This is a genomic window from Sabulicella glaciei (assembly GCF_026183895.1).
In the GTDB taxonomy this organism is placed as follows: Bacteria; Pseudomonadota; Alphaproteobacteria; order Acetobacterales; family Acetobacteraceae; genus Roseococcus; species Roseococcus glaciei.
In genome coordinates, this window is record NZ_JAPFQI010000018.1 from 1 (window position 1) to 88643 (window position 88643).

99 protein-coding genes and 3 pseudogenes are annotated in these 88643 nt (G+C 66.7%); 57 read left to right on the forward strand and 45 right to left on the reverse strand.

What is annotated here, in order from left to right; all coding sequences use genetic code 11:
- Nucleotides 1-128: 128 nt before the first annotated feature.
- Together OF850_RS23755 and OF850_RS17955 are read right to left on the reverse strand one after the other, a co-directional pair.
- Complete coding sequence (locus OF850_RS23755; RefSeq protein WP_368044704.1) at nucleotides 129-554, reverse strand: RES family NAD+ phosphorylase; 426 nt, start codon at nucleotides 552-554, stop codon at nucleotides 129-131.
- A complete protein-coding gene (locus OF850_RS17955) occupies nucleotides 437-706 on the reverse strand; it encodes a hypothetical protein (protein WP_301591726.1) in 270 nt (89 codons plus the stop codon). Before OF850_RS17955 ends, OF850_RS23755 begins: the two co-directional genes overlap by 118 nt.
- Nucleotides 707-894: 188 nt before the next feature.
- Here OF850_RS17955 and OF850_RS17960 point away from each other — a divergent pair, with 188 nt between their 5' ends.
- Nucleotides 895-1797, forward strand: a complete 903-nt coding sequence (locus OF850_RS17960) for a LysR family transcriptional regulator (protein WP_301591727.1) — start codon at nucleotides 895-897, stop codon at nucleotides 1795-1797.
- Between the two features lie 20 nt (nucleotides 1798-1817).
- Here the strand turns inward: OF850_RS17960 and OF850_RS17965 are convergent, their stop codons facing one another.
- The 3 genes from OF850_RS17965 to OF850_RS17975 all read right to left on the reverse strand — a co-directional run bounded on the left by OF850_RS17965 (nucleotide 1818) and on the right by OF850_RS17975 (nucleotide 4621).
- Complete coding sequence (locus OF850_RS17965) at nucleotides 1818-2258, reverse strand: rhodanese-like domain-containing protein (protein WP_301591728.1); 441 nt, start codon at nucleotides 2256-2258, stop codon at nucleotides 1818-1820.
- A gap of 99 nt (nucleotides 2259-2357) precedes the next feature.
- A complete protein-coding gene (locus tag OF850_RS17970; RefSeq protein ID WP_301591729.1) occupies nucleotides 2358-3416 on the reverse strand; it encodes a LysR substrate-binding domain-containing protein in 1059 nt (352 codons plus the stop codon).
- An 8-nt stretch (nucleotides 3417-3424) separates the two neighbouring features.
- Nucleotides 3425-4621, reverse strand: coding sequence for an aminotransferase-like domain-containing protein (locus OF850_RS17975; RefSeq protein WP_301591730.1), 1197 nt, complete (start codon nucleotides 4619-4621; stop codon nucleotides 3425-3427).
- Between the two features lie 334 nt (nucleotides 4622-4955).
- Between OF850_RS17975 and OF850_RS17980 the strand changes: the two genes are divergently transcribed.
- Nucleotides 4956-5702 carry an SDR family NAD(P)-dependent oxidoreductase gene (locus OF850_RS17980; RefSeq protein WP_301591731.1) on the forward strand — a complete coding sequence of 249 codons (747 nt, stop codon included), beginning with the start codon at nucleotides 4956-4958 and terminating at the stop codon, nucleotides 5700-5702.
- Nucleotides 5699-6898 carry an MFS transporter gene (locus tag OF850_RS17985; protein WP_301591732.1) on the forward strand — a complete coding sequence of 400 codons (1200 nt, stop codon included), beginning with the start codon at nucleotides 5699-5701 and terminating at the stop codon, nucleotides 6896-6898. Before OF850_RS17980 ends, OF850_RS17985 begins: the two co-directional genes overlap by 4 nt.
- 153 nt (nucleotides 6899-7051) lie before the next feature.
- Here the strand turns inward: OF850_RS17985 and OF850_RS17990 are convergent, their stop codons facing one another.
- Nucleotides 7052-7954 carry a LysR family transcriptional regulator gene (locus OF850_RS17990; RefSeq protein ID WP_301591733.1) on the reverse strand — a complete coding sequence of 301 codons (903 nt, stop codon included), beginning with the start codon at nucleotides 7952-7954 and terminating at the stop codon, nucleotides 7052-7054.
- A gap of 85 nt (nucleotides 7955-8039) precedes the next feature.
- Between OF850_RS17990 and OF850_RS17995 the strand changes: the two genes are divergently transcribed.
- Entirely contained in the window at nucleotides 8040-8786 is a 747-nt protein-coding gene (locus OF850_RS17995) for a sulfite exporter TauE/SafE family protein (protein ID WP_301591734.1), read from the forward strand.
- Between the two features lie 146 nt (nucleotides 8787-8932).
- Complete coding sequence (locus OF850_RS18000) at nucleotides 8933-9541, forward strand: hypothetical protein (RefSeq protein ID WP_301591735.1); 609 nt, start codon at nucleotides 8933-8935, stop codon at nucleotides 9539-9541.
- A gap of 161 nt (nucleotides 9542-9702) precedes the next feature.
- On the opposite strand, the gene OF850_RS18005 is transcribed toward OF850_RS18000, so the two are convergent.
- Entirely contained in the window at nucleotides 9703-11061 is a 1359-nt protein-coding gene (locus OF850_RS18005; RefSeq protein ID WP_301591736.1) for an aminotransferase-like domain-containing protein, read from the reverse strand.
- Nucleotides 11062-11357: 296 nt separating this feature from the next.
- Between OF850_RS18005 and OF850_RS18010 the strand changes: the two genes are divergently transcribed.
- The 3 genes from OF850_RS18010 to OF850_RS18025 all read left to right on the forward strand — a co-directional run bounded on the left by OF850_RS18010 (nucleotide 11358) and on the right by OF850_RS18025 (nucleotide 13771).
- Nucleotides 11358-11618 (forward strand): DUF1127 domain-containing protein, encoded by a 261-nt coding sequence (locus tag OF850_RS18010; protein ID WP_301591737.1) that lies wholly within the window; start codon nucleotides 11358-11360, stop codon nucleotides 11616-11618.
- Nucleotides 11619-11679: 61 nt separating this feature from the next.
- A complete protein-coding gene (locus OF850_RS18015; RefSeq protein ID WP_301591738.1) occupies nucleotides 11680-12465 on the forward strand; it encodes an enoyl-CoA hydratase-related protein in 786 nt (261 codons plus the stop codon).
- Between the two features lie 379 nt (nucleotides 12466-12844).
- Nucleotides 12845-13771 carry a DMT family transporter gene (locus OF850_RS18025; RefSeq protein ID WP_301591739.1) on the forward strand — a complete coding sequence of 309 codons (927 nt, stop codon included), beginning with the start codon at nucleotides 12845-12847 and terminating at the stop codon, nucleotides 13769-13771.
- Between the two features lie 46 nt (nucleotides 13772-13817).
- On the opposite strand, the gene OF850_RS18030 is transcribed toward OF850_RS18025, so the two are convergent.
- The 4 genes from OF850_RS18030 to OF850_RS18045 form a co-directional block, all read right to left on the reverse strand.
- The gene (locus OF850_RS18030; RefSeq protein ID WP_301591740.1) at nucleotides 13818-14192 is read right to left on the reverse strand and encodes a cupin domain-containing protein; all 375 of its coding nucleotides are present in this window, start codon (nucleotides 14190-14192) and stop codon (nucleotides 13818-13820) included.
- A 1232-nt stretch (nucleotides 14193-15424) separates the two neighbouring features.
- Nucleotides 15425-15727, reverse strand: coding sequence for a hypothetical protein (locus tag OF850_RS18035; protein WP_301591741.1), 303 nt, complete (start codon nucleotides 15725-15727; stop codon nucleotides 15425-15427).
- A gap of 67 nt (nucleotides 15728-15794) precedes the next feature.
- Nucleotides 15795-16085, reverse strand: a complete 291-nt coding sequence (locus OF850_RS18040) for a hypothetical protein (protein ID WP_301591742.1) — start codon at nucleotides 16083-16085, stop codon at nucleotides 15795-15797.
- 362 nt (nucleotides 16086-16447) lie between these two features.
- Entirely contained in the window at nucleotides 16448-18052 is a 1605-nt protein-coding gene (locus OF850_RS18045; protein WP_301591743.1) for a winged helix-turn-helix domain-containing tetratricopeptide repeat protein, read from the reverse strand.
- A gap of 210 nt (nucleotides 18053-18262) precedes the next feature.
- Between OF850_RS18045 and OF850_RS18050 the strand changes: the two genes are divergently transcribed.
- Nucleotides 18263-18520 carry a hypothetical protein gene (locus OF850_RS18050; RefSeq protein ID WP_301591744.1) on the forward strand — a complete coding sequence of 86 codons (258 nt, stop codon included), beginning with the start codon at nucleotides 18263-18265 and terminating at the stop codon, nucleotides 18518-18520.
- 208 nt (nucleotides 18521-18728) lie between these two features.
- Nucleotides 18729-19346: a recombinase family protein gene (locus tag OF850_RS18055; protein ID WP_301591745.1), complete on the forward strand. Its 618-nt coding sequence runs from the start codon at nucleotides 18729-18731 to the stop codon at nucleotides 19344-19346.
- 136 nt (nucleotides 19347-19482) lie between these two features.
- Here the strand turns inward: OF850_RS18055 and OF850_RS18060 are convergent, their stop codons facing one another.
- A complete protein-coding gene (locus OF850_RS18060) occupies nucleotides 19483-19926 on the reverse strand; it encodes a GFA family protein (protein ID WP_301591746.1) in 444 nt (147 codons plus the stop codon).
- A 139-nt stretch (nucleotides 19927-20065) separates the two neighbouring features.
- Between OF850_RS18060 and OF850_RS18065 the strand changes: the two genes are divergently transcribed.
- Nucleotides 20066-20530, forward strand: coding sequence for a hypothetical protein (locus tag OF850_RS18065; protein ID WP_301591747.1), 465 nt, complete (start codon nucleotides 20066-20068; stop codon nucleotides 20528-20530).
- 109 nt (nucleotides 20531-20639) lie between these two features.
- Here OF850_RS18065 and OF850_RS18070 read toward each other — a convergent pair whose 3' ends face one another.
- A complete protein-coding gene (locus tag OF850_RS18070; protein ID WP_301591748.1) occupies nucleotides 20640-20885 on the reverse strand; it encodes a hypothetical protein in 246 nt (81 codons plus the stop codon).
- 62 nt (nucleotides 20886-20947) lie between these two features.
- Here OF850_RS18070 and OF850_RS18075 point away from each other — a divergent pair, with 62 nt between their 5' ends.
- Entirely contained in the window at nucleotides 20948-21253 is a 306-nt protein-coding gene (locus tag OF850_RS18075) for a DUF433 domain-containing protein (RefSeq protein WP_301591749.1), read from the forward strand.
- Between the two features lie 736 nt (nucleotides 21254-21989).
- Here OF850_RS18075 and OF850_RS18080 read toward each other — a convergent pair.
- Both OF850_RS18080 and OF850_RS18085 read right to left on the reverse strand, forming a co-directional pair.
- Complete coding sequence (locus OF850_RS18080; RefSeq protein ID WP_301591750.1) at nucleotides 21990-22256, reverse strand: hypothetical protein; 267 nt, start codon at nucleotides 22254-22256, stop codon at nucleotides 21990-21992.
- Nucleotides 22249-24081: a MobA/MobL family protein gene (locus OF850_RS18085; RefSeq protein WP_301591751.1), complete on the reverse strand. Its 1833-nt coding sequence runs from the start codon at nucleotides 24079-24081 to the stop codon at nucleotides 22249-22251. Before OF850_RS18085 ends, OF850_RS18080 begins: the two co-directional genes overlap by 8 nt.
- Nucleotides 24082-25027: 946 nt before the next feature.
- Here OF850_RS18085 and OF850_RS18090 point away from each other — a divergent pair.
- Together OF850_RS18090 and OF850_RS18095 are read left to right on the forward strand one after the other, a co-directional pair.
- Nucleotides 25028-25506: pseudogene (locus OF850_RS18090) on the forward strand (3'-5' exonuclease).
- A gap of 10 nt (nucleotides 25507-25516) precedes the next feature.
- Nucleotides 25517-25810, forward strand: a complete 294-nt coding sequence (locus OF850_RS18095) for a hypothetical protein (protein WP_301591752.1) — start codon at nucleotides 25517-25519, stop codon at nucleotides 25808-25810.
- 310 nt (nucleotides 25811-26120) lie between these two features.
- On the opposite strand, the gene OF850_RS18100 is transcribed toward OF850_RS18095, so the two are convergent.
- Nucleotides 26121-26414: a hypothetical protein gene (locus OF850_RS18100; protein WP_301591753.1), complete on the reverse strand. Its 294-nt coding sequence runs from the start codon at nucleotides 26412-26414 to the stop codon at nucleotides 26121-26123.
- Nucleotides 26415-26674: 260 nt separating this feature from the next.
- Nucleotides 26675-26902, reverse strand: coding sequence for a hypothetical protein (locus OF850_RS18105; RefSeq protein WP_301591754.1), 228 nt, complete (start codon nucleotides 26900-26902; stop codon nucleotides 26675-26677).
- A gap of 285 nt (nucleotides 26903-27187) precedes the next feature.
- Here OF850_RS18105 and OF850_RS18110 point away from each other — a divergent pair, with 285 nt between their 5' ends.
- Nucleotides 27188-28168 carry a quinone oxidoreductase family protein gene (locus OF850_RS18110; protein WP_301591755.1) on the forward strand — a complete coding sequence of 327 codons (981 nt, stop codon included), beginning with the start codon at nucleotides 27188-27190 and terminating at the stop codon, nucleotides 28166-28168.
- Nucleotides 28169-28573: 405 nt separating this feature from the next.
- On the opposite strand, the gene OF850_RS18115 is transcribed toward OF850_RS18110, so the two are convergent.
- The gene (locus tag OF850_RS18115) at nucleotides 28574-29473 is read right to left on the reverse strand and encodes a Bug family tripartite tricarboxylate transporter substrate binding protein (RefSeq protein ID WP_301591756.1); all 900 of its coding nucleotides are present in this window, start codon (nucleotides 29471-29473) and stop codon (nucleotides 28574-28576) included.
- A 364-nt stretch (nucleotides 29474-29837) separates the two neighbouring features.
- A complete protein-coding gene (locus OF850_RS18120) occupies nucleotides 29838-30692 on the reverse strand; it encodes a Bug family tripartite tricarboxylate transporter substrate binding protein (protein ID WP_301591757.1) in 855 nt (284 codons plus the stop codon).
- A 213-nt stretch (nucleotides 30693-30905) separates the two neighbouring features.
- On the opposite strand from OF850_RS18120, the gene OF850_RS18125 reads away from it, so the two are divergent.
- From OF850_RS18125 to OF850_RS18160, 8 genes are all read left to right on the forward strand, one after another.
- Nucleotides 30906-31583 (forward strand): TetR/AcrR family transcriptional regulator, encoded by a 678-nt coding sequence (locus OF850_RS18125; RefSeq protein WP_301591758.1) that lies wholly within the window; start codon nucleotides 30906-30908, stop codon nucleotides 31581-31583.
- Between the two features lie 71 nt (nucleotides 31584-31654).
- Nucleotides 31655-32722, forward strand: coding sequence for an amidohydrolase family protein (locus tag OF850_RS18130; protein WP_301591759.1), 1068 nt, complete (start codon nucleotides 31655-31657; stop codon nucleotides 32720-32722).
- Nucleotides 32722-33834, forward strand: coding sequence for an amidohydrolase family protein (locus tag OF850_RS18135; protein ID WP_301591760.1), 1113 nt, complete (start codon nucleotides 32722-32724; stop codon nucleotides 33832-33834). The genes OF850_RS18130 and OF850_RS18135 overlap by 1 nt, the downstream gene beginning before the upstream one ends.
- The gene (locus tag OF850_RS18140; RefSeq protein ID WP_301591761.1) at nucleotides 33831-34265 is read left to right on the forward strand and encodes a Rieske (2Fe-2S) protein; all 435 of its coding nucleotides are present in this window, start codon (nucleotides 33831-33833) and stop codon (nucleotides 34263-34265) included. Before OF850_RS18135 ends, OF850_RS18140 begins: the two co-directional genes overlap by 4 nt.
- Nucleotides 34262-34570 carry a non-heme iron oxygenase ferredoxin subunit gene (locus OF850_RS18145; protein ID WP_301591762.1) on the forward strand — a complete coding sequence of 103 codons (309 nt, stop codon included), beginning with the start codon at nucleotides 34262-34264 and terminating at the stop codon, nucleotides 34568-34570. The genes OF850_RS18140 and OF850_RS18145 overlap by 4 nt, the downstream gene beginning before the upstream one ends.
- Nucleotides 34570-35769 (forward strand): NAD(P)/FAD-dependent oxidoreductase, encoded by a 1200-nt coding sequence (locus OF850_RS18150; protein ID WP_301591763.1) that lies wholly within the window; start codon nucleotides 34570-34572, stop codon nucleotides 35767-35769. Before OF850_RS18145 ends, OF850_RS18150 begins: the two co-directional genes overlap by 1 nt.
- Nucleotides 35770-35800: 31 nt before the next feature.
- Entirely contained in the window at nucleotides 35801-36763 is a 963-nt protein-coding gene (locus OF850_RS18155) for a Bug family tripartite tricarboxylate transporter substrate binding protein (RefSeq protein ID WP_301591764.1), read from the forward strand.
- A 1876-nt stretch (nucleotides 36764-38639) separates the two neighbouring features.
- A complete protein-coding gene (locus OF850_RS18160; protein ID WP_301591765.1) occupies nucleotides 38640-39278 on the forward strand; it encodes a PEP-CTERM sorting domain-containing protein in 639 nt (212 codons plus the stop codon).
- A 180-nt stretch (nucleotides 39279-39458) separates the two neighbouring features.
- Here OF850_RS18160 and OF850_RS23525 read toward each other — a convergent pair whose 3' ends face one another.
- The 3 genes from OF850_RS23525 to OF850_RS18175 form a co-directional block, all read right to left on the reverse strand.
- The gene (locus OF850_RS23525) at nucleotides 39459-39821 is read right to left on the reverse strand and encodes a transposase (protein ID WP_368044705.1); all 363 of its coding nucleotides are present in this window, start codon (nucleotides 39819-39821) and stop codon (nucleotides 39459-39461) included.
- A 79-nt stretch (nucleotides 39822-39900) separates the two neighbouring features.
- Nucleotides 39901-40557, reverse strand: coding sequence for a hypothetical protein (locus OF850_RS18170; protein WP_301591767.1), 657 nt, complete (start codon nucleotides 40555-40557; stop codon nucleotides 39901-39903).
- Nucleotides 40558-41355: 798 nt separating this feature from the next.
- Nucleotides 41356-42015: a PEP-CTERM sorting domain-containing protein gene (locus tag OF850_RS18175; RefSeq protein WP_301591768.1), complete on the reverse strand. Its 660-nt coding sequence runs from the start codon at nucleotides 42013-42015 to the stop codon at nucleotides 41356-41358.
- A 481-nt stretch (nucleotides 42016-42496) separates the two neighbouring features.
- Here OF850_RS18175 and OF850_RS18180 point away from each other — a divergent pair, with 481 nt between their 5' ends.
- The 3 genes from OF850_RS18180 to OF850_RS18190 all read left to right on the forward strand — a co-directional run bounded on the left by OF850_RS18180 (nucleotide 42497) and on the right by OF850_RS18190 (nucleotide 43642).
- Nucleotides 42497-42736: a hypothetical protein gene (locus tag OF850_RS18180; protein ID WP_301591769.1), complete on the forward strand. Its 240-nt coding sequence runs from the start codon at nucleotides 42497-42499 to the stop codon at nucleotides 42734-42736.
- Nucleotides 42736-43200: a PIN domain-containing protein gene (locus OF850_RS18185; RefSeq protein WP_301591770.1), complete on the forward strand. Its 465-nt coding sequence runs from the start codon at nucleotides 42736-42738 to the stop codon at nucleotides 43198-43200. Before OF850_RS18180 ends, OF850_RS18185 begins: the two co-directional genes overlap by 1 nt.
- Before the next feature lie 133 nt (nucleotides 43201-43333).
- Nucleotides 43334-43642: a hypothetical protein gene (locus tag OF850_RS18190; protein WP_301591771.1), complete on the forward strand. Its 309-nt coding sequence runs from the start codon at nucleotides 43334-43336 to the stop codon at nucleotides 43640-43642.
- A 213-nt stretch (nucleotides 43643-43855) separates the two neighbouring features.
- Here the strand turns inward: OF850_RS18190 and OF850_RS18195 are convergent, their stop codons facing one another.
- Nucleotides 43856-44845: a LysR family transcriptional regulator gene (locus OF850_RS18195; RefSeq protein ID WP_301591772.1), complete on the reverse strand. Its 990-nt coding sequence runs from the start codon at nucleotides 44843-44845 to the stop codon at nucleotides 43856-43858.
- Between the two features lie 5 nt (nucleotides 44846-44850).
- Between OF850_RS18195 and OF850_RS18200 the strand changes: the two genes are divergently transcribed.
- The 5 genes from OF850_RS18200 (at nucleotide 44851) to OF850_RS18220 (ending at nucleotide 50094) form a co-directional block, all read left to right on the forward strand.
- The gene (locus OF850_RS18200) at nucleotides 44851-45840 is read left to right on the forward strand and encodes a Bug family tripartite tricarboxylate transporter substrate binding protein (RefSeq protein ID WP_301591773.1); all 990 of its coding nucleotides are present in this window, start codon (nucleotides 44851-44853) and stop codon (nucleotides 45838-45840) included.
- Complete coding sequence (locus tag OF850_RS18205; RefSeq protein WP_301591774.1) at nucleotides 45837-47045, forward strand: CaiB/BaiF CoA transferase family protein; 1209 nt, start codon at nucleotides 45837-45839, stop codon at nucleotides 47043-47045. Before OF850_RS18200 ends, OF850_RS18205 begins: the two co-directional genes overlap by 4 nt.
- Nucleotides 47046-47059: 14 nt before the next feature.
- Nucleotides 47060-48022, forward strand: coding sequence for a Bug family tripartite tricarboxylate transporter substrate binding protein (locus OF850_RS18210; RefSeq protein WP_301591775.1), 963 nt, complete (start codon nucleotides 47060-47062; stop codon nucleotides 48020-48022).
- Between the two features lie 139 nt (nucleotides 48023-48161).
- Nucleotides 48162-48875 (forward strand): alkyl sulfatase dimerization domain-containing protein, encoded by a 714-nt coding sequence (locus OF850_RS18215; RefSeq protein WP_301591822.1) that lies wholly within the window; start codon nucleotides 48162-48164, stop codon nucleotides 48873-48875.
- Between the two features lie 601 nt (nucleotides 48876-49476).
- A complete protein-coding gene (locus OF850_RS18220; protein WP_301591823.1) occupies nucleotides 49477-50094 on the forward strand; it encodes a transposase in 618 nt (205 codons plus the stop codon).
- On the opposite strand, the gene OF850_RS18225 is transcribed toward OF850_RS18220, so the two are convergent.
- The 4 genes from OF850_RS18225 to OF850_RS18240 are packed head-to-tail and all read right to left on the reverse strand — an operon-like array spanning nucleotide 50088 to nucleotide 53390.
- Nucleotides 50088-51053, reverse strand: a complete 966-nt coding sequence (locus tag OF850_RS18225) for a Bug family tripartite tricarboxylate transporter substrate binding protein (RefSeq protein ID WP_301591776.1) — start codon at nucleotides 51051-51053, stop codon at nucleotides 50088-50090. The two genes, OF850_RS18220 and OF850_RS18225, sit on opposite strands and share 7 nt — an antisense overlap.
- Before the next feature lie 25 nt (nucleotides 51054-51078).
- A complete protein-coding gene (locus OF850_RS18230) occupies nucleotides 51079-52134 on the reverse strand; it encodes an amidohydrolase family protein (protein ID WP_301591777.1) in 1056 nt (351 codons plus the stop codon).
- On the reverse strand, nucleotides 52131-52688 hold the full coding sequence (locus OF850_RS18235) for a carboxymuconolactone decarboxylase family protein (RefSeq protein WP_301591778.1): 558 nt from the start codon (nucleotides 52686-52688) through the stop codon (nucleotides 52131-52133). The genes OF850_RS18230 and OF850_RS18235 overlap by 4 nt, the downstream gene beginning before the upstream one ends.
- Nucleotides 52689-52697: 9 nt before the next feature.
- Complete coding sequence (locus tag OF850_RS18240) at nucleotides 52698-53390, reverse strand: IclR family transcriptional regulator (RefSeq protein ID WP_301591779.1); 693 nt, start codon at nucleotides 53388-53390, stop codon at nucleotides 52698-52700.
- 100 nt (nucleotides 53391-53490) lie between these two features.
- Here OF850_RS18240 and OF850_RS18245 point away from each other — a divergent pair, with 100 nt between their 5' ends.
- The 3 genes from OF850_RS18245 to OF850_RS18255 are packed head-to-tail and all read left to right on the forward strand — an operon-like array spanning nucleotide 53491 to nucleotide 56225.
- Nucleotides 53491-54453, forward strand: a complete 963-nt coding sequence (locus OF850_RS18245; protein WP_301591780.1) for a Bug family tripartite tricarboxylate transporter substrate binding protein — start codon at nucleotides 53491-53493, stop codon at nucleotides 54451-54453.
- Nucleotides 54454-54464: 11 nt separating this feature from the next.
- On the forward strand, nucleotides 54465-55421 hold the full coding sequence (locus OF850_RS18250; RefSeq protein ID WP_301591781.1) for a tripartite tricarboxylate transporter substrate-binding protein: 957 nt from the start codon (nucleotides 54465-54467) through the stop codon (nucleotides 55419-55421).
- A gap of 3 nt (nucleotides 55422-55424) precedes the next feature.
- The gene (locus OF850_RS18255) at nucleotides 55425-56225 is read left to right on the forward strand and encodes an SDR family NAD(P)-dependent oxidoreductase (RefSeq protein WP_301591782.1); all 801 of its coding nucleotides are present in this window, start codon (nucleotides 55425-55427) and stop codon (nucleotides 56223-56225) included.
- A 284-nt stretch (nucleotides 56226-56509) separates the two neighbouring features.
- On the opposite strand, the gene OF850_RS18260 is transcribed toward OF850_RS18255, so the two are convergent.
- The 5 genes from OF850_RS18260 to OF850_RS18280 all read right to left on the reverse strand — a co-directional run bounded on the left by OF850_RS18260 (nucleotide 56510) and on the right by OF850_RS18280 (nucleotide 60157).
- On the reverse strand, nucleotides 56510-56869 hold the full coding sequence (locus OF850_RS18260; protein ID WP_301591783.1) for a hypothetical protein: 360 nt from the start codon (nucleotides 56867-56869) through the stop codon (nucleotides 56510-56512).
- A 41-nt stretch (nucleotides 56870-56910) separates the two neighbouring features.
- Nucleotides 56911-57447 carry a DUF4116 domain-containing protein gene (locus OF850_RS18265; RefSeq protein WP_301591784.1) on the reverse strand — a complete coding sequence of 179 codons (537 nt, stop codon included), beginning with the start codon at nucleotides 57445-57447 and terminating at the stop codon, nucleotides 56911-56913.
- A 114-nt stretch (nucleotides 57448-57561) separates the two neighbouring features.
- Entirely contained in the window at nucleotides 57562-57783 is a 222-nt protein-coding gene (locus OF850_RS18270) for a hypothetical protein (RefSeq protein ID WP_301591785.1), read from the reverse strand.
- Nucleotides 57784-58220: 437 nt separating this feature from the next.
- Entirely contained in the window at nucleotides 58221-58523 is a 303-nt protein-coding gene (locus tag OF850_RS18275; RefSeq protein WP_301591786.1) for a DUF4116 domain-containing protein, read from the reverse strand.
- A gap of 113 nt (nucleotides 58524-58636) precedes the next feature.
- Nucleotides 58637-60157 (reverse strand): exonuclease domain-containing protein, encoded by a 1521-nt coding sequence (locus OF850_RS18280; RefSeq protein ID WP_368044702.1) that lies wholly within the window; start codon nucleotides 60155-60157, stop codon nucleotides 58637-58639.
- A gap of 221 nt (nucleotides 60158-60378) precedes the next feature.
- On the opposite strand from OF850_RS18280, the gene OF850_RS18285 reads away from it, so the two are divergent.
- A complete protein-coding gene (locus tag OF850_RS18285; RefSeq protein ID WP_301591788.1) occupies nucleotides 60379-61263 on the forward strand; it encodes a hypothetical protein in 885 nt (294 codons plus the stop codon).
- A gap of 108 nt (nucleotides 61264-61371) precedes the next feature.
- On the opposite strand, the gene OF850_RS18290 is transcribed toward OF850_RS18285, so the two are convergent.
- Both OF850_RS18290 and OF850_RS18295 read right to left on the reverse strand, forming a co-directional pair.
- Nucleotides 61372-62514 (reverse strand): putative sulfate/molybdate transporter, encoded by a 1143-nt coding sequence (locus tag OF850_RS18290; protein ID WP_301591789.1) that lies wholly within the window; start codon nucleotides 62512-62514, stop codon nucleotides 61372-61374.
- Nucleotides 62511-63110 (reverse strand): Crp/Fnr family transcriptional regulator, encoded by a 600-nt coding sequence (locus tag OF850_RS18295; protein ID WP_301591790.1) that lies wholly within the window; start codon nucleotides 63108-63110, stop codon nucleotides 62511-62513. The genes OF850_RS18290 and OF850_RS18295 overlap by 4 nt, the downstream gene beginning before the upstream one ends.
- Nucleotides 63111-63160: 50 nt before the next feature.
- Here OF850_RS18295 and OF850_RS18300 point away from each other — a divergent pair, with 50 nt between their 5' ends.
- On the forward strand, nucleotides 63161-63733 hold the full coding sequence (locus OF850_RS18300; RefSeq protein ID WP_301591791.1) for a Spy/CpxP family protein refolding chaperone: 573 nt from the start codon (nucleotides 63161-63163) through the stop codon (nucleotides 63731-63733).
- 739 nt (nucleotides 63734-64472) lie between these two features.
- On the opposite strand, the gene OF850_RS18305 is transcribed toward OF850_RS18300, so the two are convergent.
- A complete protein-coding gene (locus OF850_RS18305) occupies nucleotides 64473-65372 on the reverse strand; it encodes a crotonase/enoyl-CoA hydratase family protein (protein ID WP_301591792.1) in 900 nt (299 codons plus the stop codon).
- Between the two features lie 102 nt (nucleotides 65373-65474).
- Nucleotides 65475-66248, reverse strand: a complete 774-nt coding sequence (locus tag OF850_RS18310) for an enoyl-CoA hydratase/isomerase family protein (RefSeq protein WP_301591793.1) — start codon at nucleotides 66246-66248, stop codon at nucleotides 65475-65477.
- A 249-nt stretch (nucleotides 66249-66497) separates the two neighbouring features.
- Between OF850_RS18310 and OF850_RS18315 the strand changes: the two genes are divergently transcribed.
- Nucleotides 66498-67511, forward strand: coding sequence for a LysR family transcriptional regulator (locus OF850_RS18315; RefSeq protein ID WP_301591794.1), 1014 nt, complete (start codon nucleotides 66498-66500; stop codon nucleotides 67509-67511).
- Between the two features lie 118 nt (nucleotides 67512-67629).
- Here the strand turns inward: OF850_RS18315 and OF850_RS18320 are convergent, their stop codons facing one another.
- A complete protein-coding gene (locus OF850_RS18320) occupies nucleotides 67630-69216 on the reverse strand; it encodes a winged helix-turn-helix domain-containing protein (RefSeq protein ID WP_301591795.1) in 1587 nt (528 codons plus the stop codon).
- 208 nt (nucleotides 69217-69424) lie between these two features.
- On the opposite strand from OF850_RS18320, the gene OF850_RS18325 reads away from it, so the two are divergent.
- From OF850_RS18325 to OF850_RS18340, 4 genes are all read left to right on the forward strand, one after another.
- A complete protein-coding gene (locus OF850_RS18325; RefSeq protein ID WP_301591796.1) occupies nucleotides 69425-69682 on the forward strand; it encodes a hypothetical protein in 258 nt (85 codons plus the stop codon).
- Between the two features lie 288 nt (nucleotides 69683-69970).
- A complete protein-coding gene (locus OF850_RS18330; RefSeq protein ID WP_301591797.1) occupies nucleotides 69971-70480 on the forward strand; it encodes a DUF417 family protein in 510 nt (169 codons plus the stop codon).
- A gap of 223 nt (nucleotides 70481-70703) precedes the next feature.
- Complete coding sequence (locus OF850_RS18335; RefSeq protein ID WP_301591798.1) at nucleotides 70704-72260, forward strand: carbohydrate porin; 1557 nt, start codon at nucleotides 70704-70706, stop codon at nucleotides 72258-72260.
- A gap of 129 nt (nucleotides 72261-72389) precedes the next feature.
- Nucleotides 72390-72608, forward strand: coding sequence for a hypothetical protein (locus OF850_RS18340; protein WP_301591799.1), 219 nt, complete (start codon nucleotides 72390-72392; stop codon nucleotides 72606-72608).
- A gap of 64 nt (nucleotides 72609-72672) precedes the next feature.
- Here the strand turns inward: OF850_RS18340 and OF850_RS18345 are convergent, their stop codons facing one another.
- Nucleotides 72673-73680, reverse strand: coding sequence for a magnesium transporter CorA family protein (locus OF850_RS18345; protein WP_301591800.1), 1008 nt, complete (start codon nucleotides 73678-73680; stop codon nucleotides 72673-72675).
- A 193-nt stretch (nucleotides 73681-73873) separates the two neighbouring features.
- Between OF850_RS18345 and OF850_RS18350 the strand changes: the two genes are divergently transcribed.
- Together OF850_RS18350 and OF850_RS18355 are read left to right on the forward strand one after the other, a co-directional pair.
- Nucleotides 73874-74614: a recombinase family protein gene (locus OF850_RS18350; protein ID WP_301591801.1), complete on the forward strand. Its 741-nt coding sequence runs from the start codon at nucleotides 73874-73876 to the stop codon at nucleotides 74612-74614.
- A 360-nt stretch (nucleotides 74615-74974) separates the two neighbouring features.
- Entirely contained in the window at nucleotides 74975-76336 is a 1362-nt protein-coding gene (locus OF850_RS18355; protein ID WP_301591802.1) for an MATE family efflux transporter, read from the forward strand.
- A gap of 41 nt (nucleotides 76337-76377) precedes the next feature.
- On the opposite strand, the gene OF850_RS18360 is transcribed toward OF850_RS18355, so the two are convergent.
- Nucleotides 76378-76623, reverse strand: coding sequence for a hypothetical protein (locus tag OF850_RS18360; RefSeq protein ID WP_301591803.1), 246 nt, complete (start codon nucleotides 76621-76623; stop codon nucleotides 76378-76380).
- 62 nt (nucleotides 76624-76685) lie between these two features.
- On the opposite strand from OF850_RS18360, the gene OF850_RS18365 reads away from it, so the two are divergent.
- Together OF850_RS18365 and OF850_RS18370 are read left to right on the forward strand one after the other, a co-directional pair.
- Nucleotides 76686-76991, forward strand: a complete 306-nt coding sequence (locus OF850_RS18365; RefSeq protein WP_301591804.1) for a DUF433 domain-containing protein — start codon at nucleotides 76686-76688, stop codon at nucleotides 76989-76991.
- Nucleotides 76992-76996: 5 nt separating this feature from the next.
- Entirely contained in the window at nucleotides 76997-77446 is a 450-nt protein-coding gene (locus OF850_RS18370; protein ID WP_301591805.1) for a hypothetical protein, read from the forward strand.
- A 9-nt stretch (nucleotides 77447-77455) separates the two neighbouring features.
- Here the strand turns inward: OF850_RS18370 and OF850_RS18375 are convergent, their stop codons facing one another.
- Both OF850_RS18375 and OF850_RS18380 read right to left on the reverse strand, forming a co-directional pair.
- Nucleotides 77456-78262 carry a metallophosphoesterase gene (locus tag OF850_RS18375; RefSeq protein WP_301591806.1) on the reverse strand — a complete coding sequence of 269 codons (807 nt, stop codon included), beginning with the start codon at nucleotides 78260-78262 and terminating at the stop codon, nucleotides 77456-77458.
- The gene (locus OF850_RS18380; protein ID WP_301591807.1) at nucleotides 78262-78708 is read right to left on the reverse strand and encodes a hypothetical protein; all 447 of its coding nucleotides are present in this window, start codon (nucleotides 78706-78708) and stop codon (nucleotides 78262-78264) included. The genes OF850_RS18375 and OF850_RS18380 overlap by 1 nt, the downstream gene beginning before the upstream one ends.
- 73 nt (nucleotides 78709-78781) lie before the next feature.
- Between OF850_RS18380 and OF850_RS18385 the strand changes: the two genes are divergently transcribed.
- The 6 genes from OF850_RS18385 to OF850_RS18410 all read left to right on the forward strand — a co-directional run bounded on the left by OF850_RS18385 (nucleotide 78782) and on the right by OF850_RS18410 (nucleotide 80836).
- Nucleotides 78782-79000: a hypothetical protein gene (locus OF850_RS18385; protein ID WP_301591808.1), complete on the forward strand. Its 219-nt coding sequence runs from the start codon at nucleotides 78782-78784 to the stop codon at nucleotides 78998-79000.
- A gap of 252 nt (nucleotides 79001-79252) precedes the next feature.
- On the forward strand, nucleotides 79253-79420 hold the full coding sequence (locus OF850_RS18390) for an antitoxin Xre/MbcA/ParS toxin-binding domain-containing protein (protein WP_301591824.1): 168 nt from the start codon (nucleotides 79253-79255) through the stop codon (nucleotides 79418-79420).
- Nucleotides 79417-79767, forward strand: a complete 351-nt coding sequence (locus OF850_RS18395) for an MbcA/ParS/Xre antitoxin family protein (RefSeq protein ID WP_301591809.1) — start codon at nucleotides 79417-79419, stop codon at nucleotides 79765-79767. The genes OF850_RS18390 and OF850_RS18395 overlap by 4 nt, the downstream gene beginning before the upstream one ends.
- Nucleotides 79764-80045 (forward strand): hypothetical protein, encoded by a 282-nt coding sequence (locus OF850_RS18400; RefSeq protein ID WP_301591810.1) that lies wholly within the window; start codon nucleotides 79764-79766, stop codon nucleotides 80043-80045. Before OF850_RS18395 ends, OF850_RS18400 begins: the two co-directional genes overlap by 4 nt.
- Nucleotides 80046-80067: 22 nt before the next feature.
- Nucleotides 80068-80502: a type II toxin-antitoxin system RelE/ParE family toxin gene (locus OF850_RS18405; RefSeq protein ID WP_301591811.1), complete on the forward strand. Its 435-nt coding sequence runs from the start codon at nucleotides 80068-80070 to the stop codon at nucleotides 80500-80502.
- 1 nt (nucleotide 80503) lies between these two features.
- Complete coding sequence (locus OF850_RS18410) at nucleotides 80504-80836, forward strand: helix-turn-helix domain-containing transcriptional regulator (RefSeq protein WP_301591812.1); 333 nt, start codon at nucleotides 80504-80506, stop codon at nucleotides 80834-80836.
- Nucleotides 80837-81250: 414 nt separating this feature from the next.
- Here OF850_RS18410 and OF850_RS18415 read toward each other — a convergent pair whose 3' ends face one another.
- Nucleotides 81251-81919: an oligopeptide/dipeptide ABC transporter ATP-binding protein gene (locus OF850_RS18415; protein WP_301591813.1), complete on the reverse strand. Its 669-nt coding sequence runs from the start codon at nucleotides 81917-81919 to the stop codon at nucleotides 81251-81253.
- A 614-nt stretch (nucleotides 81920-82533) separates the two neighbouring features.
- On the opposite strand from OF850_RS18415, the pseudogene OF850_RS23870 reads away from it, so the two are divergent.
- From OF850_RS23870 to OF850_RS18430, 3 genes and pseudogenes are all read left to right on the forward strand, one after another.
- Nucleotides 82534-82644, forward strand: a pseudogene (locus OF850_RS23870) (TetR/AcrR family transcriptional regulator); the annotation flags it as partial.
- Between the two features lie 153 nt (nucleotides 82645-82797).
- Nucleotides 82798-83085 (forward strand): annotated as a pseudogene (locus OF850_RS23875) (TetR family transcriptional regulator C-terminal domain-containing protein); the annotation flags it as partial.
- A complete protein-coding gene (locus OF850_RS18430) occupies nucleotides 83082-83924 on the forward strand; it encodes a glutathione S-transferase N-terminal domain-containing protein (protein ID WP_301591815.1) in 843 nt (280 codons plus the stop codon). The pseudogene OF850_RS23875 and the gene OF850_RS18430, both read left to right, overlap by 4 nt.
- A gap of 496 nt (nucleotides 83925-84420) precedes the next feature.
- On the opposite strand, the gene OF850_RS18435 is transcribed toward OF850_RS18430, so the two are convergent.
- Both OF850_RS18435 and OF850_RS18440 read right to left on the reverse strand, forming a co-directional pair.
- Complete coding sequence (locus OF850_RS18435) at nucleotides 84421-85029, reverse strand: RidA family protein (RefSeq protein ID WP_301591816.1); 609 nt, start codon at nucleotides 85027-85029, stop codon at nucleotides 84421-84423.
- Entirely contained in the window at nucleotides 85026-85598 is a 573-nt protein-coding gene (locus OF850_RS18440; protein WP_301591817.1) for a GAF domain-containing protein, read from the reverse strand. The genes OF850_RS18435 and OF850_RS18440 overlap by 4 nt, the downstream gene beginning before the upstream one ends.
- Nucleotides 85599-85622: 24 nt before the next feature.
- Here OF850_RS18440 and tnpA point away from each other — a divergent pair, with 24 nt between their 5' ends.
- From tnpA to tnpC, 3 genes are read left to right on the forward strand one after another with little or no spacing between them, the layout of a single operon-like run.
- Nucleotides 85623-86072, forward strand: a complete 450-nt coding sequence (gene tnpA / locus OF850_RS18445) for an IS66-like element accessory protein TnpA (RefSeq protein ID WP_301591818.1) — start codon at nucleotides 85623-85625, stop codon at nucleotides 86070-86072.
- The gene (gene tnpB, locus OF850_RS18450; protein WP_301591819.1) at nucleotides 86069-86425 is read left to right on the forward strand and encodes an IS66 family insertion sequence element accessory protein TnpB; all 357 of its coding nucleotides are present in this window, start codon (nucleotides 86069-86071) and stop codon (nucleotides 86423-86425) included. Before tnpA ends, tnpB begins: the two co-directional genes overlap by 4 nt.
- 12 nt (nucleotides 86426-86437) lie before the next feature.
- Nucleotides 86438-88045: an IS66 family transposase gene (gene tnpC / locus OF850_RS18455; protein ID WP_301591820.1), complete on the forward strand. Its 1608-nt coding sequence runs from the start codon at nucleotides 86438-86440 to the stop codon at nucleotides 88043-88045.
- 304 nt (nucleotides 88046-88349) lie between these two features.
- Here tnpC and OF850_RS18460 read toward each other — a convergent pair.
- On the reverse strand, nucleotides 88350-88643 hold a 294-nt coding region (locus OF850_RS18460), incomplete at its 5' end, for a PEP-CTERM sorting domain-containing protein (RefSeq protein ID WP_301591821.1).

An 88643-nucleotide genomic window follows, 5' to 3' on the forward strand; every position in this document is an offset into this window, starting at 1 on the left:
AGCGTCGAGGCTCTCCTGGCCAATCACGCGGTGCGACATCGAGGTCACTCCATGTGCCGTCGCCTGCAAGGGAATCAGACACGATGCCGCGCCGCAAGCGTTCCGCGCACAGGTCTCCTAGCTGTCGGTTACGCGTCGCGATTGCTCGGCACGCGAGGATCGCGAGGTTGGCCCTGCCATCCGGGTCCCGGACTGAGCGCGAGCGAAGAATCTGGAGCTTGCCTTCGCGCGGCGTCAGCCAGGTCCTGGCAGGAAGCATAGGAAGCCGGGTAGGCCCATACGTCGGTATTGGCCGACAAGGGAGGTGCGGTCAGGTCGACCCCGGCCTCCTTAGCGTAGCGGAATCGGAAAGCCGTGCGCTCGATCGGATTGCGTGGTGGGCGTGCTGTGGGCGCGTCGAGCACGAACAGCAGTCGGTAGAACGCATCCTTCGCCATCACGGTGCGGACATCTTCGGCTGCGTACAGGCAACCCTCGCGCTGCCCGGCGCGACGAAAGCGGCTGCCACGCGGAAAGGGCGCGTACCGGAAGGGAATTGCCAGGAACCCATGCAGTGTCCGCATTCTGGAGGAGTGGGGGGTTTTGAGCGATCCAGCTCTCGCACGAGAATGTCCTGCTCGGCCATCGTACCGAAGAGCTTCATCGTGGAGCCCTGGGCCTGGACCTCCACCGCCCGCCAAGCGGAGCCCTCGACGATCATCAGCATCTCGTAGCTCCGGGGCAGCAATGCGGCGGCAGAACGCCAGAACAGCGGGATCTTGCTTGATAGGAGGAAGCCGTGCCGTGTTACGTGGCTCTCGCGTATCTGCAAGAGCACGCGACGCAGCGCCTTGCCGGAGCCCCACGCGCCATCAGAAGTCTTTTCATGGCGCTGAGGCAGCATAAGCTCAGGTTATGTCTGAACCAACTTTACGACAGCTGCGGACCTTTCTTGCTATTGTGGCGTCTGGCAGCGTCTCGGTCGCGGCCCGAAGCTTGGGCATTACCCAACCGGCTGCGAGTCAGCAGATGCGCGAGCTGGAGCGCCATATGGGCGTGCGCCTCCTGGAGCGCGCGGCCGGGCTGGCGAAGCCCACCGCGGCGGGCGAGGCGCTGCTGGCTCCGGCGCGGCGCGCCCTGGCCGCAGCGGACGACGCGACCGCAGCGGTCGCCGCGCATCGGAGCGGTGAGGCTGGGAAGGTGCGTTTGGGAACCGGAGCCACAGCCTGCATCTATTTGCTCCCGCCCGCCCTGGCCGCGGTGCGGAAGCGCATGCCCGGGCTGCAGCTTTCGGTCGCCATGGGCAACACGGACGACATGGTGCGCCAAGTGGAAGACGGGACGCTTGATGTCGCCCTGGTGACTCTGCCGGTGCCGAGGATCCGCTCCCTGGCCGTCACGCGCCTGCTCACCGATCCCATGATGGCCGTCGTGCCAAAGCACGAGGCGGCGCGCTTCTCCGAACCCGTTGGTGCGGCCGACCTTGCGCAGCTTCCGCTGATCCTCTTCGAGGCAGGCGCCAATGTGCGCAGCCTTGTCGAAGGCTGGTATGGCGCGGAGGGGCGGCCGGCCAAGCCGGCCATGGAGCTTGGCAATGTCGAGGCGATCAAGGCACTGGTCGCGGGCGGCCTTGGGTGCTCCATTCTTCCTGGCTCGGCCATCGCCTCGGGCATGCGAGGAGCCGTCGCGTTCGCGCTTCGCCCCGCTCTGAAGCGGAATCTCGCGATCGTGCTGCGCAAGGAGAAGATAGTTGATCGCGGCCTTCGCACGGTGCTCGACGCCTTGCTGGAACTGAGCAAGCCGCCGCTCAAGCGTTGAACCCGCGCTTCACAGCTTCCTTAAAGCCCGGACAAGATCGAACCCGGCTCGCGGCCCGCCGCCAAAGGGAGCCCTTCATCGACCCAGCCCGTCATCCCCCCTGGCATCGTCTTCACCTTGCGGCCTGCCTCGGCGATGCGAAGCGCCCCGCGGTCGGCGCCATTGCAGTGCGGGCCGGCGCAGTAGGTCACAAACACCGTTTCTTTCGGCCAGGCGGCAAGACGTTCGGCCGTAATGTCGCGGTGGGGCAAACTGACCGAGCCGGGGACGTGGCCCTCGGCGTAAGCGGCGCGGCCACGTACGTCGAGCACGACGAAATCGGGCGGCTCTCGCTTTGTTGCGGCATCGCGTAGCGCTGCGAAGACATCCGCGCAGTCTGTCTCCAAAGCGAGGCGGCGCGAGAGGTGCGCACGCATCTCAGCAGGTCCGACGGGCAACACCTCGGTGACAGGGTTCGGCATGATCCACTCCTCTTCATGGCAGCGTCGACACGTCGGGATTCCGGCTGTCGTGCGACGGCATCAGTGACTTGTGACAATCTCTTCTTGCCCGCGCCGGTCTCAGCAAGCGGGGAGCGCCAAATGGGTGTTCGCCGAGGCCTTGGTGCCGTGGCGCATCAAGTCGAGGGCTGATTGACCTCTTCGCTCTTGAGCAGTTCTTCCTGCCTTGCCCCGCGCAGGGTCGCCGTCAGCGGTTTGGGAGATCTGTCCCGTGCCGCCTCCAGGAAGCTGGGCGATGCTCGCGGCGAGTTCCTCGCGGAGCCAATCAGCGAACTGACGTCCCGCCTTCTGGCGCAACAACCCCGGTCGCGTCACAAGCCAGTAAGAGAAGCCACTCTCAATGGCCGCGTCGAGGGCCACGAGATGGCCGGAGGCGAGGTCATCCAAGCAGACCGGAAGGCGCGCCAAGACGACGCCGGCGCCCTTGGCGGCCGCCTCAAGGGCCAGATAGGCCGTGTCGAAGCGATGGCCCTTGGCGGGGTCGGGTGAGGTGAGGCCTCGGGCGCTGGCGTATCTCGCCCAGTCCGTTCGGATGCCAGTGACATGAAGCGCGGGCAAGCGATCCAAGGCAGCCGAAAGAGAGAGGCTCCCAAACTTTGGCGCCACAGCTGGGAGTAGCCATTCCGGAGCGAGGTGAAACCAGTCTCCGGGGCCAGAGGGCTGTTCGGCCATGCGGATCGCCAGATCGAAACCGCCTTCGCCGATATCGACCGGCTGAAGCTCGGTCGTGATCGAAAGGGCAATAGCCGGGTGACGCCGTCGTAGCGCAGGAAGCCTTGGAAGCAACCAGCGCGAGGCGAAGGTCGGCGCCGAACTCACGGCCAAGCCAGCCGAGGCGCGCGCCGAGGTGATTCGGTCCACCGTCGCGGCGAGGCCGGTGAAGGCCTGGGTCGCCTCGGCCAGCAACTCCTCCCCGGCCGGTGTCAGGCGCATGCCGCGCCCGTCTCGCTGGAGCAAAGGAACTCCGAGGCTGTCCTCCAGGGACCGCATGGCGTGACTGACGGCGCTAGGCGTGATGCCCAACTCCTCCGCCGCGGCTCGAAGGCTGCCGTGCCGCCCCGCCGCCTCGAAGAGACGCAGCGCGGCGAGAGGCGGCAGTTTTCGGTGGGCCACTTGCATTCCCTCCTTCACACGGCGTGCGCCTCGGCAAGGCGCTCCTCTACGAGTGCGCACAAGGCGGCGATGCCGCGTGCGCTGGTCTGCTGGTCTGCGAGGGAGAAGCTCAGCCGCAGCGTGTTCGATCCGCTCCCATCCGCAAAGAACGGCTGGCCGGGGACGAAGGCGATGTTCCGCTCCAGGGCGCCGCGCAGGAGGGCGGCGGCGTCCACGCCGTGCGGGAGGGTCGCCCAGATGAAGAAGCCACCCTTCGGGCGTGTCCAGCGCATTCCCGTCGGCGCGTGGCGGTCCAAAGCTTCAAGCATGGCGTCGCGCCGCGCTCGGTAGGTGTCGCGAGCCAGGGCCAAGCGAGCGCCGAAGCCAGCCCCGGCCACCTCGTGCATCACCCATTGGCCCAGTGTTGAGGTGTGAAGATCCGCCGCCTGCTTGATGAGGACCAAGCGCTGGATCAAGGCGGAAGGACCGCAGATCCAGCCAATGCGGAGGCCTGGCGAGAGCGTTTTCGAAAAGGTTCCGCAATAAAGCGTCCGCATGGCCTCAATCGACCCGCAGCGGCGCTGGTCGAGCGAGGCGATGGCGGGTGGGGCCTCACCCTCGTAACGCAGATCCACATAGGCTGCGTCCTCCACGAGCAGGGCGCCATGCTCCTCCGCCAGTTCCAGTGCAGCGACCCGGTCGTGGCGGTCCAGCGTCGCGCCCGTCGGGTTGGCGAAGTCGGGGACGAGATACATCAGCTTCGCGCGTGCCCCTCCGGCGCTGGCGCCGCCGTCGCGGAAGTGCACCGTGTCGAAGCGCGGCTCGAAGATGCGGAAGCTTTGGAGCGCGCCGAGGTAGGTGGGTGCCGCGGTCAGCACCGTGTCGCCCGGATCAAGGGACAGCTTGCCGATCAAGTCGAGCGCCTGCTGCGACCCGTTGGTGATGAGCACATGCTCGGGACCGCACGCGATGTCCTTCTCGCGCATCCTCTCCGCGATCCACTCGCGAAGTGGCAGGTAGCCCTCGGAGGTGGAGTATTGCAGAGCCTTGCCGCCCTGAAGGCTGCTGGCGCATGCCGCGCCGAACGCGTCCAGGTCGAACAGGGAGGGGTCGGGGATGCCGCCGGCGAAGCTTGTCATGCCGGGCCTGTCGAGGAGCTTCAGCAGCTCGCGGATCTCGGACCCCCGCACGGCCTGGACGCGCCGTGAAAGCAAGGCACGCTGCTGGTTCATTGTCTCGATTCTCCTCGCAATACGATAAGACAATCGACTGTGCGGCTGGCGGTCAAATGCGGTTATTGCATTCGGTCATTGCAGGATTCGCAGCCCAACAGCATCCCTGTCATCTGATGCGCCAAGCGAGCGCCTTTGGGTTTTAGATACAATAGCAAGTGGTAATCGATACAATTCCTGAGGGCGGGGCGCGCCGGGCCTCATGCCATGGGCTACCAGAGGTGGGTCCTGCAGAAGGGAAACTTATTTCGATGCGCGCCATCAAAAAGATTTCCTTTTGCCTTGCTGATGGTGCCCGCACGATCTGAGGAGCCGAAGCAAAGGGTTCAGGATCTTGAGCGCACAAAGGCTCATCATCGTCACCGGCGGCAGCCGCGGGATCGGCGCCGCCATCGCGACGCGGCTTGCGCGGGAGGGGTATGCCCTTGCGATAGGCTGCCGCTATCCCATTGAGGCGCGACAACTCCTCGAAGGCATTGAGGCAGAGGGCGGCCAAGCCCTGGCCCTCCCCTTGGACGTGGTGCAGGAGGGGGAGGTGGCGCGCTTCTTCGCTGCCGCCGAGGAGCGTCTCGGGCCGCTGCACGCGCTGGTGAACAATGCGGGCATCACGGGCCCCCTCGGACGCTTCGTCGATCTCGACGCGACAGAGATGCGGCGAGTCACAGACGTGAACCTCACCGGCACGATGTTGTGCGCGAGGGAGGCGCTGCGGCGCTTTGCCGTGCGCGAGGTATCGGGGCGCTCGATCGTGAACATCTCATCAGTGGCGGCAGCGACCGGCAGCCCGGGCGAATACGTGCACTATGCCGCCACCAAGGCCGCGGTGGAGGCCTTCACCCTCGGCCTTGCCCGGGAGGTGGCAGGGCAGGGGATCCGGGTGAACGCGGTCGCTCCCGGCACGGTGCGTACGGGAATCCACGCCTTGGCCGGCGACCCGGGCCGCCCGGACCGGATCGCGCCTCGCGTCCCGATGGGTCGCGTCGGCGAACCGGCCGAGATTGCCGAAGCGGCGGCTTGGCTTGTCTCGGACGCCGCGTCCTACGCGACGGGCGCGGTGCTGCGCGTGACGGGCGGGCTGTGAGCGCCGCCGTCGAGGAGGCACTGCCCTGGCGGGTGCCGGCCGCGCTCGCCGTGACGCAGGTGGTGCACTGGGGAAGCCTCTACTACGCCTTCTCCGTGCTGATGCCGGCGATCATCGCGGAAACGGGCTGGCGGCGCGAGCTGGTGGTGGGCGCTTTTTCCGCCGGCCTTCTGGCCGAGGCCGCCGCGGCCGTGCTCGCAGGGTTCCTGCTCGACCGGCTCGGTGCACGAACGGTCATGGTGACGGGCTCGCTCGCCGCAGCCTTTGGCCTCGTCTTGGCCGGCCAGGTCCAGACCCCCGCGCAGCTTTACGCCGCGTGGATCCTGATTGGCGCCACCATGGCTGCCACGCTCTACCAATCTGCCTTCGCGGCGGTAACCGCGGCCTTCGGGGCAGGCGCCGCGCGGCGCGGCATCGCGGCCGTGGCCTTCGCGGGCGGGCTCGCCAGCACCGTGTTCTGGCCGTTGACGAACCTCCTGGTCGAAGCGCTGGGCTGGCGGCAGACCTGTGCCGCGTTGGCCATCCTGAACCTCGCCTGCGCGGCGCTGCACCTCCTGATGCCAGGGCGCGTGGTCCCGCAGCGCGAAGAGGCCAGCCTCCCGGATCAGGGCAGCGCGCTCGATACGATTGCGAGCCGACGCTTTTTGGCCCTCCTTCTGCTCTATGGGGCGACCGGCTTTGCCAGCGCGACTGTTGCCGTTCACCTCGTGCCACTTCTTCAGGAGAAAGGCCTGGGCGCCTCGGCAGCGATCCTCGCCTCGCTTGTGGGCGTATCGCAGGTGCTGGGGCGCGTGGCGGAGTTCGCCGGCGGCGGGCGTCTGACCTTGCTCACCGTCACCTCGCTTGCCCTGGTGGGGGTAGGGGGCGCCTTTGTCATGATGGGACTTGGCGATGGCATCCTGCTCCTGGGCCTCGCGGTGGCGCTCTTCGGCGCGGCGAACGGCATTCTCACCATCATGCGGGGCGCATTGCCCGCGCATCTGTTTGGGGCGGCCCGCTACGGCACGGTCTCGGGCGTGCTTTCCGCTGCGGGTGCCCTAGCGCGCGCAGCAGGCCCCCTGGCCATGGCCTGGGCCTGGGAGCGTTCGGGCGGCTATGGCCCCGGCATGGTCGCCGTGGCCCTGCTTCTTTTCGCCGCTATCCTGGCCCTGAAGTTGGCGACGATGCCGGCTGGGCCTTCCCAGGGCCGGGTTTAGGCGATCGCTCCCTCCGGCGTGGCCCGCAGGGCGGCGAGGCGATGCAGGACCTGCTCCGGGGTGGCTTTTTCGCTGGGCCATGATGCAAAAGGCGCGTCCCGCAGCTTTCGTCTGAGCTGACCTCTATTTGTAGATAGGAATGACTTAGGCGCCTCATTGCCGCCTTTGATCCGGCGACGTCGCGAGATGTTCCGCAAGCTTTCGCGCGTGCCGCGATAACGCATCGAGGTGACGAAGGACGACGAGCAGCTGTCTCTCGGCCCACGGGTCCTCCAAGCTCACTACCGCAAGCCTCCCCTTTGTGTCCCACCGCCGCGCTGCGGCCTCGGGCACCACGGCGATGCCGGCGCTCAGCGCAACCATGCGGCAGGCCGTGTCGAGCCCGCGTACCCGCACGCGCGTCCGCATCTGCCGGCCCGATCGCGCGGCATGACCGGCGAGATGACCGCCAAGCGCGCTCTCATGCGATAGTCCCACGAACTCGAAACCCAGCGTGTCGCTGAAGGACAACTGTCCTCGTCCCGCCAACGGGTGTGATGGCGGCGTGATAAGGACCAGCCTGTCGGTCCGGAAGGGCAGCGTTTCCAGCCCTGATAAATCCGCATGACCGGCCGTGATTCCAAGCTCCGCCTCTTCCTCTGCGACGGCCCGCGCCACCTCGGGGCTGGAGCGCTCGCCAAGCTCCACATCCACGTTCGGATTGGCCCGCAGGAACTCGGCCAGGACTTCGGGAAGGAATTCGGCTGCGGCTGCGGTATTCGCCAGGAGGCGCACATGACCCCTCAGTCCGCGAGCGTACTCGCCCAACTCGCCGCGCATCCGCTCCATCTGTCCGGTCACAAGCCGTGCGTGGCGCAGCAGAGTCCGGCCAGCGGGCGTCGGTTGGACCCCCCGCCGCCCCCGTTCCAGCAGCGGCACGCCGGCCTGCTCCTCCATCCCTCGCACCCGGGTTGAGGCCGAGGCGAGGGCAAGGCCGGCGCGTGTGGCGCCTGCCGTGATGCTGCCGGCCTCCACCACGTGGAGAAACAGCCGGAGGTCGGTTAGGTCAAAATGCAAAGGTGGTGAGCCTTCGTTCGAGACTGAGGCAGGCTAAGCAAAATCCGCATTGTGCGGCAGTGCCCCGCCCCGCAGGGTCGAGCGAATGATGGACGCTCTCCCCTTCGCCCTGCTCTTGTGTGGGGTCTTTCTGTTTGCCGGGGCCGTGAAGGGCTTGCTCGGACTAGGGTTGCCCACCGTCGCTATGGGCTTGCTGGGCCTCGCGATGCCTCCAGTCCAGGCGGCCGCCCTCCTTCTCGTTCCTTCGCTCGTCACGAATGTCTGGCAGCTCCTAGCCGGGCCGCGCTTCGGTGCGCTGCTCGCCCGGCTGTGGCCCATGATGCTCGGCATCGTCGCAGGCACCCTGACCGGCTCGGGGATCATCGCAGGGGCCGCCGCACGGAATGCGAGCGTCGCGCTCGGCATCGCGCTGGCCCTTTACGGCCTCGTTGGCCTTCTCAAACCACAACTTCGTGTGCCGCCCAGCGTCGAGCCCTGGGCAGGGCCGCTGGTTGGAGCCGTGACGGGATTGGTGACAGGGGCCACGGGCGTTTTCGTCATTCCTGCAGTACCCTATCTCGGCTCTCTCGACCTGGACCGGAATGACCTCGTGCAGGCTCTCGGCCTGTCCTTCACCGTGTCGACCCTGGCGCTCGCCGTCGGCCTTGCCCTGCACGGCGCCCTGCCGCTTGCCGCCTCCGGTGCGTCGCTGCTAGCGGTGCTCCCAGCGCTCCTCGGGATGTGGTTCGGCGGCTGGCTTCGCCTTCGCGTGCGGCCCGAGACATTCCGACGCGGCTTCTTTGTCGGCCTGCTCCTGCTCGGGGGCGACCTGGCCCGGCGGGGGCTGGCGTGATGCGCCGCGCTTGTGCCGCCGCTTGTGCAGTGGGGCTGCTTCTGGCTGCACCTTACCCTACGGGCGCGACCGATCCCCCCACGCTCGAGACGCCGCATGGTCCGGCGTGGCTTTCCTTGCCGGGCGGGGAGGGCCCTTTCCCCGTCGTGCTTATCCTGGCTGACCGTACCGGCCCCGACGGTCGAGAGGCGCCCTACGCGGACTACCTCCTGGCCGCAGGCATCGCTGTGATCCAGCTCGGCTCCGATGCGCCGGAGGAGGCCTTGCCACTCCTATCGATGCCTGGGTTGCTTACCCTCGTCCGCCATCTCGCGCCCGTGAAGCTGGACATCTCGCGCATCGGCCTTCTCGGCTTCGGCGCGGGCGGGCGTGCCGTGCTCGCAGTGTCCGAAGGACCAGCTGCCGCACTCTATCCGGCCTGCCGCGGCCTTCTCCCCGCTCGACGCGCGGCTCCGACGCTGCTGCTGCACCCCGACGATCCCGGAGAGGCCGTGGCCTGCCTGCAGGTCGACCCGCGGGCCCAGGCGGTCGCTTTGGCCACCCACGGCTGGGACCACGCGCAAGGGCTTTCAGCTGGGGCGACGGCTATGCTGCCGCATCCCGATGGAACGCGGGCCCGGGTCTTCGCGCGCAGCAATGGCGGGGCAACACAGGACAGCGTCGCACTCGTCGTGCGCCACTTTCGGGATGCGTTTGGCCCCATGGACCGGGAGGGGTCGCCTCCTCGGATCCCCCACAGTGACCCCTATCCGTAACGGTTTGTCGTATCGCAAATGCATATCCCGTTGCCGTCAGCGCGGCGACAAAGGCCTGTTCACTCCCAGTCCTGAGAGGACGGCCATCGCGGCGCTAAAATCGCCGGCCCACGGGCAGGGGTGCCTCATCAAACGGAAACGGGACGGTCCCGCGGCTTGGTTCAAACAATCGTTTCCTCGGGCGCGGCCCGCAGGGCGGCGAGGCGATACAGGACCTGCTCCAGCGTGGCGCTTTCCCGCGGGGCCATGATGCAAAGGCGCAGCCCGCCGCTTCCCTCCGCGCTGATGGCGGTGGCACCAGGCGGTGTCAGCCGGATACCCTGCTCCCCGGCGCGGCGCGCGAGCGCCTCGGCCTCCAACCGCTCCATGGGGAGCCAAAGATGCGGGGCCCCATCTGGCATCGGCACATTGTCCAGCCCTAGCCCCAGGATCCGCGCGGTCATGGTCATGCGTCGCCGGGCCTCCGTCCGAAGCGCCGCGGCCATCCTCGTGTCCAAGCCCATCTCGACCATGGCGCAGCCGAGATCGACAGCGAAAGGCGCTGGGCCCCACACCGCTGCGCGCAAGCGGCGCTTGAGCGCGTGGAGACGACCGCCCGGAGGCACCAGCACGCCCAGCCGCATCAATGGGGTCAGGCATTTTGAGAGGCTGGTGACGTAGTAGACCTGCTCGGGCGCAAGCTCCCGGAAGGTGCAGCGTCCCTTCGCGGCGTAGAGGCCATAGATGTCATCCTCGACGATCATGGCTTCGTGCCGGAGGCAGACCTCCAGCACGGCGCGCCGCCGGGCCGCGCCCATCTCAAAACCGAGCGGGTTCTGGCAGACCGGGGTGAGATAGATGGCGCGCGCACTGGTCTCCCGCAGCGCCTGATCCAGCGCCTCCGGGACGATGCCCTCGCTGTCGTGCGGGACGGCCTCGAGGCGCATCCCGAGATCGGCCGCGGCGGAGATCGCTCCGGGAAAGGTCGCAGCCTCCGTCAGCACCGTCGATGTGTGCGGCTTCAGGTCGGCGAATGAGAGGTGGAGCGCCTGCTGCGCGCCGACGCAGAGAAGCATCTCCTCCTCCGAGACGTCGGTCCGTGTCCGCCGCAGCCAGTCCGCCAGAATGACACGCTGCTCCTGCGTGCCACGAAGGTCGGCGTATCCGCTGCCCGGCAGCGCCAGCGACCGCGCGACGGCCCGCTCGGCGGCAGCCTTCATCTCCTCCTCCGTGATGAGGGAGGGCGGGCCGTTGATGGTCAGGTCAACCACCTGGGGGGACTCAGGCGGAAAATTGACGAAGGTGCCTCGCCCGACCTCGCCACGGAGCACACCGCGCTTGGTCAGGAGGTCAATGGCGCGGGTTACTGTGCCGATCGCGACGCCGGCAACCGAGGCGAGTTCCCGGTGAGTGGGCAGCCGGTCGCCAGGACGATAGGCGCCGGACCGGACCAACGTCTCAACGGACATGGCTAGCCGCTCGGGTAGCGGAGCGTCGATCTCCGGCAGCACCAGCTTCTGTCTCTGCCTGTCCGCCAACATCCTTCTCCTGGCCGAACGGGCAGGAGATATAGTCCTTCCTGCGGCCTTCCGCGAGAAGCCTTACCCTTCGCGTCACGGCGGGCTCCGCAGCCTCGGCGGATGCTTGCCCGGTGGCGTGAATTGATGGGGGCCGGCAATGCGCTCCCGCGCATTTACCAGTGCCACTTCTGAATATCCCTGCGGCGCGCACCTCTTACGGTGAAGCCTGCTCACCATTGCTGAGGAGGATGCGCTGGCACGGCCGGATGGCGCATCGCACCCTGGACCCTCCGAAGTGAACGCTGAGGAGCACTCCCGTGAATGACATTTCGCCAAGGCTCCAGGTTTCCATCGAGAAGATGGAGTTTCCTTGCCACGAGATTTATGCGGTCAGCCAGACCGCCCCCGAGCCTGGCCGCGTTCGCCGGTGGAACCCTTTCCGCATCCTGCGCATCTGGGTGCAGCGTTGGCAGGAAAGGCAGGAACTGGCCGAACTTTCCGATAAGGCGCTCAAGGACATCGGCGTAACCCGATGCGAGGCCCTTCGCGAGGTATGGAAGCCATTCTGGCGGGCGTGACAGACGCACACTCCAGCAAACCAAGGAGCTTCGAACGGTGCCCAATGACAGCACATCGCCCGTGAGCCAGATCGTCCGTGAGCATCACGGCGCGATCTGCGTTCTTCGGCTGAACCGTCCGGAGAAGCTCAACGCGCTGAGCAACGACCTCCTGTCCGACCTGATGGCGGCACTTGGAGAGGCTGAGCTGAACCCGCGGATACACGCGGTGATCATTACCGGCACGGGTCGCGCCTTCAGCGCGGGCGCCGACATCGCAGGCTTCGCCCCCCACATGAAGGCAGGCCCCCGCATGGCCGTCGCCCACTTCCTGCGTCCGGGGCAGCGCATGACGCGACTTGTCGAGACCTTTCCCAAGCCAATCATCGCCGCGGTGAACGGCCTTGCCTATGGCGGGGGGTGCGAGCTGGTCGAGGCCGCGCACATGGCCATCGCTGGACGGAGTGCCGCTTTCTCGAAGTCGGAGATCAACATCGGCATCGTCCCTACCTTTGGAGGCACGCAACGGCTGCCGCGCAATGTGGGCCGCAAGGCGGCGATCGAGTTGATCCTCACGGGCCGGGAGTTCGGGGCCGCAGAGGCCCTCAGGCTCGGCCTAGTCAACCGAGTGGTCGATGACGAAGCGGTTCTTGAGGAGTCGGTCGCTCTCGCCATGAGGGTCGCTGCAAAGCCACCGCTCACGGTCGCGGCGGCACTGTCGGCCATCCATCGCGGCCTGGATGCGTCGATTGACGACGGGCTTGCCATCGAGGAGGCCGCTTTCGCCAGTATTGTCCCCACCAATGACGCACAGGAGGGTGTCAGCGCCTTTGTGGAGAAGCGCCGCCCCCATTTCGTGGGAGCGTGATCGCCGCCACAGGGAGAAAGGCATTGCCGGACCACCCAGGAGGTCCGCTGACCCTGGTGGGGAATTCTGGCTCTCCCAAGGTGCGCCCCAGCCGCTTCTCCCCCATTTCGCGTTCAGCGCCGGGGGGAGGGAAGAGGTTGATGCGTTCTTCCGGGCAGCGCTTGAAGCCGGAGGGATGGATAACGGCCCGCCCGGCCTGCGTCCACATTGTCACCCGAGCTATTACGCCGCCTTTGTTCTCGATCCCGACGGCTACAATCTCCAAGCGGCCTGTCACGCGGAGGCCTGAGCCTTCCGTGCCGTCCCAGCCGAAACGTCACATCTGGCGAAGGCGCAAAGGTGGGGCGCCGGATCACCACCGTATGAACCAAAGGTGCCGATGATGCCGACGCCGACCAGCTCATTGGGCTCGAGCACCACCCTTCTTTTCAACGTGGGTGCTGGGGTGGCCATCGTGGCGATCCTCGCGAGCTTCACTCTTGCCTCGCGCCTTGCCTACACCTCGGCCCTGGCCCCGCAGGATCTGATGGCCATTCGGTTCGCGACCAGCGGGCTGCTGCTTTTGCCCTTCGCTCTGAGGCGGGGCACATCCGCTCTGCTCACGCTCGACTCCCTCAAGCTGGCGCTCACCGGCGGCATTGGCTTCGCAACGCTTGCGTTTGCAGGGCTGGCGCTGGTGCCGGCCTCGCATGGCGGCGCGCTCCTCCACGGCGCGCTGCCTTTCTTCACGTTCGTGATCGGCGTTGTGCTTGGAAGAACCAGGGCCGAAGGACGCCGGATCGCTGGTGCAGGGCTGGTCCTGGTCGCCCTCGGGCTCGTCGGATGGGACACGTTACGGGGCACGGGCTCGCGCCAGCTTCTGGGTGACGCCCTCTTGCTCGGCGCTTCGGCTACCTGGTCCGCCTTCGGCATCCTGGCTGCCCGCGTGAAGATGGACGCCATCAGCACCGCGGCCACCATCGGCGCTCTGTCGGTCTTGGTCTATCTGCCCTTCTATCTGGTGTTCTTGGACTCCCAGCTAGGCGAGGCGCCGGTGTCAGCAATCCTCCTCCAAGTGGCGATCCAGGGCGTCCTGGTCGGCACGGTGTCGGTCTTTGCCTACACCTGGGCAATTTCGAGGCTTGGCGCGATCGGAGCGGCCGTTGCAACGTCAACGGTGCCCGCCGTCACAGCTCTCCTCGCCATCCCGCTGCTTGCTGAGTATCCCTCACCGGTGGTCACGGTCGCCCTCGTCATCCTCGCTGCAGGGAGCCTGCTTGTTCTTTCAAGCCGGAGGCGAGAACCGAGTATCAGGAATGCCTCGTAGGGGGCGATGGCCGCCCTCAACGTTTCCGCGCAGACGACAGAGAGCCTCACCAGGGCGTCCCGTCCTTTCGAGTGTAAAGCCAGCCCCCATTTGGGCCGAGCACGGCTGCGATATCGTCGTCGGGATAGGTGGCGCTGTCTCCCGGCGTACGATCGCCGATCTCAAGGATCAGGCAATCTCGCCTCGTGCGGTTCTCCAGATGGTGCGCCGTGCCACCGGCGGGGAACCCTGCGGCCATGCCGGGAGAAAGGCAGGTTTCCCAAGCGTCCGTGATCAGCGTCGGCTCACCCTCCAGCACATAGACAAACTCGTCCTGCTTTAAATGACGATGGTGCAGCGCCGTCGCGGCGCCAGGGCGCAGCGTCGTGAGGTTCACCCCAAAGTTCCGCAAACCAAAGAAGTCACCCAGCGGACGCTTCACCCTTCCAGCAACCCGCTCGGCGAACGGGGCGGGATAGCCGGACGCCCTTTCACGCGGCGGCACCTCTGCCGCAAGAATGGACGGCGGCTTAAGCTTCTCTGCATCGCAACTCACTGCGTTGTCCCCCTGTCTCGAACTCGGTCTTGGCTTACCAAGGCCAATGCGGCTTCTTTGGACCCCGGCAGAGATCATCGCGATTGATCTCCATGTCGCGGATTTCTCGGTCTGGAAGCCCCGCTAAATCCGAATTGTTGGGGGAGCGTCGCAGCACTCGTGTAGACCATGCCACCACTGAAAGAAGGGGTGAAGGACGCGATTTTCTGGCTTCCAGAGCTTCTTCTGCAGGGTCTGAAGCCGCTTCGGCTGATTGCTTGTTCCGCGCCATAAGTTGAGCCATCTCAAGCATGCCGTGCTCCACGCCCATCCCTCGTTCGCGTCGTATGAGCTTGAGGACCCATGTCACATGCTCACGTCGCCTGATTTCATGCGCGCTATGCTGCGCCCGCGGCTTGGTCAGGCCGACTGCGTTTTCCTCACCATCGGTGAATTCGGCTCAGGGATTCAGCGGGCGGCGTGAGCCGATCCGTGTTTGTTCATTTCTTTTCGAGCGCACAACGCCGCCTTTTGCGAAGGCGCGTCCGTGCAGACCGAGTCGGCCGACCTTGTTTCAAAGATCCGGCATTGGCCCTTGTGCCAGCCGCAGCTCTGGCTTCGCGTCTGGATGCACACTGGGCTGTGCGCCCGGCAGCGCCTGCGCCGCGATTTCCATTCTCTCCCGGCGCTCTTGAGCCACGGCAGCTGACGCTCGTGCAGGCTTGGTCTCAAGGCGCCGCGCCTCGCGCTTGGCCTGACTCGTCCGTGTTGGTGGGGGAGGAGAAAAGGCGCCCGGCCGCGCCGCTGCCACCACGCTTTCCAGCCGCTCGCCCTGGGGTCCCATCGGTAGAACCTGGGCCATTGCCACTGCACGGCGGATTGCCGGGCGAAGGGCGTCATCTACGTCGAACCGGCTCATTTGCGAGCGCTCCCAGGCCTTAGCGGCCCTGGCTGCGTTGTTGGGCGCGATCGCGGCGCTCGTGAGGGCGTCGCGGGCAAGGAGGTAAATCCTCCTTCAACTCCGCGCTCGCCCCTCGGCAGCCACAAGCGCGGACGGCCCGAAAACATTAGTTCGGGCAGGCCCGCTCCTTTGGGGCGAGGCATGGATCGTCCGGCTGCCCGGCCACGAAGGGTGCGCCTCAGCTCAGCGCATCCGCGGCGGTTCCGACCAGGGCGCCGGAGGCGGTGAGGCCGGCCGTGGTGTAGGTGCCAGCGGCAATGACGCCCCCCATGGTGGCACCTTCCGCGAAGATCGCCGCCGCCGCGCTACCCAGCAGAGGTGCGGCCGCCCCGGCGCTGGCAATGGTGAGCGCCACCCCGGCCACGAGGCCAACGCCCGCGCCAATCCAGGTGCCGAGGCCGAGGCCGCCGGCGACGTCGTCGAGCTGGTCGTCGGACAGGGTCAGGCCGGCGGCGGGGAAGGAGGCGTGGGTCTGCGTCATGGTCGTGTCTCCTGCGAAAGGGTGAAGAAGAAGGGTTCAGGGAAGCCGGGAGAGTGAGAGGCGGCGCTCAGCCGAGGGAGGAGCCGATCTGCTGGCCGACCACGCCGCCGGCGCCCGCGCCGACGATCCCGCCCACCACGGCGCCGACGGTGGGGGCCGCCGCCATGGTGGCGAAGGTGGCCTCGCCCATGCCGGCCATGATGCCCGCGATCATGCCGCCAGCCAGGCCACCCGTGGCAGCGACCAGCGCGCCGCCGGCCAGAATGCCTACGCCCAATCCAATTGCGCCGAGCGCGCTCATGCCGCCAGAGATGCCGTCCAGCTGATCGTCGGAAAGGGCAGTGGAGTTGTTGGTCATGGTCTGGGTCCTGGGCTCTCGATGTCTCCCGTGCTGCGGGAGTGAGGCCATCCTATCGACGTCACGTCATCGCTGAATTCGATTGAACCGAAGCGCGCGATAGGCGACGCCGATGATTGATTTGGCTGGCGCTTTGAAGGCGCGGCTGAGGGGCTGCCCGGAAACTCTAGTTTTCGGGCAGGTGCACCGGTAGGAGCCGGAACCCGGCCCAAAGCGACGCTGGTCGTGGAGTCCGTTCGTCCTTGGGCCCAGCGTTGCCGCTGCGCATATTCGGCTCTCGGCTTTAAGCCGAGCCACGAGCCGGAGTGGCCGAAACGCGGACCCCAATGAGGAGGACACCGTGGACCAACTCAAAAGCAGTCTCAGCCCGGCACGCCAGCTGCCCTCAAGGCCGTGATGTAGCGGCCTCGAATCTTTTGATTCTGCAGAGGGGGTATAACGTCCTCCAGACTGCGATCCTGTGGAGCGATGCTCCGCAAAGCAGCAGCGGCCGCGCGGGCTTCTGCTTCCTGGCCGGACATCATAAGGGCACCGACCAGTGTGCGACGTCCTGCAAGCCAAGTTGGTGCATGACGCACCGAGCGATCGGCCCAGTGGGCAGCAGCCTCAAGGTCGCCCGCGACAAGATGCGCAAGTGCGATGCCTGACAGCGTGAAGGCGACCTCGGGATCGTGCGGGCTGAGGCGTACGGCGCGTTCAAAGAGCGGGATCGCCGTCTCGGGCTGGCACGCATAAACATAAACCCAGGCGCAGCTCAGCAGGACCTGGGCTGAGCCGCGGTTCCGAGCGAGGGCCCGTTCGGCCCCTGCGACGCCCGCCGCATAGTCGCGGCCGAGATGAGCGACCGTGATTGCCGCGAGCCGAAGAACGCTTGGATCGTCCTGGCCCAGCCAGAGAAGCTCTCTTGCCCAGACGGCGCCTTCGGCCCACTCCTCGGGCTCGGACCAGCCCTGTGCCTTGCGGACCACGCGGTGACCGGCGCCGTAGGCTTTGGCCAGCGCGAAATCCGGGTCAAGCGCGACCGCTTGACGAAACAAGGTCAGCGCCGCTTCGCTGTCTTCGCGCGTTAGCCGGTACGCGCGGCTGAGGCCGCGCAGATAAAGATCGTAGGCGTCGAGGCTCCCGGTTGGTTTGGTGGCGGAGCGTCCGATCTCAGCGGCCTGAAGACTCGGCTCCATCGCCCCTGCCACGGCCTCGGTCACTCGGTCCTGGAGGGCAAAGATGTCCTCACGTGTGCCATCGAAGCGGTCCGCCCAGACGTGGTGGCCTGTCTCGGTCTCGGACAGCTGGACGCTGATGCGGACATGCTCGCCGGCCCTGCGGACGCTGCCCTCGAGGACATAGCGCACGCCAAGCTCTTGTCCGACCTGGCGCACGTCCACCGCGCGCCCCTTGTAGGTGAAGGCAGAGTTCCGGGCGACGACAAAGAACCAGCGCACCCGGCTCAGTGCCGTCGTCAACTCCTCCGTGATGCCATCGGCGAAGTACTCCTGGTCAGGGTCACCGCTCAGGTTGGTGAAGGGAAGGACAACCAGGGAAGCACGGACCGGCGGGACGAGGGGATTTGGTGTGGCCTCACCCGACGCCTGGCGGTCAAGGGAAGGAGGCTTCTCCGCCTCTTTGGCCTCTGATGTGCCGCTGGTAACCTGCGTCACCTCGGCCTCAAGAAGGTAACCGCGCTTGGGCATGGTCCGAAGCAATCGCCCATCGTCATGAAGGGCCCGGCGGATCTCGGCGACGCAGCCCGTGACGTTCTCATCTGCCACGAACACCCCGGGCCAAACGGCGGCGAGCAGCTCCTCGCGCGTGACCAGCCGGCCTGCGTTCGCCAGGAGATGCCGCAGCACGTCGAAGGTCTTCGGCCGCAGGGCGATCTCCGTGCCGGAGCGGTCGATCAGCGCCCCGCGGCGCGGGTCGAGGGTGAAGCCCGCGAAGCGGAAGACTGCGGACCCCTTCATCTCACCCATGGCCGGCTCTCCCGGACATCTTCCGGCGAACCTAGGCCCAGGAGAGAAGGGAGCGCAGCAAGATTCTACATCCTTTCCACAAGGCTTCCACCTCCTTCTCAGGACGCGTTAGTGGTCGTCGCCGCATCCTCGGGGCATCGATGCAGGACGGCATGGCGGAAAACCCCGGATGGTCTGGGGTGCCGGCCGGGCCTGCAGGGGAGGTCTACGATGTCCGCTTCAGCGCCAATCTATGCCTTTGAGATCCCTCTCGCCAAGCCAGCCAGCAGGCTGGAAGGCCGCTCGAAAGGCTTCCTCGACCGCTTTGCTGCTTGGCTTCAATCGTTCAAGGCGCCGAGCGAGCGGAACGAACTCGCCTATGTGAACGATCGGATGCTCGCCGACATGGGCTATCGGCAAGATGCGCGACCGTACGCCAGCGATCTGCTCATGCAGAACGATGTCGTGCGGGGGCTGCTCCATCTCTGAAGGAGTGGGGCGTGCTCTTTGCACAGACCCTACTTCGCCCGTGGGGCCAACAGAGTGGATCCAGCGAGGCCACCGCCAGTTCTGCCCGAAAACAGTAGTTTTCGGGCAGAATCGTCGGTGTTAGTTTTCCGCGGTGCCGCGATGCCCGAAAACCCCTGCCCGAAAAGCATCTGCTCGAACCGCCCGCGCGGAGGTGGTCACCCCCGCCTTGTTCGAAGGCTTGCCCGAGGGGCCACGCCTGGTTGGCTATGCCCGAGTATCCACGACCGAGCAGACGGCCGAGCTGCAGCGCCAGGCGCTGGCCGAAGCCGGCGCAGCGGTGGTGCATGTGGACGAGGGCGTCAGCGGCTCGGTCATGCAGCGGCCTGGCATGGAGGCGGCGCTTGGCGCGCTGCGGCCCGGCGACACGCTGGGGGTGTGGAAGCTGGACCGCCTCGGCCGCTCCACCGTGGGTGTGCTGCAGCTGCTGCGGGACCTGGATGAACGGAAGATCCACTTCCGCAGCCTCACGGAAGGCTTCGACACGCGCACGCCAGCCGGCCGCGCCCTGATGCAGATGGTGGCGGTCTTCGCCGAACTGGAGCGCAGCACCATCCGCGAGCGCGTCATGGCCGGTCTCGACGCGGCGAAGCGCAACGGACGCATGCTGGGGCGCCGGCCCGCCTTGAAGGCGGCGCAGCGCGATCACGCCCGCGAGTTGCTCGCCGCCGGCCGCAGCCAGGCTGAGGTGGCGCGGATCCTCGGCGTCGGCCGATCCACTGTGCAGCGTCTGCAGCCCGAGATCGACGAGGACGAGTTCGGCAAACGACTGGTTGCGCAGAAGTGAACGGTTCCCCAAGGCGTGCTTACGGTTGGGACGACCGGCCCGAAGACCTGCCACCAGATGGCCTCGACATCCTTGCGGGGTCGATCAGCGCAGCAGTGGCTGATGATCGGGCACGGGGCATGCTGGGGGACCTAGCTTATTCGGCAAGCGCCAAAAGAGGCCCTGGAGGGTTGCCCTCGAAGCATCTCGCGTTCGACGGCATCGAAACCCAGTCCTGGGCGCTGCGGGTCCAGACGTGAACAGAGGGCGACAGTCCAGCAACATCGTCCATCGTGCCCACCCGCACCGTCTGGTACAGGTTCGGCGTGGTCCCGCGCGCCATGCCGAGCAAGGGGGTGCCGCAATCGGCACAGAACCAGTGCTCCAAGACACGTCCCTGGTCGTTGGTTCGTCTTTGCGGCGTCGGGTGTCCGTTCGTGATGCGAAAGGCTTGGTCGCGGACGATCAGGGAAACGACCACGGCCGCGCCACTGCGCCGCTGGCAGTCCTTGCAGTGGCAAGCAAAGATCAGCTTTGGCGGCTCGTCCACGACATAGCGGATCGCCCCGCATTGGCACCCGCCTTCACGAGGAAAGGTCATTGTGGGAAGCCTCTTGGTCGTGCCGTGATCCTACCTCTCGCGGCAAACCCGGTCTTCTAAAACGCCGCATGCCCAATGCCACTGACCTACGTCGGAGCCGACGATTGATGACGGTCCAGTCGTTCGACGAGGCTGAGCCATGATTCCAGCCGACGAATGCGAGTGGGAAAGCCGTTGTGCGTGGATCGCCGCGTTGGTGCCGGCTCTGAGGCGAGCGCCCCAGGCCTTGCCGATCGGCTGGCTGGGTCTCGTCGAGGACGCCGCGGAGCAGTTGGCGGCTGCGGGTCTCGGGGACGTCCTGTCGCACGCGCATCTGCGGGAGAAGTTCGGTGGCATCGATGTGGCCGCGAAGCCGGCGCCGGAGGCGAACCCGCTGTGCGTCAAGGCGGCCCAGGCGATCCTGGCCCAGCTGTCGGACGCGTCCCGGCGAACCTGTGCGCGCCATGGCACGCCCGATGGCCGGCTTCGCACCCTGGGGACATGGAAAGTCACGCGGGGCGAGCGGGCCTGGGCCGAGGCCCAGGCGCATGGCCGCTCGACTTGCACCCCTTCGCCAGGCCCGCTGAAAGCGGCCGTCCGGGGACCGCAAGGAACTGAGCCGTGAAGGCCATGTCCTGCGCCATGCTGCGCCGCATCAAGGAACTCTGCCGCGAGGCCGGCGTCGAGCCGGAAGGCCTATGGCTGATCCAGGCCGGTCACGCGGTGATGCAAGATTATTCCTTCAGGACCTCCAGCGACCCGTCGGCCCGCTGTCGCACCAGGCGGCCCTTCTCGTCGATGCCTGAGGCGCCCGTCCGCTGCCCGATCGTGGCATAGAAGGCGCGGATGTCCGGGCCTGGGTTGCGGAAGTTCTCGCGCATTCGGGTCAGCGCCTCGGCCCGCTCCGCCTCGGTGAGGCGGTCAAAGGGCACGTGGTCGTCCGGGGCAGCTGGGTCAATGGCCTCGGGCGGGTTCCTCATGGCGGCGGTCCTGCTCGGCTGACGCGCTATCATACAGGTGTTTGAGGCGATGGAGGCCAGAAGTGGCGCAAGGCGATCCGCGGCCTGCGGTGGTGATCGATACTGGGATCCTGGGCGGGCGCGAGCCCGTACTGCGGGGCACGCGCGTGCCGGCGCGCGATGTCGCGGCTGCGGTGCGGCACGGCCTGCCGATGGAGGAGATCCTGCAGGACTATCCGAGCCTGACCGCCGAGATGGTCGAAGAGGCCGTGCGCTATGTCGCGGCGGAGCCGCTGCGCGATCGGCCGCAAGCGCCCTCGGCCGCTGTCCCTGCGGGCGGGCGATTGGTGCGCCGCGGATTTGTGCCGCACGCCCGAGACGACGGCTGATTGGCATCGACGGCAGGAAGCACGGAGCCCAGACGGCTCGCATCGAAAAGACGAGCCCATGTGAGAACCGGCCATGTCGGGCGTTTCAACGGCACCGCTCTGTTTCATCGACCTGGAGGCGACCTCGCTGTCCGAAGCCAGCGTGCCGATCGAACTGGGATGAGCGGCGGACACCGGTGAGACGGGGAGTTGCTTGATCCGGCCGGCGCCAGGGTGGGCGGATTGGGACGAGCAATCCGCAGCGGTGCACGGGATCCGGCGCGAAGAACTGAAGGATGGCCTCTCCGTTGCGGAGGTGGGCGCGCTCCTGCGCCGCCTCGCGCGGCGCCACACCCTCCTGTCGGACGCGCCGCTCATGGACGGCCAATGGATCGCGCGGCTCTTCGAAGCCGAAGCGCCGGAGGGTGTCATGCCGCAGCGTGGTCCCCGGCTGCTCGATGCGGCCGAGGCCGCCTGGACGGAGACCAGCCGCCTGTTGTCGCTGGACCCGCAATCCTTCGCGCCCGGGGAAGCGGAACGGTTACGGCAGCAACTCATCGCCGGCCGCATCTGGCGGCTCCGCGACGACGACAGCGTCCGGCACCGCGCGCTGCCAGGCGCCCAGCGGCTGCTGCGCGCGCATCAATGGGTCGCCGGCCGGGTGCGCGCCATCATGCAAGAGCGGGCCAATTCACAGGGCCGAGCCGGGCGAACAGCCTCCGATGTCCACGTCGTACTCGCTTATGGCACCGCCTTCTCACAGTTCGGCGACGAGATCCGGGCGGAAGGCGAGATTGGGTTCGTGGCCCACATAGCCGCGCGGATTTGCGACAAGGCGTGTGCGGCCGATCCGGCCGCCCCCGTCCAGCTTCACCCGGAAGGTCGGCCCGTCCTTGCCTTGCTCGATGGCCGTCACCGTCCCGTGGGCACCGTTGCTTACCCCGGCCTCGGCGAGCCCCTTGGCGACGTTCGCGACCTTTGCGCCGTTGCGGTCATTCTGGCCGAACACCATCCGGTCACCCACCGTCCAGGGCTTGCCCCCCCACCGTCACCGCCGGGCCGGACAACTCACCGCATATCACCCGCCGGTCGCGCATCGCCTTGTTCAGCAGCCCGACATGGGCGCGGGTGTAGGCCAGGGCGATGGTCGAGCAGCCGGGGTTGGCCTTCCTCTTCTCCCACCACCGGTCCACGAGCAGCTTCACCGCGGCGTCGGTGTCGTCGCCAAACCCGACCCGGCCTCGCCTGTCATAGGCGAGCAGCGCGGGCATCACTTCGCCCTGGGCCAGCTGCTCGGAGGCCTTGCGCATCCAGTCGGGGTTGGCCGGATCGCTTGCATCGGGTCGCTGACGGCGGATGTTTTCCATCCGCGCTGCCATTCGCCAACTGCTCGCGCAGCACCTGGATAGTGTCGTCGGCGTGGAACAGGGCGGCGAGCGTCCGCCCTGTGGGGATGCCCGCCTCGCGCGCCAGTCCATCGGCTGCCTTGCCGGTGGGAGCCAAGCCCAGGACCCGGTGCCCCGAGGCGTACCATTCGAAAGCCTGGCATAGGCACCGCCCGAGCCCATGGCTGCTTCCAGCCGCGCACCGTCCACGCCGTGATGACCCTTCGTCGCCGCGAGCCGGGCCGCGTGCTCGAACATCGCTCGTTCGGTGGCGAGATACTCTTTGAGGGCGTACCGCGGCGTGCTGTCCGGCTCCGCGCCCACCGCTTCGACCAGGGGCGAAGCCAGGAGACGTTCGCTCGCGGCCAGAAAGGACACCTCTTCCCCCTGGGTGCGCTTCCACAGCTCGGCCAGGAGATCGCGTTCGGTGAAGGTGGCCCGCTGACGGGCGACCTCGCGGATGATGATCTCGGGGTCTTCCAGCACCGCTTCCGCGTTGGCGGCCCAGACCTCGGCGTTGTGCTTCTGCGCTTCCGAAGCCTGACCCGCCAGGGCCATGGCCCGCGACCAGTAGCCCTCATGGACCGTGGGCCGCAGCGCCACCCCGGCATCCTCATAGGAGCGCCAGTCGCAGCGGGTCTCAAGTCCGGCCTTCACCATGGCCACGTTCGCCGCCTCGACAAAGGAGCGCCGGCTTTCGCGCAAGCCGTCTTCGGTGGTGATGCCCCGGTCCTTGCTATCCGCCCAAGTGCCATCCGGCTGGAGCGCACGTCGGGTGACGCGGACATGTAGGTGGGGATTGCCCACCGTCCAACGGATGGCGAAGTCGGCGACATAGCCGTGCCGCACGAAGCGCTCCTCCAGCCAAGCCTCGGCCAGTTCGCGCTGCTGGTCCTCTGTCAGGTCGCGGGGCAGGGCAATGATGAAGCGTAACGCCGTCCGCGCCGTCTCCGTGTGGTGCTGCGCCGGAGGCACCGCTTGCCAGCGCAGGAGGCGCTCGCCTGTCTCGTCAGTCAGCACATCCTGGGTGAGGACGAGCCCCGCGTGGCCGGGAGGAAAGAAGGGACGGACCTGCTCGCGCATGATCCGGCTGACCAAGGTTGATTCCTCCTTGGCCGTCAGCCCATCGGGAAGCACCACCTCACCCGCTAAGGGCCGGTCAGGATGGGCCGCCATGAAACTCCGAGCCTGGCCTTCGGCGCGGGCGAAGTGGCGCGTAGCCCACTCGTCTTCCGCTGCCTCGGCAGAGTTCCAAAGCGCAGCGCGATCCGTCGCCTGGGGCAGGTGATCGCAGCCCTTTGGCACCATGATGGATGCGCAAACAATGTCGGGCTTGTCGTAGCTGTAAGTGCGTCCAGTGCGCGCACAGGTCAGCGTTTCGCCGCTGTCATACGCCCCCATCGCCATCGCGGATGCACCGCCGCTGCGACTGATATGGCTCATCCGGAAGTGCAACGTGCGCATCGCCAAGCCCCCTCATCCCGCGTGCAAGGGCACACGAGCGCTCACCCCAATTCGCGGCTACCTATCCCCCGATTTTCGCTGCGCAAGGGCGAGAAGAAGCACAATCGCGCGTAATTGCGCACACTGAGTTTCCATCCCCCTTTTCCCTCTCGATCGTGCCGTGCCCCTGTCCGGAAGGCGAGGCGGGGATAGATGCCTCGGGTCACCGCATGGGGAGCAAGCCGTGAGTGAGATGGCTTCGCTTCTGATCGCGGCCGAGGCGCTTTCGGTGGACACGGACGTGATGCTGGGCGGTGTTTTAGAGGTCGTGTCTCAGGCCCGGGTTGGCGGCGAAAAGGTGGAGGCCTGGCGTGGTGCCGGGCGCCGATTTCGGACTGGCCGGACCGTGGGACCCCGGCGTTCTCGCCGAAAAAAATCGGGCGATGCGCCAGTTGCTGCGGCAGATGCTCCGTCTCAGGGACCCACGGATGCACCTGACGCGCTCAAAGGTGAGGCGTGATGGCGCAGCCTTGCGCCGGAAACGAGCCGGGGAGGAGCAAGTATGAGTCAAAGAACGGATAAAACGGGGTCGTGAGCCCACATGTGCCGCATCCCTGTCTCATCTTTGCTGCAAGCCTGCGTCGGGAAAAGAGAACAAACGCATGAGTGGGCCGGGACGGCTCAAACGAGTGCATCCTTGGCGCAGCGATGCGGCAGGGATGTGGTGATTTTGAGAAGCCGACTTCGACCGTTTCGGTGGTTGGGCGAACCAAGACAGGGAGACAAGGGTATGAATGCGATCAGCTGATGGGACGGCCGTCCCGTGGTGAGGCAAGCAACGATGATCGAGGCCCCAGCTGGGGATGAAGGGGTGATGATGAGCCGCCTGGATGGAGCCGAGGAAGTCGTGGTGTTCGACACCGAGACCACCGGCACGTCCCAGCATGACCGGGTGGTGTCGCTGGGCATGCTGCGTCTTTCACCCGAGCTGGAACTGATCGACAGCCTGCATCTGGTCTTCAACCCGGGCCGGCCGAACAACCCCTTCGCCCAGTCGGTCCATGGACTGACCGACGCCTATCTACGTCGGCAGGACCCGTTTGAGCGTCATGCCGAGAGCATCCTGGCTTTCAGCCGGGTGCGGTGCTGGTGGCGCACAACCTGTCCTTCGATCTTCGGATGAGAGGCCAGGAGTTCGGGCGCCTCGGGGTTGGCGGCTTCGACGCGTCAGCGCCGCGGTGCTGCACCGTCCATGGCTGGCGGAAGCGGTACCCGGGCAAGCGGGGCAAGCTCGATCTGGTCCTCGCCGAGATCGGGCTGAGCCGGGATGGTCACATTCACGGCGCCTACGAGGATGCCGTTCTGGCCGCGCAGGTGCTACGCCACCTCCACGACCGGCCGTGCTTCGGGGCGATGCGTTTCATCCCTTCCAGCAGTGAGCGATAGGGGAGGGGCCTTGGACGGATTCAAGAAGGAGCGGCGCTGGGTGGTGCTCGTCACCGATGGCCGGTTCATGCTGCTGGGCCGCGACGCCGATCCCTCGGATGAACGGATTGAGGACCTCGAAGGCTCACTCAGCGAGCGCGGGCTGGCGGGGTGGCTGCTCATCATGGAGGGGGAGCCCACCGACGGGACCAAGCCCCGTCTCATGCAGGTTCGGTCGCTGGCCGAGCCCAAGACTTCTTTCGACAGTGCCGTGGATGCTTTCGTGAAGAACTATGCCTCCGGCCCGTCCGGGTTCTCGCACTGAGCACCCCGCTCAGGACAGCGCCCCCTGGGCCTTTCAGCACGAGTTCCATCGGCGCCCCGCTCCGGATGACTTGCACAGAGATCCGCATCGGCTCCCTTCCGCAAGCCGAGCAACGCAGGCGCCGAAGGAGGGCGGCGGCGGTCTCGCCGGGCCTGACCTGACTGGGCTGAAGCTGTACCCGCACGCCTCTCCGGCACCTTGGCTCGCAGTCGAGCGTGATCTCCGACCCCAAGAGGGCATCGGCCGGGCCAGCAAGGATTCGGTCGCGGATCTGGCGTGGCCGGAGGTTGTGACCCATGCGGAAACTGGCTCAGCGGAATGGGGCGGTGACCTGCCAAAGCTGATCGGCGCCGGCAAGGGACACATCGTTGTCCAAGATAGACCGGACGCCGACGAGCTGCGCCGCGAGGGTGGTTCCGCCACGCAGTTGACGGGTGAGTGCCGCAGCCGCCGGCCCGGTGATCTGACAGCTATCCAAGGCGCCCCGGCAGGTCGCACTGATCGGCGGGTGGCGGTCCACTCGCAGGCGAGCAGCCTGGATGGGCCGCTCACTGACGATGCTCCAGCTTTGGCCGCCATCGACCGTGAAAAGGGAGCCTCCCATGTTGGCTCCACCCATCCCGATGCCGAGACGAATGGAAAGCGTGCATCGCACCCTGTCGGTGAAGCGGTCACAGGCGCAGTCAGCGCCAAGGTCTGGGTTGCCGCCTACCTGTTCTTGCCGAAAGGGGAGGGGCGAAGGAGGTGCCGCCTCCCGGCGCGCTTGGCTTTCCCTTTGGACGCTTTGGGCCTGAGCGACCGGGTGGTTCGTCAGAAGTGCCGTGTCAGCCTGAAGCCCGTATGGGCGGGGCACCAGTTCCATACTTAACCACGCATTGTGATGGGCCTGAGCAAGCTCCATTGCCACAGAGCGTCGCTGGCTTCGGTGCCGCTCTGCTCCAGCGGAAAGCGCCGCTCCATTTCAGCAAGCCGCTCCCTCCAGTCGGCTTGCACGGCTTGAAGCTGATGAGGCTGGGTTGGCGCGGGCAGGGGAGATGTCGCACACCCAGCGAGGGCAGTGGCAGCAAACAGGGCAAAGGCGGCCAGCTTCACGTCGAGGTCTCCCGTTCGGCTCTATCGAAAACTGGCCCGGAGCCGCTGTCGATCCTCTGGCCGCGCTCGCTCCCTCGGATTTCACGCCCCTTGCGGACAGTCACCCGGTTAGACCCTGGTCGATAGCCGACGCGCCGGCTCGCTCTCTTCAATGCTTTCGAGAGGCAAACTTGGCTGCATCTCCACAGCACGCCTAAGCGCCGTTCAATCGTGGACTCCTGGACCGCGTAGTCGCCAACCTGAGGGGCGGCTTATGTGAAGCCGAGCAAACGACGGAGAGGCAAGATGACCAAACCCGTGTCAGATGAGGCTGGCGAGCCGGTTCCCCAGCCCGTGTCGGGAAAGGCGGTCATCTACACTGCCCGAGGCGGTTACGACGTGATCCGGATCATTGAGCGTACCGTGCGGGCGCCGGCTGCTGGCGAAGTCCGCATCCGCGTCCAGGCCGCGGCGGTCAACCCCACCGACATCGTCGTGCGCGACCCCGGGCGCGGCGAGCCGCCCCTGACCCCCGGCATGGACGCAGCGGGCCACGTAGAGGCTGTCGGCCGAGGGGTGCCACAGCGCCTCCGCGTCGGGGACGCGGTGATGGCGGCCGTCACGCCGATCCGGGCCGAAGGCGGTGCCCAGGCGGCGCATATCATCGCCCCGGCCGCCTCGGTGGTTCCCATCCCCAAGGGCGTCTCGCTTGCGGAAGCGTCCACTCTGCCCATGAATGGCCTGACTGCCTTGTCCGCCCTGGAGATCGCCGGTCTCTCCCCGGGGAAAATGCTGGCCGTGAGCGGCGGCGCGGGCCTCTTGGCGTGCTACACGATCGCGATTGCGAAGCGGCAGGGGCTGCGGGTGATCGCTGATGCGAAGCCAGATGAGTTCGGGCTGGTGCGCAGTTACGGCGCGGACGTCGTGGTGTCGCGCGGGCCAGGCTTCGCCGCGGCGATCCGTGCGGCGGCGCCTGAGGGCGTCGATGCCCTGCTCGACACGGCGCTCCTGCGCGAGAGCGCCTTCCCCGCCATCCGAGACGGGGGCGTGTGCGTCTCAGTCCGCCGCTGGGACGATGCCCCGAGCGAACGCGGCATCCAGGTCAAGCTCGTGTGGGCAGGTGAGGTGCTGGAGCGCACCGAGTGGCTGGAGCAGCTTCGGGATATGGCCGAAAGCGGCGTGATCAAACTCCGGGTGACGGGGGAGTACGCACCCGAGCAGGTCGCTGACGCCCAGCGCGCGCTGACGGCGGGCGGTCTGCGTGGTCGGCCTGTGATCATCTTCTGAGGAAGACAGGTAGCGCCCACGCAAAGTCTTGCGGAGACGGAACTCCTTGTTCCTATGCTCCCTTTCCGGCCGAGCGCATGAAAAGAAGAACCCGGCCGCAAGGCCGGGTATGGTGCAGATCACGCTCTTGCCTCGTCCTGTGCATCCCGAGAAGCCGGACGGGTGCTTGCACGCCACGCGGCACTTGAACAACGCCGGTTCCTCGGGCCTCCAGGGCCTTCATCTGTCGCTGCCAGGACTCAAAGGCGAGGGCACGGTCCGGACAGTAAAGGTCGAGGCGAAGTTCCTCCAGCGCGTCTTCGTCCAACTCATCGAGGGGGATGCCCATGGCCGGTCTCCTTGGCCGCCCCTTTTCCAGGAGTGGATGGGCGGTCTACTCGCACGAACACCGCACTCCCGCCGCCCTCAGTCCAGCGATGCCCCTGAGGCTTCGACCAGACCCTGCCAGACCTTCTCTTGCTCTTTCACATATTGAGTGAAGGCCGACGGGCTCTCGTCCCACACGGTGGTGAACCCCATCGGCTCGAGCCGCGCCTTGAACTCATCGGAGCGGACGACCTGCACCAAGGCTTCGTGCAAGCGCTGGATCACGGGAGCCGGCGTGCGCGCGGGGGCGGATATCGAGTACCAGGACTGCATATCGATGTTCGCCTGGGGGAGCACTTCCTTCATGCCCGGCACGTCGCGCAGCTCGGGCACATAGGTGATGCGCTCGGCGCTGCCCACGGCCAACGGCCGGAAGCGGCCCGAACGGACATGCGGCATCAGTGCCGGGATCACGTCGAACATCATGTCGATCGTGCCGGCCAGCAGGTCCGTGATAGCCGGGCCACCTCCCCTGTACGGGATGTGGGCGATGTCCATGCCTGCCGCGCGGTTGATGGAAGAGAGCGTCAGATGGCTCGTTGTGCCCGTGCCGGAGGAGCCCAGGCTGATGCGCCCCGGCGCGGCCTTCGCGGCGGCGACGAGATCGGCGAAGGTCCGCCAGGGCCGGTCGGCGTTCACCACCAGCAGCACCGTCCCGGTCGAGACGCGGGTCACGTGGGCCAGGTCACGCTCCGGGTCGAAGGGCATGGAGCGGCGGTAGAGGAACTTGTTCGCCGCCAAGAGGGCCGCTGTGCTGAGAAGGATGGTGTGCCCATCCGGCTCGGTCTTTGCCACGACATCGGCGCCAATGTTCCCGCCTGCGCCGCCGCGGTTATCTACCAGAAAGGTCTGACCAAGGATGGGCTGCAACCGCTCGGCCAAAAGGCGGGAGGTGATGTCGGCCGCTCCTCCCGGCGCAAAGGGCACGATGATCCGCACGGAGCGGGTGGGGTAGCTCCCCTGGGCTAAGGCCAAGCCCGGTGCAGCGAGAAGGACGGAGACTCCCAGCAGTTGGCGCCGTGTCATGCTCATGCAGTGCTCTCCTTGGCAGTGCGGATAGTGGGCAGCGAAGTGCTAATGGCCACCAACCAACCGCCGAAATCCTTTCGAGCGCCACGGCAAGCAGAGAACACAAAGCATCTGCGCGCTGATCGAGGCACCTCGTTCGGCCGACCACGTGGCGTTCTGGACAGCGGGCGAGAGGCAGTATGCGACCAGAGGTCCTCAGCGCGCATGCCTGCCAAGATTTCCGTTTGCGCGAGGCCACACAGGCTCACAATCAGCCCACCGGAAGCACGGTTCTTCAAAGACGGATGCCGCGTGCCCGAACAAGTTCCCCGAGCTTCGAGGTCTCTTCGCTGAGCAATCTCCCAAATTCGGTCGGACTAAGAACGAAAGGCTGCATGTCCGGCGTCAAGCGATTGCGAAGACCCTCACTCTGGAGTGCCCCACCGATGGAGCGGTGGAGCTTTTCGATCACTGGTGCTGGCGTGCCTGCAGGCATCATGAGGCCGTGGAAGTAGCTGTAGTCGATCGGGAAGCCTGCTTCGGAGAAGGTCGGTAGATCAGGTAGGGCTGGAAGGCGCTCAGGCGTCGAGATCCCGATGATCCGTGCGTTGCCGGCACGATGCTGCTCCAGCACATTCATGCAGGAGATGCAGACGGCCGGGAGGTTGCCTGCAATCAAGTCCGTCACCGCCAGCGTCTCGCCACGGTAGCCAACATTGTCCAGCTCAATGCCCGTCTGCCCCCGCAGCATTTCCATCAGAATCTGTCCCGTGCTGGCGTTTCCAAGAGTTCCGTAGCTGAGCGTACCCTGACGCTTCACGTAGTCTACAAACTCGCGGACGTTCGTTGCTGGGACAGCCTTGCCGACTGCCAACACCATTGGGGCTTTGAAGGTGGGCGTCAGCGGCAAGAATTCGGACATGCGATACGATAGACTTGGCATCAGCAAAGGGTTGAGTGTCATCGCAGCGTAAAGCATGTACCCGATGGTGTAGCCATCGGGCGCCGACCGGGCGATTGCCTCGCTGGCGAGAATTCCGTTTGCGCCGGGCCGGTTCTCGACCACCACGGGCTGTCCCAATTCACCGCGCAGCGTCTCCGAGAGGAAGCGGCTAATCGTGTCGGAGATGCCACCGGCAGCGACCGGCACAATAATCCGGAGTGGACGGCTCGGAAAGGCAGGCTGGGCGAGGGCAGGGCGCGCCAAGCCGGGAGCCGCGCCGAACGAGAGTGCCGCTATGAGGCTCGCCCGTCGTGAAATTCTGAAGCGCAAGGTGGTATTCCTCCGAGACAAGATCGCGCCTCTGTCGAGCGCATTGCCTTCATCGGAATGATAACTTACTTACGAGTCAAGGAATTTTGAATGAGCATCCTGCCTGTGACGACCCTTTCCAACGAGCCCCGAGTGCAGATGCGAGACGAGATCAAGCGGGTCGCAGCGAGGCTGCTGACGCTGAGAGGGTACCGTGGCGTAAGCTACGGTGACGTCGCCAGCGAACTCGAGATTACAACAACCAACATCCACTATCATTTCGGCCCGAAGGCCAGGCTCGTGGCGGCCGTGCTCGCCGACTATATCGAACGAGTGGGAGGCCGATACCGCGCGATATGGACGTCTCCGGCAACTACTCTTGCACAGAAGGTTAACGACACGGTAGCCTTCAACCGTGAGGCATTCGTTCGCCTGAACCCGACCGGGACCGAAGGAAATTCCTGGAGTCTCATCACCCGTCTGTCTGCGGAGGGTGAAGCCCTCGACGACGTGATGCGCGAGCGCATCGTGGCCTTCCGGCGCGACATCCAGGCCAGTGCTGCGGTCGGGATCGAAACAGCGGTCCGCAATGGAGAGCTGCGGCCGGAAACACCGAGCCAGGAAATCGGTCGCCTCGTGGCAAGCTGCTTCCTTTACGCGGTTCATATCACGCGCGACAGCGGCGGATTTCGCGGATTGTCGCAACATTACGCTGTGCAGTTGGACCTTATTGAGCGGAGCTGGGGCGCCGCCCATCCCAAGGCGGTCAGGAAACTTATTGACAAGTAAGTATCGCAAACCCTAGCGTTCTGCCAATGGCGCTGTCCAAGTGCTGCGCGTGGCTTCGAGGAGGAACGCGGATGGGGCACATTGCCACCACCGGGATGATTGACTGCGACATTCATCCGGCTGTGCCGGGCATGAAGGCGCTGCTCCCTTACTTCGATGCACATTGGCAGGAGGTCATTGACGCTCGTGGCGTTGATGGTCTCGACCTCGCCTACTACCCGCCCAATGCACCGATCAGCGCGCGTCCCGATTGGCGTGTCCCGGGCCGCAAGCCAGGCTCCACCCTAGCGGACATGCAGGTCCAGGCGCTTGACCCGTTTGGTATCAGCCGCGGCATCCTCAACTGCCTTTACGGCGGGCCGGCGATGTACAGTGCGGATCTCAGCGCCGCCATCTGCCGCGCGACCAACGCCTGGGTGGCAGCGGAATGGCTCGACAAGGACGACCGGCTGCGCGCCTCCATCGTCATCTCGACACAAAACATCGAGCTTGCTGTGGACGAGATTGAGCGGTGGGCGCCAGATCGTCGCTTCGTGCAGATCCTGGTACTGGGTGCCCACGAGGCATTGCTGGGGCAGCGCCATCACTGGCCCATCTACAAGGCGGCAGAGAAGCACGGGCTGCCGATCGCCATTCACGCTGGAAGCGCAATGCGCCACGCGCCCACCGCGAATGGCTGGCCCTCAACGCTCTACGAGGAGCATTGCAGCTTCACCCTGACCTTCCAGAGCCAGCTTCTTAGCCTGATCGCCGAAGGGGTCTTCACGAAGTTCCCGGCGCTGCGTGTGGTGATGCTCGAATCCGGCATCGCTTGGCTACCCAGCTTCTTCTGGCGCGGGACAAAGATGTGGCGGGGAATGCGCAAGGAGATTCCCTGGGTTGACGCCTCGCCGGCCGAGATCGTGCGCGAACGGGTCCGTTTCTCACTGCAGACCTGGGATCTGCCGCAGGATCCAACCTATCTCGATCAGCTGCTCGAACAGATCGACGCCGACGACATTTTCCTCTTCTCGACCGACTATCCGCACTGGCGCTTCGAGGGCGGCGATCCCACCCGGGGGCTGCCGAAGGCCTTGCTGAGCAAGGCCTTGCGTGACACGCCGCTCGCCACCTACCCCCGTCTGAAGGAGACCACGTGATGAGCAGTTCGACGCTCCAGGCGCCGGTCCGCTCCGAGGACGCCGGGATCAAACTGGTGGATTGCGACATCCACCCCACCGTGCGCTCCATGAAGGATCTGCATCCTTACCTTTCCAGCCGCTGGCGCGAGCATCTGGACAGCTTCGGTCAGCGCTTTCGGCAAGCCTTTGTCTCCTCGACGGCCTTCCCGAAGGCGACGCCCGCGCTCGCTCGGCGCGATGCCTGGCCTGAGGATGGGAGCCCGCCCGGCTCGGACCTCGCTTTGATGCAGCGCCAGCACCTGGACGCGAACGGCATCGACCGTGGGATGCTATTTCCGCTTTTTCCCCGCGCGCTGGATGAGCGCAATATCGACTGCGCCCATGCCGTCTGTCGCGCCATCAATGATTGGCAGGTAGCGGAGTGGATCGAGCCTGAGCCACGCCTCAAGGGCACCATTACCGTCATGGCTGAGGACGCCGAAGGGGCGGTGGCGGAGATTGAGCGCTGCGCAAAGATGAAGGGATTCGCGCAGGTGGCGCTGGTTACCCGGCCGATCGAGCCGCTGGGCCGCAAGCGCTACTGGCCCATCTATGAAGCCGCGGCCCATCACGGCTTCCCGCTCGGCCTGCATAACTCCGGCAACAACGGCCATGCGGTGACCGGCGGCGGCGCGCCTTCCTTCTATTTCGAGGAGCACCAAGCCGTCTCTATGAGCCTGCACGCCATGGTGACGAGCTTCATCATCGAGGGCGTGCCGGAGCGCCTGCCTGACCTCAAGATTGTCGTCGTCGAGGGTGGCTTTGCCTGGGCAGCGCCCTTGGGCTGGCGAATGGACGGGCTCTTCGATCGCTTTCGCGGCGAGGTGCCCCATTTGAAAATGAAGCCCTCGGAATACCTGCGCCGCAACTTCTGGTGGACGACACAGCCCATGGAGGAGCCCGAGAAGCCCGAGCATCTGCGCCAGCTGCTCGATTGGATGGGCTGGGACCGGATCGTTTTCGCGTCCGACTATCCGCACTGGGATTCGGACGACCCCCGCCACGCCTTCAAGATCCGCATGAGCGAGGCGGAGAGGCAGGGCATCTTCGCCGGCAACGCTCAGGCGATCTACGGAGACCTCCTGGCATGAGCGCGACAGCGACACTGACGCGGCATGTTGTCGCGAAGGTGGGCGAGATCCCGGACAAGGGCAGCAAGCTTGTGAAAGTGAAGGGACGGCCGATCGCACTCTTTCACGTGGGCGGCGAATATTTTGCGATCAGCAACGTGTGCCCGCACGAGGGCGGCAGCCTGTGCCACGGCAAGCTGATCGGGCTCATCCGATCCAGTGAGCCAGGTGTCTACGAGCGCACGCGGCCCTTCGAGATGCTGCAATGTCCCTGGCATGGCTGGGAGTTCGACATCCGCACCGGCAAGTCCTACTGCGACCCCGACAGCATCAAGGCGCGCTCCTACGCCGTCACCGTAAAGGATGGCGCCGAACTTGCCGAAGGTCCCTTCGTGGCTGAGACCTTCCCGGTGTCGGTGGAGGATCAGTACATCCTCGTCGAGATGAAATGATGGCCTGGCACGACGTGGCGAGGGAGGGCGAGTTCGAGCCAGATGTGCCGAAGGTGATTCAGGTCGGTGACGACCGCATCGCCGTCTTCCGCCTAGAGGACGGCTACTACGCCATCAGCGACATCTGCACGCATGAGTACGCACTGCTTTCCGACGGGTTTTGCGAGGGAGGCAAGGTGGAATGTCCGCTGCATCAAGCCTGCTTCGACATCCGCACGGGCAAGGCCCTGGACGAGCCGGCAGAGGTTGACTTGGCCACCTATCCCACGCGCGTCGAGGGCGGGGTGGTGCAGTTCCAACTCTGATGCGAACGCTCATCATCGGGGCTGGTCAGGCGGGACGTCGAACGGCGGAACTGCTGCGCGGTTTGGACGCGGAGCGTGAAATCCTTCTCCTCGGCGAGGAGACGGAGCCTCCCTATGACCGCCCGCCGCTTTCCAAGGAGATCCTTCTCGGCGAGGAGCGGCCGAGGGGGCTCATGCAGCGTGACGCCAAAGCCTACGCCGACCAGCGCATAGCTCTGCGCCTCGGCGAGCGGGTGGCACGGGTTGATCTGAAATCGTCGCGCGTGGAGACGGAAGCAGGTCTGCACATCCCCTATGATTCATTGGTTATCGCGACTGGCGCGAGAGCGCGTAGCCTGCTCGTGCCGGGTGCGAATGATCCCCGCATCCTGACCCTCCGCAGCATGGCGGATGCGCGAGCCTTGCGCGCACAGCTGAGACCGGGTCTGCGCCTCGCCGTGGCGGGGGCAGGACTCATTGGCCTGGAGGTGGCGGCTGCGGCAATCCAATGCGACTGCATGGTGACCGTGATCGAGATGGGCGAACGCGCCATGGCCCGCTGCGTTCCCAAGGAAGTCAGTGATCAAATCGAGGGGTGGCACCGCGCGGCTGGTGTTGCACTGGAGTTCGGCTGCCGGCTGGCCGTCGTCAATCCCGAGAAAGATGCCTTGCGCCTCGCAACGAGTCGTGGGGAATTTGAGGCTGACCTCCTGCTGGTCGCGGTCGGCGCCGTACCAAACAGCGAGCTAGCGTATGAGGCGGGCCTCGCGGTCGATGATGGCATCTTGGTTGATGCCTCAGGCCGCAGCTCGCACCCAACCGTCTTTGCTGCTGGCGAGGTTGCCCGGATCCGCCAGTCTTGCGGCCGCCACGTCCGCTTCGAGACGTGGCAAGTTGCGCAACACCAGCCGAGCGCCGTCGCGAGCGCTCTCTGCGGCATAGACAAACCCTATTCCGAGCTGCCTTGGCACTGGACCGATCAGTACAAGCACAATGTGCAGATCCTCGGCGCGCATGATGCGGGCCTAGAATGGCTGTGCCGCGAGGACGGCGGAAGGCTGGCCTATCTCGGCGTCGATTCCGAAGGCCGGGTTCGAGGCGCGATACTGATTGACAACGGGCGTGAGACGACACCTGTCAAGCGGATCATAGCATCGGGAACGGCCATGAGCCGCGGCGTGCTGCGCGATCCAGCGACACCGCTACGACAGCTTTGCTGATCCGCGAGACTTCCGAGGGAGGAGAACGAACATGATGGCAAACAGGCGTACCCTGATCGGCGGCATGGTGGCGGCGCCATTGGCCGCCCACGCTCAATCACGTGGGATCGACAAGCCAATCCGCATCGTTGTCGCGTACACGGCTGGCGGTGCGGCCGACACCTCGGCGCGTACTGTCTCCCAGCGCTTATCGGAGAAGCTGGGTGTTCCTGTCGTGGTGGAGAACAGGCCGGGCGGCAACACCCTTATCGCCACGCAGTCGGTGCAACGCGCGCCGGCCGACGGAACCAGCTACCTCATGGTGTCGCTGAATTTTGCGCTCAATCCGGTTCTGATCGCCAACCTACCATACAGCCCGTTCGAGGATTTCACGGCTGTGGGCCTGATTTCCTCAGCTCCGAACATTCTCGTTGTCCATCCCTCCTTCCCGGCGCGCAACGTACAGGAGTTCGTGGCTGAACTTCGGCGCCGTCCGGGCGAGATTGCCGTGGCCCATACGGGCGTCGGCACCATTACTCATCTGGCGGGCGAATTGCTCTATGAGATGAGTGGCACGCGCGCCAACCTGATTGCGTATGGCGGGAGCGCGCCCGCCCATAGTGATCTGCTTTCCGGACGGGTTTCGGCCATGTTCGACAGCAGCAGCCTTCCCCATATCGCTGACGGGCGGCTGCGTGCGCTCGGCATCACCGGAGCTCAGCGTCTGGAACTTCTGCCGGACGTGCCAACGATCGCCGAGCAGGGCTTCCCCGGCTACGAGGCAAGCTCTTGGTACGGCTTGGTCGCTCGCCTCGGCACCTCGCCTGAAATTGTTCGGCAGGTTTCGTCCGAGGTGCAAGACATCATGCGGCTGCCCGACGTTCGACAGCAGCTTTCTCAGCGAGCGTTCATTCCGGGCGACACGACGCCTCAGCAGTTCGAGAGCTTCATGCGAAGCGAGGCGCGGCGGTGGACCGACCTTGTACGCAAGCGGAATATTCGAGCGGACGTTTAGACCCGATGCTGGTGCATTTTCCTGCACTCCGACGGCACTGAACCAGTCAGTCCCGTCAGGAATGGAAAGAGCGGCGTTCGCTCTTTCGGTCTCGCCCGAGGCCGCGCGACCGGCATGGGCGGGGTCCTGAGGCACTGGCAGGACGTCTGACGGCTCACCATACGCGTTAAGCGCACTGGTGTCGGCGCCTGGGCTGAGCGGCTGCTGAGACCGCGATCGAGTATGAGCAGGCCATGCTTGTTAGGGAGAACGCAGACCTAGGACGGCGAGAACTGAGCTTCCCCTCAGCGAGATCGCTTTCGCCCATGTCCGGCCTTGCCCTCAGCCCTGTCAATTCTCAGCTTGAGCAGGAACGCCCCGTCTTCGTCCAAGAAGGACTGCCAGCGGTGACCGAACAAGGCGAGCCGTACGTGCCCACACCCGAGGAAGTGCGCCGATGATTGAGCGTGGTTTCTCCGGGCGAAGCCGAACACCAGATCGAGCCGGTGAAGCCTGGTTTGCCGCCAGAAAGACCGTCAAACGTGACGCATCAAGGAGAGCCGCCCGCGCCCCTTCCCCCCCGAGCTTCGCGATCTCCATCCCGCCTCGGATGAAGTGCTGCTGCATAGGGCGGGCGGCGCTATTCCTTGACGGAAGCCGATGACAGGCCGTTTGGGAGAAATTCCCTGGCTAGTGCTGCGAAACGCCTTGGACAGCGACGACGCTCCCGCTATCAGTCCTTCACGGCGGACAGATGGTGTCACGCGCACGCCGGATTTCAGGCCCGCACTATCGGGCCAACAACAAGATGATGAAGCTGCCAGCGGACCCGAGAAAATCTCCTCACTGCTGACACACCGACTCGTAGGCTCCACTGGGGCCAGGCAGACGTGACACTGGAGAGGCGGGGAGGGCATGGCCTTCCCCGCCTCTCCATCTCTATCGCATTCACCTTTATGTGTCCGACGGTCGCAGCTGACTGTTGGTCTGCGCGCGACGCCGACGGGCAGCTGGCTTCGTGCCGACCGGAAGCGGCAGCTGCATGAAGACCCTGCTGTTGTGCCCCTTGCCGGTGTCTGGGCCTCCGCCTCGCAGCCGCCTAGCGGCACGGGCCAGAAGCACTCCACCCGGCCCTCCTCGCCCCGCAGGGCCAGGAAGACCACGCGCCGCAGCGCCCCGTCCGGCTCGGTCTCCACCGCGAGGCGGAACATCAGCACCTCGGCATCCTCTCTGCCAAGCGTGAGGGCAAGCTGCTGCGCCTCCACCTCCCGCGGGCGCAGCGTGCGCTTCGTGGGATCCTCCGCGTCGCCCCGGAAGAAGCGCACAGGGACCCCCTTGATGAGGAAGACGAAATAGTGGGTCTCGTCGAGGATCCTCTGCCAGGCATAGCGCCCGCTCTCGGCTGCGTGGGCGAGCTGGTGCTTGGAGAAGGCGTAGGCGCGGCAGCCAATGCTCCATGCGTCGTCACCGGACCAGTAGTCGGCCTGCGCCAGGGCATCGGCGCGGCCACGCGCGAGCAGTCGGGCGACGGCGGCGAGCCGCTCCTCGGTGAGGGCAGGGTGCGGTTCTGCAGGTCCAGGGCGGCGAGCAGGACCGAACGGCCTATCGTGTCGGTCCGTCAACGTGGGCGGGCGACGCGCCGCCTCGCATGGTTTGGCGACGGCGCCCTCCAGGGCGCAGCGCACCGATCACAAACCGCCAATATTTCATGCACCTTGCAACTGCCAGCAATGTCAGCGACCTAGACGACTGGCCATCAAATCACGGCGGATAGCTTCGCAAGCCATTGCTAGGCCATATAATTTCCTCTTGGCACGTTCCTTGCTGCTTGAAAGCTGCACCCACAACGAGGGTGTTTCCCTGACCTCTTCCGGTCAGCACAAAGAGGAAGCAAGCCATGCAGATCCTTAAGCAAGTGGCCCTGGGCTTGGCCCTTCTCACCGCCCCCGTCGCCGTGAATGCCGCCCCCCTCACCGGCTCGATCGACTTCGGGGGGCTATTCCAGGGCACCGACGCGAGCGGCAACAACGTCCGCCTGTCGGATGCGGTGGCCATCGACTTCTGCGCCAACGTCACCGGCACGTGCATCACCGGTGCCGGCGGTTCCTTCCTGGTGAACGCTGTTAGTGCCGACAGCAACATGCCTGTATCGGTGGGCAACATCGGGACGATCCAGGACTTCAACTTCGATTCTTTCGCTGGCCCCATCGCCGACTTCTTCACCGTGGGCGGCCTGTCCTTCGACCTGAAGGAGATCATCGCCACGCAAATTACTCTCCCGCCGCCGCCCCCCGGCACCACGCCCACCGACTACCTGCTGATCAGCGGCTTCGGCACGCTGCGCGCGGCGGGCTTCGACAACACCCCGGGCACCTTCACCTTCTCGGGCCAGACAGACGGCGTGAACCTGCTCGGCACCTTCACCTTCTCCGGTGGCGCAGCTGCGCTCCCCACGCCCGTTCCTGCGCCGGCCGGTCTCGCCCTGCTCGGCGCCGGCCTGCTGGGCCTCGGCCTCGTGCGCCGCAAGGCCGCCTGACACTTCTTCGTCAGAACACACCAAGGCAGCGCTCCGGTCCCACAAGGACCGGAGCGTTTTTCATTGGTATCAGTACTTATGAGATCTGCGCGCGGGAGGCTCGGTGCGCGGCATTTTGACGTGCGGGCCGTGGCATTCCCTTCCGCCTCGATCGCGGCGCGCGGGTTCCTGCTTTGCCGCTCACGCCGGCTGGAGATGGAGGCTTCGCTTGAGGTTGTAGGCGGTGGCGGTGAGGTGAACCTGGGCTCTGGCACGGGCGAGACCTCGCCATCGCATCCGCCTCAGCCCGTAGCAGCGCTTCCCCGTGCCGAAGATCTTCTCCACACGCGCCCGCACCCGCTGGATCGGCGCATTCCAGGCTGCCCACCGCGCCAGCGTCTCGGCTCGATCCCACGGATCAGAACCATAAGGAGAGCCTCGCTCTGCCAAGGGGTAGCCCGCCGCCGCATGAAGCAGTCCCGACCTCGAATAGATTGAGATCCGAGGGGCCTGGCATTTTGGCGCGCAGCGCGAACGCGGGGATGGCGAAGAGCAAGCGGTCACGCCGGAGGGCGCCAACGATCAATCATTCAGCCGGAGCGCTCTTTTGTAGCCATGGCTGAGGCCTTTCGGGGGCAAAGCTTCAGCGAGAAGTGGCCGCCCTCTCGTGCTGGCCGCCTCGCCCTGTGATGGCGCGTCGAAGCCAAAAGCGTGCCGCCAGCAGGTGATAGGCGCACCATGCAGAGATCCCGGCGAATTTCGTCCCGTCCTCAAGCACGAGCCAGTCCATTTCCTCCGCGACCACGTCGAGCATCACGCTCGAGCCAAGCAGACCCAGAGCGGCGAGGAGGAGCGGCCAGTCCATGCGCCGATGGAAGTCGCGATAGGTCCAGAGATAAGCGATGGCTGCGGTGGCATACCCGGCCAGGATCAGCTTCTCCGGCACACCGAAGAAGGGCAGCACTGATTCATGCAGCAGAAACACGTCGTCGAATGCAAGCACGGCGGCCAGCAGCCCACCGGCTGCCAGCGCTGACTGTGCCCGCGACGGCGGCAGGACAAGCGCGGCGAGAAGCGAGGAGGTCGCTGCGACGGACCAGGCCAGCACGCCAAGGTTGGAGAAGAAGCCGAGATAGGGCGGTCCGCCCGTGCTCGCCGCCGGGTCGCGGAATAGCAGCTCGGCATCAAGGCCAAGCGGCAAGACAGCCAGTGCAGCAAGAAGCGGGAGGAGGGCGAAGGCGACGACGCACCGTGGGCGGCGCGGAGGAAGGGACGCGATCTCCAGCCTCACGCGATCCATCAGAGAGATTGCTTTCATTGTAATGAAACTTTCACCCGCAAGACACCTAATTGTCAAACAGGTCGTTCCCCGAATCGTTGCCGATGATCAGAGCACGGCGCGCAAAGGAAGCGGCCAGGGGGCCAGTTGCTGAGACCGTCCGCCTTGCCCAACTTCTGGCGTGCTGGGGAGCAAAACTTTCACGCTGCCGGGCCATACGTCGGAGGCCACAGACAGATCTCCGCTCACCGGATCGGTGATCGCGTCATGCCAGAACCCTCAGACCTCCACCTACGCAAGGCCAGGGTAGCTCAACGTGCTTCAGTCTGGCCTATAGCCGAGACGGTTTTCCCTATGAGTTCGGGTCAGCAAGATTTGGTATCAGCGGCGAAGCGAGTGCGTGTCCTCTTGCAATCCACCTGTTTTCGTCCGGATGGCCAGTCGCCCCTAGTCCAACAATTGGTCCGGGCCCTCAACCACACTTCCTGGACATGGCCCCGGTTGCCTTCAGCGTCACCGCGTCTCCGAGCAGTGACGCTTTTTTGGCTGCGAGGGGGCAACTGCTTCTCGCCGGCGTTCCAGAAGGCTGGGGCGGCCAAGGCGGTCTTGCAACCAGGCAGTTGGGCTCAGGACCCATCAAACGCACGCGGTGGCGTGCCCGAAGCTGCCGCTGACGCTGTGACACCTCGAAGGATCGGCGCAGCTCGGCCTGAGCCCAGGCCGCGTGGGATGCTGGATGGTCGCCTCGTGCTTTTCACAACAAAACGCTCCGGCCCTTGCGGACCGGAGCGCTGCTGTCGACTCTGCAGGTCTTTGGGTTCAGGCAGACTTGCGGCGCATGAAGCCGAGGCCCAGCAGGCCGAGGCCCATCAGGGCAAGGCCAGCGGGAGCCGGCACGGGCGTCGGCGTGATGCCGGCGACGCCCAGGCGAACCTGGGCCAGGTCACTGATGTTCGAGATAGGAACGGTCGAGGTCAGGGAGAAGCTCACCGCCACTTGGCCATCCAGGGAGCCAAGCGTGAAGAAGTTCTGACCGTTGCCATCCAGGGCAATGTTGTTGAAGTTGAAAACGGTGCCGAACTGGTCGACAGCCTGGAAGTTGGCCGTGCCATCGGCGATGGCGTCCAGGTTGAACTGTAGCTTGTCGAAGCCCAGGGTCGGGTCCGCCAGGGCGATGCTGATGGCGTTGAACGAGCCGTCCGCCGCGGTGATGCGGGCCTGGCCGCCACCGTTGACGTTGAGCGTCTCGTTGCTGGTGAAGTTCACCCGGGTGCTGTGCGAGGTGTTCAGGCAGCCCTGCACCGTCATGCCGCTTGAGGCGGTTCCGCAGGCGTTGAAGATGACGTTGTCCACGTCACCCGAGCCGCCCACCAGCCCGGACTGAAGGATCAGGGTCGCGCCGGCCGGAGTGGCGAAGGCCAGGCCGCAGGCGAGGGCAGCTGCGGCAAAAATGGAATTCTTGTTCATGATGGCGCTCACCGTCCGATGCGACCCGAGGGTCTGTTACTCCAAAGATAAGCAAGCGCCGTGCCAAGGGATTTTTCTCTTTGTAGACAATGCGCTATGGATTCGGATTCCCAGGCCTCTCGCCGCTTGTAAAATATTCCGACGCATCTTTTTAAAGCGGGGCGAATTTTGCGCGGCGTTCGGCCGTGCGCCGACCGGTGTGTCTCCCCTTACCCGCAGGGACGGGGACAAGGGTTAGCGCCTCGGCTTGCCCGTCTCCCGGCTCTTCGAAAGGGCCTCGTGCCAGCGCTGCAGGAGCAACCTCGCTGTCGCGTCCACCATCGGATCTCCCTCCCTTTCCTTCTGGACAGCCTCGCCCACCTCCAGAGTTCCGCGACACCCTTCGCCGTCAGGCGCCGCCCTTGGGGACACAGCGAGCAAGTCCACACCGATCCGTCCAGTTGAGCTTGCGAAGGCTGCCATACAGCCTTACATACACCGAATGGAGGTGGCTATGTCGTCCATCAGCATGCGCGAACTCCAGCGGATCTCAGCCGCGACCATTGCTGCCCTGCCTGGGGCCACGCCCATCAAGAGCGGGGATGAGACGGTGGCCTTGCTGGTGCCGATCCCGAAGGCCGACCCAGCGCGCGTGCGGAGCTTCCTTGAGGACCTGAAGGGCGATCAGGTGAGCCGCACGGCCTCCGAGGAAGCCGCGATCACCGAGTTCCTGACGGAGATCGGCGAGGCCTGATGCGCCGGGCTCCCACGTCGATCCTGGTCGTGGATGCCAACATCGTCATCTCGGCCTGCCTGGGCCGCATCGGCACCGCGCTGCTTCTGGAGGCGACCCAACGCTACGCCCTGCGAACCACCCAGCGCGCCAGGGAGGAGGCGTTGGGGCGGTTCAAGGATCCACGGATCGCGGCCTATCGACCCCGCCTCGACACCGCACTCGCGATCGTTCCAGTGCTCCCCCATCACGTCTACGAGGCTCTCCTGCCCGAAGCCGAAGCGGCCCTCGCCCAGGCTGTCGCGTCCGGCAACGGCAGCACCACGGATGCGCACCTTCTCGCCACGGCGTGGGTCCTGGGCTGCGACATCTGGAGTCACGACCGGGACTTCGCCGGCACAGGTGTGAGCAGCTGGTCCACCCGAAACCTCATGAGTGCTTTGGCTGCCGCCAGCCTCGACCCGCCGCCCAAGGACGCCTCGTAAAGCCGCCCACCACGGGCCTTCGTCGCGGAGCTTTACGCTCTCTGCGGCAGGAACAGGGCAAGCGCCCGGGCTTTCGGAACGGAGTTGCACAGCGAGGCTCCTGGCGGGGAAGGCCGCGGGGATACGTCACGAGATGACCTTTCCCGGCCATCCGGAGACAACTCCCGTGCTGAGACACGTCTTGTGGTCCACAACCGCGCTGCGCCGCGACCATCGTGGTGTTACCCAGATCGAAGACGCGATCCTGGCGGCGGTGCTGGGCGTCGACATGCTCGGCGCCGTGGCTTTCATGCGGGACGGCACACAGGCCAGCCTCGATGCGACGACCGTTACGCGGGACGGTGCTGCGGCACAGCCGGGCGCGGTTGCGCCGACGATCTGGCTGAGCCCAGATCTGGGCGCGCTGCTGCAACGCCGCCCCTCTAACTGGCACCGACGGTGAAGCGACGGCGCGATGCGTCTTCAAGACGGAGGGCTTTCGCGGATGGATGCCGCTTGTTCCGCAGACGGGAGCGCTCACGTGACGTGCTTCCTTGGAGACGAACCGCCGGTCGAGTGAGGCCGGCTGAGCCGAAGAAGGCATTGAGATAACGAGAGAGCATCATAAACCGGAGGAGATAGTGGCGAAGCTGCGCCAAGTGCCCGTTGCGGACGCTCATGCGACTGCCCTTCCAACCTCCCGCACGATCCGCATCACGGCCTTGGCTGCCGAACTGGGCTGCCACCTTCTCGTGGGAGCAAGAAGAATATGCTGGATGAGGGCCGGCTCGCGGATCCGCGCCACCTTCAACTGGCCATTTGCAGCCTGTTCGATCACGGCATGCTCCGGCAGCAAGCTCCAGCCAACGCCGGCCGCGACCAGCCGTCGGATGGAATGGATCGAATCGAGTTCGAAGATCACTTGAGGCATCACGTGGATGCGGGCGCAGGCCTCCTCCACCGTTCGCCGGATGTTGTTCCCTGTTGCCGGCAGGATCAGGCCACGACCCTCCAACACCCGCAGCGGCTCGACTGAATTCAGCTGCGCGTTGGGAGGTCCGACGAGAAGCAGCGGACTCGAGAAGAGGGGTTCGAAAGCGCCGCGACGCGCCGCGCGTGCGGTGTTGAAGATGCCGAGATCCACCTCGCCCGAGGCGAGCCAAGCCTCGACCTGTGCGCTGAATCCTTCGCGCACTCGTAGTCGGATGTCCGGAAAGGAGGCCTGGACCTGGAGAACCAGTGCCGGAATGAGCCTCTCCGCAACCGACGCCAGCATGCCCAGCGAGACCGGTCCAGAAGGGCTCTGCCGCTCCGACGTCACCTCGGCGCGCATCCGTTCGATCTCCAGCAAGGCCGATCTGGCCCGGGTCAATGCGCGTCGTCCCGCCTCGGTCAGGACCACGCCCCGGCCCGTCCGGTGTAGCAACGGAGCGCCGAGGCTTTGTTCGAGTTCCCCCAAGTGCCGGGTCAGGGTGGGCTGGGAGACCCCAAGCGACGGGCGGAAAGGCTTCCTGCTTCCACCACGCGGACGAAGCCAGCAAGCCGCGCAAAGTCCATCTCTGTGCCTCCTATCCGGAATCTGAATAGCTGAAACACTCTTCCATACGCTGATGCAGAGACAGATGCTTGGATGAAGGGTCGTCCTCGCGATCAAGGGAAGGAACACAAGCCATGAGACGTCCGGCGGTCGCTTTTGCAGCCTTCTTTTCCGTCGTCTTGTCCTGGGGTGATCCGCTTCCCGCAGGGGCGCAAAGCGTGGGCGGTCCGGCTGACCGCCCCATCACCTTCGTCGTCCCTTTCCCGCCAGGGGGCGCTACGGATGTGCTCGCGCGCCTGATCGCCGGCCCGCTGGGCGAGGCAATGGGCGCGCCCGTGGTCGTCGAGAACCGCGCCGGCGCGGGCGGCAGCGTCGGAGCGGCTGCGGTGGCCCGCGCCGCGCCGGACGGCCGGACCCTGCTGATGGGCACCATCGCCACTCATGGCATCGGCCCGGCCCTCTACCCGAACCTGCCCTACGATGCGGACCGGGATTTCATCCCGGTCACGCAGGCGGCGTCCCAGGTCTATGCGCTCGTGGTGCATCCCTCCGTCCCGGCGCGAAACGTGGCGGAGCTGGTGGCGCTGGCCCGTCGGCGGCCTGGAGCGGTCACCTATGCTTCTGCAGGCAACGGCACCGCCGCACATCTCTTCACCGAGCTTTTCCGGGACCAGGCTGGAATCACCCTGACCCATGTGCCCTATCGTGGCGCAGGACCGCAGGTGGCGGCGACCTTGGCCGGCGAGGTGTCGGTCACCATGGATGTCGTGCTCACCACCCTGAACCACATCAGGCAGGGCAGCCTCCAAGCCCTTGCGGTGTCCGGCGCCACGCGCTCGGCCGTGCTGCCGGAGGTTCCTACCCTCGCCGAGGCGGGCCTGCCTGGCTACGACGCGGTAGGATGGAACGGCGTGTTTGTGCCGACCGGCACCCCGCCCGCCGTCGTCGCGCGGCTCGCGGATGGCATCCGCGCCGCCTTGGACCGTCCTTCCGTGCGCGAGCGGGTCGAGCAGCAGGGCGCAGAGATCGTCGCCTCCTCTTCCGAGGAGTTCGCCCGTTTCGTCGCATCAGAGCTGACGCGCTGGCGCGCCGTGGTGGCCCGCACGGGAGTGCGCGTCGAATGACCCGGCCAGCCCATCCGCCCCTCCAGGGCATCCGTGTCCTGGATATCTCCACCATCATCGCTGGCCCCTGGTCCGCGACCCTGCTCGCCGATCTCGGTGCCGAGGTGCTGAAGGTCGAGCTGCCCGGAAGGGGAGATGGGCTTCGCGCCCTGCCGCCGTTCAAGGATGGCGTGCCGCTCTGGTGGAAGGTCACCAACCGGAACAAGCGCGGCGTGACGATGGACTTGCGCACGCCGGACGGCGCGGCGCTGCTGGAGCGCCTCCTGCCCAAGTACGATGTCCTGGTGGAGAATTTCCGCCCAGGCACGATGGATCGCTGGGGCTTGACGGCGGAGCGCCTATTCGCGGCGAACCCGCGCCTCGTGGTCCTGCGCGTGACCGGGTTCGGACAGACGGGGCCTTACCGGAATCGTCCCGGCTTCGCCCGCGTGTTCGAGGCCATGTCGGGCTTTGCCTCGATCTGCGGCGAGGCGGACGGCCCCCCGCTCCATGCTGGCTTCCCGATCGCCGACGCAGTGGGCGGATTGTTCGGCGCCATGGGCATCCTGGCGGCGCTGCGTCGCCGCGATGCGGACCCGGATCTTGGCGGACAGGAGATCGACCTCTCGATGCTCGAGGCGATGCTGCGCGTGCTGGACTTCCTTCCTGCCGAGTACGACCAGCTCGGCGTTGTCCGGGGCCGGCACGGCAATACGAGCCAGCATGGAGCGCCCGGCAACGTGTACCGCACGCGCGACGGACGCTGGGTGAGCCTGCCTGCGACGACCCAAACCGTCTTCGAGCGGCTCTGCGCCGCGATCGACCGTCCCGACCTCATCGCTGACCCGCGCTTCTTGTCGAACCCCGAGCGAGTGCGGCACCGCGTGGCGCTCGATGCGATCGTGGCTAAGGCGCTCGCGACGCGCGACCTGTCCGACTGGTCGGAGACGATGGACGCGCACGCAGTGGCCTTTGCCCCGATCTACGACATCGCCGATGTCTTCGCCGACCCGCATCTCGCCGAACGGGAGGCAATCATCAGTGTCCCGGACGAACAGCTCGGGACCCTTCGGATGCAGGGCGTCGTGCCTCACTTCCCCGATGCCCCCGGTGCCGTCCACCGCGCGGGCCCGGAGGTTGGGCAGCACAACGCCGAAGTGTTCGGCGGCGAGCTTGGCCTATCGGAGGAAGAAATGGCGCGGCTGAAGGCGGCCGGCGCGATTTGACGGAGGAACACAGCATGCGCCGACGCATCGTCCTGGCCGCCACGGCCGGAACAGTTTTGGCAGCGGGGCGGCCCGCACAGGCGGCTCGGCCCGACCGCCAGATCCGCCTCATCGTGCCTTACGGGGCTGGCAACGTCACCGACACGGTAGCGCGCCTTCTTGCCGACGGACTGTCGAGGCGCCTGGGCCACTCGGTCGTGGTGGAAAACGTCCCGGGCGCAGGCGGCGCGATCGGCGTGACCAACCTCGCTCGCGCTCCGGCCGACGGCAACACGCTTGTGCTCGCGGCCATGGCCGCTCTTGCGGTACAGCCTCACCTGACGCCTGGCGGCACCGGCTATGATTCCCTGCGGGATGTGACGCCGGTGGCGGCCGTGGCGGTGCCGCACGCCTTCCTCGCCGTTCATCGCGACCTGCCCGCACGCGATCTGGAGGGCTTTGTTCGCCACGCCCGCGCCAACCGCGTCTTCTATGGTTCCGCTGGGATCGGCACGCTGGCGCATTTGAACATGGAGGCGCTCGGCCGCGCGCTGCGCTTCGAGGCCGAGCACGTGCCCTACCGTACCTCCGCGGCAAATCTGACGGACCTCCTCGCGGGGAGGGTGCAGGCGACGCTGGAACCGGTGAGCATCACGGCGGAGGGGGTGAGGTCGGGGGCGTTGCGGGCCCTCGTCTACACCGGCTCTGCGCGGATGCCCGCCTTCCCGGACATCCCGACGTTGGCCGAAGTAGCGCCGGCGGCGACCGTGTCCTCGCCCTGGCTGGCTGTCTTCGGGCCACGCGAACTGCCATCCTCCGTCGTCGAGCGGTTGGCAAGTGAGATCCGCGCGGTGGTGGATACGCCAGCATTCAGGGGTGTCCTCCCGCCCGGCACGGAAGCTCTGGGGGATGGCCCTGAAGCCTTGGCAGGACGCCTGAAGGCCGACCATGCCCGCTTCGGCGCGCTGGTGTCGGAACTCGGGCTGCGCGGCGGCTGAGATCTGCGACCGAGTATGCGCCAGCCCTGAGCATCAGGGGGAGCGCAGATCAAGGACGGCGGAAACGGCCTCCGTCAGCAGCCGCGGCGTCGCCTCGTCGTGGATGGTGAGCGGACCCGAACTTCGCATCGTGGAATACATGGGCGGCGCGGCGCAGGTGATCGAGCGGACGAGGGGCGATTTCGAGCGCGGGGAGTATCGCTGGGTCGCGCAGGTGATGAACCAGGTCGTCTTCGCGCAGCCAGAGAACGGCGAGGCGCGCGAGCTTGCGGCGGATGCCCTGGGGCAGATGGGTTATCAGGCGGGGTCGGCGACCTGGCGCAACGCCTATATTCTGGGCGCGCAGGAGCTTCGCCACGGCATCAAGCGCGGCGCACGAACTGCCGTGACACGGCCGGGCCTGATGCCCGCGCTCAGCACGGATGTCGTGTTCGATTACATGGCGGCGCGACTGAATTCCTCGAAGACCGCGGGCCAAAGCTGGCGCATCGCCTGGCATTTCGAGGATTTGGGCGAGCACTTCGCAATGACCCTCGAGAACGCCACGCTGACGCATCTGCCCGGCCGGACCGCCGGGAGGCCGGATGTCGCCGTGACGACATCGCGGACCACGCTCGACGGGGTCATGACCGGGACATCCAGCATGGGTGACGCCATCACGAAAGGCGAAGCCACCGCCACGGGGACCCTGCCATCCTTGCGGAGCTTCTCACGATGCCGAACGACTTCCAGCCCATGTTTGACATCATCGAACCGGGAGGATCCGCATGACGCGGGAACGCCTCATGCGGGGTCTCCGTGCCCCCGCGATCGTAGAATCCCTGAGTTTTCGGCGGCCGTTCAGACGCGGTAGCCACGGACCCTTGGCGGCGGGTGCTCCGGGGCCGCTGCCTGACCTCGATCACCTTGATCGCGTCCGGTCCGGGCGCGCTGTCCACTGGACTATGACATGCGGAGAGGGTGGAAGTGAGACTTTTTGCGCGGCTCTGGAGGGCGTTGGTTTCTCGGTCGGGCGCAACGGGACGGTACCGTCCTGAACGCCACTATATGCGAGGCCGTTCTTCGCACATGGCTGGAGCGGACTCGTAAGTCAGGGCTGAAGGGCAGCGGAGCGCGGCAGGCCGCTTCGGCGATTACTGAGTTCGGCGCTCGCCCACGCTGCGCGCCCTATCCTCGCAGGCGCCGAGGCAAGGAGGTCTTCCTCGTCGCTAGGCCCTCGTGGTTAAGCGCGCTCACAGGCGCGGCCTGATCGGCACCGCACCCGTCGCGGCCGTCGACGCGATCATGCTCGAGACACGCGATCTCAGCGCCTCCTTCGGGCTGCGGCGCGGGAACTGATCTGGCGCCACTTTGAATGCGGCCGGCGGTCCGCACCATGGGCACCTACCTCACGCGCTGGGGACTCACGGCTCAAAAGCGGCTGCGACGCGCCTACGAGCAGGACCCGGTTGGCAGTGTGGCGCTGGCAGCGGCGGGACTACCCTACGATCGCCGACCGGGCCAAAGCCGAGAGCGGCGCCATCTTCTGGGGCGGCGAAACCGGTCTGCGCTCCGACGACGTGCGGGGCTGCAGCTATGCGCCCCCGGGGCGCATGCCGGAGGTGTGGGTCAACCATAAACGGGCCGACCTCGGCCTGATCTCGGCCGTGGCCAGCAAGGGCGAGTTGCAATGGATGGTGCTGGACGCTGCCATCAAGGCACCGGACCTGATCCGCGTCCTCGCCCGGTTGATCCGGGACGCCGAGCAGAGGGTCTTTCTGATCTTTGACCGCCTGCCGGTCCATCGCTCGGCCCAGGTCCGCGACTGGCTCGTCGGGCGCGAAGCCGAGATCGAGATGTTCTTCCTGTCCGGCTACAGTCGTGAATTGAACCCAGACGATGGGATCAACGGCGACCTAAAGCAGGCGGTCACTGGCAAGGCGCCAGCGCGCAGCAAGGCGCAACTCAAGCGAGCCGTCGTCAGCCGCATGCGCTGGCTGTCGACGCTGCCCGAAACCGGGTCCGCAGCTTCTCCGGGCACAGAACTTTCCTCTACGCTGCGTAGCTCAAGATCATACAGGCCGGATCAATGATCTGCCGTGATTCGATTGCGACGGATCACCTCGGCCCATTTCGCGTTCTCGCTCCGGATGAAGGCGCCAAACTCCTCCGGTGGGTTGCCGCCCGGGATCGCGCCTTGCGCGTCCAGCCGCTCGCGCACCTCGGCGTCGCGCAGCGCCGCAATGGTCGCGCGACCAAGCGCGGCGAGCGGCCCTTCCGGCATGCGTGCCGGGGCGACGAAGCCGTGCCAGTTGCTCGCATCCACCTCGGGCAGGCCTGATTCGCGGAAGGTCGGCACGTCCGGAATCCATCGCAGCCGTTCCGTCGTTCCCACGGCCAGCGCCCGCAGGCCGCCCGCCTGGACGTGCGGCAGCAGGACGGGGAGGTCGGCGAAGCCCAGCTGCACCTCGTTGCGCAGGATCGCGGTCGCGAGCTGGCCGCCGCTGTTGTAGGAGATGTGCACCAGCTCGATCCCGGCCGCAGCGCGGAACTGCTCGGCGGCGAGGTGCGGCATGGAGCCGTTGCCGGTGGAGCCGTAGTTCAGCGTGCCCGGCCGCGCCTTCGCCCCCTCAATCAGCTCGCGCAGCGTACGGAAGGGCGAGGCGGCTGGCACCACCAGCGGCTCCGGCACCAGCACGCCGAGAGTCAGCGGCGCGAGGTCGCGCACGGGGTCGTAAGGCGTGCGCCGGTCCAGGTTCGGTGCGATGGCCAGCCCGCCCGCGCTAGCGATTCCGAAGGTCAGCGCATCGGCCGCACGGGCAATCAGGTCCACCCCGGTCACGCCGCCCGCGCCGGCGCGGTTGTCCACCACCACCGGCTGGCCCAGCGTGTTGGCTATGTGCGGCGCGACGATGCGCGCGACGATGTCGGTCGGCCCGCCCGCCGCGAAGGGAACGATCAGCCGCAGCGGTCGCGCGGGCCAGGCCTCCTGGGCGAGAGCCGGTGCGGCGAGCGGCGCGAGGGAAGCGGCCAGGACTTGGCGTCGGTTCATGGCGGGTCGTTCCTCCGTGTGTTGCTCAGCTCTGGGTCAGTCCTGGGATGTCGAGGCGGTAGAAGCGCACGGCGCTGCGCCAGAACAGGTCATCCTTCTCGTCGGCGCTGGCTCCCGCCGCGATGCGCTTCATCGCGTTCCAGCCGATGCCGTAGGAGAAGCCGCCCTTGTCCACCGGGAAGTTGCTCTCGAACATGCAGCGCGACGCGCCGAAGGTCTCGATGCAGGCTTCCATCCAGGGCCGCCACGCTTCGGCGAGCGTCGTGGAATCCGGGGCGCGCTCGCCGCGCTCCAGGCCGAAGCCCGGCAGGCGCATCCCCAGCCCGCCCAGCTTCACCATCACGTTGGGACAGGTGGCGAGGTCGCGCATCGCCACCGACCAGTCGCGGAACACCTCGTCGCGCCGCCCGGCATAGCGCCCGATGCCCAGGATGCCGCCGCAATGGTCTAGCACCAGCGGCGTCTCGGGGAAGGCCCTCGCAAGGGACGCGACGCGCGGGATCTGGTGGAAGTACACCCAGGCGTCGAAAGACAGTCCGAAACGCGCCAGCTCGGCATAGCCGGCGCGGAAGCTGGGGCTGTCCAGCATGTCCTCTGGCGGCGCATAGGACGGGTTGAGCATGGTGGGGTCGGGGTCCCAGGTCGCGGTCAGGCGGATGCCCCGCAGCCTGCCGCCCCCCGCCCGCTCATGCGCGGACAGCACCGGCCGCACCGCCGCGCCCAGGCGCAGGTCGGCCGTCGCGACGATGCCCACGCAGGCGCGCAGCCCGCCGTAGCGCCCGCTGGCGCACATGGCGGCGACGCCATTGGCGAATTCCGTCTCGCCCACCGCGCGCATCTCGGGCGGGCCATCGGCGCGCAGCATGGAACGGGCGGATTGCACGTAGACCGTGGCGCGCACGTCGTGCCCGCTCGCGACGTCGGCGCGCAGCTCGTCCAGCAGGTAGCGCCAGCCTGGCTCGTCCCACAGATGGTGGTGCGGGTCCACGATGGGCTGCGCGGGATCCAGCGCCTCCTCGACCGTGGAGGCGAGCCAATCCTCGCGCACCGGGATCTGGTGGGTGTGGGAAGGGGCGCTCACGCCGCCTCCTCCAGCTCAGGCGCGAAGCTGCCGGGCAGGCCCAGCTCGAAGGTGTTCAGCGTCAGCGCGACGAGGCAGTAATAGCCGAGGATGCCGACCAGCTCGACCAAGCCGCGCTCGCCCAGCGCAGCGAGCGCCGAGGCGTAGAGCGGCGCCGGCACGCGCCCGGTGGCAAGCAGGGTGCGCGAAACATCGTAGACGGCGCGAGCGCGCTCATCGGGAAGCGCCGGCTCACGCCGCGCGGCGATGGAGGCCACCACCTCCGGCGTGATGCCGGCCTTCAACCCTTCGCGTTTATGCGCCGTCCATTCGTGGTGCGACGTCCAGTGCCGGGCGCAGACCAGGATTGCCAACTCGGACAGGGCGGGTTCCAGCGTGGTATGGTAGCGCAGCAGCTCGCCCAGCTTCTGGCCGCGCCGCGCGAACTCGGCGTTGCGGATCCAAGCGATCATCGGCGCGGGGACGCGGCCGCGCACCCCGGCCACCGCCTCCGCGCAGGCCTCACGCTGCTCGAGGCTCATCGTCTCCTCGGGGGGAAGGTCCAGTCGCGGCATGGCGTCTCCTCAGCGCAGGGGGGCGGGGTCGCCGCCCAGGGAACGGGTCAGGGCGATGGCCTCGCGCAGCACCAGCGCGGCGCAGCGCGCCTCGGCCGCCGCGTCGCCGCGGAACAGTGGCAGGGTGATGCCGACCGAGCCGGCGACGCGCCCCTGCGCATCCAGCACCGGCGCGGCGATGGCCATCACCTCGGGCAGCCTCTCGCCGCGGCTGATGACGGGAAGCGCAGGGCGGCTTGCCACCTCCATCGCCAGGAGGGCGCGGCCGTGTGCGCCGATGCCGAGCGGCGCCACCTCCCCCACCCTTGCGACGGTGCGGACGGGCTGCGGGCTGTCCAGCCGAAACAGGCAGCGCCGCGCCGTGCCCTCGCGCACGAAGAAGGCGGCGCTTTCCTGGCTCTCGACGCGCAGCCGGTCGAGCGCGGGAAGGACCACCTCTTCCAGCCGCAGCGCCCGGCGGAAGCGCTCGCCCAGCACCAGCAGCTGCGGGCCCAGGGCGAAGGCGCCTGAGGCCTGCCGCGCAACGAAGCCATGAGCCTCCAGCGTCGCCAGCAGCCGCAGCGCCGTGGACAGATGCAGCCCGGCCCGGCGCGCGATCTCCGCCGGCGGCAGGCTGCCGTCGTCGTCGGTGAAGGCGGCCAGCAGGGCGAGGGCGCGCTCGACGGCGCGCACCCCGCCATCCGTGTCTCGCTGCGCGGGCATGGCGTCAGGCATAGGCAGGGCGTAGCACGGGCTTTCATCTGATGAAAGTAACTTGCATGGAATGCCACAAGCCCATAGACCGGCCGCAGGAGGAACGCCCATGCCCCCCATCGCCCGCCGGATGCTGCTGGCCCTGCCAGCCCTTTCCTGCCCGGCCCTCGCGCAGACGGCGCGGCCCCTGGTGCTGCTGGTGCCCTTCGCGCCGGGCGGCGCCTCCGACATCGCGGCCCGCGCCTTCTCCAGCCGGATGGCGGAGCGGCAGGGCCGGCCGGTGGTGGTAGAAAACCGCCCTGGCGCGAACGGGCAGTTGGCGGCTCGCATACTGGCGCGCGCTGCGCCGGACGGGCAGACGCTGCTGGTCGGCTCGATCGGCGTTTTCGCGCTGAACACGGTGCTGTCGCGCAACCCGGGCTACGACCCGCTCACCGACTTCGCCCCGGTCATGCTCGCCATCACCACACCGAACATCCTAGTGGTAAACACGCGCCGCGTCCCGGCGCGCGACCTGCCGGGCCTCGTCGCTTGGATGCGTGCCAACCCGGCCGAGGTCAGCCATGCCACCTCCGGCATCGGCTCCTCGCCGCACTTGACGATGGAGCTGTTCACCCAGCGCACCGGCACCGAGGCGCAGCACGTCCCGGCCCGCGGCGGCGCGACGGCGGTGATGGACCTCGTCGCGGGCACGGTCCCACTTTCCTTCCAGGGACTCGGCTCGGTGATCGGTCCGGTGCGGGAAGGGCGCCTGCGGGCGCTCTTCGTCACCGCCCCCGCGCGCGCCCCGCTGCTGCCGGACGTGCCGACTGCCGCCGAGGCGGGGTTGCCAGATTTTGAGGTCGGCTCCTGGCAGGCGGTGATGGCACCAGCCGGCACGCCCGCCGCGATGCGCGCGCAGCTGGCTGAGGAGATCACTTCCATCCTGCGCGAGCCTGCCGTGTCGGGGCCGCTGGAAGCCGGAGGCTACACGGTCGTCGGCGGCACGCCCGAGGAATACGACGCCTTCCAGCGCGCCGAGATCGCCCGCTGGCGCCGCGTCGCCGAGGCCTCCGGCATCGTGCTCGATTGAAGGCCCCGACCATGCTTCGCCGCGCGCTGCTGCTCTCGCCCCTCCTCGCCGCGCCTGTCCTGGCCCAGCCGGCCTGGCCCAGCCGCCCGGTGCGCGTGGTGGTGCCGTTTCCGCCTGGCGGGTCCAACGACGCCATCGCGCGCCCGCTCGCGGAATCGCTGGCGCGGCAGCTGGGCCAGACCTTCGTGGTGGAGAACCGCGGCGGCGCCGGCAGCACGCTCGGCACGGCGGAGGTGGCGCGCGCTCCGGCGGACGGGCACGCGCTGCTCGTCACCTCCTCCACCTTCGCCACCTCCGCCGCCGTGCAGCCCACGCCCTATTCCGCCGCGCGCGACCTCCAGGCCGTGGCGATCGTCGCCGAGGCGCCGCTATTGATGCTGGCCGCCCCCGGCTTCCCCGCCGCGACGATGGACGAAGCCGTCGCGCTGATCCGCTCGCGCCCGGGCGCCGTCACTTATGGCTCGGCCGGGCCGGGCAGCATTGGCCACATGGCGGGTGCGCTTTTCGCGCTGCACGCGGGCGAGCTGAACACGGTGCATATGCCCTATCGCGGCACGGGCCCGGTGCTGAACGACATGCTGGCTGGCACGGTGGACCTCACCTTCACCTCGCTCTCGGCCTCTGCCGGACTGGTCGGGACGGGACGGCTCAAGCTGCTGGGCTGGACGACGGAAACCGTCGTCGCCGGCTGGCCCGCCGCGCCGACGCCGCACGCCTCGGGCCTGCCGGATTACGAGGCCGGGATCTGGTGGGCCGCGATCCTGCGGCGCGGCACGCCAGAGGCGATCCGCGAACGGCTGAACGCCGCGATCCGCGCTGCCGTGGCGGAGGCGCGCTTCGCCGCCTCCCTGGCCAGCGAGGGCGCGACGGCCGGCGTGCTTCCCGCCGACGCCGCCGATGCGCGCATCGGCACCGAGTTGACCAAGTGGCGCGACGTTGCGTCGCACGCGAACATTAGGACGGAGTGATTTATGGCAGGGCGTTTCGAGGGCAAGGTGGCACTGGTCACCGGCGCGGGATGCGTCGGCCCCGGCTGGGGCAATGGCCGTGCCATCGCGGTGGGGCTGGCGCGCGAGGGCGCGCTTGTGGTCGGCGTGGACCGTAACCCGGATTCCATGACCGAGACCGCCGAGCGCATCGCCTCCGGGGGCGGGCGCTTCGAGGCGGACACGCTGGACGTGACCGAAGGCGCTGCCATTGCGCGCCTGGTGTCCGACATCGTGGCACGGCACGGAACGATCGACATCCTGGTGAACAATGTCGGTGGCTCGGCCGCGGGCGGCCCGGTCGAGATGGCGGAGGATGTGTGGGACCTCCAGATCGACGTGAACCTCAAGAGCGTCTTCCTGACGCTGAAGCACGTTCTGCCGGTGATGGAGAAGCAGGGCGGCGGCGCGGTGGTGAACCTCGCCTCGACTTCGGGCATACGCTGGACCGGCGCGGCGCAGGTCGCCTACGCGGCCTCCAAGGCGGGCGTCATTCAGCTCTCGCGCGTGGTGGCTGTGCAGTACGCGCCCAAGGGCATCCGGGTGAACACGGTGGTTCCCGGGCAGATGCACACGCCGATGGTGGAGGTGCGCTTGGCCGGCCAGCGAGCGGGCGGCGACGTGGAGGCGCTGGTGAAGCAGCGCCTGGCGCGCATCCCGCTCGGCTTTGCGGGCGATGGGCGGGACACGGCGGCGGCGGTGCTGTTCCTTGCCTCGGACGAGGCGCGCTTCGTGACCGGCACGGAACTGGTGGTGGATGGCGGCATGTCCGTGCGCTGCGGCTGAGGCGCGAGACAGTGCCTTCAGCCCAGTGTGATCCCGGCCGTTCGGATCACCTCGAGCGCCGCACGGCACTGAACGGCCAGCTAGGTCGCGAAGGCCTCGGGCGAGCTGCTTCTGTGATGGGCCTGTGGTCGTCAGGTCCTCCAAATGGTCGTCTTGTCGCAGGTTCGTGCTTCTGTCCGTGGTCGGCATCGAGGGCCGACACATGATTCGGTCAGGAGGACCGGCAAGCCGATCTGGTCAACGTAGTCGCTGTCCAAGGACAGTGCCACTGCCCCATGGAGGCTTCACCGTTCTCGCTCCCCGGCGACGGGACTCCAGAGGAGCGGGCGCAGGCGGCCCGGCTTCTCGGTGAACATGATGGCGTTGGAGTCCCGGCGGACCGCAGCGACCTGCACCGCCTCGCTGGGGTTCTCGAGATACACGATGGTGACGCCGAACTCCTTCACCGTCGCCAGCTGCACCTGCTCAGTGGGGGAGGGCACCTTGCAAAGAGCGAAGCAGTCCCGCTCGATCGCCAGCATCTGATACTCCTTGCTCGGATCCCAAAGACACCGGATGGCGCAGGCATCTCGCTGCAAGGCGGCGCGGATGGCCGCATCGCTCGGGTCGGGAACGAATTCCAGCGCAAGCCCGTTCTGCGTCACCGCAGCCAGGCATACCTCCTCGCTGACCGGCACGCGCTGGGTCAGGTGGGGAGGGCGAGGCCATCCTGCTGGACCGCCAGAAGCTCAAATTCCTGGCTGGGTTCGGGAAGATACTTGAGGGCCAAGCCGTTCGCCTTCACGAGTTCGAGCTTCTGGGCCTCGTCCAAGGCTCCAAGCGCTAGGCGCTGCCACTCTGCCTCCGTGATCGCCGCGGCCGCCGGACCCAGCTTCGCAAGGCAGTCCCGGACCATTCTAAGGGCTACCGCCTGCTCGCTGCGGAGCTTGAAGAGGCGCTCCTCCTCCAGGCGGCGCGACGTGCGGGCCGCGTCGCGGCGTCTGATGGCTCCGGCCGACACCGCACAGAACTCCAGAAGAAGCGCCAGCTTGCTGTGGGGGACCATCCAGACGCGCTTCTGGCTGTCCCACCGGCCACCGTGCTCCTTGATCAGGTCGCGGTGAGCATAGGTGTCGATGGGCGCGCCTGGACGCCCCTCCAGAGGGAAAAGCAGCTCGGCGCGCTGGTTGGCTTCTGGCGCGGCCGCTGAGTCACGGCGGGGAGAATGGAACCGGTTGGACATGGGGCAGAGCCTCCAGGGTTCGCCCACCTCCGGGAGTGGGTGGGCGGTCGCCTCACGCAAAAAGGGTGAGGCGCGAAGGCCCCGCTCGCTGCTTTCCTGCGCCCTGTGCACCCTTCAGAAGATCCGCGCCTCGGCGGAGCGGAACGAGGTGGCTGCGCTCGCCCGGCCTGCGGCCACGTCGGGCCAGAAGCCCGTCTGGGGGCCGCTCGGCGCCGCCGACACGGACCGCACCTGATCCACGATCCCCGCGGCCGCAATCTGGGCTACGAGCGGAATCGCAGGCACCACCGCGCCGATCACCACCAGCGCCACAATCATCTTCTGCATGGTCTTCACCCTTTTCCGGTTTGAGATACGAGGTCTGCCCGCATCCCATTGGCCGTGAGGGAGAAGCCGCCCTTCCTGCCGGACGAGTTTCCGCCCGGAGAGCGCGCAACAAAAAACCCCGCCTTTCGGCGGGGCCTTTGGGGTTACGAGCGCCTCAGCCGTCCAGGCCGGGCTGACGGGGATCCGGCAAGCGGACCTCCCGCAAAGCAGAGCGGGTCACGAGGCCAAGGGCCAAACTGCCCATGACGACGCCCACGAAGACCACCTCAAACATCACATTCTCCTGTGTGCCTCAGCACCTTCCGGATATGGGGATTGAAGTGCCCGTTTGCGAACGCCGGGCGCTGCGAAGCCCTTGAAAAAAGACGGTTTATCCCTGCAGAAGAGGCATGGGACCCATCCCGCTCCTGCATGAGCAGGGAACCGCTTGAGTTCTTCCCGAGCCATCACCGTCCCTGGGCTGCATAAGCTGACCACGCCGTGCGGAGCGTGGTCTTCCTAGCTGGCTGAGCCAGACTGTTTTTCCACGCATTCCGCCGCTCATCGGCCTCGATGAGCATCTGCCGCCGCACTCGCAGCTTCTCGTACGGCACGAAGCGGCCAGCTTCGGGATTCTGCTTCATGGCGAGGTAGGCAACCTCCCGGCTCGGGGACGAGAGGAACTGCAGCGCCATTCTGTCCTTCTGCATCGCGGCCAGGAAAACGGCTTCGCTGGGGTTGGAGAGAAACGGGATCAGGAAATTACCCAACAAGGCGAAGTGTCTGTGTGTGTGGGTGAACGCAATTTAGCTTGATCCAGCTTGGGATCCACACAAGCGGGCTCTGCCAACGAGAACCGAACTGTTCGGATGCATAGTTGAGCCTACCTTCGCAGTCCCGAAAGTGTGGCGTCTACAGTGCTCGAAGCGCAGATCATCATAGCAAGACGGCAACTCATGGTTGCGGCGTCTTTGCAGCGGGGGCGGTCCTTCGCCTGCCCGCTGATCCCTGAGCGGATGGCGGCTGAGGGGCTACGAGAGCGCCATTGAGCAGGAGGAGCCGCGCGGGGAATCAGATGCCCATCAAAGGGGGACTTGCTAAACGCGCTTGCCGCTTCCGAGAGCTTGCCGAGGCGCTCGAGCATCTTTGGGTGCGCCCCGTAATGCGGGAGCTTCTGCCGAAGATATCGCTCTAGAATAGCCACTTCGTCGTCCCGCCGGCCGAGCTTCCGCAAAATGATGGCTACTTGCTCGTAGTGAGCCGGAGGAACGCCGTGCCGTTGGTTCTCTGGGTCAGCTTCTACGCGATCGATCAGCTCAAGCCCGAGGCGTAGAGCGTCTTCCAGCCTGCCGTGGCGCTGGAGTTCCTGAACAACACCCAGAGCGTCCCAGACCAGAACGTTTGAGGCATTCTGGACCTCTTGGTTGAGGGCTTCCGCAGAAAGGCGAGGCCCGGTCCGCCGCTTGGGAGTGGCTATGGCATCCGTGGCAGCAGCGGCCGGATCTGTAGGAGCCGGCACCGAAAGGCGCCAACCCCGAGGCCGGGCAGGGACCGGACGCAAGTTTTTGGGTCCTGGATCGGTCACCAAGGACTCAAAGCGAGGGATTCGGATGGGCGTATGAAGGCCGAAGTAGATGGCTTGCGCGAGCCACGCGTCCTCTAGGGCGCCGTGGCGCTTGTTCTCTCGGAAATGGCCGAAATGCGCAGCCACGCTTTCAAGCCCCGCAGACCCCAGCAGGCCCTGAGCCCGCCACCCTGCCATGGTGCAGAACACGGAACGCTCCGGCATTGCGACGCCCGCCAGAGCAAACTCCCGGCGGAGGAAGCGCATGTCGAATGGTGCATTGTGCGCGACGACGAGATCGGCACTTTCAAATAAAGGGAGCAAGTCAGCGAGCTTATCGGCGAAGCGTTGTTGGCGGCTGAGCACCCAGTCATCGTAGCCATGCACCGCAGATGCCTTGGGATGGCACGCGCGCTCCGGATTGAAGACGCAATGGGTGTGCTTCACCGCAATTTGTTCCGGCATATGCCGAGTTTCAGCGAGGATAACGCCTAGGGAAACCACTCTGTCCTCGCAGTGGAGGCCGGTTGTCTCGACGTCCACAAAGAGGATTCGCTCCGGCAAACCCGCGAGCCAGGGTGGCGGTGTTGGGAGAGCAGAAGGGTCGGCTGTGACAGCTGCCTCAAGGGGCCTTGGTGTGCTTCCCTCTGCGTGCGTTGAATGTCCTAGGTCAGCCGGCGCTGTCGACGCAGCCTGCAATGTCCCAGCGACTTCCCGATCTTCGGAGACGTGAGCCGGCTCCCCTCGTCTTTCGATGGAGGCGGAGAGCAGCGAGGCTTGGCCTGGGCTAATAGCCTCGGATGGCCGTCTTGCGAGTATCCGCCCCAGCCAACCGAACACCGCCCCTCCGAGCCTCAAGAGTTCCGAGGCCCGAAGCTAACGCATATCCGAAGCACCAGGAGCGAGAAAATCCGAAGGTAGTGGTTTTGGGGAGCTTTCCTGGTCGCGGCCAAAGCCGCCCTGCTCTGGAGCGCCGGACGCTCTGTTTTGGAGATCTCACTGGAACAGAGCCGCTCTAAGGTAAGCTTGCCAGAAAAGGGAAGCTCATGGTTCAGAAAGGAATGGAAGACGCCCCCAATAGCTTCGACGGCACGCACGTGTCCGTCCGCCGCTACCTCGAGGAAGCTGTTGTCGGGAGACACTGGGAGCACCAACAGGGAATCCTTCTCGACACTGTCGAGGTGCTCACCCCCGGCATTCTTGAAGAAGCCAGAAAACGTGGTGACCCGCAGTCCGCTTATAGCTTGGCGCGGGATGCGACGGAGGTTGTCGCGGATATGGACTATCACCTGCATCCCAGGGATTTTAATTCCAGCAAGCGAATGAGGATGTGGTGGCACTTGCGGGATCACGTGATCCTCGATCCGGCAGGATCGGAGATCAGCGAAATCCAGAGGCGGGATCTTGAGGCCAGCGTCAGCGAATACATGGCCCGACCATGGATGTGGCACGACTATCTGGACTGGTGCGTCATAGACGCGCTCGTGGCCCAGGAGTGGGCGGCGTATCTGCAGTTTGTGCGGGGCCAGCGGTCATTGAGATGGCTGGTCCTGGCTGTAACCGTGGCCCTCTATGGGCTGCCAATCCTGGGCCTGAGCTACCTCTTCTCATCGAATTCCAGCTTCACAATCCCTGCGCTGCTCGCATACGCAGCCCTGGTCATCTGGGGGATCTTCGGGCTGGCCTACCGAACCGTCCTGCGCTTGACGTCGAAGATCTCATCGCCGCGGAACCTCTTGCTCGCCATGCGGGATGCCTACGCATCCCTGGACGGAGCGGTGCTATCTCCATCACGGGTGCGGGACGAATTGCGTCTTGCTGCGGAAAAGGGCGTGGGATGGTCGCAGGTGATCTGGCCCGTCATTGATGCTGCTGTCGCCCGCAATCCGCACGTCTGGCGGGTGGCGCCTCCGCCCGTAAGAGCGGTGTTTCGAAGACGCTCGTAAGTCTGCTCCGCGTTCGCCACCGTCGCCGCACCCACGAGCGCCAGCATGCCCGAAAGCATAGTTTTCGGGCCTCAAGGCTTCGATGCATGGTGCCGCCTGGCGCAGTGCTCAGCTGTCGTTGGCCCTGCGCGGCTCTAGGCGAAGTAGCGTCCTCGCCCCCTCAACGAGCCAGCCCGCGGCCAGGCCAAGGGCAGGGTTGAGAACGAATGCCGTCAAGGCCGCAGCAGCGATCGCCGGGCGGCATTCGGCGCGCGCCTCCATCAGCTTGCGCGACATGGCCAGGTCGGAGCCGGCAAGGATGAGCAAGGCCCCAAGGGCACCTGCAGGGATGGCGCCCAGCAGACGGGCCGCGTCGGCCGCGAAGAACAGGCCGAGGGCGAGCAGGGTCAGGCCGAGCAGCGCGGGCGCCCAGCCGGTGCGCGCCCCGAAGTGGTACTGCGCCACCAGCCCGCCCGCGCCGTGGCACATCGGCAGCGCCCCCAGTGGGGCCAGCAGCGTGTTCGCCGTCCCGGTGACGACGCCGATCCGACGCTCCGCGGCGCGTGCTGCTTCCGCCGGCGGAAACATCTCGCGCGCCAGCAGGGCGGGCAGCAGCACCGCATTGGCGAGGGTAAGCGGCAGCTGCGGCAAGGCGCCCACGACTAGACCGCGCCATGCCTCCTCGAAACCTCCCGGCAGCACGATCTCGGGCAGAGCGAAGGACGGCACAGGCAGCGGCGGAAGCGCACCGCCCGCTGCGAGATCGAGGGCGATCGCGCCGAGCAGGGCCAGTGGCACGGCAGGCAGGCCGGGCACCAACCGCGGAAGGCCAAGGAGAAGGAGCAGCGCGATGCCAGCGGCGAGCGGACCCGTCCAGGCAAGACCAAGCCCGATCCAGGCCATCGTCGCGCCGACGCCGAGCTGCAGGCCAAGCACCGCGGAGCGCGGCACCACGCGCGCCGCCCAGGCAATCGCCCCGGAAAGGGTGAGAGCGAGCAGGATCAGCCCGCCCGCGATCCCGGCCGCCGCCACCTCGCCCGGCGCGAGCCCCCCGGCGATCACCAGGGCGCCCACCGCCTTCATCGGCTGCACGGGCATGGGCAGCCGATAGATCAGACCCGTTGCCAGCAGAAAGGCGCCGAAGCCAACGAGCACGCCGCCGGCTGACATCCCTGCGACCGCAATGGCGCCCAGCAGGATCGGCAGCAGCGTGCCGAGGTCGCCAAAGGCGCCACCGACCTCACCCATGGCAGTGGAGCGCTGCGGCCTCACGCCGCGGCCATCCCGGGCAAGCGCACTCGGTCGCCGCCCTCGCGATGCAGCAGCCCCGCACGCTCCAGCCGGGCCAGCGCCCGGTAGGTCGCCTCGTGGGAAAGGCCAATCTCGGCGGCCAGTGACTTCCACGACTGCCCAAGCCGCCGGGCGCCATCGGGTTCGGGCGGCAGCGCGTGCAGCACGTCGAGTAGCCGGTCGGCGGCATGCGGCAGGGCAAGGCGCTCCGCTCGCGCCCGCTCGGCGACAAGGCGCGCCGCAAGATGCGTAGCGATGCGCCAGCCCAGGCTCGGCTCCGTCTCGGCCGCGCGGCGCAGCCCGGTCGCTGAGTGGATCGTCACGCGGCTTGGCGCGGCGGCGACGGCATCGCAGTGGTGGTGCGTCTCGAACAGGCTCGCCTCGGCAAAGGTGCTGCCCGGGCCAGCGCGGTGGAGGATCAGGCGGCGTCCCTCGGGCGAGGTGCGAACCAGTTCCAGCGTCCCTTCCCGCACGAGGACCAAGCCGAGCGCGGGGTCGCCCGCGCGGAACAGCGCCTCGCCGCGCGCGAGGCTTCGGTCGTGCCCTGGCGGCAGGACTTGGAGGAGATCAGTAGCCATATGACCGCAATCATACGGGCTGCGGCGGGTTTCCGGCTACCCATCCTGCCATGCGAAGATCAGCCATCCTTCCGACCGCTGCCCTGGCTCTCCTCCTGGCCCTGCCTGCCGCCGCCCAGCATCCGGGTCCGCACGCAGGGCAGCACCGTGCCCAGCATGGCCACACGCAGACGGCGCAGCCCTATGCCGGCCTGGACGGGCGGCGCATCAAGGCGCTGTCCGAGGAGGACGTCGCGGGGCTCCTGGCCGGCCGGGGCATGAGCCTTGCCCTCGCGGCCGAGCTGAACGGTTATCCGGGGCCCATGCACGTTCTGGTACATGCGGACGCCTTGGGCCTGACAGGTAGGCAGCGAGCGACGGCGGAGGGACTGCGCGAGCACATGGCAGCGGAGGCGCAGGCTCTGGGCGCACGGATCGTCGCCATGGAGGAGGAGCTGGACCGCCTCTTTGCCGGGGGCGCGGCCGACACGGGACGGCTCGCGGCTCTGACCGCTTCGCTCGGCGCGCTCAATGGCAGGCTCCGTGAGGTTCATCTCGCTACCCACATCGCCATGCGCGATGCGCTCGATCCAGGGCAGCGCGAGGCCTATGCCCGGCTCCGCGGATACGCCGGCATGCGGTGAGGACGGGTCGCACCCTCTCGCAGGCCACGCGCCCATCCTGCATCCCAGTATTTCTGTCGGATGGACCGTTCACGCATGGCATGCCCGAAACTGTAGTTCTCGGGCAATGTTGCGAGGGCGGGGATCGGGGGCAAGCGCTTCGGCCTCACTGGCGGCATGGTCGCGGTCGCCTTTGCTCAGTTCTCCGGCCAGAAATCAGCGCGGCAGAGGGCGCCCCCAACTTGACGTGATATATGCGCAAACCTTGTCGTCACCGGCACGAAACACCTGAACTTCGCCGAACAGCATCCTTCCGCTCTCCTTGATGAGACGTGCCTCGGCTTCCAGAGGTCCTGGCTCGCATCAGTGTAGGAATGCTGCATTGAGAGCCGTGGTCAGGAGCGCGCCCCTGAGTCCGGGAAGTGAGTAAAGCGCCGTCCACATGGCCATGTCAGCGAACCCCATGATGGCTGGGCCCGAAACGATGCCGCCTGAACGCAGCAGCTGGAGACTTGCGGGCAACGCGAGGCGCGGCACCTGCCCCGGCCCGAAGGACGCGGATCCCCCAGGCGTCCGCCAGCGGCAGCCTTAAACGAAGGATCTTTTCATACTCGGACGGCTTCATTCGGTTTTCCGCTCAGTGGCCGGCTGCCTCGAGTGACCGCACTGAGCAGTACGCCTCGCGCCAGGGTCCCGACATGTTGCGTTGCAGTATCGAGCTGCCGCAGCTATGGAGGAAAGCAAGTGCCGCCTCTGCTGGCTACGACATCTTTCGCTCCATTTCCTGGATCAGCGCTCGTGCTTCGTCTCCTTCAGGGATGGGACGCCCGCTGTCGCGCCACTCGATGGCGGCCTTGAAGCCTTCCGCCTGCGCGAACCGCCGGAACCACAGCCCCTCGGGGTTATGCCGCGTGATGCCGTCGAAGACGGTCGCCATCATCTGCGACTGCTCGAGGCCCATCGCCAGCATCACTTGGTTCACGACCATCTTGTGCATGGCGAGGTGACTGCGCGGCACGCCGGCGATCCGGCTCGCGAGCTTCCGGGCCGCCTCGTCCAGTTCAGCTGCGGGGACGACGACATTGGCCAAGCCCCATTCGCCTGCTGTCCGGCCATCGATGACGTCGCCGGTGAACATGAGTTGCTTGGCGCGCGTCGGTCCCAGGCGGTAGGTCCACATCGCGGTGGTCGGGCAGCCCCAGACGCGCGTCGGCATGTAGCCGATGCGTGCATCCTCGGCCATCACCAGCAGGTCGCAGCACAGGGCGATGTCGGTGCCGCCGGCCACCGCCGCGCCATGCACCTTGGCAATGGTGGGCTTGCTGCACCGCCAGAGGCTCATGAAGTCCTCTGTGAAGCGCTTCATCAAGGCGTAGTCGACCATCGGATCCCAAGGATGGGCTTCCTGTTGCGACGGGCGCCCGGCACGGCTCTCAGCGCTGGCGACGAGATCATAGCCACCGCAGAAGCCCTTGCCCGAACCTTCAACGATGACGACGTGGACCTCATCGTCTGCTTCAGCCCATTCAACTGCCAGCCTGATCTCGCGCGGCATGTCGCGGGTGATGGCGTTCAGCCGCTCCGGCCGGTTGAGGAGCAGCCGCGCGATCCGCGGCTGCTCCTTGTCATGTTCGATCCGAAGAGTGCTGAGACTGAGCATCGGGCTTGGCCTTGTTTCTGGGGGTTTAGGCGTGAGTTTGGTCGCGCATCGGTCTTTCATCCGAACGTGATGCAGCCTTTCGCCAGCAGTCCATGCTGACGATCAGTGTTGCCACGGAGGGGCGCGCTTCTGACGGAAGGTCGCGAGGCCCTCCCGGGCCTCGCGCGCCGTGGCGAGATTGCAAACATCCTCGACCGCACTGGCGATGCTGCGCCGATAGTCCAGGTCATTGGCGCGCATGAAAGCAGCGCGTCCGAGGCGCATGGCCGTGGGCGGCTTTGCGGGGAATTCGGCCGCGAGCGCCTTGGCCTCTCTGGCCAATGCAGCGTCGGGAACCAAGCGACTGACGAGCCCCATCTCGGCTGACGCCGTCGAGGTAAAGCTGCGACCCGTGAAGAGCAGTTCGAAGGCGCGATGACGACCGACAATACGCGGCAGATGCGCAAAGTGGATCGCGGGAATGAGACCCAATTCTATTTCTGGGTAGCCGAAACTGGCGCCTTCCGAGGCGATTATGACGTCGCATGAGATGGCGAGCGTCATGCCACCACCTCGTGCTGCGCCGTTCACGGCAGCGATGGTGGGTTTGCCCATTCCGCACTGCACACCGGCGAGGCCGACATAAAGACGCTCCAGAAAGCGTCGCGCCTCCAACCCGTCCTTGCCGGTCAGGATATCGAGGTCGAGCCCAGCCGAGAAGCGGGAAGGCAGCGCACTCGTCAGGATGACGGCTCTAACAGCGCTGTCAGCGCCGGCACGCCCAAAAGCAGAAAGGACGGCTTCCAGGAACTCAACGCTCAGCGCATTGACCGGGCCGCGTGCCAGGGTGATCTCGGCGATGCCATTGCTGCTCTCGTAGCGGACGCCTTCCCCCATGCGGGCTTCTCCACTTCTGTGACTCATCAGGCCGACTTTGTCCGGGGGGTCCGAGCCTAAGAACAGGAGGACGCTCCGGCGCGCCAAAGCCACAAGCAAGTACGAACATCCTCTCCCAGTACTTTTTTCGCCGGTCTTGTTGCACCGCACCTGGAACTTCGGCGACAAGGGTGCATGGTGGGTCCTTTTCATCCAGAGCACAAAAACATAGTTCATCTACCTTCTAGATGATGTCGTTATGGGTGGCTCATGGATCTGCGAGGCCTGCGGCAATTCATTGCCGTCGTCGAGAACGGCTCTTTCACCGCCGCGGCCGAGAAGCTGCGTATTGCTCAGCCTGCGCTGAGTCAGCAGCTACGCAAGCTGGAATTGGAACTGGGTTGCCAGCTGCTTCAGCGATTGCCCCGTGGCGTGATGCCTACGCCCGAAGGGCAGCGTCTGCTTGGTCATGCGCGCGACCTCCTCGCACGCGCCGCTGCAGTCCGGGATGAGCTGCGCGGCGAGGCTGCCGCCCCAATTGGAGATGTGACGCTGCACCTCCCGCAGTCCGTCGCCGGCCTGCTTACGGTTCCCCTGTTGAGCGCCGTGCTGAAGGAGTTTCCTCAGGTGCGGCTGCGGGTGGTCGAGAGCATGACCGGATACATCCCTGATTGGCTCCGGAATGGGCGGATCGACCTTGGGATGCTCTTCCACGCCGAGGCTGGGCGCGGCTTGTCGCTGAGCCGTCTGCTTGAGGAACAACTCTTCTTGGTCGGTCCAGCCGATGCCGCCCCGGAAGCTGGCTTTCTGGGCGTAGATGGAAACGGGACCGTACCCTTCGCGACACTGGCCAAGCTCCCGATGATCCTGCCGGGGGTACCACACGGCCTTCGCGAGCTAATTGACCAGATGGCGCGTCGGCACGGCATGAAGCTTCAGGCGGTCGCTGAGGTCGACGCGTTGGCGCAGCTGACGGAGGCTGTCGCCGCTGGCCTCGGATGGACGATCCTGTCCTTCACCGCAATTCGCGAAGCGCTCAGGGCTGGAAGGGTGCAGGCATGGCGGATCGACAGACCGGCGATCTCACGCTCGGTGTATCTTGGCCGAGCCGCAGACAGACCAGGTACCCGGGCGGTGATAGCCGTCGAGCGCCTCCTCCGGCAGGTCATGACCAGAATCGTACAGGACGGCGGATGGCCTGCGGTCTTGGCACCCGCTCGCTGTCCGGAAACTGTAATTTTCAGGCAGGCGCAGCGGCTGGACTTGGGATCCGGCTCAAAGTGACGCTTGTCATGGAGGTCATTTGTCCTTGGGCGCAGTCTCAGCGATTTCCACCGCTTCGCCGCGTCGGGATGCCACATCAATCTTCAAGCGCTGATGGAGCCTCGTTCGTATGGCAGTCTCAGCCCGGCACACCAGCGGCCCTCAGAGCCGCAATGTAGCGTTGCCGGATCTCGTCGTTCCGAAGAGGAGGTAAGACCGTTTCAAGATCCCGCTCTTGCGGCGCTATGTTCAGCAGGGCAGCCGCAGCCTCGCGGGCCTCCGCCTCCCGACCGGACAGCATGAGCGCCCCAATCAATGTGCGTCGTCCTGCAAGCCAAGTTGGCACATGACGCACCGAACGATCGGCCCAATGCACAGCGGCGTCGAAATCGCCTGCAGCGAGATAGGCCAGCGCAACGCCGGACAGCATGGGGCCTTCTTCGGGATCGTGCGGGCTGAGACGGATAGCCCGCTCGAAGAGCTGGATCGCCTTCTCGGGCTGGCAGTCATAAATATAGACCCAGGCACAGCTCAAGAGGACCTGGGCTGAACCGCTGTTCCGTGCGAGAGCCCGCTCGACGGCCGCGACGCCGGTTGGATAGTCCTGGGCGAAACGAACGATCGTCACGGCCGCGGCCCGTAGGACCCCCGGATCATCCGGCTCAAGTTTAAGGGCGTCCCTCGCCCAAGCCACTCCTTCGGCCAGTTCCTCAGGATTAGACCAGCCCTGCGCATGGCGGATCAAACGATGGCCCGCGCTGTAGGCCTTAGCCAGTGCGAGACCAGGGTCGAGTTCGACCGCTTGGCGGAACAGCGAAAGCGCCGCGTCGCTGTCCTCGCGCGTCAGACGATAAGCTCGGCTCAGGCCGCGCAGGTAGAGGTCGTAGGCATCGAGGTTTTCGGTGGGCTTGGCGGCGGACCGCCTGATCTCGGCGGCCTGAAGGCTTGGCTCCACCGCACCTGCCACGGCCTCGGCCACCTGGTCCTGGAGGGCGAAGATGTCGTCGAATGTGCCCTCGAACCGGTCGACCCAGACATGGTGCCCCGTCTCGGTTTCGGTGAGCTGGGCTGTGATGCGGACGCGTCCGCCAGCCTTGCGGACGCTGCCCTCAAGCACGTAGCGAACGCCAAGCTCCCGGCCGACCTGACGCACGTCCACCGCGCGCCCCTTGTAGGTGAAGGCGGAACTCCGGGCGATGACGAAGAACCAACGGACCCGGCTTAGCGCCGTCGTCAACTCCTCCGTGATGCCATCGGCGAAGTATTCCTGCTCTAGGTCACCGCTGAGGTTCGCGAATGGCAGGATGACGAGGGAAGCACGACCTGGCTGAGTTGCATGCTCGTTGAGCGGCCGAGCATCAGGAAGGATCCCCCGGCCGGCGCCCTCAGCCTCCGTCTCGTCATTTGCTGTTACCTCGGCTTCGAGCAGGTAACCCCGCTTCGGCATGGTGCGGAGCAGGCGCCCATTGTCTCGAAGGGCCTGGCGGATCTCGGCGATGCAGCCTGTGACATTCTCTTCGGCCACGAACACCCCGGGCCATACGGCGGCGAGCAGCTCCTCGCGCGTGACCAGTTGGCCTGCGTTCGCAAGGAGGTGCCGAAGCACGTCGAAGGTCTTCGGCCGCAGGGCAATCTCCCCGCCGGAGCCGTCGATCAGCGCTCCGCGCCGCGGGTCGAGGGTGAAGCCCGCGAAGCGGAAGGCGGCAGCGCTCCTCGCTTCATCCATGGCCGGTTCTCCCGGACATCGTTCAAAAGTCTATGCATAGAAGAGGAGGGGTCGCAGCAAGATTCCATATCGTTTCAATAAGACTTCCACGTCCTTCACAGGACCTGCGGCGGGCCGCCAAGGCACCTTTGGGCCACCGATGCAGAACGGCTTGGCGGCAGTGCCCAGATGGTCTGGGAAGCCGAACGAGCCAGCAGGGAGGCTTACGATGTCCTACGCAGCTCCGACCTCAGCCTTTCAAATCCCACTCGCCAAGCTAACCAGCCGGCAGGGAGGACGCTCGACAGGGCTCTACCTCCGTCTGATTGCGTGGCTTCAAACCTTTAAGCTGCTCGGGGAGCGGGACGAACTCGCCCATGCGAGCGACCGGATGCTTTCCGACATAGGGTTGCGGCCAGACGCTCATCGATATGCCGACGAGCTGCTCATGCAGAAGGATGTCGTGCGGGGGGTGCTCTATCTTTGAAGGAGTGGAGCATTCCCTTTGCACAGGACCCTACTTTGCCCGTGCATTCAGCAATGCGGACCCAACGAGACGATCGCCAGCCCTGCCCGAAAACATTAGTTTTCGGGCACTGACATGGCGGGGTGCCTCGAACGGCTTGAAGATTGTTTGATCTTTCGTCCGTCAGAAGCTTCTGCCGCAAGCCAAGGTGGGGAACCAACTCGACCTCCTTCGCGCCATCGACGTTATGTGCTGGCAGGGTTTCTTGGCTCCCTCCTGCGGCCGGCCCGTCACGGAGTGGAGAGCAGAATGCAAAGCGTCGTGGCTGGGCCTGTAGGCCGAGAGGGCGAAAGTGGGATTGAGCAATGGGGTGCCACACTACTCCGTCTCACGATGGTTCTCATTTTCCTGAGCTTTGGCATGCAGAAGTTCACCGCCTACGAGGCGGCCGCGATCGAGCCGTTCCTTGTCCACTTCCCACTGCTGCGCTGGCTTCATGATCTGCTCGGGCGGCAGGGGGCGTCCAACCTGATCGGCAGCGTCGAGCTGCTGGCTGGCCTTGGCTTGGCCGTGGGTTTCTTCGCGCGCGGCTCGCTTCCCTCGCTCTTGGGCGCAGCCATCTCGGTTGTCACCTATCTCGTGACACTCAGCTTCCTCCTGACCACGCCAGGGGTGATCGTGTGGCAGGAGGGCTTGCCTCTCTCCTCGCCCTATCCCGGGCAGTTCCTGATGAAGGACATGGTTCTTCTGGCTGCTTCCGTTTTTCTGCTCGGGCAGGCCCTTTCCGCGCGTCGGGACATGCTGAGACGGGAAAGCTGAAGAGTGCAGTTCCGCTCGAAGGTCGGGTGGGCCGCGTGGTCCGGGCGCGAAGTGGGGATAGCACCTCCTCACATCTCATGCCTGTGGCTCTTGACCACCGCGTGAAAGCACAGCGCGGCTCAGGCGGACTTGCCCAGGCCGTCAGACTTTTGCATCCCATATGCATTCAGCCAGTGACCCGCGCACCCGGCGGGCTGTCCACCACCGAGTAGGGCACTCCACGATGATGCTTATGCGCCACACCCTGCTTACCTCCATGGGGCCCGGTGCCTTGGGGCCCGAGTATGCTGCCCGGCCGAGCCGCATCAGCCTTGGCCGGGCTTGGCCCTGCCGCTGCGGCTTGGTGCTGCTAGCCGGGCTATTGGGCGCCCTCGGGACGCCGGCGGAGGCGAAGGCCCAGATGGGCGGCTCTGCGCAGCCGGGGTCCCGCACCGCCGCCGACTATCGGCCGGGCACGCCGCCCGCCCCCTCCCGCGCGCCGGGGGTTGCGAATGTCGGCCCACCCGAGGCGGCGCTGCTCCCGGGCGCGGCAGCGCTTCAGGACCGTCTCGAGGACCAAGGGTGGATGGTCCGCGGCCAGGCGACCTTCATCCTCCAAGGGCACCCTGCCTTTCGCTCGCCTTATCGCGGGCCGGGCAGCCTCTCGCCGGCCGCCAATGCGCGCAACACCTTCTCGGCCGACCTGGTCCTCGGCCGGCGGCTCTGGCAGGGGGCCGAATTCATCGTGAACGCCTCGGTGACGCGCGGCTTCGGGGTGTCGAACTCCACCGGCATCGCGGCCTTTCCGAACAACGAGGCGTTCCGCCTCGGCACGACCGAGCCCTACATCTACACACCGCGCATCTTGTTCCGGCAGACCATCGGCCTGTCGTCCGACACCGTGCCGAATGACGACGACCCGCTGCGCTTCAGCACGCCCCTGCCGCGCGAGCGCATCACCATCACGGCCGGCAAGATGAGCGTGTGGGACATCTTCGACGACAACCGCTACGCCCACGACCCGCGCACCCAGTTCCTCAACTGGGCGCACGTCGGCGGGGCCGCCTTCGACTACGCCGCCGACGCGCGCGGCTGGACCCCCGGCGTCGCGGTGGAATGGGAGAACGGAAGCTGGGGCGTGCGCGTCGGCGCCTTCCAGGTGGCGCGGCGGGTCAACGGCCTGTTCATGGACCCCGCCCTCACGCGGGCCTGGCAGGTGCTGGGCCAGATCGACCGCTTCTACCAGATCAACGGCCGCCCTGGCGCGCTTCGCCTGACCTATGGCGCCTCGCGCGCTCGGCAGAGCACCTGGGGCGAGATCTTCCGCAACGGCTTCGACGCGTTCGAGCAGAACCCCGCCGGCTACCGGCTCAAAAACAATCTCAGCCTGGGCTGGGAGCAGGAGGTGACGGACGATCTGGGCGTCTTCGCCCGCCTGTCGTGGAATGACGGGCGGACCCAGAACTGGATGTTCACCGAGATGGATCGCGCCGTCTCGGGCGGGGCCTCGCTGCGCGGGCTGCGCTGGAACCGGCCGGAGGACACGGTGGGGCTGGCAGCGAATGTGGGCTGGATTTCCGACGGGCGGCGTCAGTACCTCGAGCAGGGCGGAATCGGCTTCATCACCGGGGACGGGCGGCTGAACTACCGGCCCGAGATCGTCACGGAAGCCTATTACGACGCGCGCGTGGCGCCCGGGGTCAACATCGCCGCCAATTACCAGTTCGTGGCGAACCCGGCTTACAACGCCGACCGTGGACCCGTGCACCTTTTCGCACTCCGCTTGCGTGTGGGCTTCTGACGCAGGAGACGACCACGTGGTCCTCGAATCGGTGAATGCAGGCGCGAACCTTGGCGCGGCCGTCGCGGAGTTTCATCTGATGCGGCTTGAGAGCGCCGACATTGAGGACAGCGCCCGGGTGGAGGTGGCATGAACCGTCGGGCCACGTGGAGGGTGCCGCTCCTTCTCTGCCTCGTCATGTCCGCGCTGACGGGCTGCGCTCCCAGCCCGGTCCGGGACGCCTGCGACGCTGCGGCCCAGTCGGACAACCCCGAGGCCGCGGCCGTCTGCTGGGCGGCGCGGGGCTCGTCCTGGCGATCCTCGTCCCCCGCAGCCCGGGGGCAGCGCGGCATCATCGGCCTGCGCTGAGCACGTTCGCACAGCCCCTCAGCAACGGCCGGCGGATCACCCCCCGCAAGGGATCACCCAATCCTCACAGCCACCCCCGACGCTTGAGCCAGACATACGGAACGACGGTCGAGGCGACCATGAGCAGCAGGGCAAAGGGATATCCAAAGGTCCAGTGCAATTCCGGCATGTTGTCGAAGTTCATGCCATAGACCGTCCCCACCAGCGTCGGCGGCAGAAACAGGACGGCCGCAATCGAGAACACCTTGATGATCTCGTTCTGCTCGATATCGATCATTCCCAAGGTGGCCTCCAGCAAGAACGACACAGAGGCGGATTGCTGCGCGCTGTGCTCGCTTAGGGAACGGATATCGCGCTCGATTTCCACCAGCCTCGCCAGATGCTCCAGCGCCAATCCCTTTCCGGGATCGGATTGACGGAAAAAGCCCACAAGCCGGCTGACGGTGAGCAGGCTCTGGCGCAACTTCGCCTCGAGCGCACCGACGCGCCCGATCTTCCGCAGCACCGCCTTCAGGTTCGGTGGCCCTCCAGCGGAAGGGCTCGGTCGCCATGCGGCGGGCTTCAAAGACGCCTGCTCGACGTCGCCATTCTGGAAGAGGGCGGCGGAGAGTTCGTCCAGCGTGGTGTCACCCGTCTCGAGAATGTCTGCCACTCGAGCCACCACGGTTTCGAGCAGGGATAGAAGAATGAGTTCGCTGGTTCCACATTGGCCGGGCTGCATGGCGCAGTGCGCCGCGAACTTGCGGAAGGGCGACGGATCCGCATAGCGGATGGTGACGAGGTGGCGTCGCGTGAGCACGAAGGTGACATCGGCCGAGACGGGAGGGCGGCTTCCGGAGGCGCCCGTGACGATGACGGCTGTCATGTAGAGGGCCTCGCCATCTTTATACAGCCGGGCCGTTTCCTCAATCTCTGCCATCTCGGAGCGAGACGGAACGTCGACCCCTGCGATCTGCTCAGCCAAGGTTTCTTCTTCGGGTGTTGGGGCGTGCAGGTCGATCCACACGACATTCTGGGTTGCGACGTCGCTCTGCTGAAGCCCGTCCTCCCCGGGTGCAAAGAACTTGATCATGGCGTATTCAACCGCGCTTTCCGCCTGCTGTTGCGTGCCCAGAACAACGCGAGGTGTGGAAGGTGCACCAGAGAAGGCGGCCAGGAGAGGCCGTCTAAGTCGAAGAGAGGGCTGAAAGCCAGGTCTGCTTTCTCTTGAAATCCGCCCGAAAACATTAGTTTTCGGGCAGAATCGCCGGTGTTAGTTTTCCGGGATGCCGCGACGCCTGAAAACCCCTGCCCGAAAAGCATCCGCCCAAACCGCCCGCGCGGAGGTGGGCACCCCCGCCCTGTTCGAAGGTCTGCCCGAGGGGCCGCGCCTCGTTGGCTATGCCCGAGTGTCCACAAGTGAACAAACGGCCGAGCTGCAGCGCCAGGCGCTGGCCGAAGCCGGCGCCGCGGTGGTTCATGTGGACGAGGGCGTCAGCGGATCGGTCATGCGGTGGCCCGGCCTGGAGGCGGCGCTGGCCGCGCTCCGGGCCGGCGACACGCTGGGGGTGTGGAAGCTCGATCGGCTCGGCCGCTCCACCGTGGGCGTGCTCCAGCTGCTTCGGGACCTGGATGAGCGGAAGATCCACTTCCGCAGCCTCACGGAGGGCTTCGACACACGCACCCCGGCCGGCCGGGCGCTCATGCAAATGGTGGCGGTCTTCGCGGAACTGGAGCGCAGCACCATTCGCGAGCGCGTCATGGCCGGCCTCGATGCGGCCAAGCGCAATGGGCGGATGCTGGGGCGCCGGCCCGCCTTGAAGGCGGCGCAGCGCGATCACGCCCGCGAGCTGCTCGCCGACGGCCGCAGCCAGGCCGAGGTGGCGCGGATCCTCGGCGCCGGCCGGTCCACCGTGCAGCGCCTGGTGGATGGTTCCTCCCCGAGCCGCTTCGAGCGTGCCGTTGGAATGGCGGACACCGGCATGAGGACAGACGAGATCATGAGCATGCTGCGGCCCGACGACTGAGGGCTTCGGTGTGGCGGCCGGTGTCGCATCAGCCGCACCATCTCCAGCAGGGTGCTGCCACGCTCCGAGGCGTGACCTTCGAATTGCCCCCACGCCTCCGACGCCGCTAAGATCACGACGCGCCGAGAGGAGGAGGGGGCTGAATGACCGCGTACAACCAGCACCATCCCCGCGGACCCGTCTCAGCCCTGCGACAGATCGTCGCAGGGCTGGCCCGGCGGCCCACCTGACCTTTCGATAGGCCGCCCCAAGGACCTGCCCTGACGACGCAACCGTGTGCGGCAATCGCCGTGCCCGGACCGCCTCGTCTTGCTCACCGCTCCGCGGCGCCACGCCCGGAGTCAGACTCGCAGGTCTCCCATGTCCTCCCCCACCCGCGCTCTCCTCGACGAGGCGCGCTCGCTCGGCGGCATCGCCGCCGCGGTCTCGTCCACGATGCTCGCCCAGCTCGCGCTCTCGGTCGTCGAGACCCTCGTTGTCTCGCGCCTGGGCGCTCCTGCCCTCGCGGGCGTTGCCCTTGCCGCCGGTCTCGAACTCCTCGTCTTCCTCCTTTGCCTTGGGGTCGTCACCGCCCTCATCCCGCTCGTCTCGACCGCCCTTGGGCGCGGCGACCTCGCGGCCGCGCGCGCGAGCACCGGTGCTGGTTTCCTCGTCGCCCTCGCCACCTCGCTTCCGGCCGCGCTGGTCCTCCTGCTCCTGCGCGCGCCAATCGCGGCCCTCGCCGAGCCGGGGCTCGCGGCAGAGAGCGCTGCGGCCTACCTCACCGGTTCCGCGGTCGGCCTGCCGGCCTGGGTGCTCTTCGTCGCGTTCCGCTCGGTCGCGGTCGCGGCCGGGGCGAGCCGGACCACCGTGCTCGCCATGACCCTCGTCGTGCCCCTGCATGCCGCTCTCTGCCTCGGGCTCACGCTTGGTGGGCCAGGCCTGCTGGCGCTCGGCGCTTTCGGGGCAGGGGTCGCCCGTGCGCTCGCGGGCGGCTTGGCGCTTGCCTTCGTCGCATTCGCCCTACGGCGCAGCCCGCACGGATCGTGTCGGGCCGTCCTGAGGCCACTCTCCCGCCCCACCGGGGCAGCGATCCATGACCTCCTCCGGCTTGGCGTGCCCTTCGCCGCCCGCATCCTCCTCCGGGAGGGTGTAATGCCCGCGGCGGCCTTCCTCGTCGCACCGCACGGCACGGCCGCCGTCGCCGCGCATGCCCTCGCGTCCAGGCTCGTCGACCTCCTCGGGATCACAAGCTTCGGCTTGAGTTCGGCCGCAACGGTGCGGGTTGCGCGGGCGGTCGGCCTGGGTGACGGGGCCGCGGTTGCGCGCGCTGCCTGGGTCTCGCTCGGGCTCGCGCTCCTCGTCGGCCTCGCCACCGGTCTGCCCCTCGCCTTCCTGCCCGGGACGGTCGCCTCACTCCTCCTCGGTGACGACACGCCCGAGGACCTCGCGGCGCTGGCCTCGCTCCTCCCCCTCGCGGCCCTCCTGCTCCTCCTGGAGGGCGTGCTGTCTGCGGTGGGCGGCGCCCTCAGCGGGTTCCGGGATGCGCGCGCCCCGTTCGTCATCGTCGCCGTCGGCAGCTGGGCCGTCGGCCTGCCATTGGGCTACCTCCTCACCGCTGCTACCGCGCGACCGGCCGATGGGCTCTGGTGCGGGATGGCGATCGGCGCCGTTCTGACGGCAGCCCTCTACCTCGCCCGCCTTCTACGGCACCTCTCCACGCACCGGACGCGCGCCGGATGACCTCCACCTTCTGGAGCACGGCGTCGCGGCGTGACGCGGGATCATTCCTTCAGGACCTCCAGCGACCCATCGGCCCGCCGGCGTACCAGCCGGCCCTGCGCGTCGCGGCCTGTGGCACCAGGCCGCTCACCCAGCGCGGCATAGAAGGCGCGGGTCTCCGCGCTTGGGTTGCGGAAGCTCTCGCGCATTCGGGTCAGCGCCTCGGCCCGCTCCGCCTCGGTGGGGCGGTCAAAGGGCACGCGACCGTCCGAGGCGTTCGGATCGTGGCCATCGGGCTGGGTCTTCATGGCGGCGGTCCTGCTCGGCTGCTGCGCTATCATACAGGGGTTCGAGGCGATGGAGGCCGGAAGTGGCGCAAGGCGATCCGCGGCCCGCAGTGGTGATCGATCCTGGGATCCTGGGCGGGCGCGAGCCCGTGCTGCGGGGCACGCGCGTGCCGGCGCGCGATGTCGCGGCCGCGGTGCGGCGCGGCCTGCCGATGGAGGAGATCCTGCAGGACTATCCGAGCCTGACCGCCGAGATGGTCGAAGAGGCCGTGCGCTATGTCGAGGCGGAGCCGCTGCGCGATCGGCCACAAGCGCCCTCGGCCGCCATCCCTGCGGGTGCGAGACTGGTGCGCCGCGGATTTGTGCCGCACGGCCGAGACGACGACTGATTGGCATGGACGGCAGGAAGGAGCCCATGGACCTCCACGAACACGCGACGGACGAGCAGATCGCGCGCTTCGAGGCAGCGGCCGCCGAACTCCTGGAACGAGCGGGCGGCGCCCTTTCGCTTGCCCAAGCGGCCAAGGACCTGAAGCTGAGCCCAGAGGCCCTTCTTGAGCAGATCCGGCACGGCGCCGCGCTCGGGATAAAGACCCTGCAAGGCACGATCCTGGTGCCCACCGTCCAGTTCGCCGCGGAGGATGGCCGCATCACGCTTCTCGAGGGCCTGGCCCACGCGGTTCGGCTCTTCGTGCGATCGAAGCGAGGGGGATGGGCCGCCCTCCAATGGCTGATCGCAGAGAACGAGAGCCTGGGGACCACTCCCCTTCAGGCTTTGCGTGAGCGTCGGTTCGAGGAAGTGGAGGCGACGGCCCGGCACTTTGTTGGCGACGACGAAGCCTGAAGCGGGCTCTCACAGTTCGACGACGAGATCCGGCCGGAAGCCGGGATTGGTGTCATGCCCCACGTATCCGCGCGGATTGGCGACCAGGCGCGTGCGGCCGATGCGGAAGTCCTGGCTCGTGTGGATGTGGCCGAAGATCCAGACGTCGGGCTGCAGCTCCTCGATCAGCCCGTCGAGCTTCGACGCATAGGCCACGATGAACGGATCCCCGATCCGGTGCGGCGGCACGGCGCGTGCCGAGGGCGCGTGGTGGGTCATCACCACCGTCTTGCCCGGGAAAGGCGCGGAAAGCCGCTCTCGCAGCCAACGCACCGACTGCTCGTGCAGCTGCGCCGCATCCTTGGGCCGAAAGCGCCGATAGGCATCGCTCGCGACCCGGATCGCGTGGAAGTCGTTGATCCGGCGGCGGTGCCGGTCACCGACGCAGATGTTCGCCAGGCGCCGCACCTCATCCAGGGCGGCCTGTGGCTCCTCGTGGCCGGTGAGCGACAGGCGGAAGTCGGCCCACAGCGTGCAGCCTAGCACGCGCAGCTTGTCGCCCATCCGCCACTCCTCGCGCTCCAGGACCGTGAGGCGCTTCTGCGGGGTCAGCGCCTGGAGCTTCGGCACCATGGTGTCGATCTTGCCGTGGTAAAATTCGTGGTTGCCGCAGACCGCGACCACGGGTCGGCCAAAGGCGACCTCGGCATCGTCCCAGGGGCACAGACGCCCCTTGGTGAAGGTGTCGCCCGCGAGCAGCGTCACGTCGGCTTCCAGGGTCGGCGGCTCGAAGCCTCCGAACTCGCAGTGAAGGTCGGAGAGGATGTGCAGGCGCATCAGAAGGAAACTTCAGCCATGGCCCTCTTCGCCGCGGCGACAACGGCCCCGGGATCTCGCCCGATCACCTCGAGCGGGGTCGCCCAGTCATTGAACTCCGCATTGTTCCCTGTGAGCCAAGCGGCAAGTCGCCAACTCTCCAGTCGGCCCCGCATCGCCAGCAAAAGGGGCCGGCGTTCCGGCCGGGGCTGCCCGTTGGGGCCGAGCTGAAACAGCGGATACAGACGTTGGCCGCCCTGCAGGATGGCGGAGACGCGGCCCACCTCCTCCCAGCCCTGCACCACCCCAGCCGCGTCGGGAGAGGCGACGCCAGCGTGCCGGACGAACTCCGACGCCGGCAGCGAGGGATGCTCCTTGAGCCACTCCCGGCGGTACTCATCCCAGCGTGCTGACACGGCCGCGCGCCGGCGAGCCTCGGCCTTGGCGTCGTCATCGTCGTCGCTCATGGCGCCAGGATACTTGCAACCCGAGCGCGGTTCATGTTCTTTTTTTGTTCCAGCAAGCCTTGGAGCATCGCGCGTGCGGAGGGTCGGGCGTTTCGTCGTGCTCGTGGACCGGCAGGGCATCCGCCATGCCCTGTCCGCCACGGCCGTCGTGGCGATCTGCGAGACCGAGGACGGCTCGACCATCCTGCTGCTGCCGGGCGGCCGGCACATCGTGACGGAGATCGCCCTCGACGAGCTGGCGATGGCGCTGAGCACGCCCGCCTATCTCGCACCCCGGGAAGGAAATGTCTGATGGCTTGGTCACGCTGGTTCGGCGACAAGAAGCGGGCGCGGCGGCTCAAGGTCCCGGGCAGCGGCCGATGAGCGGAGACAGCCCCGACAAACTGCGTCGCATGAGTGGTCCCGGCCTGCGGACCTTTCTCGCCATCGCCGATCGGTGGCGGCTCACCGAAGCCCAGCGCCTCGCCAGCCTCGGCCGACCGCTGCGTTTCAGGCCTTGGCCACAGCCGCTCGGCAAGGGGATCCGCTCACCCTCGAGGTGGACATGCTTTTTCGGGTCGGCATCGTGCTGAACATCCACAAGGCGCTGCGCGTCCTCCATGGCAGTGAGCAGGAGGCCCTCGCCTGGCTCGCCACGCCGCACCAAGCGGCGCCATTCAGGGGCCAGGCTCCGATGGACCTCGTGACCTCAGGGAGCCAGGACATCTGGTGAGGGTGCTGCGCTTTCTGCAGGCGGCGCAGACCGGCCTGTACATGGCGCCGATCGAGGCGATCGACCGTCATTTCGTGCCCTATCGAGACGAAGATCTCAAGGAACAGAAAAGGCCTCCCATGACCCCCTCTGACCCGCCTTCCGATCTCGTGACCCTCGTCCAAACGATGGTCGCGGAGTCGGGCGATCCTGCGGGCTTCGACGCCGCGGCCTGGCTGGCGAACTGGATGCAGCGGCCGGTGCCCGCCCTGGGCAATCGGACGCCGCTCAGCTTCATGGGAACCGAGGAGGGCCGGGACCTCGTGAAGCAGATCCTCCTGCGAATGCAGAGCGGGGCGTACTCGTGAGCCGCGACGAGCTGCCGCTGCTGCCCCTGGCGGCGAGCTTGCATCTGGCCGATCGCCACTTCTTCAGCCTGTCGTGCCGGGGCTGCCAGCGAATGGTGGACATGGGCGTTCGCCGCGCCGTGCGACTGGCCAATGGACAGCGCACGGAAGACTGGCTGGCTCGGCTGCGCTGCATCGAGTGCGGCAGCCGGGGCGCGTCGATCCAGTTTCGGGCCGACACTCGAAACGCGGAGGCCATCGCGCGCGACGGGCCGCTGCCCGTCTGTCAGGAGGAGTGAGGCGGGAGCATCAACGCCGGGGTTGCTTTGCAACTCGATCACCCATACGTTATTATCAAGGCCTGAAATCAGGATATACCTGCAGTCCGATGGGACCGCGCCCTTCGAGGAACGCCTGCTTGAGCAAGAGGCCCGCGCGGCGGCCCGCATCGATACGGCGCTCGAGACGCTGGAGCGGGGTTTACGGCCGGATGTCCGTCCGGTGGGCGAGGGCGTGCACGAGGCCCGCATCGACTATGGGCCGGGCTACCGGGTGTACTTCGCGCCCGATGGGGAGGCGCTCGTGATCCTGCTGCTCTGCGGCGACAAGCGGACGCAGCCAGAGGACATCGAGACCTCCAAAGGGCTGTGGAAGGACTACAAACAGCGGCGGGCGGCGCCTCCGCGGGACTCCAAGAAGTCGAGGGGTGGGCAGGCGCAGGCGCCGCAGCCCGTCAGCAAGCGCAGAGGAGAGTGAGATGGCCCTGACGAAGAGCTACCACGACGCTGTCATCGACCGCGCCCGCCGGGATCCGGCGTTCCGAGCGGCCCTGCTGGAAGAGGCGGCGCAGAACCTCCTCGACGGGGAGCTTGAGATCGCTCGCAGCCAGCTGCGCAAATGCGCTCATGCCCTGGCGACGTTCGACGTCCTGGCCGCGACCACCAACATCCCGAAGCCCAGCCTGATGCGCATGCTCGGACCCTCCGGCAATCCGCGGGCCGAGAACCTCCTGGCCATCCTGCGGGCCTTGCAGAGCCACGCCGGCGTCGCCCTCCAGGTCTCCAGCCGACAGCTCGAGCCGGCCGCCTGACTGCCCCCAACGACGTCCTTCGTGGTGTCGTCCCCGCAGATCACAGGCTTCCGGGCGATGGAGGGCGTCACGACCTCGCGCCCCTCAAGCCGGCAGCCGGGAACGTCCGGTGCAGCGGAGAAATCAAGTCGTGACGGCAGGCTCTGGTCAGCGTCGTTGACAGGGTGCCCCTTGCGGACACCATGAAGACGAGGCCCAGCCTTCAGGAGCCTCCCGCTTTTAACCCACCGACCTCATCCCCTTCCTTCATTCCCTGGCCGACTTAGTTCGTGCGGTCGCAGAGCTGCTGCTCGCGATCAGGAGGAGGTGAGGTCCCTGTGCCGGGGTGGAAGGACTTTGGCCCGCCGCCGAGATCAAACTTGACAGCAGGAGACGTGGAGGAGGGCAGGGGAGTCGACGCACTGAGCGCTCCTGCTAGAGCGCGGCCGGGGAGTTTCCTTCAACGGGGTGCAAGTGGCAGGCGACTGCCTGACGCCATCCGGGCCGCGCAAGAGCGGGCTCGCGGATCTGGCAGACTTCCATCGCAAAGGGACAAGTGTCCGCATAAGCGCAACCGTGACCTGAGCGGATTGCCTCGTTCGCCGCTGCCGACGGGCTCGGTTCTGCGTCCCGCTCCTCCGGGTGGACAAAGCGCGCAGCTGCGAGAAGCGCCTGGGTGTAGGGATGCAGAGGCGCACCGAACACTTCCTCGGCTGCCCCCTGCTCCACGATCCGTCCACGGTACATGACGGCCACCTCGTCCGCCTGATAGCGCACGGTCGCCAAGTCGTGACTGATAAGCAGATAGCTCATCCCCAGCCGATTTTGCGTCTCGACGAGCAGATTGATGATCTGGAGTCGGACGGACACGTCAAGCGCCGAGACGGGCTCGTCCAACACGACGACGCGCGGACGCGCGACGATGGCCCGTGCGATGGCAATCCTCTGCCGTTGCCCACCGCTGAACTCGTGGGGGAAGTTCCGTGCGGAGGCCGGATCCAGACCGACCTCCTCGAGCACGGCTGACACCCGCTCGGCAATCTCGCGCCCCTCGGCGCCGCCGTTGAAGCGGAGTGGCTCGGCGACGATCCGCCCAACCCGCATCCGTGGATTCAGGGAACTCCACGGGTCTTGGAAGAGTTCCGCAGTTCGTTTCGGGATTGGGTGGCCGAATGTACGGCGACACCGGAAGCGGTCGCGGAGGCCGCGCTGGCGCATTCGGTGGGCAGTGATGTGATGCGCGCCTATCAGCGCAGCGACCTGCTAGAGAAACGCCGATCCCTCATGAGCCAGTGGGCGACGTTTTGCACCGCCCCAGCCGCATCTGTCGCGGACCTCTCCTCCGGCAGGGCGTGGAGGGTGGGGGCGTGACCACGTATCGTGATTTCCGCCCTGTCCCCAAAATCACCAAAACTCTTCTTGCCGCGCTTGCGGAGCCACTGCTGTCGGCGCTTCCGATCCGTGACCAGGAGCTACGTTGCAGCGTGAGTGACGGCGATATGCCGCGATGCGAGCGCGAACCAGTGTAGGTGCGGCTTATGGCCTACGTGTCGCGGGACGCAGGGCCGCCGCCCGCGGGAAACTGAACCTAGCCGAGTGGCAAGACTTCACTTGCGTTCCCCCGTCACCCATTTTATAGCGTTCGCTTCAAAATTGACAGTGAAGCGGCTATGGCGCGACCTCGCCTCTTTGACGAAGGCGCTGCACTCGATGCGGCGATGAACGTTTTCTGGAGGCATGGCTACGCGGCGACGTCCGTACGCGACCTTTGTGCGGCGACGGGACTTGGACCGCCAAGCCTTTACAATGCCTTTGGCGACAAGCAGGCGCTTTTCGCCCGATGCCTGGATCGCTACCTGGACGAAAACACACTCGCGCGGATCCGGCGCGCCGAGGCACACCAGCCCCCACGGCTGGCCTTGGAGCGCTTCCTCTCGGCGGTGGCCGAGCGGTCCATCGCCGACAATCGAGGTTGCTTACTCGTGAACACGGCGCTTGAGGTCGCACCGCATGAGCCGGCCATCGGCTCCGTGGTGGCAGAGCGCCTGGGCGAGATCGAGAGCTTCTTCTTTCGGTGCGTCGAAGCTGGCCAACGGGAGGGAAGTGTCAGTCGTGAGCGTGCGCCCGAAGATCTTGCGCGTCTCCTGCTCGCAGTGGTGATGGGCATGCGCGTGTTGGCCCGCGCGCGCCCGGACGCTGCCCTTCTGCAAGGCGCGTTGCAGCAGGCTCTCTCGTTGCTTGGAACGCCGACGCCGGAGGCGAGGCCATGACGAATGTTGAAGCCAACGTGCGCGGCGGGCTGCGCAGCACGACCCCCTCTGCAAAGCCGAGTTCAGCGAAGGCACGACAGCTTTACGAGCTTTGCGGAACCGATCCCGCGCGGGTGCTGAGCCCCCATTGCTGGCGCGTCCGCATGGCGCTTGCGCACAAGGGGCTGGAGTTCGAGAGCATCCCTTTGCGCCTCACCGAACCGGAGCGCCTCGCCTTCACCGATCATACGCGCGCGCCAGTGCTCGTAGATGGAGAGCGAGTAGTCGCCGGTTCCTGGGACATCGCGCTCTATCTGGACGAAGCATATCCGCAGACGCCCCTGCTGTTCCAGAACGCCCCCGAGGCATATCGCGCTGTCGTGAGCTGGAATGACAGCATCTTGCAGGCGGGGCTTGAGCGCCTGATCGTATCTGACATCCCGCATCTGCTCGACGGTGCTGATCGAATTTACTTCATCGAGCGCCACGAGGAGAAGTTCGGGCAGCCGCTGCACGAGGTGACCGCTGCTAGAGAGGAGCGGCTACCAAAATTCCGTATCTCTCTGGAGCCCCTCCGCATCGCCCTGGAGTCCTCGCCTTTTCTTGGTGGCGCCAACCCCGACTACGCAGACTACATCGTCTTCGGCTCCTTTATGTGGGCCCGGAGCGTAAGTCTCCTGCGGATCCTGGAGGCGGAGGATCGGATCTTCGCGTGGCGTGAGGAGATGCTCAACCTTCACGGTAGCATGGCACGCAATGCGCCCTGCTTCAGCATGTGCCGTAACCAATCCTTAGCTGGAGGAGACAACAAGGATGGGGGACGGCGAACGCGATCCTTTTTCCAATTTTTTCGGAGGTGAAAATTACACCGACGAAGGGCTTTCCTGGCAGGATGCGGTCCGTCTCCTGATCCTGGTCCTGGCATTTCTATGGCAAGGGCTTGTGGTGGCTTGCCAAATGCTTCCCTCGCTATGACCCAAACCCGGACACTGGCCCATGCATAACCGCATATGTCCTGAATGACCCAGCACAATCCGAGGCAGGCTGCGGAAGCGATGCGTATGCGGCATGCGGGGTCTAGGGACCTTCTGCGGACGATGAACGCAGTCCCAGCGGTCAAGGCGCTTGCGGGAATGGGCCTTATCTCCTGCACGCACCGCCTTTCTCGGCGGGCGGGCACGCTCTTGCCCAAGTTCTGCGGAAGCGTCTTGGATCGCTGCGACAGTGGAACGCTAGGGCCTGTCATCGCCTGAGGTGGTCGAGTGAGGTGGCGCAGCACAAGACGCGCAGGACAGGGACCGCCATGTTCTCGTGTCGTGTCGCGACAGACCGCCGTTCCTTGAGCCGGGTCAAGGTTTAGGCGACCTCGATGACGGCCTCGACGATGACTGTGACGCCGAAGGCTGTGGAGGCGCCGAACACCGTGCGCGCATGCCGACCACGATCCGCGAATACCTCGACGAACAGGTCCGTGCAGCCATCAATCACCTTGGCTTGCTCCGTGAATTCGGGGACGGCGTTTACAAAGCCCACGACCTTTCCGACGCGGACCACGTTGTCCAAGCTCCCTGCCGCGTCGCGCATCGCCGCGAGCAGGGACAGACCGGCCAGCCGCGCGTGCTGGTATGCGTCCTCAGCCGACACGTCGGCCCCGACCCGGCCTCTGGGGGTCGGGAGGCCCGGCCTGCGCCCGCCGGTCCCGGCGAGGAACACCAAGTTCCCCATCCTCGTGTAGGGGACGTAATTGGCCACGGCTGTCGGGACGGGCGGCAACGTGATCCCGAGGTCCCGGAGCCGCTGCTCCGCGCCGACAGTCGCGGACTGGGCCGGAGCGCGACGCGGCAGCAACGCGGCGGCCGATGCGGTCAGGGCGATAAGGGAAGACCGGCGGTGAAGGCTCTGCATGGCTTTGCCCTCTGGGCCGCGTGCGGCCGATACGGCAAGGCTACTCAGGTCCTGGCTCAAGTGTCACCAAATTGAGGTGTGGCAAGCCTCCACTTGCGTGGTTTGGTGTCGAGAACACAAAGCGTGCCCAGCGCTTGGCCATCGGCGGAGAGGAGAGGCACGCCCGCATAAGCCGCGACCCCGTATTCGAGGGCCGTCGGATTGTCTTTGACCAAGGGGTGCTCCTTGGCGTCCTCGACAACGAAGGCCTCGCCCGAGGCCACGGCATGACGACAAAAGGAGTGGGACAGCGCAGTTCCGCGCTGGGCTGCGAAATCCTCGGGAATAGGGCCTGAGTGGCTTTTGAAGAACTGCCGGTCGTGGTCGACGAGCGAGACAAGGGCCATGGGCGCGTCGAGCGTCTCGCGGGCGAGCCGCGTCAGTTGGTCAAAACCCTCCTCCGCGGGTGTGTCCAGCAGCATGGTCGCGTGAAGGGCCTCAAGTCGGGCGGGATCTGCAACTGGGTCTTCGGACAGGGTAGCGACCTCCTGGCCAGTGAAGAACGAGCGACAGGAATACTGGTTTTCCGTAAGCGCGGCGTAGGGGCCCTTGTTGAAGGCCGGAGCTGAAGCCGCGAGGTGGATCGCCACGGAGGAGTGGCGATGGAGCGATGGATGTCTGGGCCTGGTGCCAGCACTGATGCCAGCACGGGTGCTGGCACTGTGGCGGGGGAACGGGTGGAGATCGTCACCCGTGGTGGACGGCGCAGCTACACGGTCGAAGAGAAGCTGGCGCTGGTGGCCGAGGCTTCGCAGCCCGGGTCTCGGGTGCTGGCAGTGGCGCAGCGCCATGGCCTTTCGCCGAGCCTGCTGCATCGCTGGCGGCGCGAGGCGGAGGGGAGGCCGCTGAAGCCGCTAGCCAAGGCCAAGCCGGCGCCCCGCCTGCCTGCGCTCGTGCCGCTGGTGATGGAGCCCCCCATGCCGACGGCACTGCCCGAGGCGAAGCCGGAGCCGCGGCCGGGCGGGGCCATCGAGGTGGTGCTGCGCAACGGCCGGCTGCTGCGCATCGGGGCGGGCGCGGATGTGGCAGCGGTGGCGCGCCTTGCTGCGGCGCTGGAGGCATGATCGCGCCGCCGACGGGCGCCCGTATCCTGCTGGCCACCCAGCCCGTGGACTTCCGCAAGGGCGCGCATGGCCTGGCGGCGCTGGCGGCCGAGATGCTGGGCGAGGATCCGTTCTCCGGCCTGGTGCTGGTGTTCCGATCGAAGCGTGCGGACCGCATCAAGATCCTCGTCTGGGACGGCTCGGGCCTGGTGCTGGTGTGGAAGCAGCTGGAGGGGGGCGGGTTCCGCTGGCCGCCTGTGGTGGACGGCATTCTGCGGCTCATGCCGGTGGAGTTCGCCGCCCTGTTTGACGGGCTCGACTGGCGGCGCATCGAAACGCCGAAACGGATTCCCAGGCCCACGGCCGCTGCCTAGAATCACGGGACGATGCGCGCCGCGGGACCCGACACGCCGAGCCTGCCCGATGATCCCTGGGCCCTGCGCGCCCTGCTGGCCGCAGCGCTGGCCAAGGTTGACGCGCTGCACGCCGAGCGGGACGCGCTGGTCGTCGAGCGTGATGGGGTGGCGGCGGAGCGGGACGCCTTGGCGGAGCGCAACGCCCGGCTGGAGCACCTGCTCGAGAAGCTGCGGCGGATGCAGTTCGGCCGCAAGTCCGAGCGCCTGCCCGAGGAGCAGCTGCTGTTCGCGTTCGAGGAGGTGGAGGCTTCCATCGCCCAGACCGCAGCCGAGGCAGCCAAGACGTCCCCGGAGCAGCGGGAGGAGCAGCGCAAGCGCCGCCGGGCGGGGCGCGGCCGGCTGCCCGCGCACCTGCCTCGGGTGGAGCAGGTGCTGAGGCCCGAGGCGACAGCCTGTCCCTGCTGCGCGGGGCCGCTGGTGGAGATCGGCGCCGACACCTCCGAGCGCCTCGACGTAATCCCTGCACAGTTCCGCGTCCTGGTCACGAAGCGGCCCAAGCTCGCCTGCCGGGCGTGTCCCGGCACGGTGCTGCAGGCCCCCGCGCCGGCGCGGCTGATCGAGGGCGGCGTGCCCACGGAGGCGACCGTGGCCCACGTGCTGGTGTCGCGCTACGCGGATCACCTGCCCTTGTACCGGCAGTCGCAGATCCTGGCGCGGCAAGGGATTGAGATCGGCCGCGAGATGCTGGCCGACTGGGTGGGCACGGCGGCGCACGAGGTGATGCCCGTGGTGCGGCGGATGCACGAGATCCTGCTCGCCTCGCCCAAGTTGTTCGCGGACGAGACGCCCATGCCCGTGCTGGACCCAGGGCGCGGGCAAACAAAGAAGGGCTATGCCTGGGCGCTGGCGCGCGACGACCGGCCCTGGGGCGGGGCGGATCCGCCGGCGGTGGTGTTTCTGTACGCCCCTGGCCGGGGTGCGGAGCACGCGAAGGCGTTGCTGCGGGACTACGGCGGGATCGTGCAGTGCGATGGGTACGGTGCCTACAAGGCCGTGGCGGCCGAGCGGGGCCTGACGTTGGCGTTCTGCTGGGCGCATGTGCGCCGGGAGTTCTTTGGCCTCGCCAAGGGCAAGGGGCCGATCGCCGAGGAGGCGCTGCGCAGGATCGCCGCCCTCTACGCCATCGAGGCCGAGCTGCGCGGAAAGCCACCCGACATCCGCCAGGCCGCCCGCGAGGCAAGGAGCCGGCCTCTGGTGGAGGATCTGTTTGCCTGGCTTGTGGTGCAGCTGACGCACCTGCCCCGGGGCAGCCCGACCGCGGAGGCCATCCGCTATGCGCTGAACCACCGGGACGGCTTGGTGCGGTTCCTCGACGATGGCCGGATCGAGCTGGACAGCAACACCGTGGAGCGGGCCATCCGTCCGGTGGTGCTGAGCCGGAAGAACGCGCTGTTCGCCTCCGGCGACGATGGCGGCGCGCGTTGGGCGACGGTCGCGTCGCTGGTGGAGACGTGCAAGCTGAACAACGTCGATCCGCAGCGCTATCTCAGCGAGCTGCTCACCCGGCTCGTGAACGGCTGGCCCCAAAGCCGCATCGACGACCTCATGCCCTGGCGCTGGGACACCACCGCCAGCTGATCATCAGGCCAAGGGCCTCGTCGCCTCGCTTACGTTTTCCCGTGCGGTGCGTGCGGACCATGGATGAATGAAGGCGTGGTACTTGCAGGGTTCCGGGGGCCTCGAAAGCGGGTGAAGCTGAAGGCTGGGGGTGCTGCAGCGCGGCAAGCTGCTCCTCGAGGCTGCGCCCGCCGCCTGTCGCGGATGCCCCGTGTATCTGACCCCGACCGAAGATGCTCCACGCTGGACCAAGCCAGCGGAAAGACGCTCCGGTCCTTGTGGGACCGGAGCGCTGCTTTGGTATTCTCTGACGAAAAAGTGTGCGTCAGGCGGCCTTGCGGCGCACGAGGCCGAGGCCCAGCAGGCCGGCGCCCAGCAGGGCGAGGCCGGCCGGCGCGGGCACCGGCACCTGGCCCGGAAGCGCGGCAGAGCCACCGGAGAAGGTGAAGGTGCCGAGCAGGTTCACGCCGTCCGTCTGACCCGAGAAGGTGAAGGTGCCAGCGGTGTCGTCGAAACCAGCGGCACGCAGCGTGCCCGTGCCGTTGATCAGCAGGTAGTCGGTTTCGGCAGTGCCCGAACCCACCGGCGGGTTCGTGGTCTGGCTCACGTTGATGGAAGC

What these genes read in the sequence shown, in the direction of transcription:
- OF850_RS18025 (WP_301591739.1), top strand. Translation starts at nt 12,845, where the DNA reads ATGATGCCGACGCCGACCAGCTCATTGGGCTCGAGCACCACCCTTCTT.
- OF850_RS18085 (WP_301591751.1), bottom strand. Translation starts at nt 24,081, where the DNA reads ATGCGCACGTTGCACTTCCGGATGAGCCATATCAGTCGCAGCGGCGGT.
- OF850_RS18110 (WP_301591755.1), top strand. Translation starts at nt 27,188, where the DNA reads ATGACCAAACCCGTGTCAGATGAGGCTGGCGAGCCGGTTCCCCAGCCC.
- OF850_RS18285 (WP_301591788.1), top strand. Translation starts at nt 60,379, where the DNA reads ATGGAAGACGCCCCCAATAGCTTCGACGGCACGCACGTGTCCGTCCGC.
- OF850_RS18180 (WP_301591769.1), top strand. Translation starts at nt 42,497, where the DNA reads ATGTCGTCCATCAGCATGCGCGAACTCCAGCGGATCTCAGCCGCGACC.
- OF850_RS18370 (WP_301591805.1), top strand. Translation starts at nt 76,997, where the DNA reads ATGGACGGCAGGAAGGAGCCCATGGACCTCCACGAACACGCGACGGAC.
- OF850_RS18240 (WP_301591779.1), bottom strand. Translation starts at nt 53,390, where the DNA reads ATGCCCGCGCAGCGAGACACGGATGGCGGGGTGCGCGCCGTCGAGCGC.
- OF850_RS18185 (WP_301591770.1), top strand. Translation starts at nt 42,736, where the DNA reads ATGCGCCGGGCTCCCACGTCGATCCTGGTCGTGGATGCCAACATCGTC.
- OF850_RS17955 (WP_301591726.1), bottom strand. Translation starts at nt 706, where the DNA reads ATGCTGATGATCGTCGAGGGCTCCGCTTGGCGGGCGGTGGAGGTCCAG.
- OF850_RS18035 (WP_301591741.1), bottom strand. Translation starts at nt 15,727, where the DNA reads ATGACGCAGACCCACGCCTCCTTCCCCGCCGCCGGCCTGACCCTGTCC.
- OF850_RS17960 (WP_301591727.1), top strand. Translation starts at nt 895, where the DNA reads ATGTCTGAACCAACTTTACGACAGCTGCGGACCTTTCTTGCTATTGTG.
- OF850_RS18130 (WP_301591759.1), top strand. Translation starts at nt 31,655, where the DNA reads ATGGGGCACATTGCCACCACCGGGATGATTGACTGCGACATTCATCCG.
- OF850_RS18250 (WP_301591781.1), top strand. Translation starts at nt 54,465, where the DNA reads ATGCTTCGCCGCGCGCTGCTGCTCTCGCCCCTCCTCGCCGCGCCTGTC.
- OF850_RS18255 (WP_301591782.1), top strand. Translation starts at nt 55,425, where the DNA reads ATGGCAGGGCGTTTCGAGGGCAAGGTGGCACTGGTCACCGGCGCGGGA.
- OF850_RS17965 (WP_301591728.1), bottom strand. Translation starts at nt 2,258, where the DNA reads ATGCCGAACCCTGTCACCGAGGTGTTGCCCGTCGGACCTGCTGAGATG.
- OF850_RS18200 (WP_301591773.1), top strand. Translation starts at nt 44,851, where the DNA reads ATGAGACGTCCGGCGGTCGCTTTTGCAGCCTTCTTTTCCGTCGTCTTG.
- OF850_RS18155 (WP_301591764.1), top strand. Translation starts at nt 35,801, where the DNA reads ATGATGGCAAACAGGCGTACCCTGATCGGCGGCATGGTGGCGGCGCCA.
- OF850_RS18170 (WP_301591767.1), bottom strand. Translation starts at nt 40,557, where the DNA reads ATGGATCGCGTGAGGCTGGAGATCGCGTCCCTTCCTCCGCGCCGCCCA.
- OF850_RS18410 (WP_301591812.1), top strand. Translation starts at nt 80,504, where the DNA reads ATGGCCCTGACGAAGAGCTACCACGACGCTGTCATCGACCGCGCCCGC.
- OF850_RS18330 (WP_301591797.1), top strand. Translation starts at nt 69,971, where the DNA reads ATGCAAAGCGTCGTGGCTGGGCCTGTAGGCCGAGAGGGCGAAAGTGGG.
- OF850_RS18415 (WP_301591813.1), bottom strand. Translation starts at nt 81,919, where the DNA reads ATGCGGGTTGGGCGGATCGTCGCCGAGCCACTCCGCTTCAACGGCGGC.
- OF850_RS18150 (WP_301591763.1), top strand. Translation starts at nt 34,570, where the DNA reads ATGCGAACGCTCATCATCGGGGCTGGTCAGGCGGGACGTCGAACGGCG.
- OF850_RS18005 (WP_301591736.1), bottom strand. Translation starts at nt 11,061, where the DNA reads ATGTTGGCGGACAGGCAGAGACAGAAGCTGGTGCTGCCGGAGATCGAC.
- OF850_RS18125 (WP_301591758.1), top strand. Translation starts at nt 30,906, where the DNA reads ATGAGCATCCTGCCTGTGACGACCCTTTCCAACGAGCCCCGAGTGCAG.
- OF850_RS18145 (WP_301591762.1), top strand. Translation starts at nt 34,262, where the DNA reads ATGATGGCCTGGCACGACGTGGCGAGGGAGGGCGAGTTCGAGCCAGAT.
- OF850_RS18295 (WP_301591790.1), bottom strand. Translation starts at nt 63,110, where the DNA reads ATGGCTACTGATCTCCTCCAAGTCCTGCCGCCAGGGCACGACCGAAGC.
- OF850_RS17970 (WP_301591729.1), bottom strand. Translation starts at nt 3,416, where the DNA reads ATGCAAGTGGCCCACCGAAAACTGCCGCCTCTCGCCGCGCTGCGTCTC.
- OF850_RS18135 (WP_301591760.1), top strand. Translation starts at nt 32,722, where the DNA reads ATGAGCAGTTCGACGCTCCAGGCGCCGGTCCGCTCCGAGGACGCCGGG.
- OF850_RS18335 (WP_301591798.1), top strand. Translation starts at nt 70,704, where the DNA reads ATGATGCTTATGCGCCACACCCTGCTTACCTCCATGGGGCCCGGTGCC.
- OF850_RS18205 (WP_301591774.1), top strand. Translation starts at nt 45,837, where the DNA reads ATGACCCGGCCAGCCCATCCGCCCCTCCAGGGCATCCGTGTCCTGGAT.
- OF850_RS18305 (WP_301591792.1), bottom strand. Translation starts at nt 65,372, where the DNA reads ATGCTCAGTCTCAGCACTCTTCGGATCGAACATGACAAGGAGCAGCCG.
- OF850_RS18065 (WP_301591747.1), top strand. Translation starts at nt 20,066, where the DNA reads ATGATTCCAGCCGACGAATGCGAGTGGGAAAGCCGTTGTGCGTGGATC.
- OF850_RS18340 (WP_301591799.1), top strand. Translation starts at nt 72,390, where the DNA reads ATGAACCGTCGGGCCACGTGGAGGGTGCCGCTCCTTCTCTGCCTCGTC.
- OF850_RS18320 (WP_301591795.1), bottom strand. Translation starts at nt 69,216, where the DNA reads ATGGATGAAGCGAGGAGCGCTGCCGCCTTCCGCTTCGCGGGCTTCACC.
- OF850_RS18060 (WP_301591746.1), bottom strand. Translation starts at nt 19,926, where the DNA reads ATGACCTTTCCTCGTGAAGGCGGGTGCCAATGCGGGGCGATCCGCTAT.
- OF850_RS18380 (WP_301591807.1), bottom strand. Translation starts at nt 78,708, where the DNA reads ATGAGCGACGACGATGACGACGCCAAGGCCGAGGCTCGCCGGCGCGCG.
- OF850_RS18390 (WP_301591824.1), top strand. Translation starts at nt 79,253, where the DNA reads ATGCTTTTTCGGGTCGGCATCGTGCTGAACATCCACAAGGCGCTGCGC.
- tnpC (WP_301591820.1), top strand. Translation starts at nt 86,438, where the DNA reads ATGCGCGCCGCGGGACCCGACACGCCGAGCCTGCCCGATGATCCCTGG.
- OF850_RS18210 (WP_301591775.1), top strand. Translation starts at nt 47,060, where the DNA reads ATGCGCCGACGCATCGTCCTGGCCGCCACGGCCGGAACAGTTTTGGCA.
- OF850_RS18315 (WP_301591794.1), top strand. Translation starts at nt 66,498, where the DNA reads ATGGATCTGCGAGGCCTGCGGCAATTCATTGCCGTCGTCGAGAACGGC.
- OF850_RS18350 (WP_301591801.1), top strand. Translation starts at nt 73,874, where the DNA reads ATGCCGCGACGCCTGAAAACCCCTGCCCGAAAAGCATCCGCCCAAACC.
- OF850_RS18160 (WP_301591765.1), top strand. Translation starts at nt 38,640, where the DNA reads ATGCAGATCCTTAAGCAAGTGGCCCTGGGCTTGGCCCTTCTCACCGCC.
- tnpB (WP_301591819.1), top strand. Translation starts at nt 86,069, where the DNA reads ATGATCGCGCCGCCGACGGGCGCCCGTATCCTGCTGGCCACCCAGCCC.
- OF850_RS17975 (WP_301591730.1), bottom strand. Translation starts at nt 4,621, where the DNA reads ATGAACCAGCAGCGTGCCTTGCTTTCACGGCGCGTCCAGGCCGTGCGG.
- OF850_RS18190 (WP_301591771.1), top strand. Translation starts at nt 43,334, where the DNA reads ATGACCTTTCCCGGCCATCCGGAGACAACTCCCGTGCTGAGACACGTC.
- OF850_RS17995 (WP_301591734.1), top strand. Translation starts at nt 8,040, where the DNA reads ATGATGGACGCTCTCCCCTTCGCCCTGCTCTTGTGTGGGGTCTTTCTG.
- OF850_RS18045 (WP_301591743.1), bottom strand. Translation starts at nt 18,052, where the DNA reads ATGGGTGAGATGAAGGGGTCCGCAGTCTTCCGCTTCGCGGGCTTCACC.
- OF850_RS18100 (WP_301591753.1), bottom strand. Translation starts at nt 26,414, where the DNA reads ATGGGAGGCTCCCTTTTCACGGTCGATGGCGGCCAAAGCTGGAGCATC.
- OF850_RS18430 (WP_301591815.1), top strand. Translation starts at nt 83,082, where the DNA reads ATGACGAATGTTGAAGCCAACGTGCGCGGCGGGCTGCGCAGCACGACC.
- OF850_RS18310 (WP_301591793.1), bottom strand. Translation starts at nt 66,248, where the DNA reads ATGGGGGAAGGCGTCCGCTACGAGAGCAGCAATGGCATCGCCGAGATC.
- OF850_RS18325 (WP_301591796.1), top strand. Translation starts at nt 69,425, where the DNA reads ATGTCCTACGCAGCTCCGACCTCAGCCTTTCAAATCCCACTCGCCAAG.
- tnpA (WP_301591818.1), top strand. Translation starts at nt 85,623, where the DNA reads ATGTCTGGGCCTGGTGCCAGCACTGATGCCAGCACGGGTGCTGGCACT.
- OF850_RS18140 (WP_301591761.1), top strand. Translation starts at nt 33,831, where the DNA reads ATGAGCGCGACAGCGACACTGACGCGGCATGTTGTCGCGAAGGTGGGC.
- OF850_RS18345 (WP_301591800.1), bottom strand. Translation starts at nt 73,680, where the DNA reads ATGATCAAGTTCTTTGCACCCGGGGAGGACGGGCTTCAGCAGAGCGAC.
- OF850_RS18040 (WP_301591742.1), bottom strand. Translation starts at nt 16,085, where the DNA reads ATGACCAACAACTCCACTGCCCTTTCCGACGATCAGCTGGACGGCATC.
- OF850_RS18235 (WP_301591778.1), bottom strand. Translation starts at nt 52,688, where the DNA reads ATGCCGCGACTGGACCTTCCCCCCGAGGAGACGATGAGCCTCGAGCAG.
- OF850_RS18265 (WP_301591784.1), bottom strand. Translation starts at nt 57,447, where the DNA reads ATGTCCAACCGGTTCCATTCTCCCCGCCGTGACTCAGCGGCCGCGCCA.
- OF850_RS18355 (WP_301591802.1), top strand. Translation starts at nt 74,975, where the DNA reads ATGTCCTCCCCCACCCGCGCTCTCCTCGACGAGGCGCGCTCGCTCGGC.
- OF850_RS18300 (WP_301591791.1), top strand. Translation starts at nt 63,161, where the DNA reads ATGCGAAGATCAGCCATCCTTCCGACCGCTGCCCTGGCTCTCCTCCTG.
- OF850_RS18070 (WP_301591748.1), bottom strand. Translation starts at nt 20,885, where the DNA reads ATGAGGAACCCGCCCGAGGCCATTGACCCAGCTGCCCCGGACGACCAC.
- OF850_RS18375 (WP_301591806.1), bottom strand. Translation starts at nt 78,262, where the DNA reads ATGCGCCTGCACATCCTCTCCGACCTTCACTGCGAGTTCGGAGGCTTC.
- OF850_RS18245 (WP_301591780.1), top strand. Translation starts at nt 53,491, where the DNA reads ATGCCCCCCATCGCCCGCCGGATGCTGCTGGCCCTGCCAGCCCTTTCC.
- OF850_RS18225 (WP_301591776.1), bottom strand. Translation starts at nt 51,053, where the DNA reads ATGAACCGACGCCAAGTCCTGGCCGCTTCCCTCGCGCCGCTCGCCGCA.
- OF850_RS18050 (WP_301591744.1), top strand. Translation starts at nt 18,263, where the DNA reads ATGTCCGCTTCAGCGCCAATCTATGCCTTTGAGATCCCTCTCGCCAAG.
- OF850_RS18215 (WP_301591822.1), top strand. Translation starts at nt 48,162, where the DNA reads ATGGGCGGCGCGGCGCAGGTGATCGAGCGGACGAGGGGCGATTTCGAG.
- OF850_RS18360 (WP_301591803.1), bottom strand. Translation starts at nt 76,623, where the DNA reads ATGAAGACCCAGCCCGATGGCCACGATCCGAACGCCTCGGACGGTCGC.